The sequence below is a fragment of the Frigoriflavimonas asaccharolytica genome (assembly GCF_013294015.1).
Classification (GTDB): domain Bacteria; phylum Bacteroidota; class Bacteroidia; order Flavobacteriales; family Weeksellaceae; genus Frigoriflavimonas; species Frigoriflavimonas asaccharolytica.
In genome coordinates this window covers 57,672-173,014 of the sequence record NZ_JABSNO010000002.1, presented here as the reverse complement: position 1 = coordinate 173,014, position 115,343 = coordinate 57,672, and the positions used below count along the sequence as shown (strand labels likewise).

Annotated in this window: 102 protein-coding genes (2 of these 102 cut by a window edge); 56 read left to right on the top strand and 46 right to left on the bottom strand. The window is 31.9% G+C overall.

The genetic code is table 11. The features are described 5' to 3' along the window. On the bottom strand, positions 1-339 hold the 5' end (the start) of the coding sequence (locus HNQ03_RS02145; RefSeq protein ID WP_173778003.1) for a S9 family peptidase. Its footprint begins 1,800 nt before the window's first position; 339 of the gene's 2,139 nt are visible here — the first part of the coding sequence; it begins with the start codon at positions 337-339; its stop codon lies beyond the left edge, outside the window. Between the two features lie 192 nt (positions 340-531). Between HNQ03_RS02145 and HNQ03_RS02140 the strand changes: the two genes are divergently transcribed. Beyond that, positions 532-858 (top strand): potassium channel family protein, encoded by a 327-nt coding sequence (locus tag HNQ03_RS02140; RefSeq protein ID WP_173778002.1) that lies wholly within the window; start codon positions 532-534, stop codon positions 856-858. A 107-nt stretch (positions 859-965) separates the two neighbouring features. On the opposite strand, the gene hutH is transcribed toward HNQ03_RS02140, so the two are convergent. Continuing rightward, the gene (hutH, locus tag HNQ03_RS02135; RefSeq protein WP_173778001.1) at positions 966-2,456 is read right to left on the bottom strand and encodes a histidine ammonia-lyase; all 1,491 of its coding nucleotides are present in this window, start codon (positions 2,454-2,456) and stop codon (positions 966-968) included. Positions 2,457-2,807: 351 nt separating this feature from the next. Here hutH and HNQ03_RS02130 point away from each other — a divergent pair, with 351 nt between their 5' ends. The 4 genes from HNQ03_RS02130 (at position 2,808) to uvrC (ending at position 5,845) form a co-directional block, all read left to right on the top strand. Beyond that, positions 2,808-3,125 (top strand): hypothetical protein, encoded by a 318-nt coding sequence (locus tag HNQ03_RS02130; RefSeq protein ID WP_173778000.1) that lies wholly within the window; start codon positions 2,808-2,810, stop codon positions 3,123-3,125. Between the two features lie 136 nt (positions 3,126-3,261). Next, complete coding sequence (locus HNQ03_RS02125; RefSeq protein ID WP_173777999.1) at positions 3,262-3,558, top strand: type II toxin-antitoxin system HigB family toxin; 297 nt, start codon at positions 3,262-3,264, stop codon at positions 3,556-3,558. A 10-nt stretch (positions 3,559-3,568) separates the two neighbouring features. Beyond that, entirely contained in the window at positions 3,569-3,940 is a 372-nt protein-coding gene (locus HNQ03_RS02120) for a helix-turn-helix domain-containing protein (protein WP_173777998.1), read from the top strand. Positions 3,941-4,048: 108 nt separating this feature from the next. After that, a complete protein-coding gene (gene uvrC / locus HNQ03_RS02115) occupies positions 4,049-5,845 on the top strand; it encodes an excinuclease ABC subunit UvrC (protein WP_173777997.1) in 1,797 nt (598 codons plus the stop codon). Between the two features lie 509 nt (positions 5,846-6,354). Here uvrC and HNQ03_RS02110 read toward each other — a convergent pair. Continuing rightward, a complete protein-coding gene (locus HNQ03_RS02110) occupies positions 6,355-6,969 on the bottom strand; it encodes a hypothetical protein (protein WP_173777996.1) in 615 nt (204 codons plus the stop codon). A gap of 169 nt (positions 6,970-7,138) precedes the next feature. On the opposite strand from HNQ03_RS02110, the gene HNQ03_RS02105 reads away from it, so the two are divergent. Further along, complete coding sequence (locus HNQ03_RS02105) at positions 7,139-7,273, top strand: helix-turn-helix domain-containing protein (RefSeq protein ID WP_173777995.1); 135 nt, start codon at positions 7,139-7,141, stop codon at positions 7,271-7,273. Positions 7,274-7,303: 30 nt separating this feature from the next. Next, positions 7,304-7,489 carry a hypothetical protein gene (locus HNQ03_RS02100; RefSeq protein ID WP_173777994.1) on the top strand — a complete coding sequence of 62 codons (186 nt, stop codon included), beginning with the start codon at positions 7,304-7,306 and terminating at the stop codon, positions 7,487-7,489. Between the two features lie 6 nt (positions 7,490-7,495). Here HNQ03_RS02100 and HNQ03_RS02095 read toward each other — a convergent pair whose 3' ends face one another. Both HNQ03_RS02095 and HNQ03_RS02090 read right to left on the bottom strand, forming a co-directional pair. Then, the gene (locus HNQ03_RS02095) at positions 7,496-8,575 is read right to left on the bottom strand and encodes a putative type IX sorting system protein PorV2 (protein ID WP_173777993.1); all 1,080 of its coding nucleotides are present in this window, start codon (positions 8,573-8,575) and stop codon (positions 7,496-7,498) included. Next, positions 8,572-9,465 carry a DMT family transporter gene (locus HNQ03_RS02090; protein WP_173777992.1) on the bottom strand — a complete coding sequence of 298 codons (894 nt, stop codon included), beginning with the start codon at positions 9,463-9,465 and terminating at the stop codon, positions 8,572-8,574. The genes HNQ03_RS02095 and HNQ03_RS02090 overlap by 4 nt, the downstream gene beginning before the upstream one ends. Before the next feature lie 517 nt (positions 9,466-9,982). Here HNQ03_RS02090 and HNQ03_RS02085 point away from each other — a divergent pair. From HNQ03_RS02085 to HNQ03_RS02055, 7 genes are read left to right on the top strand one after another with little or no spacing between them, the layout of a single operon-like run. After that, entirely contained in the window at positions 9,983-11,611 is a 1,629-nt protein-coding gene (locus tag HNQ03_RS02085) for an acyl-CoA carboxylase subunit beta (RefSeq protein WP_173777991.1), read from the top strand. 21 nt (positions 11,612-11,632) lie between these two features. Then, positions 11,633-12,265: a hypothetical protein gene (locus HNQ03_RS02080; RefSeq protein WP_173777990.1), complete on the top strand. Its 633-nt coding sequence runs from the start codon at positions 11,633-11,635 to the stop codon at positions 12,263-12,265. A 27-nt stretch (positions 12,266-12,292) separates the two neighbouring features. After that, positions 12,293-12,784, top strand: a complete 492-nt coding sequence (locus HNQ03_RS02075) for a metallophosphoesterase family protein (RefSeq protein WP_173777989.1) — start codon at positions 12,293-12,295, stop codon at positions 12,782-12,784. 9 nt (positions 12,785-12,793) lie between these two features. Further along, on the top strand, positions 12,794-13,288 hold the full coding sequence (locus HNQ03_RS02070; RefSeq protein ID WP_173777988.1) for a Smr/MutS family protein: 495 nt from the start codon (positions 12,794-12,796) through the stop codon (positions 13,286-13,288). A 49-nt stretch (positions 13,289-13,337) separates the two neighbouring features. Further along, the gene (locus tag HNQ03_RS02065) at positions 13,338-14,054 is read left to right on the top strand and encodes a DUF3822 family protein (RefSeq protein ID WP_173777987.1); all 717 of its coding nucleotides are present in this window, start codon (positions 13,338-13,340) and stop codon (positions 14,052-14,054) included. Between the two features lie 44 nt (positions 14,055-14,098). Beyond that, on the top strand, positions 14,099-14,680 hold the full coding sequence (rsmD, locus tag HNQ03_RS02060) for a 16S rRNA (guanine(966)-N(2))-methyltransferase RsmD (protein WP_173777986.1): 582 nt from the start codon (positions 14,099-14,101) through the stop codon (positions 14,678-14,680). A gap of 18 nt (positions 14,681-14,698) precedes the next feature. After that, on the top strand, positions 14,699-16,075 hold the full coding sequence (locus HNQ03_RS02055; protein ID WP_173777985.1) for a serine hydrolase domain-containing protein: 1,377 nt from the start codon (positions 14,699-14,701) through the stop codon (positions 16,073-16,075). Positions 16,076-16,083: 8 nt separating this feature from the next. Here the strand turns inward: HNQ03_RS02055 and murI are convergent, their stop codons facing one another. The 5 genes from murI to HNQ03_RS02030 form a co-directional block, all read right to left on the bottom strand. Continuing rightward, a complete protein-coding gene (gene murI / locus HNQ03_RS02050) occupies positions 16,084-16,914 on the bottom strand; it encodes a glutamate racemase (protein ID WP_173777984.1) in 831 nt (276 codons plus the stop codon). A 100-nt stretch (positions 16,915-17,014) separates the two neighbouring features. After that, on the bottom strand, positions 17,015-18,139 hold the full coding sequence (gene hemW / locus HNQ03_RS02045; RefSeq protein ID WP_173777983.1) for a radical SAM family heme chaperone HemW: 1,125 nt from the start codon (positions 18,137-18,139) through the stop codon (positions 17,015-17,017). A 48-nt stretch (positions 18,140-18,187) separates the two neighbouring features. Then, positions 18,188-19,138, bottom strand: coding sequence for a PorP/SprF family type IX secretion system membrane protein (locus HNQ03_RS02040; RefSeq protein ID WP_173777982.1), 951 nt, complete (start codon positions 19,136-19,138; stop codon positions 18,188-18,190). 51 nt (positions 19,139-19,189) lie between these two features. Beyond that, the gene (locus HNQ03_RS02035) at positions 19,190-20,251 is read right to left on the bottom strand and encodes an RluA family pseudouridine synthase (RefSeq protein ID WP_173777981.1); all 1,062 of its coding nucleotides are present in this window, start codon (positions 20,249-20,251) and stop codon (positions 19,190-19,192) included. A gap of 61 nt (positions 20,252-20,312) precedes the next feature. Continuing rightward, entirely contained in the window at positions 20,313-21,362 is a 1,050-nt protein-coding gene (locus HNQ03_RS02030) for a PASTA domain-containing protein (RefSeq protein WP_173777980.1), read from the bottom strand. 163 nt (positions 21,363-21,525) lie between these two features. On the opposite strand from HNQ03_RS02030, the gene HNQ03_RS02025 reads away from it, so the two are divergent. The 3 genes from HNQ03_RS02025 (at position 21,526) to HNQ03_RS02015 (ending at position 23,679) form a co-directional block, all read left to right on the top strand. Beyond that, the gene (locus HNQ03_RS02025; protein ID WP_173777979.1) at positions 21,526-22,512 is read left to right on the top strand and encodes a D-alanine--D-alanine ligase; all 987 of its coding nucleotides are present in this window, start codon (positions 21,526-21,528) and stop codon (positions 22,510-22,512) included. 10 nt (positions 22,513-22,522) lie between these two features. Beyond that, positions 22,523-22,984: a pantetheine-phosphate adenylyltransferase gene (gene coaD / locus HNQ03_RS02020; RefSeq protein WP_173777978.1), complete on the top strand. Its 462-nt coding sequence runs from the start codon at positions 22,523-22,525 to the stop codon at positions 22,982-22,984. 62 nt (positions 22,985-23,046) lie between these two features. Then, a complete protein-coding gene (locus HNQ03_RS02015) occupies positions 23,047-23,679 on the top strand; it encodes a trimeric intracellular cation channel family protein (protein ID WP_173778056.1) in 633 nt (210 codons plus the stop codon). Here the strand turns inward: HNQ03_RS02015 and trmD are convergent. Together trmD and HNQ03_RS02005 are read right to left on the bottom strand one after the other, a co-directional pair. Next, positions 23,676-24,353, bottom strand: a complete 678-nt coding sequence (gene trmD, locus HNQ03_RS02010) for a tRNA (guanosine(37)-N1)-methyltransferase TrmD (RefSeq protein ID WP_173777977.1) — start codon at positions 24,351-24,353, stop codon at positions 23,676-23,678. The two genes, HNQ03_RS02015 and trmD, sit on opposite strands and share 4 nt — an antisense overlap. After that, entirely contained in the window at positions 24,350-25,609 is a 1,260-nt protein-coding gene (locus HNQ03_RS02005; protein WP_173777976.1) for an NAD(P)/FAD-dependent oxidoreductase, read from the bottom strand. The genes trmD and HNQ03_RS02005 overlap by 4 nt, the downstream gene beginning before the upstream one ends. 183 nt (positions 25,610-25,792) lie before the next feature. Between HNQ03_RS02005 and HNQ03_RS02000 the strand changes: the two genes are divergently transcribed. The 23 genes from HNQ03_RS02000 to HNQ03_RS01895 all read left to right on the top strand — a co-directional run bounded on the left by HNQ03_RS02000 (position 25,793) and on the right by HNQ03_RS01895 (position 48,597). Beyond that, on the top strand, positions 25,793-27,430 hold the full coding sequence (locus HNQ03_RS02000) for a DUF1800 family protein (protein WP_173777975.1): 1,638 nt from the start codon (positions 25,793-25,795) through the stop codon (positions 27,428-27,430). A 3-nt stretch (positions 27,431-27,433) separates the two neighbouring features. Then, positions 27,434-29,053: a DUF1501 domain-containing protein gene (locus HNQ03_RS01995; protein WP_173777974.1), complete on the top strand. Its 1,620-nt coding sequence runs from the start codon at positions 27,434-27,436 to the stop codon at positions 29,051-29,053. Positions 29,054-29,224: 171 nt separating this feature from the next. Continuing rightward, the gene (locus HNQ03_RS01990; protein WP_173777973.1) at positions 29,225-30,088 is read left to right on the top strand and encodes a glycoside hydrolase family 25 protein; all 864 of its coding nucleotides are present in this window, start codon (positions 29,225-29,227) and stop codon (positions 30,086-30,088) included. A 47-nt stretch (positions 30,089-30,135) separates the two neighbouring features. Further along, positions 30,136-30,732, top strand: coding sequence for a TetR/AcrR family transcriptional regulator (locus HNQ03_RS01985; protein WP_173777972.1), 597 nt, complete (start codon positions 30,136-30,138; stop codon positions 30,730-30,732). Further along, positions 30,725-31,090, top strand: coding sequence for a cupin domain-containing protein (locus HNQ03_RS01980; RefSeq protein ID WP_226927413.1), 366 nt, complete (start codon positions 30,725-30,727; stop codon positions 31,088-31,090). The genes HNQ03_RS01985 and HNQ03_RS01980 overlap by 8 nt, the downstream gene beginning before the upstream one ends. Positions 31,091-31,099: 9 nt before the next feature. Further along, the gene (locus HNQ03_RS01975; protein ID WP_173777971.1) at positions 31,100-32,425 is read left to right on the top strand and encodes a TolC family protein; all 1,326 of its coding nucleotides are present in this window, start codon (positions 31,100-31,102) and stop codon (positions 32,423-32,425) included. 2 nt (positions 32,426-32,427) lie between these two features. After that, entirely contained in the window at positions 32,428-33,513 is a 1,086-nt protein-coding gene (locus HNQ03_RS01970) for an efflux RND transporter periplasmic adaptor subunit (RefSeq protein ID WP_173777970.1), read from the top strand. A gap of 3 nt (positions 33,514-33,516) precedes the next feature. Beyond that, positions 33,517-34,740: an ABC transporter permease gene (locus HNQ03_RS01965; protein ID WP_173777969.1), complete on the top strand. Its 1,224-nt coding sequence runs from the start codon at positions 33,517-33,519 to the stop codon at positions 34,738-34,740. Between the two features lie 214 nt (positions 34,741-34,954). Next, positions 34,955-35,629, top strand: coding sequence for an ABC transporter ATP-binding protein (locus HNQ03_RS01960; RefSeq protein ID WP_173777968.1), 675 nt, complete (start codon positions 34,955-34,957; stop codon positions 35,627-35,629). A 149-nt stretch (positions 35,630-35,778) separates the two neighbouring features. Further along, positions 35,779-36,582, top strand: a complete 804-nt coding sequence (locus HNQ03_RS01955; protein WP_173777967.1) for a sulfite exporter TauE/SafE family protein — start codon at positions 35,779-35,781, stop codon at positions 36,580-36,582. A 125-nt stretch (positions 36,583-36,707) separates the two neighbouring features. Beyond that, entirely contained in the window at positions 36,708-38,039 is a 1,332-nt protein-coding gene (locus HNQ03_RS01950) for an MBL fold metallo-hydrolase (protein ID WP_173777966.1), read from the top strand. Further along, positions 38,036-38,485 (top strand): methyltransferase family protein, encoded by a 450-nt coding sequence (locus HNQ03_RS01945; RefSeq protein WP_173777965.1) that lies wholly within the window; start codon positions 38,036-38,038, stop codon positions 38,483-38,485. The genes HNQ03_RS01950 and HNQ03_RS01945 overlap by 4 nt, the downstream gene beginning before the upstream one ends. 92 nt (positions 38,486-38,577) lie before the next feature. After that, positions 38,578-39,183 (top strand): class I SAM-dependent methyltransferase, encoded by a 606-nt coding sequence (locus HNQ03_RS01940; protein ID WP_173777964.1) that lies wholly within the window; start codon positions 38,578-38,580, stop codon positions 39,181-39,183. A gap of 122 nt (positions 39,184-39,305) precedes the next feature. Next, a complete protein-coding gene (locus HNQ03_RS01935) occupies positions 39,306-39,779 on the top strand; it encodes a Dps family protein (RefSeq protein WP_173777963.1) in 474 nt (157 codons plus the stop codon). Positions 39,780-39,943: 164 nt separating this feature from the next. Continuing rightward, positions 39,944-40,666: a peroxiredoxin gene (locus HNQ03_RS01930; RefSeq protein ID WP_173777962.1), complete on the top strand. Its 723-nt coding sequence runs from the start codon at positions 39,944-39,946 to the stop codon at positions 40,664-40,666. Positions 40,667-40,724: 58 nt separating this feature from the next. Beyond that, positions 40,725-42,056, top strand: a complete 1,332-nt coding sequence (locus HNQ03_RS01925) for a cytochrome ubiquinol oxidase subunit I (RefSeq protein ID WP_173777961.1) — start codon at positions 40,725-40,727, stop codon at positions 42,054-42,056. Positions 42,057-42,058: 2 nt separating this feature from the next. Then, positions 42,059-43,135, top strand: a complete 1,077-nt coding sequence (cydB, locus tag HNQ03_RS01920; RefSeq protein WP_173777960.1) for a cytochrome d ubiquinol oxidase subunit II — start codon at positions 42,059-42,061, stop codon at positions 43,133-43,135. Positions 43,136-43,149: 14 nt separating this feature from the next. Then, complete coding sequence (locus tag HNQ03_RS01915; protein ID WP_173777959.1) at positions 43,150-43,446, top strand: hypothetical protein; 297 nt, start codon at positions 43,150-43,152, stop codon at positions 43,444-43,446. Between the two features lie 109 nt (positions 43,447-43,555). Continuing rightward, positions 43,556-45,016 carry an NAD(P)/FAD-dependent oxidoreductase gene (locus HNQ03_RS01910; protein WP_173777958.1) on the top strand — a complete coding sequence of 487 codons (1,461 nt, stop codon included), beginning with the start codon at positions 43,556-43,558 and terminating at the stop codon, positions 45,014-45,016. A gap of 65 nt (positions 45,017-45,081) precedes the next feature. Then, positions 45,082-45,213 carry a hypothetical protein gene (locus HNQ03_RS16155; RefSeq protein ID WP_262888532.1) on the top strand — a complete coding sequence of 44 codons (132 nt, stop codon included), beginning with the start codon at positions 45,082-45,084 and terminating at the stop codon, positions 45,211-45,213. A gap of 483 nt (positions 45,214-45,696) precedes the next feature. After that, positions 45,697-46,260: a YeeE/YedE family protein gene (locus HNQ03_RS01905; protein WP_173777957.1), complete on the top strand. Its 564-nt coding sequence runs from the start codon at positions 45,697-45,699 to the stop codon at positions 46,258-46,260. After that, positions 46,257-46,670: a DUF6691 family protein gene (locus HNQ03_RS01900; RefSeq protein WP_173777956.1), complete on the top strand. Its 414-nt coding sequence runs from the start codon at positions 46,257-46,259 to the stop codon at positions 46,668-46,670. Before HNQ03_RS01905 ends, HNQ03_RS01900 begins: the two co-directional genes overlap by 4 nt. A 91-nt stretch (positions 46,671-46,761) precedes the next feature. Further along, positions 46,762-48,597, top strand: a complete 1,836-nt coding sequence (locus HNQ03_RS01895) for a PLP-dependent aminotransferase family protein (protein ID WP_173777955.1) — start codon at positions 46,762-46,764, stop codon at positions 48,595-48,597. A gap of 39 nt (positions 48,598-48,636) precedes the next feature. On the opposite strand, the gene HNQ03_RS01890 is transcribed toward HNQ03_RS01895, so the two are convergent. Then, positions 48,637-48,939, bottom strand: coding sequence for a hypothetical protein (locus HNQ03_RS01890; RefSeq protein ID WP_173777954.1), 303 nt, complete (start codon positions 48,937-48,939; stop codon positions 48,637-48,639). An 87-nt stretch (positions 48,940-49,026) separates the two neighbouring features. Then, positions 49,027-50,157 carry a peptidogalycan biosysnthesis protein gene (locus HNQ03_RS01885; protein WP_173777953.1) on the bottom strand — a complete coding sequence of 377 codons (1,131 nt, stop codon included), beginning with the start codon at positions 50,155-50,157 and terminating at the stop codon, positions 49,027-49,029. 189 nt (positions 50,158-50,346) lie between these two features. On the opposite strand from HNQ03_RS01885, the gene HNQ03_RS01880 reads away from it, so the two are divergent. From HNQ03_RS01880 to HNQ03_RS01850, 7 genes are all read left to right on the top strand, one after another. Continuing rightward, positions 50,347-52,227: an ABC-F family ATP-binding cassette domain-containing protein gene (locus HNQ03_RS01880; protein WP_173777952.1), complete on the top strand. Its 1,881-nt coding sequence runs from the start codon at positions 50,347-50,349 to the stop codon at positions 52,225-52,227. 339 nt (positions 52,228-52,566) lie between these two features. After that, positions 52,567-53,208, top strand: a complete 642-nt coding sequence (locus HNQ03_RS01875) for a hypothetical protein (RefSeq protein ID WP_173777951.1) — start codon at positions 52,567-52,569, stop codon at positions 53,206-53,208. 180 nt (positions 53,209-53,388) lie between these two features. Then, positions 53,389-53,631 carry a hypothetical protein gene (locus tag HNQ03_RS01870; RefSeq protein WP_173777950.1) on the top strand — a complete coding sequence of 81 codons (243 nt, stop codon included), beginning with the start codon at positions 53,389-53,391 and terminating at the stop codon, positions 53,629-53,631. A 227-nt stretch (positions 53,632-53,858) separates the two neighbouring features. Continuing rightward, entirely contained in the window at positions 53,859-54,500 is a 642-nt protein-coding gene (locus HNQ03_RS01865; protein ID WP_173777949.1) for a hypothetical protein, read from the top strand. A 555-nt stretch (positions 54,501-55,055) separates the two neighbouring features. Further along, positions 55,056-57,293, top strand: coding sequence for a TonB-dependent siderophore receptor (locus HNQ03_RS01860; protein ID WP_173777948.1), 2,238 nt, complete (start codon positions 55,056-55,058; stop codon positions 57,291-57,293). Positions 57,294-57,478: 185 nt separating this feature from the next. Beyond that, the gene (locus HNQ03_RS01855; RefSeq protein WP_173777947.1) at positions 57,479-58,006 is read left to right on the top strand and encodes a hypothetical protein; all 528 of its coding nucleotides are present in this window, start codon (positions 57,479-57,481) and stop codon (positions 58,004-58,006) included. Between the two features lie 66 nt (positions 58,007-58,072). Beyond that, a complete protein-coding gene (locus HNQ03_RS01850; protein WP_173777946.1) occupies positions 58,073-58,915 on the top strand; it encodes a mechanosensitive ion channel family protein in 843 nt (280 codons plus the stop codon). Between the two features lie 3 nt (positions 58,916-58,918). Here the strand turns inward: HNQ03_RS01850 and HNQ03_RS01845 are convergent, their stop codons facing one another. The 6 genes from HNQ03_RS01845 to HNQ03_RS01820 all read right to left on the bottom strand — a co-directional run bounded on the left by HNQ03_RS01845 (position 58,919) and on the right by HNQ03_RS01820 (position 67,227). Continuing rightward, positions 58,919-59,590 (bottom strand): hypothetical protein, encoded by a 672-nt coding sequence (locus tag HNQ03_RS01845; RefSeq protein ID WP_173777945.1) that lies wholly within the window; start codon positions 59,588-59,590, stop codon positions 58,919-58,921. A gap of 452 nt (positions 59,591-60,042) precedes the next feature. Further along, the gene (sucC, locus tag HNQ03_RS01840) at positions 60,043-61,236 is read right to left on the bottom strand and encodes an ADP-forming succinate--CoA ligase subunit beta (protein WP_173777944.1); all 1,194 of its coding nucleotides are present in this window, start codon (positions 61,234-61,236) and stop codon (positions 60,043-60,045) included. A gap of 273 nt (positions 61,237-61,509) precedes the next feature. Then, entirely contained in the window at positions 61,510-62,043 is a 534-nt protein-coding gene (locus HNQ03_RS01835; protein ID WP_173777943.1) for a hypothetical protein, read from the bottom strand. A gap of 302 nt (positions 62,044-62,345) precedes the next feature. Then, positions 62,346-62,939, bottom strand: coding sequence for a transposase (locus HNQ03_RS01830; RefSeq protein WP_173777942.1), 594 nt, complete (start codon positions 62,937-62,939; stop codon positions 62,346-62,348). Positions 62,940-63,164: 225 nt separating this feature from the next. Continuing rightward, a complete protein-coding gene (locus HNQ03_RS01825; protein ID WP_173777941.1) occupies positions 63,165-66,803 on the bottom strand; it encodes a DUF7149 domain-containing protein in 3,639 nt (1,212 codons plus the stop codon). A 37-nt stretch (positions 66,804-66,840) separates the two neighbouring features. Continuing rightward, on the bottom strand, positions 66,841-67,227 hold the full coding sequence (locus tag HNQ03_RS01820) for a DUF423 domain-containing protein (RefSeq protein WP_173777940.1): 387 nt from the start codon (positions 67,225-67,227) through the stop codon (positions 66,841-66,843). Positions 67,228-67,501: 274 nt separating this feature from the next. Between HNQ03_RS01820 and HNQ03_RS01815 the strand changes: the two genes are divergently transcribed. Then, the gene (locus HNQ03_RS01815) at positions 67,502-69,715 is read left to right on the top strand and encodes a TonB-dependent receptor (RefSeq protein WP_173777939.1); all 2,214 of its coding nucleotides are present in this window, start codon (positions 67,502-67,504) and stop codon (positions 69,713-69,715) included. A 99-nt stretch (positions 69,716-69,814) separates the two neighbouring features. Here HNQ03_RS01815 and HNQ03_RS01810 read toward each other — a convergent pair whose 3' ends face one another. The 4 genes from HNQ03_RS01810 to HNQ03_RS01795 form a co-directional block, all read right to left on the bottom strand. Further along, positions 69,815-72,160 (bottom strand): multicopper oxidase domain-containing protein, encoded by a 2,346-nt coding sequence (locus tag HNQ03_RS01810; protein WP_226927412.1) that lies wholly within the window; start codon positions 72,158-72,160, stop codon positions 69,815-69,817. A gap of 1 nt (position 72,161) precedes the next feature. Then, a complete protein-coding gene (locus HNQ03_RS01805; protein WP_173777937.1) occupies positions 72,162-72,638 on the bottom strand; it encodes a DUF305 domain-containing protein in 477 nt (158 codons plus the stop codon). A gap of 124 nt (positions 72,639-72,762) precedes the next feature. Beyond that, positions 72,763-73,233 (bottom strand): DUF3347 domain-containing protein, encoded by a 471-nt coding sequence (locus HNQ03_RS01800; RefSeq protein WP_173777936.1) that lies wholly within the window; start codon positions 73,231-73,233, stop codon positions 72,763-72,765. Positions 73,234-73,326: 93 nt separating this feature from the next. Further along, the gene (locus HNQ03_RS01795) at positions 73,327-73,701 is read right to left on the bottom strand and encodes an HYC_CC_PP family protein (protein ID WP_226927411.1); all 375 of its coding nucleotides are present in this window, start codon (positions 73,699-73,701) and stop codon (positions 73,327-73,329) included. A 169-nt stretch (positions 73,702-73,870) separates the two neighbouring features. Between HNQ03_RS01795 and HNQ03_RS01790 the strand changes: the two genes are divergently transcribed. Together HNQ03_RS01790 and HNQ03_RS01785 are read left to right on the top strand one after the other, a co-directional pair. Beyond that, a complete protein-coding gene (locus HNQ03_RS01790; RefSeq protein WP_173777934.1) occupies positions 73,871-76,258 on the top strand; it encodes a DUF2339 domain-containing protein in 2,388 nt (795 codons plus the stop codon). Continuing rightward, positions 76,248-77,474: a DUF3999 family protein gene (locus tag HNQ03_RS01785; RefSeq protein WP_173777933.1), complete on the top strand. Its 1,227-nt coding sequence runs from the start codon at positions 76,248-76,250 to the stop codon at positions 77,472-77,474. Before HNQ03_RS01790 ends, HNQ03_RS01785 begins: the two co-directional genes overlap by 11 nt. Here HNQ03_RS01785 and HNQ03_RS01780 read toward each other — a convergent pair. The 17 genes from HNQ03_RS01780 to HNQ03_RS01700 all read right to left on the bottom strand — a co-directional run bounded on the left by HNQ03_RS01780 (position 77,471) and on the right by HNQ03_RS01700 (position 97,200). Next, a complete protein-coding gene (locus tag HNQ03_RS01780) occupies positions 77,471-78,112 on the bottom strand; it encodes a DUF2306 domain-containing protein (RefSeq protein WP_173777932.1) in 642 nt (213 codons plus the stop codon). The genes HNQ03_RS01785 and HNQ03_RS01780 overlap by 4 nt on opposite strands. Positions 78,113-78,118: 6 nt before the next feature. Continuing rightward, positions 78,119-79,051, bottom strand: coding sequence for a YARHG domain-containing protein (locus HNQ03_RS01775; protein WP_173777931.1), 933 nt, complete (start codon positions 79,049-79,051; stop codon positions 78,119-78,121). A gap of 276 nt (positions 79,052-79,327) precedes the next feature. Further along, positions 79,328-80,788, bottom strand: a complete 1,461-nt coding sequence (locus HNQ03_RS01770) for a sigma 54-interacting transcriptional regulator (RefSeq protein WP_173777930.1) — start codon at positions 80,786-80,788, stop codon at positions 79,328-79,330. A gap of 98 nt (positions 80,789-80,886) precedes the next feature. After that, on the bottom strand, positions 80,887-82,032 hold the full coding sequence (locus HNQ03_RS01765; protein ID WP_173777929.1) for a vWA domain-containing protein: 1,146 nt from the start codon (positions 82,030-82,032) through the stop codon (positions 80,887-80,889). Between the two features lie 276 nt (positions 82,033-82,308). Continuing rightward, positions 82,309-83,022, bottom strand: coding sequence for a YqjF family protein (locus HNQ03_RS01760; protein ID WP_173777928.1), 714 nt, complete (start codon positions 83,020-83,022; stop codon positions 82,309-82,311). A 578-nt stretch (positions 83,023-83,600) separates the two neighbouring features. Further along, positions 83,601-84,323 carry a heavy-metal-associated domain-containing protein gene (locus HNQ03_RS01755; RefSeq protein ID WP_173777927.1) on the bottom strand — a complete coding sequence of 241 codons (723 nt, stop codon included), beginning with the start codon at positions 84,321-84,323 and terminating at the stop codon, positions 83,601-83,603. Between the two features lie 42 nt (positions 84,324-84,365). Then, a complete protein-coding gene (locus tag HNQ03_RS01750) occupies positions 84,366-84,911 on the bottom strand; it encodes a DinB family protein (protein ID WP_226927410.1) in 546 nt (181 codons plus the stop codon). Positions 84,912-85,013: 102 nt separating this feature from the next. Further along, on the bottom strand, positions 85,014-85,829 hold the full coding sequence (locus HNQ03_RS01745; RefSeq protein ID WP_173777925.1) for an SDR family oxidoreductase: 816 nt from the start codon (positions 85,827-85,829) through the stop codon (positions 85,014-85,016). 129 nt (positions 85,830-85,958) lie between these two features. Next, on the bottom strand, positions 85,959-86,711 hold the full coding sequence (locus tag HNQ03_RS01740) for a LytR/AlgR family response regulator transcription factor (RefSeq protein WP_173777924.1): 753 nt from the start codon (positions 86,709-86,711) through the stop codon (positions 85,959-85,961). A gap of 147 nt (positions 86,712-86,858) precedes the next feature. Then, positions 86,859-88,370 carry a T9SS type A sorting domain-containing protein gene (locus HNQ03_RS01735; protein WP_173777923.1) on the bottom strand — a complete coding sequence of 504 codons (1,512 nt, stop codon included), beginning with the start codon at positions 88,368-88,370 and terminating at the stop codon, positions 86,859-86,861. A 255-nt stretch (positions 88,371-88,625) separates the two neighbouring features. After that, entirely contained in the window at positions 88,626-89,456 is an 831-nt protein-coding gene (locus HNQ03_RS01730) for a hypothetical protein (protein ID WP_173777922.1), read from the bottom strand. 194 nt (positions 89,457-89,650) lie between these two features. After that, positions 89,651-92,539: a sensor histidine kinase gene (locus tag HNQ03_RS01725; RefSeq protein WP_173777921.1), complete on the bottom strand. Its 2,889-nt coding sequence runs from the start codon at positions 92,537-92,539 to the stop codon at positions 89,651-89,653. 483 nt (positions 92,540-93,022) lie between these two features. Further along, the gene (locus HNQ03_RS01720; protein ID WP_173777920.1) at positions 93,023-93,346 is read right to left on the bottom strand and encodes a hypothetical protein; all 324 of its coding nucleotides are present in this window, start codon (positions 93,344-93,346) and stop codon (positions 93,023-93,025) included. Between the two features lie 82 nt (positions 93,347-93,428). Beyond that, positions 93,429-95,072, bottom strand: coding sequence for a LamG-like jellyroll fold domain-containing protein (locus tag HNQ03_RS01715; protein WP_173777919.1), 1,644 nt, complete (start codon positions 95,070-95,072; stop codon positions 93,429-93,431). A gap of 324 nt (positions 95,073-95,396) precedes the next feature. Next, positions 95,397-96,092: a M949_RS01915 family surface polysaccharide biosynthesis protein gene (locus tag HNQ03_RS01710; RefSeq protein ID WP_173777918.1), complete on the bottom strand. Its 696-nt coding sequence runs from the start codon at positions 96,090-96,092 to the stop codon at positions 95,397-95,399. 31 nt (positions 96,093-96,123) lie between these two features. Then, a complete protein-coding gene (locus HNQ03_RS01705; RefSeq protein ID WP_173777917.1) occupies positions 96,124-96,774 on the bottom strand; it encodes a hypothetical protein in 651 nt (216 codons plus the stop codon). A gap of 21 nt (positions 96,775-96,795) precedes the next feature. Continuing rightward, a complete protein-coding gene (locus tag HNQ03_RS01700; protein WP_173777916.1) occupies positions 96,796-97,200 on the bottom strand; it encodes a hypothetical protein in 405 nt (134 codons plus the stop codon). A gap of 251 nt (positions 97,201-97,451) precedes the next feature. Here HNQ03_RS01700 and HNQ03_RS01695 point away from each other — a divergent pair, with 251 nt between their 5' ends. From HNQ03_RS01695 to HNQ03_RS01680, 4 genes are all read left to right on the top strand, one after another. Then, positions 97,452-100,289, top strand: coding sequence for a sensor histidine kinase (locus HNQ03_RS01695; RefSeq protein WP_173777915.1), 2,838 nt, complete (start codon positions 97,452-97,454; stop codon positions 100,287-100,289). A 2-nt stretch (positions 100,290-100,291) separates the two neighbouring features. After that, complete coding sequence (locus HNQ03_RS01690) at positions 100,292-101,038, top strand: LytR/AlgR family response regulator transcription factor (RefSeq protein ID WP_173777914.1); 747 nt, start codon at positions 100,292-100,294, stop codon at positions 101,036-101,038. A gap of 62 nt (positions 101,039-101,100) precedes the next feature. After that, on the top strand, positions 101,101-103,029 hold the full coding sequence (locus tag HNQ03_RS01685; RefSeq protein WP_173777913.1) for an adenylate/guanylate cyclase domain-containing protein: 1,929 nt from the start codon (positions 101,101-101,103) through the stop codon (positions 103,027-103,029). Between the two features lie 56 nt (positions 103,030-103,085). After that, positions 103,086-105,521, top strand: a complete 2,436-nt coding sequence (locus tag HNQ03_RS01680) for a PIG-L family deacetylase (RefSeq protein ID WP_173777912.1) — start codon at positions 103,086-103,088, stop codon at positions 105,519-105,521. A gap of 91 nt (positions 105,522-105,612) precedes the next feature. Here HNQ03_RS01680 and ychF read toward each other — a convergent pair whose 3' ends face one another. The 4 genes from ychF to typA all read right to left on the bottom strand — a co-directional run bounded on the left by ychF (position 105,613) and on the right by typA (position 110,718). Next, positions 105,613-106,704: a redox-regulated ATPase YchF gene (ychF, locus tag HNQ03_RS01675; RefSeq protein WP_173777911.1), complete on the bottom strand. Its 1,092-nt coding sequence runs from the start codon at positions 106,702-106,704 to the stop codon at positions 105,613-105,615. Positions 106,705-106,854: 150 nt separating this feature from the next. Beyond that, a complete protein-coding gene (locus HNQ03_RS01670; protein ID WP_173777910.1) occupies positions 106,855-107,154 on the bottom strand; it encodes an RNA recognition motif domain-containing protein in 300 nt (99 codons plus the stop codon). Between the two features lie 105 nt (positions 107,155-107,259). After that, positions 107,260-108,822 carry a glycoside hydrolase family 10 protein gene (locus tag HNQ03_RS01665; RefSeq protein WP_173777909.1) on the bottom strand — a complete coding sequence of 521 codons (1,563 nt, stop codon included), beginning with the start codon at positions 108,820-108,822 and terminating at the stop codon, positions 107,260-107,262. A gap of 90 nt (positions 108,823-108,912) precedes the next feature. Then, the gene (typA, locus tag HNQ03_RS01660; protein WP_173777908.1) at positions 108,913-110,718 is read right to left on the bottom strand and encodes a translational GTPase TypA; all 1,806 of its coding nucleotides are present in this window, start codon (positions 110,716-110,718) and stop codon (positions 108,913-108,915) included. A gap of 236 nt (positions 110,719-110,954) precedes the next feature. Between typA and HNQ03_RS01655 the strand changes: the two genes are divergently transcribed. Then, positions 110,955-113,366 (top strand): hypothetical protein, encoded by a 2,412-nt coding sequence (locus HNQ03_RS01655; RefSeq protein ID WP_173777907.1) that lies wholly within the window; start codon positions 110,955-110,957, stop codon positions 113,364-113,366. Between the two features lie 257 nt (positions 113,367-113,623). Further along, entirely contained in the window at positions 113,624-114,259 is a 636-nt protein-coding gene (locus HNQ03_RS01650) for a fasciclin domain-containing protein (protein WP_382404982.1), read from the top strand. A gap of 76 nt (positions 114,260-114,335) precedes the next feature. On the opposite strand, the gene HNQ03_RS01645 is transcribed toward HNQ03_RS01650, so the two are convergent. After that, on the bottom strand, positions 114,336-115,343 hold the 3' end of the coding sequence (locus HNQ03_RS01645; protein ID WP_173777906.1) for an alpha-2-macroglobulin family protein. 5,091 nt of this gene lie beyond the right edge of the window; 1,008 of the gene's 6,099 nt are visible here — the last part of the coding sequence; its start codon lies off the right edge, out of view; it ends in the stop codon at positions 114,336-114,338.

Below are 115,343 nucleotides of genomic sequence, written 5' to 3'. Positions count from 1 at the left end.
ATAATTTCCATTGGATTCAAAATACCCTTTATTATTTTTAATAAATTGGACAGGAGGTAGATATTTCAATTTCAAATCCCCAGAAAGAGATTGATTCAATTTGGATACAGACATCAAAGTATCTACTTTTCCAGACTTTAAATCTGTAGAAATGTAGGCATTTTTTACAGATTGATAAAAGGATTTCCCATCATCTGACCACGCAAAACCAGAAATATTCTTCACTGCAAGGTTGCTTCTCATACCATTCACAGCTTCTGCCATCGTAAATTTTTGATTCTGAGCGTAGGAAATTTGGGAAATAAAAAATAATAGAACAAATATCTTTTGAATTTTCATGTTTGAATTTTATTGAAGTAAAAATAAACAAAATAAATCAGAATAATTTTTTATGATGAATATTTAGAATTAAAACAAAAAGCAGCTATTCTAAAATACACCTAAAATTTATATCATCAATGATTATTTTGTCTGGTTTTACCTGTCAAGCTGAAAAACGGTACATTAGCAAATCTTATTTAAATTCATCACATGATAGCAAGCGTTCTACTCTCATTCATTAAAGACAAAAATTACAGGTATTTAATCTACACCACTTTTATAGTGCTCATTTTGGGAAGTGTCTGTTTTAAATATTTTGAAGATTGGGAATGGATAGATGCTATAAGCTACTCCGTTTCTGTGATGGTAACCACAGGAAATGCAGATGTTTCTCCACAAACAATGCATGGCAAAATATTCAATATTTTCTACATGATAATTTCTGTAATATTGATTTTATTTTTTGTAAACGTGCTATTTCAGCACTTTCATGAAAATAGAATGAATGCGAAAGAGGAAGATAAAAAGAATAATTAATATTACATACAATAAATTAACGATAAACACCTTAAAATCAATAATTTAATATTAAATTTTGAGAGTTTATTCAATAGAAATGCTTTAGAAATTTTTCTTGTATTTAATTAATTTACATCAAATTTTCTAGCTCTTATCAAATCCCCAATCGCATTGATATCATCTCCCATTAATCGATCTTGCTCTAGTTTATCTACTTTCGTACGAATAATATCATAAGCAGCTTCAACGGATTTTCCACATTTTGCAGGTCTTCTAAATTCTAAACCTTGCGCTGCAAAAAGCAGTTCTACCGCCAAAATATTCTCTAAATTCCCCAAAACTTGGTTGAATTTTCTACCAGAAATACTTCCCATAGAAACGTGATCTTCTTGCCCCAAACTTGTAGGAATAGAATCTGCCGAAGCCGGAAAACAAAGACTTTTATTCTCTGAAACCAAAGCTGCAGAAGTATATTGCGGGATCATAAAACCAGAGTTTAAGCCAGAACTTTCTATTAATAATCTTGGCAAACCAAATTTTCCTTCTAATAATAAATAACTTCTTCTATCCGAAATATTTCCTAATTCTGCGGCTGCCAAAGTTGCATAATCTAATGGCATTGCTAACAATTGTCCGTGGAAATTTCCACCAGAAATAGAAACTTCATCACTCAAAACAATTGGATTATCCGTTACAGAATTGAGTTCTGTTTCTGCTAAATTTTTCAAATGTTCAAAAGCATTTCTACTTGCGCCATGCACTTGTGGAACGCATCTCATGGAATACGGATCTTGCACACGATCGCAAAACTCGTGAGAATTTAGATTTTCAGAATTTTTTAAGAATTTCACCATTCTTGCTGCAACTTTTTTGCTGCCTTCAAATGGTCTTAAATCATGCAATTCTTTTTTGAAAGGACTTGCAGAACCGCGATAAGCTTCCAAACTCATGGCTGCAGAAAGATCTGCCAAATCTAGCAAATACTGCATTTTATTTAAACCAACAATTGTGTGCGCTAATATAAATTGCGTTCCGTTTATCAAGCCTAAACCTGCTTTTGGTCCGAGATTTACGGGTTCCAAATTGAATTTATTTAAAACTATTTCGCTGGTAACTTCTACTCCATTTTCCCAAACTTTTCCCAATCCTAAAAGTGGCAAAACCATGTGTGCCAAAGGTGCCAAATCTCCACTTGCTCCTACAGAACCTTGCTCTGGAATGCAGGGAACAATGTCATTTTCTATCATGAAAATCAATCTTTCGATAATTTCCATAGAAACTCCCGAAAATCCTTTGGATAATGCGTGCACTTTTGCAATCATCATTATTTTTGAAAGATCTTTATGAATGGATTTTCCTACGCCAACAGCATGAGAAATGATGAGATTATATTGCAATTGCGCAGTTTCAGATTCAGAAATTTTCACATCGCATAAAGGACCAAAACCAGTGTTGATACCATAAACTGTTCGATCTGACGCTACAATTTTTTGTACATTGTTGTAAGAATTTTCTATTTGCGCTCTTGCAACATCATTTAAAACTGCTTTTTCTTCGCCGTTGATAATTGCGATAATTTGAGGATATGTAAATTGGTCAATTCCGTAGTGTAGCATAGTAAAAATTTAGAGCCTAAAAGTACAGAATTTGAAATTGATAAAAAATTTTAATTTAGCAATGTGAATATCTTTAGTAAAGTTTTCACAGCTCGTTTGTCAAAGTTTGATTTAAAAAAGAAAAATAACTTTGTCAAAGTAATATCTCTACGCTTTAAAACTTTGACAAAGTAGTGCAGAGTTGTAGTATATTCCAAAATAGAAATGTGAAAAATATTAATGAAGTTTGTTCTCCGCCACTTTGTCAAAGTTAAAATCTTTGACAGAGTTATTTATAACAATTTACAAGAAAGAGTTTTGTGAAGTTTTTTCAGATGTCATTGCCTATTCAAACAAAAAATAAAATAAATTATGAATAAGTGGAAATTTGCATTTTGGGTTTGCCTTTCGGTTTTGCTTTTGGTAACTGGATATAGTACTTATTCAATATTAGATCAAGCAGTTACAATTTCTTTTCAAAAAGTAGGCTATATAGATACGGAAAAAGACCTTGATAACTTAATGAATATCGTCAATAATACCGATTTGACAAAAACACAAATGGAAGAAGAATTTAAAAACAACAAATTGTACGAATTCATGGACTTTAAAAAGGATACAATTTCGCTTGATAGAATTTCACTTATATTTGAAAATAACAAATTAAAAAGTGTAACGAAAAACTATTGAGAACAGTAAATTGATCAATTAAAAATACTTCCACTGTTCAAACTCTCCCGATATTTTTTAAAACTTACAAAAAATAAAAAAACTAAATTTGTTCACTATTCGAGAACTTTTAGTACTTTTGTTCTTTAATAAATAAATGAAGCGAATAATTGCAAAGAGTACACTCCGTGAATATTGGGAAAAGCATAGAGACTCTGAACAGTATCTAAAAACTTGGTATGATACTGCCAAAAATGCAAAATGGTTTTCACCAAATGAGGTGAAGCAAACTTACATCAACGCAAGTATTCTAAAAAACAATCGAGTAGTTTTTAATATTAAAGGAAATTCTTATCGACTAATTGTTAAGTTCAATTACAAAAAACAATGGGCTTTTATCCGTTTTATTGGCACTCATGCTGAATATGATAAAATAGACGCCAACACAATCTAAAAATATTATTATGAACCTAAAACCTATAAAATCCGAAAAAGACTATCGAAATGCGCTTGAGCGTTTGGAAATAATATTTGATGCACCAGTTGATACTAAAGAAGGAGATGAAGCAGAAATACTTTCACTGCTTATAGAAAATTACGAGAACGAATATTACCCAATTGAAGCACCAGATCCTATTGAAGCGATAAAAATCCGCATGGAGGAACTCAATATGCGTCAAAAAGATTTGGTAGGTATTATTGGTGGAAAAAGTAGAGTATCGGAAATTCTAAATAGAAAGAAAAAATTGACGGTAGAAATGATCAGAGAATTGGAGCAAAAACTTCAAATTTCCGCTTCAATTTTAGTTAATAATTATCAACTTTCTGTGGAATAAAAAAATTATAAAATTCCACATCTAAATTTTAAATAAATTATATCTAAAATAATTCATTTAAAATTTTCTCTTAATTATAATTCAAATATACTTTCCTATTTTTGTAAAGTGAACGACCAACTAGACCTTCAACTGAAAACGCTTTCTACAGAACCTGGAGTTTATCGGTATTACGATAAAAATGACGAACTGTTGTATGTAGGTAAAGCAAAAAATCTTAAAAATAGGGTGCTTTCCTATTTTAATAAAAATCTTCCCGGATATCGCACCAAAATAATGGTTCGGAAGATTCATCGTTTGGAAACTACCATTGTTCCTAGTGAATACGATGCTTTGTTGCTAGAAAATAATTTAATTAAAGAACATCAGCCTTTCTACAACATGATGTTGAAAGATGATAAAACTTTCCCTTGGATTTGCATTAAAAATGAACCTTTTCCTAGAATTTTTCTCACCAGAACAAAAATAAAAGACGGATCTGAATATTTTGGTCCTTACGCAAAAGTGAAACCTGCTCGTTTTCTATTGGAAACTTTAAAAAACATTTACAAACTTCGAACCTGTAATTTAAATCTTGCACCTTCAAAAATTGCGGAAGACAAATACAAAGTTTGTCTGGAATTTCACATCAAAAATTGCAACGGACCTTGCGAAAGTCTGGAAACGAAGGAAAATTACGATAAAAAAGTAAACGCAATTCGAGAAGTGATAAAAGGTGATTTCCGATTAGCAAAAGAATATTTGATAGAGGAAATGAGCAATTTTGCATCAAATTTAGAATTTGAAAATGCACAGATTGTAAAAGATAAAATGTTGTTGCTGAACAAATACCAATCTAAACATACGGTTGTAAGCGAAACCATTAATGATGTAGACGTTTTTGGAATGACGAGCGATGAAACTGCGGCTTATGTCAATTATTTTAAAATAAGGAAAGGAAACATTATCCAAAGTTACACCACAGAAATTCGGAAAATTTTGGAAGAAACGGACGAAGAAATACTGGAAACTGCGGTGATAGAAATTCGTCAGAAATTTCTTTCTGATTCTCATGAAATTTTGTTGCCTTTTGAATTGGGTTTTGAAATCCCAAATGTGATTTTATCGGTTCCAAAAATTGGCGATAAGAAAATAATTGTAGAACTATCTGAAAGAAATGCGAAAGAATACCGCATAGAAAAGCTGAAAGCGGTACAAATAATAGATCCAGAAAGACATACAACTAGAATAATGCAGGAAATGAAAAAATTCTTGCACATGCCAGTAGAACCAAGACATATAGAAGGTTTTGATAACTCAAATCTTCAAGGAACCAATCCTGTTGGTGCTTGTGTAGTTTTTAAAGATGGCAAACCGAGCAAAGCAGATTACAGAATTTTCCACATTAAAACGGTGGAAGGTCCGAATGATTTTGCGAGTATGGAAGAAGTGGTGTATCGCCGCTACAAAAGAATGTTGGATGAGGAAAGTCCACTTCCGCAATTGATTGTAATTGATGGTGGAAAAGGTCAACTTTCTTCTGCGGTAAAAAGTTTGAAATTATTGGATTTGTATGGAAAAATTACCATTATTGGAATTGCAAAACGTTTAGAAGAAATCTATTTCCCCGAAGATTCTATTCCTTTATATATAGATAAAAAATCTGAAACTTTAAAAATAATTCAACGAGTTCGGGATGAATCTCACCGTTTTGGCGTGAAACATCATAGAACCAGACGGAAAAACAGCACCATACAATCTGAATTGGAAACCATTCCCGGTGTTGGTCCGAAATCTATTGAGTTGCTTTTATCTCAATTAAAATCTGTGAAACGTGTGAAGGAATCTTCAAAAGAAATATTGGAAGAAATTTTGGGTGTGAGTAAAGGGCAGATTGTTTGGGCGTTTTTTAATGATATTAAATAAAAAAAGCCGTTTCATATATAAATGAAACGGCTTATTTATTAATCATATTTTTTCTATTGTGTATAATAACATTTACACCAAAAATTGTTTTGCAATATTTAGATTTTTTTATGGCTGTACAATAGGTTTATGATAGAATAGATATTTCCTTGTATAAAAAAAGAAAATAGATAAAATAAAAACTATTGGCATTGTATATAAAAATATGCCTGATATATATGATAAAATTAAACTGGTTAATAATAGTAAAACTAAAAAAAAAGGAAATAATTTTTCTTTAGAAATAACTTTTAAAGAAATAAAAATAAAAAATATCAGCATGCAATAAAAACCAAATTGACCAAATTGATTATTCATAAAATTATAACTAGGATTATCATTATAATTATTACTAAACAAAACATATCCAGTATATAATAAACTTAACACTGAAAATATTAAAAAAAAGTATTTTAAACGATTTTTAGTTACGTATTTTTCTAAATTTAAAGTTTTCATAATTTAAAGTTTTAACATCCATTATCTTCTAAACAATCTACAAGTGACCAACCAGTCGAACCAAAGTTCCAAACAATACCAACCCAACCTTGTCCAGTTAAAGTTGCAAACCACATACCAGTTTGCATTCTTGGTTTCCATTTTCTAACACACGCTCTGCAACCAGGAAGATTTGGTTTTGACGCTTCAATAATTGTATTTGCACCTTCAAATACTTCCAATACAAATTCTTGATTTTCGCCATTCAATTCTAATTCCGGATAATTATTTTTTAAAGTTAATGATAAATTTTGAATTGTAAAAACTGATGAACTAACTTCTTCATTTGTATAACCTGATAAATTTAAGAAATATTCTGCTCCCTGACTTTGAAATTGTTGATCATTGTAGTTATCAATAAAATTTTGTTTAGTTGGCATTTCTACAAAAAAAGCTTCCATTGCATCTCCTAATTCAATAAAATTTTCATCTTTAGAAAGTCTTAATATCAAATCTTCTTTTGAAAGATTTGATATCCTCGCTGAATTACTAAATGAGGTATTTTCACTAAAATCATTGATAGCTAAATCATTACTAGCTTCTCTTGAACAGGAAATTACCATAGTTAATACTACTAGTGCTGTCATTCCTAATTTTCTGATAAAATTGTTTTTCATAATAAAAATGTTATTTGGTTAATGATTCAAAATTACATGATGAAAATCATAAATGCCATTTTTATTATCCAAATATAATCCAAATTTTAGTGTAAATATTTATGAATAAAACAATATATTTATGAATAAAACTAAAATTTTGAAAACTAAACTACACGACACTAGAACAAAAAGAAACTATACTCAAAAAGAGCTTGCAACATTAGCTGCAATGTCTCAACCTAAATATAGTAGAAAAGAAAGTGGTTATGACCCAATATTAAAATCCGAATGAGATTTATTAGCTAAAGTTTTAGAAGTTCCTGTGGAAGAAATCTATGAAGAAGATGTTCCCAAAACTTATATCTACAAAAATATAAAAGGAAATAGTTTTAATTCTGGAACGATAAACATCAACGTTCCAGATTTTGTAATGAACTATATTCAACTTTTAGAAAGAAAAGTAATGAATCTTGAAGAAGAAATACAAAAATTAAAAGAAGTAATCTAACCTCTATCAATTCCTAAAATCCCCCATATCCAGTTTCAAAGAAAAGAAATTGGAGAAGAAATTGCTGCCGCCAATTCCAGAATTGGTGATGGCATAATCTAACGTTAGACCACGATATTGGATTCCAACACCTGCACTTGGCTGAAAGGAAACATTACGAGAAAGATCTTCAATATCTGTAACCGTTTGAAATCTATTGATTCCTAACCTTACGAAAAGTAACTTGTTATATTTCAATTCTGCACCTGCATATGGTGTGATGCTCGCAAAATCGGTAGAAACTAAAGCTGCAGTTTTGGCAAAATCTACATTAATACCAACTTCTGGCAAAAGCTCTAAAGATTGATTGATCTCGAAATTTTTGCTGACACCAGCGTTTAGTTTCGGTAAAGTAATTTCTAATTTATCCGTTGGAGCAGGGTTAAATTCTTCACCATTTACAATTGCAGAAAGTTCTTTCTGATTTATCGTCCAGAAGTTTACGGTTGTTGTGGCATCTCGCAACATAAAGCCGTAATTATAGCCATTGTCTGCGTGGTAAATAGCACCAATATCAAATCCAAAACCATAACCGGTCGCAAATTTCCCTACATTTCTGTAGACTAATTTTGCATTTACACCAACATCTAATTTTTGACTTCCATTTGGATGAAAAGCGTAGGAAACTAAGGCTGCATAATCTGCTTGCGAAAATTGTGTAATTCTATCATAGTCTATATTCCCCTCACCATCAATCAATTGCGTGGTATTCAAAATATTATCTACTCCCAATCTCACGATGGAAACCGCAAACACACCACCATTATTATCCAATGGTTTTGCAAACGCGATATAATCATATTTTGCGATACTTTCAAAATATTCTGCATGCATTGCTGCGGCTTGCCAATCTCGCTCTACACCCAGTAATCCTGCAGGATTCCACATCGGAGAATAGACATCGTTCTGGTTAGAAATAACCGCTCCTCCCATTGCAAGACCTCTCGCTCCTGCACCAATATTTAAAAATTCATTGGAATATTTTCTTATGATTTGCGCTTGCGTTCCCACACTTAGGAATATAAATAAAAGTATAAATTTTTTCATTCTTCAATTAATTTTTTAGCCTTTTTTGCTTTCCTATTTTTCAAAATTCCATTGATTACGATGGCAACAATCATCACCATGGAAGCAATATAAAAAATAGGCGTCATCTTTTCTGATTCTCCAAAGATAAAAAAAGCTAGAATAATACCGTACACAGGTTCCAGATTTACCGTTAATATTAAGGTAAACGGCGAAATGTACTTCATCAAACTTACAGATTCCAGCATTGGATATGCTGTAAAAACTCCTGCTAATATAGTAATTAACGCTAAATCTCTATAGTTTATTTCAGTTACCTCAAATATTTGTCCGGATAAGGTAAAAAAGATTGCAGCTAAAGCCCATCCACCAAAAATTTCGTAAAAAATAATGTTTCCTGATGTTGTTTTTCCATACAATTTTCCATTAAAAACGGAAAAAAATGTACCAAATAGCGCAGCTAAAATCCCATAAAAAATTCCAACCTTATATTGAAATTCTATTTTGAAAATTAAAGATATACATGCAAGTATGATAACACCAATCACCACTTCAGAAACATCTAATTTTCTTTTGAAAACGATTGGTTCCATAATTGAAGCAAATAAAGTAGAGGTCGCCAAACAGCACAAAGCAATAGCAACATTAGAAACTTTGATGGCGTGAAAAAAACAAAACCAATGTATTGCCATCATTCCGCCAATTCCTATTAACTGAAAAAATAGCACTTTGGGTACTTGCAAACTTCTTTTTTGTATAAATCTTATAAATATATAAAGAAAAATTGCAGCAAAGGACATTCTATAGAAGACGATGTTTGGTGCATCTGCAGATATTAATTTCCCTAAAATAGCCGTAAATCCCCAAAGGAAAACAATCAAATGGAGCCGAAAAATTGCTGGTGTTTTCATGGTTTTTAAAACTTTTGCAAAAATATCATTAATAATTGAATTAAAATCCTTTGCAGCTCATTTGTATGTACTTAAAATTAGAAATATAACTTAAACAGCATTTCTATATTGTCTATTGTCCTTTCATTATTTTTTTTGATAGATTTATAACTTTGTCAAATATTCCATAGGTATATTTTTGAACAGCCAAAATTTCATTCGTAAAGTTCAATAAAAGTCTTCGCTTTATTCTTTTTTATTAGTTCCGTTGGCAAACTTAACGAACTGCTTCAACAAAATAATTCTTCTTATCTGTTTTGAAAATAAAATGAATTTCACTCAAATCGGGCTGCAAATTTTTTATCATTAATAAATATTCGAAACAATTACAGTCTATTCAATTTAAATTAAAGTCTAAAAAATCTACCACAAATTTGGATGCATTTATATATAACAAATAATTTTCAGTATTTAATATAAAAATTATTTGTCATAATTTCTTAAATTATCTTATCTTACAAGCTTAATTAGAATATTCATGGATTTAGAATTTAACAAACGCGAAGACCAAAATAAACTCAAACTTTCTGAGATTAATAAATTACTAAACACCATCAAAAAAGGTGGTGGTGAGAAAAGGATTGCAAAACTACATGCACAAGGAAAACTTTCTGCGAGAGAGAGAATAGATTATTTATTAGATAAAAGATCTAAGTCTGTAGAGATTGGTGCTTTTGCTGGTTTCGAAATGTATGAAGAAGAAGGTGGCTGTCCAAGTGCAGGAGTAGTGGTAGTTATTGGTTATGTTTCTGGCAGACAATGCATTGTAGTCGCAAATGATGCAACCGTAAAAGCTGGAGCATGGTTTCCTATTACAGGAAAGAAAAATTTGAGAGCACAAGAAATTGCGATGGAAAATAGATTGCCCATCATTTATTTGGTAGATTCTGCAGGAGTTTATCTTCCAATGCAAGATGAAATCTTCCCAGACAAAGAAAATTTCGGTAGAATTTTTAGAAATAATGCCAAAATGAGTTCCATGGGAATAGTGCAAATATCCGCAGTAATGGGAAGTTGCGTTGCTGGTGGAGCTTATCTTCCAATAATGAGCGATGAAGCGATGATTGTAGATGGTACAGGTTCTATTTTCCTTGCTGGTAGTTATCTGGTAAAAGCAGCAATTGGCGAAAGTATTGATAATGAAACTCTTGGAGGTGCAAAAACACATTGCGAAATATCTGGAGTTACAGATTACAAAGCAAAAGATGACAAAGATGCCTTAGACAGAATAAAAAACATCATGAAATCTCTCGGTAAAACCGAAAAAGCTGGCTTTGATCGCATAGAATCTGCCGAACCAAAAGAAAATATTGATAATATTTTTGGAATCATGCCTGCACAAAGAACGGAGCAATATGACACCAAAGAAATCATAAAATGTATTGTAGATAACTCTGAGTTTGAAGAATATAAAGAGGATTATGGGAAAACCATCATATGTGCAACAGCAAGAGTAGATGGCTGGTCCGTAGGAATTGTAGCGAACCAAAGAACATTGGTGAAAAATGGCAAAGGTGAAATGCAATTTGGAGGCGTTATTTATTCTGAATCTGCAGACAAAGCAACAAGATTTATCGCCAATTGTAACCAAAGAAAAATACCATTGGTATTTTTACAAGATGTAACAGGTTTCATGGTAGGTTCCAAATCCGAACATGGTGGTATAATAAAAGATGGCGCAAAAATGGTAAATGCAGTTTCTAATTCTGTAGTGCCAAAATTTACCATCATCACAGGAAATTCATACGGCGCAGGAAATTACGCCATGTGTGGTAAAGCCTATGATCCAAGATTAATTGTAGCTTGGCCATGGTCAGATTTAGCCGTGATGGGAGGTGCACAAGCTGCGAAGGTATTGGCACAAATACAAGAATCTACTCTTAAAAAACAAGGGAAAGAAATCTCTGAAGAAGAAAGACAAGAAATATTGGATAGCATTACCAAAAAATATAAAAAACAGACGGAAGCAACTTATGCTGCTGCAAGATTATGGACAGATGCAATTATAGATCCTACCGAAACCAGAACGTGGATTTCTATGGGAATAGAAGCAGCAGATAATTCTCCAATTACAGAAAAATTTAATCTTGGCATTATTCAAGTTTAAAAAATTATTTAAAAAAAAATCATGAAAAAATTATCATTTTTATTTCTATTTTTTCTGTTTACAATTGCCCATGCACAATGTAATATTACAGGAAAATCTAGTATAGAAAATCAAGCTGAAGAAACCTACTCTATTGCCAACGAAATTGCACAATGCAAAGATTGTCATCTTTGGGTAGGAGTTGGCTCCAACGCAACAATTGTGGGAGACAACCGACAAAATTCTGTGAAAATAAAAGCAAATTCCGCGGGTAGACAGATAATTTCTTTGGCCGTTCTGACCTCGCAAGGTTTGATGCAGTGTAGTAAAAATATAGATATTACCGATGGAAAAACTAGCATCAAAAATTCAAAAATCACCACCAAAGAACCAGAACCAACAGTAGATTGCAACGTAAAAATAAGTGATTTTAAAGAGGTAAAATATTCTGAAAACATCGTTTCATTTTTTCCCATAGGAGAAGATCTGCAATTTAAATATATTTGGACAGCCACCTATTTCGATGGAAGAGAAGTAGTTTCTAAAGAAAAAATTCCGCAATTTCCTTTTACAAAAACTGACGGAATAAGAACTGTAAAGCTGCAGATGATCTCTGATAATTGTTTGAAATCATTATCTAGAAGCTATGAAAATAATTATTGGCAATACTTTTAAAATATAGAAATACTCCTCTTCAATCAAATGACAAAGATTCTCTTACTTTCTGATACACATTCTTACCTAGACGATCGTATTTTAGAATATGCAAAAAATGCTGATGAAGTATGGCATTGCGGAGATTTTGGAATAAACGTTGCCGAAAAACTGGAGAAAATAGCAAAAGTGCGTGGAGTTTACGGTAATATAGATGATGATTTTATAAGAAAACACTATCCAGAAACATTGTCTTTTAAATGCGAAGAAGTATCTGTTTTGATGATTCATATAGGTGGATATCCTAATAGGTATACATCTTTAGCAAAAGAGAAAATTGCCGAACACCAACCAAAAATTTTCATTACTGGGCATTCTCATATTCTTAAAGTAATGAATGATGCAAAAAATAATCTATTGCACATGAATCCTGGAGCTGCAGGAAAAATAGGATGGCATCAAACCAGAACAATGCTAAAATTTACCATAGACGGTGAAAAAATAGAAAATTTGGAAGTAGTAGATTTTGGCGCAAAATAATTTTTTAAAATGAAAATTGGAGATTCCATATCTTATTTAAATGAAAACAAAACCGGAAAAATCATAGGTCTTGCAATTAATTCTGTTGATGTTCTAGATGAGTTTGGATTTAAAGAAACCTTGAGTTTGAATGAAATAGTGCTGCGAGATCAAGACTTTTATTCTAAAATTCACATAGAAAAAAAACCGGAAACATCTAAAATTAAGTCTAAGAAAAACAATAGTATTATTAAAATTTTAGATCTTCATTTTCATCTATTGGTGAAAAATCCAACCGCTTATTCACCACAAGCAAGGTTGCAAATACAGAAAGAAGCTCTTTTGGAAATGCTGGATTATTGTAAAAAAAATCCTATAAAAAAATTAAATATCATCCACGGCATTGGCGATGGTACTTTGCAAGCAATGGTTTTTGATTTGTTGAAAGGTTACACCAATTTGGAATACGAAGATGAAAATATTTTCCATCAAAGTTCTGGCAGTGTGATGGTTACTTTTAGATAAAATTCAATTAAAATATAGTCGTTTTATTTCTTTAAATTTGCACATCATTATGCAGAAACTCAATTTACTATTCACGAAAGATGGTTTGCAATACCAAATTTGCAAAGGAAAAACAGTGCAAAAGGAAATTTTCTATTTCCCTGATGAAAATTCTCACGCAGATTTTATTTCTACAAAATTAGATGAAATTTTATCGAAAGAAGATTTTCAACAGATACAAGTAATTTCCGCACTCAACCACTTTTCTTTGCAAAAAGACTCCTTCACCAATCATGAAAATGGTTTGGATTTAATCGCTTTTAATGCAGATGTAGATAAGGAAAATGAGGGATTAATGCTATCTATCAATAAAAAATTTGAAGTACAGTTCTATTATTCCTTTCCGAATGAATATTACAACAAAATAAAATCATTAAATTTACCTACAAATTTTAACTTCTCTGGAGAGAATTTTTTACAAAAAATAAATGTAAAAAATCATAAGGAAATTCACATCAATTTATACCATCATCAATGTGAATTTTTAGCTTTAGATGCGAATAAATTAGTCTTGTATAATAATCTAGACATCAACTCTGAAGTAGATTTTCTTTATTTTGTAATGTTTACGCTTAGCAAAATAAATTTTGGCCTAAAGGAAACAAAATTTTTCGTGTATGGCGAAACTACCGAAAACGAAACCTTCATTTCTGAATTGAAAAAATTTGTAAATAATCTAGATATTGTTTTTGATAATATTCATCAACAAAATTTTATTTTATCTTAAACCTTCATATAATTCTAAATTAACAACCATAATAATTTCAAAATATGTACAGAATAATCTCCGGAAAATGGAAAGGTAAAAAAATAGCTGCACCCAAAAATTTTGACGTGAGACCAACTACAGATTTTGCTAAAGAAGCACTTTTTAGCATCATAGAAAATAGATATGATCTGGAATTTATTTCTGTTTTAGATCTTTTTGCTGGTATTGCATCAATTAGTTTTGAGTTTGCTTCTCGCGGTTGCAAAGATATTACCGTTGTAGAAATGGAAGCAAAGCATACCACATTCATCCACAAAACTGCGGCAGAGATGGAAATGTCTTTGGATATCAACATACAAAGAGCAGATGCTTATGATTGGTTGAAAAAAAATAGAAGTAAAAAGCAATATGACGTTATTTTTGCAGATCCACCATTTCTGGAAACGGATGAGAAAAAATACACAGAAATATTAAATACAATCCAGAAAAATAATTATTTAAAACCTGGTGGTGTGTTAATTCTGGAACATCAAACACGTTTAAAATTAGAAAACGAATTTTTAATTGAAGATCGTAAGTATGGGAATATAACTTTTAGTTTTTTCCAGTTTCCTGACGTTGATGCTACACTAAAAGAAGAATAAAAATTTAAAATTGATTTTATGGGAAAATTATTCACCGTTTCGTTATTATTTTTTATTGTGAATTTTTCCTTAGCTCAAAATTCCAAAACCCAACGGTTAGATAGCCTTTTTGCCGCTTTGCAAAGTGAAAATGCTTTTAATGGAAATGTTTTAATTGCTGAAAAGGGTGTTATTATTTTCGAGAAAAGTTATGGTTTTGCTAATGAAGAAAATAAAATAAAATTAAATCTTCAAACAAAGTTTGAACTTGCTTCAGTTTCTAAACAATTCACTGCCATGGGAATTGTATTATTAGAGAAAAAAGGGGATTTGGAATATACCGACAATATTTCAAAATATATTCCAGAATTAGCTTCGTATGGGGAAATTACCATAAAAAATTTGTTAAATCACACTGGAGGTTTACCAGATTACATTGAGATATTTGACCAAAAATGGGACAAAACAAAATTTGCAACAAATGAAGATATTGCAACGCAATTCGCAAAATATAAACCTACACCAGATTTTAAACCAAATGAAAAATATGAATACAGCAATACTGGATATGCTATTTTAGGACTAATTATTGAGAGAGTTTCTAAAAAATCTTTCGGTGAATTTTTAAAAAACTATATATTTAAGCCATTAAAAATGGAAAATACTTTTGTGTACAGAAGTAGATTTCAACCAGAAAAAATTAAAAATCATGCAACTGGTTATGTAATTGATAGTTTAGGAAATAAAGTTACAACCGATAGTTTTGGAAAAGATTATTATACTTATTATTTGGATGGTATTGTTGGAGATGGAATGGTAAATTCTACTTTAGAAGATTTACTAAAATGGGACAGAGCATTACAAAATAATATTTTAGTAAATGACGATGATAAAAATCTAATTTTTTGCAATTCACAAACTTTAGATGGAAAAGACAATAATTACGGTTTTGGTTGGATTTTGGCAGACTCCAAAAAATATGGAAAAATTGCCTATCATTCTGGTGGTTGGGCAGGATATTCTACATTTATAGAAAGAGAAATATCTAACGATAAAACAATTATACTTTTACAAAATAATTCTATACCATCTACAGTAATACCAGCAGCAGAAGTGAGGAAAATTTTGTACAATGAAGCAATTATATCTAAAAAGAAAATTGAATTAAAGTCTGAAGATTTGGATAAATTTTTGGGTATTTATTCTACACCCGATTTTCCATTAAAAATAACCCTAACAAAAAAAGATTTTATTTTGTTTGCAAAAGCAACTGGACAAGAGGAATTTCCGTTGGACGCTTATGAAAATAATACTTTCAAATTTATTCCCGCAAACATAACGATCGAATTTATTCCGACCACTAAATCTTTTATATTTACACAGGAAAACAGTAAAATAAAATTTACTAAAGAATAACTGAGAATCTATAGCACTTTCAATTCCAACTGAATACTTCTACCAAAGAATTTTTTCGAAATTTTTTCGAAATTTTTGGTGATGTCGGATAGGTAAAAATCGTATGTTGGCGCTGTATTTTTTTCGTTTAATAAATGATTATTCTCCAAAACCATTTTCAATTCTGCGGCTACAATATTGGGAGAATCTATCACTCGCACTCTATTGCCATAGAAATGCTTAATCTCATCTATCAACAAAGGATAATGTGTGCAGCCTAAAATTAAAGTTTCTATATTCTTCAATTTTTTATTGCTCAAATAATGATAAATAATAGAATTTGTAATCGCATGATTTTTCAAACCTTCCTCTATTGCAGGAACTAAAAGTGGAGTTGCGAGTTCGTCAACTTGAATAAATTTATTGTGCTTGCGTATAGATTTTCTGTATAATGCAGAATTTACCGTTGCTTTTGTGGCAATTACGCCAATATTATTGTGCAATTCAAAAGCTACTTTTTCAGCAACAGGATTGATGACATCAATAACTGGAATTTTTGCATCTACCAATTCTAAAACTTCTTTCAAGGCATTTGCAGTGGCAGAATTGCAAGCAATAACGATTGCTTTGCAGTTCTTATCCAACAAAAATTGAGTGATTTTGATACAATAACCGATGATGGCCTCTTTAGATTTTTCGCCGTAAGGCAAATGTTTTGTATCTCCGAAATAAATTAGGTTTTCATTTGGCAAAACTCGTTTTATCTCTTTTGCCACCGTTAGTCCGCCCACTCCAGAATCAAAAATTCCAATGGGTTGGTTGCTTGATAAATGACTGTAGTCGATTTTTTTACTTTTCAAGAAATAAAATTTAAAACAAAAATAAGGTATTTTTTACTAATTAATATTGAATTTAATACAAAGTGCAAAAATAGATGGCAAAAAATTTAAAAGCAAAATTCTAGATTAAAAATAAATCTGAGACAATTCCATCTGCTAAAAACCAATGTTTTTCCGGGATTTTCAAGTAATCATTTTCTATCAATAATATTCCTTCCTCTATTTTGAATTCAATTTCTGATGTTATTTTTTCTATCAAATCCAACGAGAAGCGATTTTTTAATTCTGCTAAAGAAACTCCCCAACTTGTGCGCAAGCCTATCATCAACATTTCATTTAATTGCTCTTTTTCTGATAGAATTTCTACTTCAGAGGGAATTGTGTTTGCAGAAATTTTATCCAAATAAATTGAATTATTAGCAATATTCCAGCTTCTTTTTAAATTTCCATCATAAGAATGTGCAGATGGACCAATGCCTAAATATTCTCTACTTTGCCAATAAGCAGTATTGTGACGAGATTGAAAACTTTCTTTTCCAAAATTAGAAATTTCGTAGTGCTGGAAATTATTTTCTTTCAAAAATTCTGTCATGTAGAAATATGCTTCATTTTGAAAATCGTCTTTTGGAGCTTCCATTTTTCCAGTTTTTACCCAATTTTCCATCGCAGTTTTTGGTTCAACCGTCAATGCATAACTGGAAACGTGGGGAACTTGCAAATCTATTATGGTCTTTAAATTTTGCTGCCAATTTAAAAAGCTAGAACTCGGCGAACCATAAATTAAATCTACACTCAAATTTTCGAATCCGAAATCTTGACTCCGTTTTATGGAATCTAGCGCTTCATTGGATGTGTGAGCTCTATTCATCAACTTCAAATCTTCTTCAAAAAAACTTTGTGTACCAATTGATAGTCTATTGAATTCTGTAGAAGAAAGTTCTTGCAAAAATTTTTTATTCAAATCATCGGGATTGGCTTCCAGTGTAATTTCTATATCATTTTGAAATTCAAAATATTTTGAAACCTCATCAATAATAGATTTTAAATGATCTACTTTTAAAATACTTGGAGTTCCGCCTCCGAAATATAAAGAGGCCAGACTTTTGTTCTGCAATTCATCTTTACGCAGATAAATTTCTTTTTTTATAGCATTTACCATTTCATCTACTTTGGAAGTAGATGTAGAAAAATGAAAATTGCAATAACTGCATTTTTGTTTGCAAAAGGGAATGTGAATGTATATCATAAAAAAAGCTCCGAAGAACGGAGCTTATATATTTTAATAATGAAAATTTTAATATCTAAAACCTCTAGCATTGATAAAGTTATCAAAATTATATCCTAAACCTAGCATGAAACTGTTTCCACCATAAGTTTGAATATCTGATAAACCAAGATTATAAGTAGCCCCAATCATCAAATTGTTCAATTTTACTTTTACAACTGGAGAAATACTCAATTGCTGATTATCAAATCTATTTTGTACAGATCTGAAACTCGCTCCTGCAGAAAACGAATTGAAATCGCTTTTTACAGTTGCCATCAAATTATAATCTGTCATTCTTGTAGAGTTGGTATTCAAATTAATTAAAGCTGAAGGTGTTACATAAAATCCTTCCGTAATGTAATAATCATAACCTAAATTCAAGAATATTTTTATTGGTGATGGTTCTACGTTATTTACAATAGATTGGTCATTATTAAGAGCGATATCGTTAATAGAAGCTCCACCAAAAATCCCTTTATATTTTGCAGCTAAACCAAAGTTTGCATATAATAAAAATATGCTGCTATCAGAACCTTGCAATAAAGGATCATTAGAATTATCTGTGTTTAATTTAGTGTAATCAAAATTAGCGTTGTATGCAGTAACACTAGTACCGAAAGAGAATTGATCTTGTCTTTCTCCTTCATCACTTAATGGAATAAAGTAGGATGCACCTGCAGTAATACCACCAGCATTGATAGGACCATTTTGATCTCTGAATACAGAAATACTTGCTCCTACTCTATCAAAAATATTTGCGTGAACTCCAACAGACTGTACGTTTGGGGATTCGCTAAATTTTGAAAATTGTTTTTGATAGTTGGCGTTCACGTGCACTTGATCTGTACTACCATATTGAGCTGGATTGAAGAGAAAATCCCCATCTAGCAAATATTGTTGATAATATGGTAATGTTTCTTGTGCATTATATGATCCTGCCAGTATAACCAGACAAATGATAGCATAAAGTTTTCTCATAGCAAATATTAATTTCCGTTCAACAAATATAAAAAAATTCTTTTTATAAACTTACCTTTCTAAATAAATTCTCCATTTTTTTATTGCATTTTCCATATCCAATGGCATTGGACTTTCAAAATACATCTCCTTTTTGGTTGTTGGATGCACAAAACCTAGCGTGTGAGCATGCAATGCGTGACGAGGCAAAACTTGAAAAGCATTATGGATAAATTGTTTGTATTTAGGAAGATTTTGGCCTTTTAACGGGATATTTCCTTCATAACGCTCATCATTGAAAAGAGTATGCCCAATATGTTTGAAGTGCGCTCGTATTTGATGCGTTCTTCCAGTTTCTAATTTGCATTCTACCCAAGTGATGTAGCGCAATCTTTCTATTACTTTGTAGTGCGTAACAGCGTGTTTTCCAAAATCACCGTCTGGAAAAACCGCCATTTGCATTCTGTTTTTTACGTGTCTTCCTATATTTCCAGTTATCGTTCCCTCGTCTTCTTCTACATTTCCCCAGACAAATGCCCAATATAATCTTTTGGTTTTTCTATCGAAAAATTGTTTTCCAAGATGGCTTAGAGCGTATTCATTTTTTGCAACTACTAATAGTCCAGATGTATCTTTATCTATTCTATGCACCAAACCTACTCTATCTAAATCAGATTTTTGATTATTTTTTTCAAGATGAAAAGCCAAAGCGTTGATCATAGTTCCATCCCAATTTCCATGTCCTGGATGTACAACCATATTGGGTTCTTTATCTATTACGATCACATCATCGTCTTCATAAACAATTTTTAAAGGAATATCTTGCGGAGTGATGAGATTTTCCCTCGGCGGATGTGCCAAAAATATAGAAATTTGGTCTTCTGGTTTTACTCTATAATTTTGTTTCACAGGTTCACCGTTTACGAGAACGTTTCCTGCTCTACAAGCTTGCGAAATTTTATTCCTAGTAGCATTTTTGCGAAAAAGCATCAAGTATTTATCAATTCTCAATGGATCTTGGTTGCCATCTACAATGTAATTAAGATGTTCGTACAAGCCATTATTTTCCTCATCATCAGATTCGCTTTCTGATTGTGCTATATCTAAAAAATCGTCTTCTTTTTCTTCTATCATTTCTTTTAAAATAAAAAGCTTCAACAATTTTGCTGAAGCTTTAATTATATCTAATACTAAATTATTCCATCGTCATACCACCTTTTGGCTTCGGTTTATCTGCCGGTTTAGACGTGGTCGGTTTTGTTTCGGTTGGTTTTTTTACAGTTGTTGGTTTATTATCAACAGGTTTTTTTGTAGCATCTGGTTTTACAGGAGCTGGTTTTTCAATTTGTTTATCTGGAGTTGGTGGCACATCACTGTCCGGTGTAAATACTGGATCGTTATAAGAAGGTATTTCTTCATATCTAATTGGTGCCAAAGTAGTATCTATTTTCATTCTGTAAATAGAATTTAAATAAGAAATTTTACCACCTAATTCCGCAGGAGTTTTCTTACTTGCCCACAAATCTATCTGCATTCCTTGATCTCGTATGCTTCCACCAGCAGGATCTTGATAATAAATGATATCATTTGCATCTTCTTTTCCGTCTTCATGCTCTATTAAACCTGTTTCGAAAAGGTTGTTTGCAATCATAGCTTTTGCTTGGGCAACCGTCATTCCTACTAAATTTGGAACGCCAATATTACGCAATGGTCCAGAACCTATCACTAAATCTATGGTTGAAAATCTTTTTAATAATGTTCCAGGTTTCAAAGTATTGCCATTAAACATCATTCTTATTACGGCATCTTTTTGTATACTTGGTTCAAATATTGTATCGCCTACTTTTAACCCTACAGATTCTAATTGCCTAAAAGCCAACCCTTTGTAAGTATCCAAAATATCCGGAACCTGCACTGGAGCATAACTTCTAGGATTTACTTTTAAATAAATAGATCTCCCGTTTTTTACTCGTGCACCAGGCTTAGGAAAAATATCTAAAACTTGAAATGGTCTATAGGCAGGGTTATAATTTCCACTATCTATATCATAAGCAAGTCCCGCATCATCTAGTTGTTTTATAGCTTTTTGCATCGTTAAATTCACCACATTTGGCACAGGTGTTTCTTCCCCATGCTTTGTATGGTACTCTAGCCAACGAAATGTAAGCCATACCAAGCCACAAAATATTACTGCTGCCACAATTATATTCACAAGAACTTTCCAATGGAAAAGCGATTTCAGCATAATTTTCTACTTTATTTATGGACAAAGATAATTAATAATTTTAAATTTTAAATTGAGCCTTATTAAATTTTGAAAATAAAAAAAAATAAGACTAGAAAGTATTCCTCATAAAATTCTCGAAATTCACAAAAATCATTAAATTTGCATTTATAGATAATATATTATGCCGAATAGAAAAAATATAGCCGTAGTGATGGGCGGATATTCTGATGAATATGTAGTTTCCTTAAAAAGCGGACAACTAATCTTTGAATCTTTGGATAGAGAAATTTACAATGTATATAAGGTTGTTATTTTGCAAAACGATTGGTATTTTATAGACGATAGAGGCGAGAAAACACCCATAAACAAAGCAGACTTTACCGTAAAATTAAGCAGTGGCTTTGAAGTGAAGTTTGATGTTTGTTTTAATATCATCCATGGATCTCCTGGAGAAAACGGCTTGCTACAAGCATATTGGGATTGTATCGGACAAGTTTATACTGGTTGTAATTTTTACCAAAGCGCACTTACTTTTAATAAAAAAGATACGCTTGCAGTTTTATCTAAATATAATATACCATCTGCAAAAAGTATTTATTTAAGAAAAGGAGATACTATTTCTGGTGAGCAAATTATAGAAAAATTAGGTCTTCCCGTTTTTGTAAAGCCCAACCAATCTGGTTCTTCACTTGGTATTACAAAGCTAAAAGACATTAATAATCTTCAAAAAGCTCTAGACTATGCTTTTGCAGAAGACGATGAAATTTTGATAGAATCTTATCTAGAAGGTATGGAAGTTTCTGTAGGAGTGATAGATTTTCGTGGTGAAACTGTGGTTTTAGGCATCACAGAAATAGTATCTGAAAACGAATTTTTTGATTATGAAGCTAAATACGAAGGTGCTTCGCAAGAAATTACACCTGCAAGAATAGATGATGAAACCAGAATAAAAGTTGAAAACATTGCTAAAAAAGCCTATGTATCTTTGGGAATGAGCGGTTTTTCGCGTTCCGAATTTATCATCATGAATGGCCAACCTTACATGCTAGAAATTAATACAAACCCAGGTTTTTCTCCGGCAAGTATTCTACCTCAGCAAGCAAAGCATTACGGAATTTCTATTAAGGATCTTTGTGGTTTTGAAGTAGAAAAAGCTTTGAAAAAATAATCTAAAATTTATGAAAACAGCTATATTCCCTGGATCTTTTGATCCTATTACTATCGGACATTTTGATATTGTAGAAAGAGCATCGCCACTTTTCGATAAAATCATTATCGCCATTGGGCAAAATTCTCAAAAAAAATACATGTTTACTCTAGATCAAAGAATGGAATTCATCAAGAAAACATTCAAAGATTTCCCAAATGTAGAAGTAGATTCTTTTGAAGGTTTGACCATAGATTATTGTAGAAGTAAAGATGTAAATTTCATCCTTCGAGGTTTAAGAAATCCCGCCGATTTTGAATTTGAGAAAGCCATTGCACAAACCAACCGAGAATTAACACAAGATAATAAGATAGAAACTATTTTTCTTTTAACTTCTGCTAGCAAATCCTTTATTAGTAGTAGTATTGTGCGAGAAATTATATCTTTTAAAGGCAACTATGAGATTTTAGTTCCAGATTCTGTACGCGTTTAAATGCCAACAATCCATTATATTTGATGATTAATTTTCAATATTTTAAAAAAAACTAAAATTTGATTCAAGAAAATTTAAATTTTATCATAGAAATTTTAGGCACAATTTCTTTTGCAATGTCGGGTGCTTTTGCGGCAATGCAGAAACGTTTTGATGTTTTTGGGGTTTTAATTATCGCTTTTGTAACCTCTGTTGGTGGTGGTACTATTCGCGATTTACTTTTGGATCAACCCGTTTTTTGGACAAGAGATATTTTCACTTGTGGTGTTATATTTCTAAGCACCTTGGTTGCAATTTTCGTAAAATCCATCGAGAAAAATTTTAAAGTAACCCTATTTCTATTTGATAGTATTGGATTGGGTTTATTCACCATCATCGGAATCCAAAAGGGACTTACCGCAGATCTTCACCCCATAATTTGCATCACTTTGGGTACAATTACGGGTTGTTTTGGTGGTATTATTAGAGATATTTTATTGAATAGAATTCCATTAATTTTCCGAAAAGAAATTTATGCGACTGCTTGTATTGTTGGTGGTGCTGTTTTTATTATTCTAGAAAAATATTCTAATTTCACGCTAGGTTTTGCGCAAATTTCTACCATCGCGGTAATTTTCACCATTCGTACTTTAGCATTAAAATACGATTGGCAAATGCCGAAAATATATAGTTATCAAAAAAATGATGAGGGTTAATTGCCCAATAAATCTGGCCTCCTCTCTTCTGTAATTCTCAAGGCTTCTTCATATTTCCAATCTTCAATTTTTGCTGTATCTCCGCTCAAAAGAATTTCTGGTACTTCTAAATTTTTATAAATTTTTGGTCTTGTAAAAATGGGTGGTGAAAGCAAATCATCTTGAAAACTGTCCGTCAAAGCGCTTTGTTCATCATTCAAAACTCCTGGAAGCAATCTTATTATTGAATCTGCCAGAACGCATGCCGCTAATTCTCCACCAGTTAGCACAAAATCTCCGATAGAAATTTCCAAGGTTACATGCAAATCTCGCACACGCTGATCGATGCCTTTATAATGTCCGCAAATGAAAAGCAAATTTTCTTGTATAGATAATGTGTTCGCCGTTTTTTGATTCAAGGTTTTACCATCTGGTGTGAGATATATTATTTCATCATAGTTTCTGGCAGATTTTAATTCAGAAATACATTTATCTAAAGGTTCTACCATCATCACCATTCCAGCTCCTCCTCCATAAGGTTCGTCGTCTATTTGTTTGTGTTTTCCGATGCTCCAATCTCTTAATTGATGAAAATTAACTTCTACCAAACCTTTTTCCACAGCTCTTTTCAAAATAGAAGTTTGAAACGGACTTACCATTAATTCTGGTAAAACACTGATGATATCTATTCTCATTGCTCAGTAGGGTTTTTTTTGTTTGATAAAATAATAAGTCTTAAGGAAGAATCTTTGTTGATGTAGCTCCACATCCAATTGAAAAATGTGGCAATTTTGTTTCTTACAGATAAAATTAACATTAAATGCAGAAACATCCAAAAATACCAAGCAAGTAGGCCTTGAAATTTGAATCTTGGCAGATCTACCACAGCTCGGTGTTTACCAATGGTTGCCATAGAACCTTGATCGTTATATTCATATTCTTGCCAATCTTTTTTCATTTTTTTCATGAAATTTTTTGCAAGATTTTTCCCCTGGTTGATGGCCACATTTGCTACCTGCGGATGTCCTTTTGGATAAAGTGGCGTTTCCATGTAAGCAATATCTCCGATGGCGAAAATATTTTTTGTCCCGATGATTTTGTTGTAACGATCTACTTTATATCGATCTCTTTGCAAAGTATTTTCTGTAAATCCATCAATAACATTTCCTGTAACTCCAGCCGCCCAAATCACATTATTTGAAGCTATATTTTTCCCGCTTGCCAGGAAAACTTTATCTCCGTCATAATCCGTAACTCTTTCTCCGCTCAAGAAATCTACGCCCAATTCTTTCAAATATTCTTCGGATTTTGTTTGAGCTTCTTCACTCATATTTGCTAAGGGATTTTCTGTAGAACTTACGAGAATTATTTTTAATTCATTAAAATTCATGTGTGGATAATCTCTTGGCAAGATATATTTTTTCATCTCAGAAAATGCACCTGCCAATTCCACACCAGTTGGTCCGCTTCCTACGATTACGATATTCCAATTTCCATCATCACTTCTATTTTTTTCGATAATTAACTTCTCGAAAGTGAGCAAAATATGATTTCTAATTGAGATGGCTTCTTGCGTGTTTTTCATTCCAAAGGCCAGATGTTCCATTTTATCATTTCCAAAGAAATTAGTTTTACAACCAGTCGCAATTACGAGTTTATCATAATTAAAAACACCCTCTTCACAGATGATTTTATTTTCCTCGGGTATAACTTTTTTTACCGCGGTCATTCTGTACTGCACATTTCTAGAACGCTGAAAAATTTTGCGAAAGGGGAAAGAAATATTAGATGGTTCTATCCTACCACAAGCTACTTGATAGAAAAGTGGCTGAAACATGTGGTGATTTACCTGGTCTATAACCATCACTTTGTGCCCCATTTTTCCGTTGAGTTTGCGGGCAAATTGTAAGCCAGCAAAACCGCCTCCAACAACGATAATTTTTTCTCGCATCTGTTTTAATTAAGCTCAAATTTACGGAAATATTAGCGATTGTAATTGATTAAAAAATTAATTTGATTACAATTTAACCATAGAATTCAATTAATTATAAAACAAGTGATAAATAATTAATTTTTTTTATTTTGTGTTAATATATTAATTAATTTTGTTAATAATTTTAACAGATAAAATAATATGCCAAGTTTAACGCAGAAAGCAGATATCCTCGGATACAATAACGCTTATCATTTGCTTCGTAGAACGACTTACAATATAACAAAAGCAAAAATACTAGATTTTGCCACCAAAACTCCAGCGCAAGCATTAAATATTTTATTCACTTTTGCTAGTCCTATTCCACCTGCTCCGCTGAATATAAATGGTGAAACGATCATTCCCACCATTGCAAATCCAACGATTACAGATACTTTGAATACGCAAAGTTTTGAAGAATTTGATAAACATTGGTATTTGTATCAAGCGTATAAAGATCCATCTGCTCAATATAAAATAACATCATTTTTGCATTTGTTGTTTGTAGCAGATGATGATTATTCTATTCATAGCAATTTTGATTATAAAGAATTACTAAGATTTCATGCCAACAAAAGTTTGAAAGATTTGGCAATTCGCATCACTACAAACCCAAGAATGTTGGTGTTTTTGAATAATAATCAAAATAAAAAAACAAGTCCTAATCAAAATTATTCTAGAGAATTTTTAGAATTATTCACTATTTTGAAAGGACCGCAAATTGCAACAGGAGATTATACCAATTATACAGAACTAGATGTGCAACAAGCTGCAAAAGTTTTGACAGGTTTTACCACAAGCACGGCAGTATTAGACAAAACAAATAGATTGCAAAATGTAGATCCTATCACAAATTTGCCAAAAGGAATCATCAGTATCACAAACCACGATACTACCTCTGTAAAAACTTTCAGTAGTGCTTTTGGTGGGGCAAGCATTAATCCTGGTACTACAGAAGCAACGATACAAGCAGAATTGGAAAACTTCATCACGATGGTTTTCAATAAAGATGAAACTGCAAAAGCATATTGCAGAAGGATGTACAGATATTTTGTGGGTAGAAATATAACTTCGGCGATAGAATCAGACATTATCACGCCACTTGCAACGATTTTGAAAACAAATAATTACAATATTCTTCCCGCACTTACAGCTTTATTAAGCAGCAAACATTTTTACGATGAAGAAGATGCAACAACAGGCGACCAAATAATTGGTGCATTGGCAAGAAGTCCATTGGAATTATATTTTCATATGATGTCTTTATTAGAGCTGCAAATCCCTTTGTACGAAGCAAATGTATCAGCCATACATAGTTTGATGAAAACTAGAGTCTACAATAATTCTTTTAATTGCGGATTTCCAATTTTCACGCCACAAACTGTAAATGGATACGCAGGATATTCTAGCAGTCCAGAGTACGACAAAAATTTTATTACTACAGCTTCTCTGCGCATAAGATATTTGAATACGATAGATGCTTTTATTTCGGGCTTCACCTACAATACTTTTCTATACAAATTGAATACGCCAGTTTTTGTAAAATCAAGTGGCTACTTCTCCAATCCAGGATCTGCAGTCACATTGGTTACAGATTTTTTCACATTATTGCACATAGAGGTTCCAGATCCAACAAGATTTGATTATTTTAAAGATATATTTTTAGGAGGTTTGTCTGTTACAAATTGGCAAAACGATTGGAATTCCTACCTATCTACAAATAATTCTACAAGTGTAAAAATTGCTATAGACAGATTGGTAAAAGCCTTAATAAAATCACCAGAATTTCAAACCTATTAAATAATGGATAGAAAAGAATTTTTAAAAAAAGCATCACTAGCTGGTGTCGGAGCTCCATTTGTTTTAAATGGTATGCCTTCAAGATTTATGAATAATTTTATGGATGTGCAAGCCAATTGCTCAGAAGTAAACGATAGAGCAATGGTAATTTTGCGACTAGCAGGTGCAAATGATGGTTTGAACACGGTAATTCCTATCAGCCAATATGACAATTATGCCAATCTTCGACCAAATATAAAAATTGCAAACTCTGGAGCTGGAGCATATATTCCTTTGGATACTACTGTTTCTTCAGAAAAATTGGTGGGTTTACATCCATCTATGACGGGTTTTAAATCACTTTACGATGCTGGAAAATTAACATTACTAAACGGTGTAGGATATCCAAACCCAAATTATTCTCATTTCCGCTCAGAAAACTTAATGTTTGGAGGAAAAGATGGGACTAATAATACAGACCTTACAGATGGAATTTTTGGTAGATATTTGTCTTCCTTATTTCCAGGATTGGCAGGAAATCCAACCGTACAAAGTCCAGATCCATTGGCAATTCAACTTGGAAATTTAAACCCTTCCCTCTTTTATGAACATGCGATAGAAAGAAATATAGAATATAATTTAACAGGCTTTCAAACTACTTTATTTAATTCTCTTCAAAATGTGATTGTACCTTCAGAATATAATGATTTGCTGAATTATATAAAGAATGTAGAAATAAGCATGGATACTTATTACAATCGGGTACTTTCTGTTTTTAATGCAGGAAACAATTCTACAACTACGTATCCAAATACAACATTAGGAAAACAACTGAAAACAGTTGCAAGAATGATAAAAGGTGGCAGTAGAACCAAAATTTTTCAGGTAAATGTTGGAAGCTTTGATACCCACGTCAATCAAATTCAAAGTGGTAGCAATAATCTTGGAACGCATGCCAATCTTTTGGCAGATATCTCCAATTCTATTGCCGCATTTCAGGCAGATATACAAATTTTAGGCATTGAAAATAAAATTTTAACGGTTTCTTTTAGTGAATTTGGAAGACAAGTGCGAGAAAATGGAAGCTTAGGAACAGACCACGGAGATTTAGCACCATTTTTTGTGATTGGAAATAGTATTTCTGGTGGAATTTTAGGAAATCATCCTGTATTCACGAATACCACAAGTTATTACTACAATCAAAACCAAAGAAAATATGATTACCGGCAGATTTTTGCCTCGTTATTACAAGATTGGTTGGGTGCAGAATCAGGAATAATTGCTAATACAGAACTTCAAGATTTTGTAACAGCAGGAACGAAAGTTGATTTGGTATCTGGAAGTAAAAAAGCAGATGTAGTATGCACAACATTGGGTAGCAGCGAGGTGAAAAATACAACAGAAATAAATATTCATCCAAATCCTGTGAAGAATATTTTAAATATTGATGTTTCTAGCATCAAATTTTCTACAGTCAAATTTATGCTATTTGATTTATCTGGGAAATTAATATTGAGTCGACAAGAAAATTTGTACCAACCAAAATATGAGTTAAATATGAGCGAATATCCAACTGGAAATTATATCCTGAATATAGTAACAGATCATAAAACATATTCGAAGAGAGTAATTGTCGCACATTGATGAGATTTAATAAATAAATTTATCTGCGGGATATTTAATTAAAAAATCTGAAGCTGTAAAAAACGATTCAATTTTTTTGGTAAAAAATTCAAAAATAAAATATAAATTTCACCATACTTTAAAAATAGCATGGTGAAATTTTCTTTTTAAAATCTTACTTTTGCAATCTTCATGGCAAAAAGAAAGATTCCAAAAAAAACGAAACGAAACATTCACAAAAAACGCGGAAAAAATTTCCTTTTGCGTAGATATATCGTATTGGCAATTTTAGCAATTGCACTTTTCTCTACAGGTTTTTACCTAAAAAACAAAGTGGCTTTCTATTACGCCATGTATTTCCAAAAATTTGAACACAAAAAACTAAAAAACAGCGAAACTGAAACTGCAAGGATTAATAGAATTTTAAGTGATAATACCAACAAAACTTTTGGAATAGATATATCCCATTATCAACGCGAGAAGGATATCAAATGGGACAGTCTTTCTATCGGAAATCGCATCCTACCGATAGAATTTATCGTTATGCGATCTACAATGGGAAACCGAACTAAAGATAAAAATTTTCAAAAATTTTGGATAAAAGCGAAGGAAAATAATTTAATTCGTGGTGCATATCATTTTTATAGAGCAGATGAAGACCCTGTTTTTCAAGCAAATAATTTTCTTGCACAAGTAAAATTAGAAAGTGGAGATTTGCCACCAATTTTGGATATAGAAAAAATTCCGAAAAGAAAATCTAAAGAAGCTTTGATAGCAGATCTCAAAATTTGGTGCAAAATTGTAGAAGAAGCGTATGGAAAAAAGCCGATAATATACACTTATTACTATTATTATAAAGATTATATCAAAGGTGAGTTTGATGATTACCCTCTTTGGCTTGCAAACTATAATGATGTTCCCACACCTGCACCAACAGACGATTGGGATTTTTGGCAATTCACAGAAAATGGAATTGTATACGGCATCAATACAAAAGTAGATGTGGATATCTACAACGGAAATCTTTGGAGTTTAAAACAAATGACGATAGATTAAAAAAAAAATTATATATTTGCAGAGTGAACATTCACTAACAAAAGAATATGAATTTAGATTTATCTGATAGACAATTAGAAATATTACAAGCTTCTGGGAAAATTTTGATGGAAAGAGGGATTTTAGGACTGACTACAAAAAACCTTGCTCTCGAAATGAAATTCTCGGAAAGTGCTTTATATCGGCATTTTAAGGATAAAGAATCAATTATCTCTAATTTAATAAAATATTTATCTTCAAACATTAACGAAAGATTTGAAAATATTGTTAATAAAAATTTAAGTGCAGAAGCAACACTTTTGGAATTATTTAAAAGTCAATTTTATTTCTTTAAAACCAATCCGCATTTTATAGTGATTGTACTTTCTGATGGATTGATAGATAATTCTGAAAACATAAAATCAGAAGTTTTGAAATTAATGCAAACCAATTCTAAAGTGTATAAAACGGTTGTTGAAAATGGTCAGAATACAGGAATTTTTGTAACAGAAATAAGCGCTTCAGATTTAGTTCACGCGATTATCGGAAGTTTCAGATTGCAAATGCTAAAATGGAAATTGTCCAATTTTAGCTTTGATATTGAAATAGAAGGGATGAAAACCATGAAAAATATATTAACATTAATTAAAAATAAAAATGGTTAAAATAATAGCAACTTTTGCCTTGATGCTCGCTTCTCAAATAACATTCTCGCAAACAAAAAATCTTACAGAAGGCAATTTAAAGAATCTGCACAAAACCGAAATTGGCGTACAAACAAACATGATGTTTAAAGCAGAAGAAGGCAAAGTGATTTCTTTGCAAATATCTAAAAATGAGCAATTAAAGGAACATGTAACAACAGTTCCTGCGCTTTTAGTTTGCGTTTCGGGAAAGGGAAATTATGAAGATGAAAAAGGAAGAAAAATCCTAATGAAATCTGGTGATTTTGTGAAAATTGAAGCCAACGTAAAACATTGGGTTAGTGCTTTTAAAAATTCTAATTTTCTATTAATTAAATAATTTTTTTTGATGCAAAAGTTAGTAAACGTTCACTCATTAAAATTGGTTTTATTGCTTTTAATTTTTAGCAGTATATCAATTTTTGCGCAAGAATCTAAATCTTTTTCTAATCTGGATGAAGTTTTAAATTTCGCAAAAGAGAAGAATTATCAATTCAAAAACGCCAATTACCAATCGGAAATTGCAAGTTTAGCAAAGAAAACGGCTTTTGGAAACGTCTTTTCACCCAGAATAAATGTTAATGCGCAATCGATAAATAATCTCAATCTGCAAACCAGTTATTTACCTGCGCAAGTTTTTGGCGGAAATCCGGGTGAGTTTAAAGAAGTTTTTATGGGTTTGCAATATGTTTCCACTTTTTCTGTGCAACCGCAATTTGATATTTTAAATTTATCCAATATCGCATTAATTAAATCCTCGAAAATAAATGCGGAACTAACGGAAATTCAGAATAAAATAGAAGAGCAAAGTATATATGAACAAATCAATGCAGTTTATTTTAATATTTTATCCTTCAACGGACAAAAAAAAGTTTTGCAAGAAAATAAGGTAATTGCAGAAGAACTTTTAAGAATTACCACCAATAAATTTAAAGAAGGAATTGCCCGCAAACAAGAGGTAAATGAAGCGGAAGTGAATCTAATTGCCATTCAGGATAAAATTGAACAAGTAGAATTTAATACTAAAATTCAATACCAAATTTTCAATTCTTACTTTGAAAATACCGCCAACTCGGAACTCACAGAAAATATTTGGGACTACAAAAACGCAACAGAAATTACGGCTGCAGAAAATAATCTGCAAACGGAAAAAATAAATTTCCAGACCGATTTGGCAAAGCAAGACTACAAATCTCTACAATATCAAAATCTGCCGGTTTTGTCTTTTATTTCTTCATTCAACTGGCAAAATTTAAGCAATGAAGGTTTTTTCGATAATAATTCAATTTCTCAAAATTTCAATTTTGTGGGTTTGAAATTAGCTTGGGATTTGCCTGTCGTGCAAAGACTTTCCTCTTTGAAAAATAAGAAATTACAGTTAACTATTTTAGAAAATAATAAGGAACATTTACAAGTTGCGCAACTAACTACAACCAAACAATTGTCTTTAGATTTAGAAAAATCTGTAAAGCAAAAAGATAATTTTGAAACCATATTCAACTTGAAACAAGACACATACGATAAAAACTTCAATCAATATAAAGAAGGAATTTTACCATTAGACAAATTGTTGATTTCTCAAAATGAAATGCTCATCAGTAAATTAAACTTACTTTCTTCCTACGCCAATATTGGTTTTAATACTTACAAAATCATCATTAATAATAAATTTTAAAAATGAAAAAACTCATCTATTTATTAGCATTTTCAGCTGTTTTTTCTTGCAATAAAGAGAAAGAAATTACACCAATTACTCAAGATATTCAGGAGTTGGTTTTTGCGTCTGGACAATTGGAATGGGATGATTCTTACAACCTAACCGCGCAAACGGATGGCGTTTTGCAAAATGCAGATTTTGAAGTGGGCGATGTTGTTTTAAAGGGAAATAGCATTGCGAACATCAACAATCAAAGTAGCGGCATAAACACAAAAACAGCAGAAGAACAGTTGCAAATTACCAACGAAAATTTAAGTAAAAATTCCCCAGCATTGCAACAATTACAACAAAATATTTCTTTTGCAGAAAGCAAATACCAACAAGATAAAGTGCAAGAAGCTCGCTACAAACGCTTGTACGAAAGCCAAAGTGTTGCGAAAGTAGAATATGAAAATATGCAATTGAGCAGCAAAAATTCATTAGCTAATTTGAATTCATTAAAAAAGCAATCCGCGCAAATTTTACAATCTGCAAAACAGCAACAAATTTCAGCAAAAGGACAATTGAGCAATAATAAAGTGATGCAAGATTACAATTCCATCATCATCACAGAAACTGGAACGGTAATAAAAAAACTAAAAACAACAGGTGATTACATTCGAAAAGGCGAAATAATTGCCACTGTTGCGAACGCCAATAATGTAGAAGGAATTTTAAATATTGATGAAAATAGCATCGGAAAAGTGAAATTGGGACAACAGGTTTTTGTGCAACTCAACACCGATAAAAACACCGTTTACAATGCAAAAATATCAGAAATTCTCTCGGCTTTTGATGAAAAAACGCAGTCTTTTAATTGTAAAATTACGTTTGATAAAACCATCAATAATTCACTTTTCGGTACTCAATTGGAAGCCAATATTTTGGTTGGGCAAAAGAAAAATGCACTGTTAATTCCACGGAATTATGTAGGTTTCGGAAATAAAGTAAATGTGAAAGGCAAAGATGAATACGTGATTATAAAACCCGGAATTATTTCCACAGAATATGTAGAAGTTTTGAGTGGAATTACAAAGAACGATGTTTTAATCCCTTTAAAACTTTAAAGCATGAATATTAATTACACCATCGCAAAAACTTATATTTTTTCTAACAAAAAACTCACTGCTGTTGCTGTAATGGGGGTACTTTTGGGCATGTCGGTTTATATTTTTATGAACAGTCTTTTGGTGGGTTTTGATAAAAGTTCCAACACCTCCATTTTTAGAAATACTTCCCACATTAGGGTTTATAAAGATGACGAAATGAGCAAACCTTTGATTAATTCCATCGGGCAAAAATCCATTATTATCAATCCGAAAGTAGTACCAAATAACAATGTTATCATTAATCCCAACAAAATAACTGAGACCATTTTAAAACAAAAAGAAGTAACGGTGGTAACCTCGCAAGTCAATTCCAATGTGTTTTACAACAACGGAAAATCGCAAATTTCTGGTCTCGCGGTTGGCGTAAAACCAATTGAGGCCAATGAAATGTACAACATAGAATCTTTCATGGTAGATGGAAATTTTGAAACCTTAAAATCCAATCCAAACGGAATCGTTATTGGTGTTGGCATAGCAGAAAAAATGAACCTAGCCATAGGTGACAATCTTAATCTAAATTCATCCAAAGCGGTAAATAAAACTTTCAAAGTTCTTGGTATTTTTAAAACTAATAATTCTGCGATAGACAAAACCAAATCTTACCTCAATATAACTGCTGCTCAACAACTTCTAAAAGAACCAAACACCTACATTACAGATATCAATGTGAACGTAACCGACCCAGAATTAGCCGAAGATGTAGCGAAACATCTCACCCAAATTACTGGCTACAAAGCGGAAGGCTGGAAACAAGCTAATGAAACGGCAATGGCAAGTAATAAAATGCGAAAAATGATCATCACTTTTATTTCGCTTACAATTTTGCTGGTTGCAGGTTTTGGAATTTACAATATTTTGAATATGACAGTTTCCCAAAAAATAAATGACATTGCCATTTTAAAAGCAATGGGTTTCAAAGGAAAAGACGTCATCAAAATATTTGTTACGCAAGCAATTTCTATAGGAATTATGGGAGTAATTAGTGGTGTAATAGTAGCAATAATATTAATTTCGGTTTTAAAAACCGTCTATCTTGGAGGCGATATCGGCTATTTTCCTATAGATTATGAACCTATAAAATTTGCGCAAGGTGTTGTGATTGGTCTTATAATTACCTTTTTCGCTGGATATATTCCTGCGAAGAAAGCGGCAAATTTGGACCCAGTTGATATCTTAAGAAAATAGGAATTTAGCAACAAGCAGAATTATTTGGGCAGCAATGTGACTTCGTTGAATGCTCATTTTAAAATTTATTTGGGCAGCATTTCCGCCTTCCGTTCCCAATCTTTTTCTTTTTTTTGAGAAAAAACAAAAAGGATTTCCACTCAAGTCGGGCTGCAATTTGTAGCAGCAAAACAAAAGTTTAGTACGTAGAATTAGTATTTCCAAAATCAGAAAAATGAAAACCATTTTAAAAACAGAAAACATAGATAAATTTTTCCATCAACCCACAGAATTTCACGTGTTGAAAGATATCAATATTGAAGTTAAAAAAGGCGAATTTCTCTCAATGATTGGCAAATCTGGTAGCGGAAAATCTACCTTGCTCTACATTCTATCAACGATGGATACAGAATATAGTGGCAATTTGTATATTGACAATAAGTTGACTACTGGCTTATCAAAAGATAAATTGGCAGAACTTCGTAATGAGAAAATTGGTTTTGTGTTTCAATTTCATTATTTATTACCAGAATTTTCTTGCCTGCGAAATGTGATGATTCCAGCATTGAAATTAGGAAAACTTCCCGAAAAAGAAATAGAAGAAAGAGCCTATCAAAAATTAGAAATTTTAGGATTGCAAGACCAAGCGCTAAAACCAGCTAGCAAACTTTCAGGCGGTCAACAGCAACGTGTAGCCATTGCAAGAGCCTTAATTAATGATCCTTTAATAATAATGGGTGATGAACCGACTGGTAATTTGGATAGTAAAAACACAGATATTGTCTTTGATATTTTCCAAGAATTAACTCAAATATATGGACAAACCATCATTGCCGTAACTCACGATGATGATTTTGCCCAAAAAAGCGACCGAATAATAGAAATGATGGACGGTAAGATTTTCAAATAAAAATTTAGATAATTGCTATAAATTTTGTTTTAGTCAAAACAATTTGGAACAATAATCAAATTGAGTTTAAATTCATTTCATGTTTCTTATGTAACATTTGTTACGAAATCTTCAAAATAGTACCTTTAAATTTGTAAAAATTCTTACAAATGGACCTTATATTAATTTTAGGATATCTTGGAGCATTAATTATTGGAGTTATTCTAGGACTAATAGGTGGTGGTGGTTCTATTTTAACAGTTCCCATATTCGTATACTTACTTGAAATAGAACCCGTTACAGCAACTGCTTATTCTTTATTTGTAGTTGGTGGAGTTGCGCTTGTTGGTTCTGGTAAAAACGTACAAAAAGGTTTAATTGATTTTAAAACAGCGCTTACCTTTGCGATTCCCGCAGTTATTTCAGTTTTTAGCGTTCGTAAATTCTTAGTTCCAGCCATTCCTGAAACACTTTTCTCAATAGGAGATTTTACATTAACAAAAGATATTGCCATAATGGTCTTTTTTGCAATATTGATGTTAACTGCATCTATAGCAATGATAAAAAACACTTCTGGAAGTTTAAAAAGTGAAAATGACGAGCAGCCAAGCAATAAATTCATTTTAGCAATGTTAGGACTTTTAACTGGATTAATTACAGGAATAGTTGGTGCAGGTGGTGGTTTTATCATTATTCCAATATTAGTATTATTGGCTGACTTACCTATAAAAAAAGCCGTTGCCACTTCCCTTTTCATTATTGCCATCAGTTCTTTGATTGGTTTTTTAGGTGATGTGAATGAAATCCAAATCGACTGGAAATTTTTATTGCCATTTACTGGTGTTGCAATTGCAGGAATATTTCTCGGTATTTATTTAAATAAATTTATTGACGGTAAAAAATTAAAAACTAGTTTTGGATGGTTTGTTTTAATAATGGGGATTTATATTTTATCTAAAGAAATATTTTTTTAAAATTAAACTAGTTTTTAACTAAGACTAAATACAACGGTATTTACAATCAAATAATTCCAGTTGTAACTAATGTCACAAAACCAACTCTAAAATATACGTAAATTTGTACTTTAAATAATAGCAATATGATCACAAAACAATTTGAATACAAACCACTTTCTCATTATTCTTACGCTATAATCAGCGAGGGAAAAATGGCAGTGATAGATGCGGAAAGAGACCCACAACAATATTATGATTTTGCAAAAGAAAATAATGCAGAGATTGTCGCTATTTTCCAAACGCATCCGCACGCAGATTTTGTGAGTTCTCACTTGCAAATACACCAAGAAACGGGCGCAACTATCTATAATAGTGAAATGTTGGGTGCAGATTATCCGCACAAAGGTTTTGATGAAGGAGATACTTTTCAATTAGGAAACGCGACATTGAAAGCAATAAATACACCGGGACATTCACCAGATAGCATCACAATTGTAGCCACAGAAGGAGATAAAACGGAGCTTTTTACGGGTGATACTTTATTTATTGGTGATGTGGGAAGACCAGATCTTCGTGAAAAAGCCGGAAATATGAAGGCAAAAAGAGAAGAATTAGCAGAAATGATGTATGAAACGGTGCAAAATAAATTCACAGATTTACCAAACGATGCGGTGGTTTACCCCGCTCATGGCGCAGGTTCGCTTTGTGGAAAAAATTTAAGTGATGCTGCAAGCAGTACTTTGGGTGACGAAAGAAATCATAATTGGGCGTTTAAAAAACAATCCAAAGAAGAATTTATGGAAACTATTTTAGATGGTCAGCCAATTATTCCGTTTTATTTTGGTTTTAATGTGGGCATTAATAAAGAAGGTGCAAAAAACTTGGATGCTTCACTTGCAAATATTCCATTCAGAGAAAATGCAACTGCAGAAGGTCTAATTGTAGACGCAAGAGCGGAAGAAAAATTTAAAAAAGGACATTTAAAGGGTAGCATCAATATACAAGCTAGTACAGACACTCAAAAATTTGAGACTTGGTTGGGTGCAATTATTAAACCTGAAGAAAAATTCACCTTGGTAGTAGATTCCAAAGAAGATAAAGACCAAATGCTGAATAGAATTGCTAAAATCGGCTATGAAACGATGGTGAAAGAAGTGATTACTTTGGCAAAAGACCATTTAGAAACCGATGATAAATTAGATCTAGAAGATTTTAAAAAACATCCAGAAAATTATACAATTGTAGATATTCGCAATAAAACTGAAACAGACGCAGGTCTATTTTTTAATAATGCTTTCACGCATCCACTAAGTGACTTGCGAGATACGGCCTCTCAAATTCCAACGGATAAGCAAATCGTGGTGCATTGTGCTGGTGGATATAGAAGTGCAGCTGGAAGCAGCATTATAGAAAGCAAATTGCCTAATGCAAAAGTTTATGATTTAAGTGATGATGTGACACAATTTCAAGATTGAAAAATACTAAACCTTTAAAAGACTACTTATTTGTAACTATTCAACTGCTGATTTTCGCAGCGTATAGTTTGCCAATAACAATCTCAACTATAAATTTACCCGAATGGCTTCGCTATTTGGGTTTATTTATGTTGATTTTGGCACTTTTACTGGCTCTATTAACTGTAGCACAACTCAATAAAAATATTTCGCCATTTCCAACGCCAGTTCAGGCGGGAAAATTAATGACTACCGGTGCATTTTCAATATCAAGGCATCCAATCTATACAGGTTTACTTTTTTCTGGAATTGGTTACGGCATACACCAAGAATCACTTTATAAGTTATTGATTACATTTATTTTAGCAGTATTATTTTATTTCAAATCTAAATACGAAGAAACGCTACTTTCAAAAAAATTTCCTGAATATGAAAGTTATAAAAGCAAAACCCGAAGATTTATTTAGGATAATATTAAATCACTTTTCATAAATTTAAACATAGAGATGAAGAAGTTTTATTGGCGCAAAGTAAAATTAAAAAATAATAAAATTTATATATGAAAGAATATCCCGCAGATTTTTGGAACCAATTTTACGAAACACCAGAATACGTTTATGGTACTTCGCCAAATGCATTTTTTAAAGAGCAGATTAACAATCTACCTAAAGGCAAAATTCTTTTTGCAGCCGAAGGTGAAGGTAGAAATGCAGTTTATGCGGCTACAAAACTTTGGGATGTGCATGCTTTTGATAGTAGTGATACTGGTAAAAATAAAGCATTAAAACTTGCAGCAGACAATAATGTTGAGATTAATTATGTGGTAAATGATGTACTCAATTTTGAAACTAAAGAACAATTTGATGTTATCGGATTATTTTTCGCCCATTTCCCAACTGATATTCGAAAAAAAGCCCATAAACATTTATTACAATTCTTAAAAAAAGATGGTCTTATTATTTTTGAGGCTTTTGCAAAAGAACAATATTCAAAATCTTCTGGTGGATCAAAAAATCTCGAGATGCTATTTTCATTAAAGGAAATTGAAGAAGAATTTTTAGAATTAAATTTTGAAATTTTAGAACAAAACACGGTTATTCTTGCAGAAGGTGAAAGACATAAAGGTGAAGCCGAAGTCATACAATTTGTAGGCAGGAAGATTTAATTATTTTCATTAATTACGAAGTTATTATTTTTAATAATTATTAGTTTAAGTGATAATTGTTACAGAATGATTAAAATTTAATCGCTATATTTGAGTATAATTTAAATATAAAAATTACAAAAATGGTAAACACAAACAATATTGGTTTAGATAACATTAAGGCGACAAAAATTGCAGAAAAATTAAATGATTTGCTATCAAATTATCAATTGTTTTATATGAATTTGAGAGGCTTTCATTGGAATATAAAAGGAAGAAAATTTTTTGAATTGCATTTAAAATTTGAAGAATTGTATAATGACGCAGTAATAAAAGTAGATGAAATTGCAGAAAGAATTTTAACATTAAATGAAACACCTTTCCATTCTTTTGCAAAATATGTAGAAATCTCAGAAATAAAGACTGCGGAGAACATTACAGATGGCGAAATTGCAATTGATGAAATTTTGAAAGATTTTAAGATTTTACTTTCTAAAGAACGTATTATTTTATCTCTAGCAGCAGATGCAAATGACGAAGGAACTGTTTCGCAAATGAGCGATTATATCGTTCAACAGGAAAAATTGATCTGGATGTTATCTGCTTATCAAGATTAAAATATTTATTTAAAACTGAAGTCTGAGCATTTACTTGTTCAGACTTTTTTTTTAAACTAAGTTATATCAGTTTTACCAAAAAAAGGCAGTTACTGTGATATTTGTTACATATTCCGGGATTCTGAAGTGGTAACTTTACTTAAAATTAAAGCAAATACACTATTATGGATACTACAGAAAATCAAAATCAAGAAACCTTCACCATGCCAAGAATTGGTGATAAAGCACCAGAATTTACGGCAACTACTACACAAGGCGAAATTAATTTCCCATCAGATTATAAAGGAGAATGGGCAATTTTGTTCAGCCATCCTGCAGATTTTACGCCAGTTTGTACGTCAGAATTTATGACGTTTGCACATTTAGAAGATAAATTTAAAAAGGCAAATTGCAATTTGGTAGGTTTATCAATTGATGGTTTATACAGTCATATTGCTTGGTTAAGAACCATAAAAGAAAAAATTAAATTTAACGGAATGGAAAACATTGAAGTTAAATTTCCTTTGATAGAAGACATTTCTATGAATGTTGCTAAAAAATATGGCATGATTCAACCTGGAGAAAGCAAAACACAAGCAGTGAGAGCCGTTTTTTTTGTAGATCCAGCAGGAATTGTAAGAGCATTAATTTATTATCCTTTAAGTTTGGGACGTAATTTTGATGAGCTTTACAGAGCATTAATCGCCATGCAAACTTCCGATAAATTTAATGTGGCAACACCAGCAGATTGGAATCCCGGAGATGATGTGATCGTTTCGCCCGCTGGTTCTTGTGGAGTTGCAGAACAAAGAATGAATAGCACAGACGAATTGGAATGCGAAGATTGGTTTTTCTGTACCAAAAAATTAGATAAAGATTTAATTTTAAGCGAAATTCTGAAGAAATAATATAAAACCTTAAAGAGCATTTTTATAAATGCTCTTTTTACATTCTAAAAATCCTTTTATGGAAGACATGATTTTTTACGATCGCTTGCAATTTGCCTTCACGATCACCTTTCACTACATATTTCCGCAATTAACGATGGGATTGTCTTTATTGATCGTCTTTTTCAAATGGAAATTCCTAAGAACCAATATTGATAAATACAACAATGCTGCGAAATTCTTCATGAAGATTTTCGCCATTAATTTCACCATGGGCGTCGTCACAGGAATACCGATGGAATTTCAATTTGGTACCAATTGGGCAAAATTTTCAGAATTAACTGGTGGAATTATCGGTCAAACTTTAGCAATGGAAGGTATGTTTTCCTTCTTTTTAGAATCCTCATTTTTAGCACTTTTTATTTTCGGTGAAAAATTAATGGGGCAAAAACTGCATTTTCTTACTGGCTTTCTGGTCTTTTTAGGTTCTTGGGCAAGTGGTTGGTTTATCTTAGCAACCAACGCGTGGATGCAACATCCCGTGGGTTTTGAAATTTTAGACAATGGAAAATTTGTATTAAATAATTTTTCTGCACTATTTAGCAATCCTTGGCTTTTACCGGCTTTTTTACATAATCAGTTGGCATCTGTTGTTACTTCTTCATTTGTAGTTGCGAGTATTGGTTCTTTTTATATTTTAAGAAAAAAACAAATAGAATATGGTAAATTATTTTTAAAAACGGGCGTTATTTTCGGTTTGATTTCTAGTGTTTTGTTGGCATTTCCTACTGGAGATTGGAATGCGAAAAATGTAGCAAAACATCAACCAGGTAGTTTTGCGGCAATGGAAGGAATCTTTAAAACAGAAGAAAAAGGAGCAGAAATTGTGCTCATTGGTCAACCCAATATGGTTGCAAAAAAATTGGATAATAAAATTGCAGTTCCCAATGTTTTAAGTTTTCTTACGTATCAAGAATGGGATAAACAAGTACCGGGAATGGATCAATTTAAAAAAGAAGAATTGCCAGATAATATTCCTGCATTGTACTATTCTTACCACATTATGGTTGGATTGGGTACCGTTTTTATCGGAGTAATGTTGGTTGCATTCATCTTTTTATGGCGCCATAAATTATACAAAACAAAAATCTTACTTTGGACGATTATGTTCTTGGTTCCGTTTCCATACATCGCAAATCTTACGGGTTGGTATACCGCAGAATTGGGCAGACAGCCGTATTTGGTTTATGGTTTGTTAAAAACTGCAGACGGAATTTCACCCACCGTTTCATCAGGAAATACATTATTCACATTACTCGGTTTTGTAGCACTTTATATGTTACTAGGTTTGCTTTTTCTACTATTGGTAGGTAAAGCTATTAATCAAGGTCCAAAACCACAAACACATTAATTATGGAAATATTTTGGTTTATAGCAATTGCAATAGTATTAGCGATGTTTTTTATATTAGATGGTTATGATTTTGGCGCAGGAATTATTCATTTATTTTTCGCAAAAAATGAAGAAGATAAAGAAGTAATTACAAAATCTGCCGGATTATTTTGGGATTCTAATGAAGTGTGGCTTGTAGCAGGTGGTGGAATGCTTTTCATGGCTTTTCCTACTTTTTACGCTTCCGTTTTTAGTGGGTTTTATTTACCATTAATTATCGTTTTGTGGCTCATTGTTTTTCGAGCAATTGGTTTGGAATTTAGAGCACAATTTAATTATCAAATGTGGAAAGATATTTGGGACGCTTCGTTTGGAGTTTCTAGTTTATTGTTGGCATTATTTTTCGGAATTGCTTTGGGAAATATTGTAAGAGGAGTAAATTTGGGCGGTGTAGAAAACGGAATTTCAACGCATGAAGGTCAATATTTTTTCTTGCCTTTGTGGGATAGTAGTTTCAGCCCGCTAAGTGCAACGCCAGGAATTATAGATTGGTTTACAATAATTATTGGAGTAATTTCTGTAGTAACTTTAGCGATGCACGGTGCCAATTGGATTATTCTTAAAACCAACTCATCAATAAATGAAAAACTTAAAAGTGTCATTTTTAAATTAAATATTGCTTTGGCAATTCTTACCGTTTTATCGCTTTCTGTTTGGCAAATTGTGCGTCCAGAATCATTAAATAATTTCTTTGAAAAGCCTTACCTAATCGTCTTTCCAATCATCTATTTTACAGGATTAATCGGATTATTTTACATTAAAAAATTAAAAAAAGACATTTACGGTTTTATATTTTCAACTTTAATCATTTTAGGTGGAATTACCTCGTCGCTCGCATCATTGTTTCCAGTAATATTGCCATCTATCAATAATGTTAATGAATCTTTAACCATTTATAATACTTCCGCAGAAGAATATGGTTTGTCCGTCGCTTTAGTGTGGGGAATTATAGGTTTTTCTCTGATTTTTATTTACTTCATTGTTCAAAAAAGATTGTTGGCTGGAAAAATAGATAAAATGGATTACGGAAAACATTAATTAAATACTAACTGATGACACAGACATTAATATCTTTAATCAGCATTTTTGTAGGAATTATAGGAGGAAATTTTGCGGGTATAATTTTCAAAAAGTACTCTTTTGGACTTATCGGAAATACCATTGCTGGTGTTTTTGGCAGCATATTTTTCATTAAATCATTTGGAAGATTAGGTTTTGATCCTTTTTCGATTATGAAAACAGGATCTTACAACGTTACTTTGCTTACAATCAATATTTTAGTATCATTCTTTGGCGGCGCAATTGGTTTGATAGCCATTAAATATTTGAAAAATAAATTGAATAAATAAAGTACGACAATTTTTAAATAAAACATTCTACAAATACCTTTCTATGTAATAAAGGTTACAGTATAGCAAAGCGTAAGTAACTAACTTTGATGATATTAAAATAAAAAATATGTCAAAAATAGTTATTTTAGGTGCTGGAATTTCTGGCCATACAGCCGCCTCTCATTTGCGTAAAAAATTAGGCAAGGAACATGAAGTTTTAGTGGTTTCGCCCACTCATAATTTCCAATGGTTCCCCTCAAATATTTGGGTAGGAACTGGTAAAATGAAAGCAAAAGATGTGATTTTTCCTCTTGAACCTTTATATAAAAGAAAAGGAATTGGCTACAAACAAGCAAAAGCAGTGTCTTTTCATCCAGAAGGGAATGCCCAAGAAACGAAAGGATTTGTAAAAGTAGAATATGTTTACGGGGAAAAACGGGGCACGCAAGAAATTGTAAACTACGATTATTTAATTAATGCTACCGGACCAAAATTAGCCTTTGATTTAACCGAAGGCTTATCACCCGCAACCAACAAAGTTTACTCGGTTTGTACTTATGACCATGCTGCCCATGCTTCCGAAGCGTTGCATAAATTAATAAATGAAATAAAAAAATCTGATAAAAAAGTAAAAATTCTTATCGGAACGGGCCATGCAAAAGCCACTTGTCAAGGTGCTGCTTTTGAATATATTTTGAATGTAGAAAAAGAATTAGTGAGTTTTGGCGTAAGAGATAAGGTAGAAGTTACTTGGATTTCCAACGAATATGAACTCGGAGATTTCGGTATGGATGGAATGTTGCTGGATTATGGTGGCATCAATATGCGCTCAAAAGACCTGATAGAAATGGTGTTTGAAGATAGAGGCATCAATTGGATTTTAGGTGCAGCCGTTACTAAAGTTGAAGATGGAATCCTTCATTACGAAAATTTAGATGGTGAATATAAAACTGAAAATTTCGATTTCGGAATGTTAATCCCAGCTTTTTCTGGCCACGGTTTTCAAGCATTTGATAAAAATGATAATGAAATCACCGAAAAATTATTTAAAGGTTTTATGATTGTAGATGCAGATTATACCCAAAGACCTTATGAAGAATGGACTGTACAAGATTGGCCAGAAACCTATCAAAATCCATCTTATAAAAATATTTTTGCCCCAGGTATTGCTTTTGCACCACCACATTCTATTTCAAAACCAAGAAAAAGTAAAAATGGAACGGATATTACACCAGCACCACCAAGAACAGGAATGCCTTCTGGAATCACTGCCAAACTTGTTGCCGATAATATTATAGATTCTATTAAATCTGGCAAAGAATCGCTTCATCACAAAGGATCTATGGGAAATATGGGCGCTGCTTGTATTGCTTCTGCAGGGTTTGGATTAACGAAAGGAAGCGGAGTGAGCATCACAACTTACCCAATCGTTCCAGATTATGTAAAATATCCAAACACAGGTGGAAGAGATATCAAAAAAACATTTGGAGACATCGGTTTAGCAGGACATTGGGTGAAACTTTCCTTGCATTATGCTTTTATTTGGAAAGCTAAAATGCGTCCGTTTTGGTGGTTGATTCCAGAATAATTGCAGGTTGAATAATTAATCTTCATTTTTCAAAAAACAGTATTCAATAATTAAAATTAAAAAAAATGACACAAAGAATATCAGACTCACAGAAAGCAAAAATGCAAAATCCTTTTCTTCAATTTTTCAAATTCCTTTATCTAAATGTAAGGATCTTAAAAATTGTAGCAAGTGGACATGGCGGAACGAGAAAATAGTCTAGAATTGAACCTGTTGTGCATTCAGAGTTTAAAATATAAAACTTATATTATCAGTTAATTAAAAAAATTAAACGCAAAGTTTATTTTTTTTACACCATATTTAAGTTAGCAAAGTGGAATCTGCAAGCAGATTTGATGAAGCGTTCGCTTCAAATGCGAATATTCGCATTCTTTGCTTACTTAAAATAAATGTAAGTGATTGAAATTCTTTAGGTTAAAAATCTTTTCCCAAATGCACAACAGGTTAGAATTGAATATAAATTAGCGAAAATCCGTCTGTTTGCATAAACTTGACGGATTTTTTTATTAGATATTAACAATATTCATTCAGTTTTAGAAAACAATATTGTATGTTTTTTTCAACCATTTTATGTTTTACAAAAATGAAATAATGAATTTATCTATAGAAGCAATAAGTAAATTCTTTTCCTTTATATCGACAACTCTGTAGTACAAAGCCTATTTTTGCCCAAAAAAAATATGACTTGGATTTACGAACCTTGGCCGTGGTACGTGGCAGGTCCGCTCATCGCTTTGGGAATGTTTTTATTGCTTTTTAGCGGTAAACAATTTGGTATGTCGTCCAATCTGCGTACAATATGCGCAATTGGAGGCGCCGGAAAAATTTCAGATTTTTTTAAGTTTGATTGGCGCGCTCAACGTTGGAATTTAGTTGTGGTTTTAGGATCAATCATTGGTGGATTTCTCGCCTCAAATTTTATGTCTAATAATGCTGTAGCAATCAATCCTGAAGTTGCGGCGCAATTGTCTCAAGATTACGGCATAAAAAGCGCAGGAAAAGCTTATTTACCAACAGAAATTTTTGGTATCGAGAATCTTTCTAGCCCTTTTAATTTGGCCATATTAATCATTGGTGGATTTTTAGTTGGCTTTGGTGCTCGTTACGCTGGTGGTTGTACTTCTGGTCACGCCATTTCTGGATTAAGCAATTTGCAAATGCCTTCCCTACTTGCAGTTATTGGCTTTTTCGTTGGCGGATTGGTGATGATTCATTTAATTTTTCCATTAATTTTTGGTATATGAAATATTTAAAATTTTTAGCAATCGGTGTTTTTATAGGTATTGTTTTATACAAATCTGAGGCAGCTTCTTGGTTTCGTATTTATGAAATGTTCCAGTTTGGCTCTTTTCATATGTTTGGAATCATTGGTTCTGCTGTAGTTTTAGGAATAATAGGCGTACAAATTATCAAAAGAAAAAACTTAAAAGCTATAGGAAAACAAGACATGGCTTTAAATCCAAAAGAAAAAGGTGTGGCAAGATATTTAATTGGCGGTACACTATTCGGTTTGGGTTGGGCTTTAGCTGGCGCTTGTCCAGGACCAATGTATATTTTAGTTGGTGCAGGCTATGTTTCAATTTTAGTTGTGATTGCGGCTGCACTTTTAGGAACATTCGTATATGGTTTGTTGAAGGATAAGCTTCCACATTAAATAGTATCAGAAACTTTAACAAGAATTATAATTCCTATTCTATCAAAAATTTCTAAATATTGTACCTTTGACTATTCAAAAAATTATTAAAATGAGCGAAAATAACGTTAAAAATTATATAGAAAATGTAATTAAAAACATGCCTAAAGATTGGCTATATTTAACTACACACAGATTGGATATTTATGATGAAAAAAATGCGAAAACAGATTTTTTAAATAAATTTGAAAATCTATTTGAAGATAATAATTTCGAAACTTCAGCTTTAAATTCTTTGCCAACTGCTTATGATTACATTCGATTAGGGCATCCGCTTTCTTGTATTTTAGAATGGGCAATTGCAAAGCAACAAAATGTGCACGCAGATCATGTAATTACATTTGATTCTCAAACAATGCCAATTTTGGCCATTTTGAGAACAAATAAATTACAAAATAAAAAAACTCAAATTTTTTACACAAAAAATTTACCAGAATCTTTTAATGAAAAAATCATCAAAGAAATTTATGATTATGAATTTGATTTGAAAAAAATAGAAAGTGAAAATGATATTTCTAATTTTGACGGTTCTACTATTTTCTTTACTGAAGATGAAGAATTATTACAATTTAGTTCCAATCCTATTGTAGATTTTTTCATTAACAATAGTTCTAAACTCGGAAGTATTCTTTTAATTAAAAATGAAGGTTACGTTGCTGATATTCAACATGTGAGAAGACGAGAAACTGTGGCAATGACGCCATCAAACTCTTTGATCGCTTTGCAAATGATTGCCAATTCTTTCGAAATAAAATCTGAGAACAGCAATAGAGAAAGCGACAAGAAAAGCGTTATCAATTCTATTAATCAAATTACGGGAACAAAAAGCAAAGTTTTGGTAGCAACCAGCGGATTATCAATGCAATATGCAATAATGATGGGTCTTGTTCATGAAGCGCAAGAAAATCATCCTGGAAAATCTATCAAATTAATTGTTCCACCAAACTGCTATGGCGGAACAAACGACCAAGCTAGACGAATAGCAGAAGCTATTGACAACGTGGAAGTTGTAGATCTTTTAGTAGATGGTGACAATGAAATGGTACAAAGTCTAGATATTATTTTAGAAAATTTAGCTAAAGAAAATGCTGTTCCTTATATTATTGCAGAAATTCCTACAAATCCGAGAGTGGAAGTTCCCAATTTGGAAGATTTAAAAGCTGTTTTAAGTAAGAAAAGAACGACTTCAAATGGTGAAATTGCCATAGATTCTGTATTTATTTTGGACCAAACATTTTGCCCAAATTATCAATTTTTAGGTGAAGGCGAAATACTTTCTACGGTTCGCAGTATTTCTTATGCAAGCGGATCTAAATTTCCAAGCGGCGGAAAATGCACTGCTGGTTACGTAGTTGGAAATGCTAAAACCGATGAAATTTTAAATAAAATAGAACTTCATTTGAATATTTGCGACAATGAAGCCACAGATTTGCAGTATGAAATTTTGGCAAAACAACTACCATCAATGCTGCAAAGAATTGATGATGCATACAAAAACACCCGCGAATTTGTAAATTATATTCACGAAGTTTTGCCCTCTGCAAAAATAAATTTCGTTTCCGAAGAATTAGCAGAACAAGGTTTTACACCGTCCGTTTTTTCTTTGGACTTGCCTACAAAAGGTGAAACCAAAGAGGAAAAAGATGAATTTAAAAAAGAATTAAATTTAAAATTAATCAATTTAATGATTACAAAAATTCCAAATGAAAGTAAATTCTGTGTAAGTTATGGCCAATTAAAAGGTTTATATTGGACGGTTCCTGCAACATCTACGCAAGGAACCACAAAAGAAGGCGACAAAGATTACATCGTTCGCGCTTCTCTTTCACCAGATTTAGATTTAGAATTGCACAAAAAAGTATTTTTGGAGTTTGTGGAGTCTTTGTAAGTTGGTTTTTGAATAATTTTGTTCTTAAAAAATAATGTTTCAACTTCCAGTACCGAAAATCAATGCTATTGAAACAATTAAAAAAACAGTTGCAAACATAAAAATCAGGAAGAAAAATACAATATAGGCACTATAACTTTCTATTAAAATCAATTCTTTGTTGATAATGAAATGATGCAAACCCAATAAAAGTGTTGCATAAATCGAAATAGTTGCAAATGAAAATAGAAAATTCATCGGCAAATCTTTAATAGAAGAATAATTTCCATTTGAAAAAGCAAAACTTAACAATATACTTCCCACAATTACAACTAATAAAAGATACCAAACATTTTCACTCATTGATTTTCTAAAAAATAGAAAATAATACAAATTTGCAAGCGCGAGAAAGAAAAGTGGAAAGATAACGAATATCATAAATTATCAACTTTATTTAAATGGTTTCCGTTGCAACCACTCTACTTTTGGTTCTATGTTTGGGAAAATTTTTGGCATTAGTTTATTGATTAAAAAAGTGCTGTGCTTTATCTTCCCATAAATATCTACAGGTTCTGCGCCAATGGTAGATTTTATTTCTAAAGCCGTTCTACCAAAGACAATTTTCTCAAAATTATTTTCAATTCCAAAAGCAACCATATCCAACAACATATTCAAATACAGTTGTTTAGGTTTTTGCAAATCTTTATCATAACCCAAAAAATAAGTGTCCATTGTTTCTTTATTAATAATGAAAGTGTAAAATCCTATCAATTTATCATGATCAAAATATCCAAATATTTTAAAATTCTCTTTCAATTTTTTCTTTAAACTAAAAAAATGATTTTCTGCGAGAAAAAAAGTGTTGAACGGCGCATTTTCAGCCACATTGTGATACAATGCATTCAATTCACTATTAAAAATTTCTATTTCTTGCAAATCTAGTTCTCGCTTTTCTAAACCGTTGAATTTTCTTCGTGCAGATTTTGCCCGATCTCTATATTTTTTAGAAAAAGCTGCTAAATAATCTTCAAAAACCACCCAATTTTTATTGATTTCTAAAATCATATTTGGCTGCACCGAAAACTGAAAATAATTCTTTAAATTTTCTTTATTAAATTTTTCAATTACAGATTTTTGGTAATCTTTGTAAATAATTAAAGAGGTTTTTTTAAAATTTTGCTGAAATTCTTGCACTGCTTTTTCCAACAAAATAGTGAAATCTGAAGCAGAAATTTTATCAAAATTAAAATGAAATCCGTTTTGTCCAGTGAGCATATTATTACCAATCACCAGAACATTTCTCGTGAATTTTTTACCCAAAAAGTTTTTTACATCGCACCAGCTATTCTTTTTTTGAAAAGTATTGTGCAACTGAAAATCTAAATACTGAAAAAGCGCACCACCAATTAAATTTTCATCCTCAAAAAAAGCTACTGCATAACATTCCATATTATTGGGTTTGCTATTTTGCAAAACTTCAAAATAATTTTTAGAAAGCAATACATTTTTTGACGCTACAATTTCGTCCCAATTATTAGGAAGATCATTTAATACAGAAAAAATTTGAAAATGATAGGGCATAAAATTTTAACGAAAATTTACCTTGCAAAAGTATGATTTTTAAAAGCTTAAAAATTATTGAAATCATAGAAAAATTAATTTTATCTAAAATCAGTTCGTTCTTACGCTATGGTAGAATATTCAATTGTATTTCCGTATTTTTGCACCTTATTAAAATCGATAAGCAATTATCACACATCAATTTCCCTTATGAATTACGTTTCCGCAGAAAATCTATCCAAATCTTTCGGTATCAAAACCCTTTTCGAAAATATTACCTTCCATGTAAATGAGGGCGACAAAATTGCCATCGTTGCCAAAAATGGAACTGGAAAATCTACCCTTTTGAAAATTTTAAGCGGTAGAGAAACTGCGAGCGAAGGTACCGTAGTCATCAATAAAGAAATTCAAGTCGTGCTTTTTGATCAGGAAATAGATTTCAACTCTTCTCAAACGGTAGAAGAATTTATGATGAGTTTGGATTCTGCACCTATTGTTGCGTTGCGAAATTATCATAAAGCACTTCTTTCTGAAGATCCAAATGCAATGGAAAATTCACTCGCCGAAATGGAAATTCACAAAGCTTGGGATTTGGAAAATGAGATGGAGCAAATATTATCTCAACTGAAAATCACCAATTTAGAAGCAAAAATGGAAATGCTTTCTGGTGGACAAATAAAACGTGTTGCGCTTGCGAAATTGCTGACAGAAACTCGCGCTCAACACAAACATACTTTGTTGATTATGGATGAGCCAACCAACCACCTCGATGTAGAAATGGTTGAATGGCTAGAAAATTATCTTTCAAAATCTATGTTGACTTTACTTTTGGTAACTCACGACAGGTATTTTCTAGATGCAGTTTGCGATAAAATTTGGGAAATGGAAGATAAAAATTTGTATGTTCACAATGGTGCTTATGCAACTTATCTAGAAAATAAAATGATCCGAGAGGAAAATTTGGACGCAACCATAGATAAAGCCAACAACTTGTACCGCAAAGAGTTAGAATGGATGCGTCGCCAACCAAAAGCAAGAACTACAAAATCTAAAAGCAGACAATCTGATTTCTACGAAACTGAAAAAACAGCTAAACTAGATACCAGAAAAGCAAGTTTGGAGTTGGATTTTGAGATGAAAAGAATGGGAAATAAAATTCTCGAACTAAAAAATATAGATAAAGCATACGGAGATCTTACATTATTAAAAGATTTCAGTTATCAATTTCAACGTGGCGAAAAAGTGGGAATTGTAGGTAAAAATGGTGCCGGAAAATCTACATTATTAAACATCATCCAAGGATTCGAACCAAAAGATGCTGGAGAAATAGAAACAGGTGAAACCATACAATTTGGCTACTTTTCGCAGAAAGGTTTGATTTTTAAAGAAGACCAACGCGTGATAGATTTAATAAAAGATGTGGCCGAATATTATCCTTTGGCCAATGGAAAATCGCTTTCGGCATCGCAATTTTTGAGGTTATTTTTGTTTGATGATCAAACTCAATATTCCCCAATTTCCAAACTATCTGGAGGAGAGAAAAGACGTTTGCACTTGATGCATGTTCTTTTCAAAAATCCAAATTTCTTAATATTTGATGAGCCAACCAACGATTTGGATTTGCCAACATTGACGGTTTTAGAAAATTTCTTATTAAATTTTGGCGGTTGTTTAATTATTGTTTCTCACGATCGATATTTTATAGATAGAATTGTAGATCACGTTTTGGCGTTTGAAGGCGACGGAAAAATACGAGATTTTGTAGGAAATTTCTCTGAATATAGAGAAATGAAAGAAGTAGAATTAAAAAATCCGGTTGCTGCAAAAAAGGCAGAAGTAAAAATAGAACCAGCAAAACCAGTTGAAAAACCAGCTGCAGTAGAAAAGAAAAAACTCACTTTCAACGAGCAAAGAGAATTGAAAAACATAGAAAGTGAAATGCCAAAACTCGAAAAAAAGCGCGCTGCAATTTTGGAACAATTGAACAATGAAAAAGATTATGATAAAATTTCTGTGTTGTCCAAAGACTTGGACGATCTTTCTACGGAATTGGAAAATTTTGAGATGAGATGGTTGGAATTGCAGGAGTGAGGATTTTATTTAAACGATGATATGTATACTCGTTCTTATTCACAACAGCGCTTATTATATAGAACAGAAAGAATTGAAATGAAGTATCTGATGATAGTTAAAGAAATTTTCCTTTTGCCGGTTCATGGAATTCCGAGAATATTATATTATTTTACAAAGTGTATGTCTATTTTTCTATTTAAATATAAATGTGTTAAATTTATGCAATCTCGAAAAATAAATTGTTTGGAATCAAATGTTTTTTCTTGAGTATATTTGTTTTTACTTTTAAATAAATGATTATCATATTATTAATTTAGATGAATTTATATTTTATTAAAAATTATTAATTCCAAATGCATGAAGAAAAACTTAATCTTGGCTATCTTACTTTTATTATTAGGCGGCTGTTCTGATAAATATGAACGACAAATCAATAACCATTTTAATGAATTTTTATTAATTAACGATTTTAAAGATTATAAAATTGAAAAAATTGAAAAAAAAAATTTGTTAAAAAGTCAAGTTGATATTAATAAAATTGATTTGGAAATAAAAGAAAATAGAAAAGTCATAGAATTTTATTCTAATAAAATTGAGACGACAAAAAATCAACTTCAGGAAGTAACAAACGGGAAGCAATGGAATTACGAAGGAATAAATTATTATGGATATGAAAACCCAATTAAAAAAACTGGTAATAATACTTTTGATTCAGCAATAAGTGAATTACTTGATTTTGAAAATTTAGGTCGAAAAAAATTTGGAGAAAAAAAGGATAAAGCAATTAAATACATGCAATCAGACATTTTGCTTCTTGAAAAAAAAATAAAAATATTTGAGATGGAAAAGGATAGTATTAGCAAACATATGGACAAAACTATTTTATTTGTGAATTCTATTGTAACAATAAAGGGAATGAAGGCAACCGGGTTGCAGAGATTACGATTTCAAATAATTCAATATCCAAATGGTGAGATTAAGAATGTAAAAAAATTGTAAGCAATGCGACATTTTTAAAGGCATTAAATTTTCATCCACGTTGGACTGTTGGAAAATTTAAGTCCAAGCAATAAACTTGATCTTATTTCTAGATTGACAAAATTTGTAAAATCTGATTTGTAAAACCTAACCTTTCAAATTTAATAATTAATGCTTAAATTTGAACTAAATAATTGAATTATGAATCTAGAAGCCCGAAAAATATCACTTGTACAAGAATTTTTGAATATTAATAATGAAAAAATTATCGCGGTTTTAGAAAATTTTATTATCAGAAGTAAATCTATAAATTTTGACGAAAATTTTGAGCCGATGACTATGGAAAAATTTAATACTGAAATAGATCTGGCTTTAGAGGACGAAAAAAATAATAGGATAATAGCAGCAATAGATTTAAAAGCTCAGATTCAAGAATGGAATTAAAGAATTTGAACATGAAATAAAATATTTAAAAAAAATCTCTAATTAAATTTGAATTTCACACCGCAGAGATGCTTTCAGCATGAAAAAATGAATGCATAAATATAAATTAAAGGATTTTTAAGTTCGAAATATATTACCAAAAATTTAAAATTACTGATAAATTTATTCTAAAATTAACTACAACTAATATCATTTATCTTTGCAAAACTATATCTTTGCACTCATTAATGAAAAAATTCAAAACCCAATACCTACCTTATTTTCCCATGTTTGGATTGGTGCTTTATGTAGTTTTATTTACATACGCTTCCAACTATTATCCAGGTGGTTCTACCAATCATCCAGAAGCAAAAGGCTATAGCTTTTTCAACAATTTATTGTGTGATGCAATGGATCCTATTACCAAAGGTGGTATGCAAAATAATGCGCGATCTTTAGCAACTGTTGCTCATTATATTTTGAGCTTAACCATGATCTGCTTTTTCTACTATTTGCCGCAAGTATTTTCGGTTAAAAATTTAAATACAAAACTGACTGCCTATTTCGGAATGGCAACCATGACGGTTTTCGTTTTAATGAGCACAAAATTTCACGATGTTACGGTTTTACTTACCGGAATTTTCGGTACAATAGCAATGATTCCGTTTTTTATAGAACTATATCGTTTCAAAAATAAAGCCTACAAAGGAATTGTATACTTTGCATTTGCATTAAGTATTGTGTGCTTTTTAATTTTTGAAACCAAAATCGGAATTTATTACCTTCCAATTCTGCAGAAATTTACCTTTGGTGTAGATGCAATTTGGGTTGCATGGACTTGTATTCTTGTTCTCAAAAAAAATAAAAACACGTTGGATCTCGCTCATTAGAAGCTTAACAGTGAAGATATAAATACACATTTTGCAGCACCGTTTTAGTATTTAAATCTATTCATTCTAAAAATTAATACAATTAGCTGCATCTGGATTTTTAATCTATTAACCAATTTTACATTTAAAGTAAAAAACCTAAAACATAGATTATCAATTAACTAAAATAAATAATCGCCAAGTTTTTTTATTTTGTCATAATTAATTTAGCAAAGAGGAATTTGTAACCAGATTTGATTAAGCGTTTGCCTTAAATGCGAATAATCACATTCTATGTTTTTTTAATACAAATGTAATTGATTGAAATTCTATACTTTTAGAAATATATTTCCGACTACATAATAGATTTTATTATTTAATTACATGAAATTCCTTTCGATTATTCAAAATAATTCATTCAAAAATTTTCAGCTATCGAAATTTTAAAATCCCCCTAGAAACCAATATTTATCAGTTTTTTAATATTATTTAGAATAATTAAAAATAATACTTGTCAGTTTTAAACACAGGTTTTATATTTGCATCGTTATTTTAATTCATTCTAAATAAAAACTAATGAAAAAGCAAATCCTTACAATTGCAATTCTCGCAATATCCCTTCCTGCCTTCGCGCAAATGAAATTTAAACCAGAATCTGATACCATCAGAATTCAAGAAATAGAAGATGTATTACTGCATAAAACTGGAAATCCAAACAAAGCAAAAGTCTTAAGCGGAAAAAGCAATTTAACGATGATGGAAAACCCGCAACCAATTTCCATCGTAACCCACGAAATTATAGAGCAACAACAAGCTAAACAATTGAGCGAGGTACTACAAAATGTAAATGGTTTATACATCACCTCTTCACGCGGAAATTCTCAAGATAGTTTTGGAGGTAGAGGTTTTAATTTTGGAAATGATAATATTTTTAAAAATGGAGCTAGAGTAAATTCTGGTGTATTTCCAGAGGTTTCCGGTTTAGAAAGAGTGGAAGTTTTAAAAGGTGGAAACGCAATGCTCTACGGAAATGTTGCAGCTGGTGGAGTTGTAAATTTAATAACAAAAAAACCAAGATTTGAATTTGGTGGCAGTGTAGGAGTAAATGCAGGAAGCTGGGACAATTACAAAACAACGGTAGATTTCTATGGTCCACTTTCTAAAACGGTAGCTTTTCGTGTAAATGGAGCTTATGAAAATGCTGAAAGTTTTCGCGATGTAGTAACTTCTGAAAAATATTATTTCAACCCGTCTGTTGCAATTAATCTTGGAGAAAATTCTCAGATCATTATAGAAGGAGATTATCTGAAAAATAATTTCACGCCAGATTTCGGTATTGGATCTTTCACCAACAAGGATGGTTCTTATGCTCTAAACAATATACTTTCAAGAAGTGCTTATGTAGGTACAGATTGGCAATATCAAAATGTAGAACAAGCGACAAGCAACATTACATTTAATCATCAATTTAATAAATTTTGGACCTTAAATGCAGTAGCATCTTTTCAAAATTACACGAAAGATTATTTTTCCACGGAAAGAGTCCAGTGGAGTTATGATGCTGCAAACAGATTAAGCTGGAAAAGACCATTAAATAGAACCTACAACGAGCAAAATTATTCTTCTCTACAAGTAAATTTAAATGGAGAAATAAAAACTGGAACTATCAACCATAAAATCTTGGTAGGAACTGATGGAGATTATGCAACAAGCGATTCTTACACTTATTTAGATCCTACAAATGGGAAAACTTTTGGTACTTCTTATCTATATGGCACCAATGGAAATGCAAACGGAACCATATACTTAGACGATCCTGCAACTTGGGTTTCTGGTGCAATGCCTGATGCTACAAGAAAAGATAGAAATAGAATACCAACACAGAGATTTGGAATTTACGCGCAAGATTTTATAGAGCTTAGTTCTAAATTTAAAGTTTTGGCAGGTTTGAGATTTTCATACATAGAAAACAAAGAATCTGAGCGCAAAACATTCGCGGATAATACTACCGTTAATTCAGCAGGAACTGTAGATAGAGCTTTCTCTCCAAAAGCAGGGTTAATTTATACACCCAATTCAGATCTATCGGTTTTTGCAACCTATACCAATTCATTTTCTGCAAACACAGGGCAAGATGTAAATGGAAATTCGCTAACTCCTTCAATTATAGATCAGTTTGAAGTAGGTTTGAAACATAATTTCTGGAATAATGCAGTTGCTGTGAATGTATCTGTGTATCAAATTGAAAATAGAAACTTCTTTCAAACAGCAGAATTAAAAGCAGACGGAAGTCAAAATTCAGATTCCAACATCAAAGAATTTGCTGGAAGAATGAGAAGTCAAGGTGTAGAATTAGACATCCAAGGTAATCCTTATCCAAATTTATCCATCATAGCAGGAGTTTCTTACAACAATTCTGTATATTTAGATACACCTGCACAGTTTGGATATGTAGAAAATCAAAGATTAGTGAGAACACCGGCAACAACAGCGAATGCCTCTGTATTTTATACTTTAAATAATTATGTAAAAGGGTTAAAAGTTGGAGCAAGTTTATATTTTGTAGGAGGTAGAATTGCCGGTTGGAACGATACGAAAGAAACTTTGGACGCTAGAAATGGAGTTTCAAGATTTCTGGAAGTGGGAAACTACGCAACAACAGCAGTATCCCTTGGTTATGAGTGGGAAAAACTATCATTAATGGGTAAAATTGGAAATTTATTTGATACCGTAGATTACAACTATCACGAAAATTATTCTGTAAATCCAATTACGCCAAGAAATTACTACTTAACTTTGACGTATAAATTATAATTGAATGTTGATGGCGGATTATGGATTGGTGGAACTTATTTGGGCGCCTTAATCCGCCTTCCGTTCCCAATCTTTTTTTTGCTGGCTTCGACAAGCTCAGCCACCAAAAAAAAGGATTTCCACTCAAGTCGGGGCGCAAAGTTTCGCAGTAAAGAATTACATTTAACGATTGAAAAATATCAACTATGAACCAAAAAAAGAAAACAAATTCTATTAGAACTACAATGCGCGTCTTGCACAGATACATCGGTTTTTTCATGGCAGGCATTATGGCCATCTACTCCATCAGCGGTATTTTATTGGTGTATAGAGATACAGATTTTCTAAAAAAGGAATTGGTAATCGAAAAAAAACTAGAACCTCAACTTTTGGAAAAAGCATTAGGAAAAGAATTGAAAATCAAAAATTTTGAAGTTGAAAAACAAGAAGGAGATTTTCTTATCTTCAAACAAGGGAAATACAACAGCAAAACAGGAGAAGCAAAATATACAAAAAAAGAATTGCCTACACTTTTGAAAAAAATGACGAATCTGCACAAAACGGAATCTAAAGACAAATGGGCTCCGCTCAGCGTTTTATTTGGAGCATCTTTGTTTTTCTTCGTAATTTCTAGCTTTTGGATGTTCAATACCAAAACAAAAGCCTTCAAAAGAGGAATAATTTACACTGCAGCAGGTTTAGTTTTAAGTGTAATTTTGGTTTGGATCAGTTAAAAAATAAAATTGAATATCTTTGGAGAGCATTTTGCAGCACAAAATTTTTTAATTTAGAATAATAAAATGGATTATATAGACATTGTTTACGACGTAGTAGGAAATTGGTATCACAGTTTAGCAGAAGCAACACCAAGAATAGCTGTGGGAATTATAGTTTTTATGATTTTCATTTTTTTAAGTTCCTTTTTAAGTAAATTTTCTGTGAAGATTTTTCATAAATTTTTCCCGAAGAGTAAGGATAATTCTGTAGTTGTTTTAATTAAAATTTTTAAATTTCTAATCGTTGTTATCGGTCTTTTTATCGCATTGGAAATAATGGGATTGGGCGGATTTTTGTTTAAGTTTATAGGAAGTCTCGGTGTTGCAGGTGTAGTTGCGGGTGTAGCTTTGAAGGATTTGGTCTCTTCTATGTTTTCTGGCGCTTTGGTAGGTGTAGACAAAGCTTTTGAAGCTGGAGACTACGTTACGATACAAAATATATCTGGAACCGTAGAAAAAATAGGATTTCTGACCACAAAAATAATTACGGATGAAGGTAAGAAAGTATTCGTACCCAATCAATTGATTTTCAGTGCGCCTTTTGTTAATTTAACAACTTCCGGGCAGAGAAAAGTTTTCCTAGATTTAGAATTATCGGGAACTCAAAATTTAGAGAAAGCTACAGAAGTAATCATGGCAGAAATAAAGAAATTCGATTTTGCTGACCAAACAGATGCTGCACAAGTAATTGTTTTAAAACAAAGCTTTGGTATCTTTTATATAGAAGTTCGATTTTTCATGAAAAATGGGGAAAGTTTTATTTTAGTTCGTAGTGAAGCCATCAAGCGATTAAAAAATAAACTAGAAGAATCTGGTATAGAACTAGCCACACAAACACAATTGAATCTTGCAGAAACTGGCAATTAAATTTTAATCAGAATTTTTTGTAGAATCCACAGCAATTGGCATACCTACTGTGTGAGGATATCCTGGCAATTTCAACTTAGCTGGTTTTGGCGGTTTTGGTGGTTTTTTAATTTTTGAAGAATCTTGTATAAATACAGGTTCGCCTGTAACAAAGTGTTCTGGATAATCGGGATGTTTAGAAGATTCAATTATCTTTGGAGACAAAGGGATTCTCTTAGCAATTTGTATTTGAGCAGTATCTTCACGTATCATCATTGGTTCTCCCAATTCTATTTGAGAATTTAAAGAATCTGTAGTGCAATTTGCAGAATCTCCGTTCATTTTAGCAGGAGCCAATTCCCCAATTGTTTCTATTTTCTTTTGGCATCCAGAAATACTCATCAATAAAGAAACTGCGGAAACTAAAATTCCAAATTTTGAGAAATGATTCTTCGTGAAATTTTCAAACCTCATCACTACATTTTGAAACTTTGAAAATTGAATTAATTGCGTATTTTCAAATCTTCCACAAATATTTCCGTTTTCTTTTTCGAAAATTTGCTGAATTTTTTCATCCGATGTTTGTGTGAAATCGTACACCGTTTTTTGGCAAAATCCGCAAAATTTTCCTTTCTCTTCGGGCAGCATATTTTCCCAATTTTCATGACAGGGTTTTGGAACGGTAAATTTGCTCATGCTTTCAATTTTCGTTTGGAATAGAAAAATCGTTCCAAATAAGTTTTGAGAAAAAAGCTTATTAAATTAAAATCAATATTCAAAGATTTTCTAATGTAAAAAAATTCAACCATTAAGTTTCTGTTAAGATATTATGAGGATTAAGAATCTCCGAGCAAATTTTTTGAAATTCTGACGGAATCTTTAGATTTTTCTTAATGAAACTTAATTGCTTCACCAATCTTAAAGGTAAAAATTCAATTTTAGTAAACCCTCATTTAAAAGCGAAAATCTTCTAGCCCTGATAGAAGCGGCATCCTTTTGTGAGGAGGTACGACGAGCAAAAGATATAGCGGATAGCAGGTTCTTGGCTCCAAAAAAAAAAGCCGCCTCATCAATAAAGATAAGACGGATTTAAAAAAAAAGAACGCGCCATTAAGGCTCGTTCTTATAAAAATATATGTTGAAAAATATTAGTTTCCTAAAACTTCTTTTACTTTATTCGCTGCTTCTTCTAATGTAATTGCAGAATGTACTGGAAGTCCAGATTCGTCTATCAATTTTTTTGCTTCTACAGCATTTGTTCCTTGCAATCTCACGATCAACGGAACTGGCAAACTGCCCATTGCTTTGTAAGCGTCCACAATACCTTGCGCTACACGATCGCAACGTACAATTCCACCAAAGATATTGATTAAAATTGCTTTTACATTAGGATCTTGCAAGATGATACCGAAAGCTTTTTGTACTCTTTCTGCATCTGCTGTACCACCAACATCCAAGAAGTTCGCAGGATTTCCACCAGAAAGTTTGATGATATCCATAGTTGCCATCGCAAGACCAGCACCATTTACCATACAAGCAACATCGCCATCTAATTTCACGAAATTAAGACCAGCTTCTCCTGCTTCTACATCTGTTGCATCTTCTTCACGCGTATCTCTCAATGCTGCCAAATCTTTGTGACGGAAAAGAGAATTATCGTCCAAAGATACTTTTGCATCTACGGCAATTATTTTGTTATCAGAAGTTTTTAATACTGGGTTTATTTCAAACAAACTAGCATCAATACCTACATAAGCATTGTAAAGACTTGCAATAAATTTTGTAAATTCTTTGAAAGCATTTCCTTCTAATCCAAGATTAAAAGCAATTTTTCTAGCTTGAAAAGCTTGCAAACCAACACATGGATCTACAATTTCGTTGTGAATAAGGTGTGGAGTTTCTTCTGCTACTTGCTCAATATCCATTCCACCTTCTGTAGAATAAACAATGGTATTTTTTCCTTGTGCTCTATCTAAAAGTATAGAAACATAAAATTCTTTAGTTTCTGTTTCGCCAGGATAATATACATCTTCTGCTACCAAAATAGAATGTACTTTTTTACCTTCTGCAGAAGTTTGAGGTGTGATCAATTGCATACCCAAAATATTGGTTGCATTTTCTTTTAGTTTTTCCATGTTTGGAGAAAACTTTACACCGCCACCTTTTCCACGACCACCTGCATGTATTTGTGCTTTTACTACCCATGCTTTCGCATCGCGTTCTGCAGCCAATTTGTTTGCGGCTTCTACTGCTTCTTCTACAGTATTTGCTACATAACCGTTTTGTATGGCAACACCATATTTTGCTAAAATCTCTTTGGATTGATACTCGTGAAGATTCATATATTATCTGTTTTTGTTTAAATTTTAATAAGAGTTACAAATTTAAGAAAATTTTTGCGGATTGTGGGATTTGTGATAGATTTTATTTGGGCGCCATGAACTACGTTCGTAAACTTCAAATAAAGCATTCGCTTTAATTTCGTTGATGCCTTCCATTCTCGCTTTTTTTCTTGCTGGCTTCAATAAGCTCAACCACCAAAAAAAAAGAGCTTCAATCAAGTCGGTGCGCAGATTTTACATCACTACCAAATTTCGTTTTCGGATTTGAAAAAATTAGTTCTTATTAAGTATTTTTAGCATTTCTGCATCATCGTTTATCACAAATTCTTGTATATAATCTTCCGTCACGAATTCTAATGTTAATCGATAGAGTGGAATTAAATACAATCTTTCTGGCGCTTCTGGTTTGCCACCAATTCCTAAAGCAACGTAGACTTTTTCTTTTTTAGTATTTTGATAGTTGAGATAGTTTTGAATTTGCCGATTTTTTGCCCAATCTGTTTTTCCGTTTTTGAACGCGTTTCTCCACTTGCATTCTACGGCAAAAGGTTTATTTTTATATTTGAATTTAAGATCTGGTTCATAATTTTCTAAAGCCGTAATTCCATTTTGATAATAGTCAGAAACTTTGCCCACCAACTGAATTTCATCTTGTTTTGCTAAACGCTGGATCATATAATTTTCAAAATTGTCTCCTTTTTGCTTTTGTGCAGAAATTTCTAAAGGTGCAATTTCAGGTTTTTTGGTAAAAAAATAAGCGGAAATTCCCAAACTTAGGATTCCGATGATTAAAAAAAGTATTGCCATTCTTTTCATTTTTTTGTTTTGATGTTGCTGTTCTCCAACTTAGGATTTTGTAACTACTATTTTTTTTAAATTAATTTCCCTCTACAATGGCGATTTCTTATTCCGTTTAGAAGGTGTGGAATTAACCTTGTCAAGGTTTGGAACCTTGACAAGGTTGCTTTAAGAATTTGCTTCTACTCTGCTTAACCTTATCAAGGTTTGGAACCTTGACAAGATTGCTTTAAGAATTTGCTTCTACTCTGTTTAACCTTGGCAAGGTTGCTCAAAATTAACCAAAGTTATTTACAAAGTTTAGTTTAAATCTAAAATTCGTATTTACTTTCTATATTGTGACAAAATTCAAAATTTTCTTTGCTATCAAACAATTCTAAAACCTCATTTCTTTTTAATAAAGTATCTAAATTACTAATGAAACTTTTATAAGATGAAAATTGATATTGAGTAAAATTATCTGCTATAGGATTTTGATGAATATAGATGATACATTGTCGTAAATATGCTTCGGAATCAATATTTTTCCTTTTAAAAGGTGATTCTATGAGTGCACCATGTCTATTATTTTCCTTATTGAATGCTTGAGAATATGAATTGAAAATTTTGGCAAATTGTTTTGAAAAAATATTTTGAGGTGATTCTAAACCTTTTACCTTGTCAAGATTTGATATCTTGATAAGGTTTTTCAATTCGTTTTCTGATTTTATTCTTACTAATAAATGAAAATGATTAGGCATTAAACAATAAGCATAAACGTCGCAAACATCTAAAAGATTCTCTTTTATTTTCTGAAGAAAAAACAAATAATTTCGATCGCTTTTAAAAATTAATTCGCTGTTGATCCCTCTGTTGTAAATATGGTAGAATTTGTCTGGTTCAATTGCAGTGATTCTGATGTCCATTTTTTTATTTTTTGTGAAATAATATTATCTTTTGGTAAATTAACTCCGCTTAACCTTGTCAAGGTTTGGAACCTTGACAAGGTTGCTTTGACCGTCTAAACCTTGACAAGTTGCTTTAAAATTTTCCTTCTACTCTGCTTAACCTTCGCAGAGTTTTAATCTCCGCTTTACTCTGCTTAACCTTGTCAAGGTTGCTTTAATCGTCTAAACCTTGGTAAGGTTGCTTTAAGAATTTCCTTCTACAATGGCGATTTCTTCTTCGCTTAAATCGTAGAGTTTGTAAACCAATTGATCGATTTCGGCTTCGAGTTCGGAAGTATCAGAATCAGGATTTTCTTTTTTTAAATTTAAAATTTGATCGACTTTTTCAATGTAAGGTTGTTGCATTTCTTTATTAATATCAATTAATGGCAAACTTTCCAATTCCTTACCTGTTACGTTGGTATTTGTGCTGGTAGTTTTAAAATAATAATTTATTAATTTAGAATTCAAAATAGAAAGTAAATAATATAAAACCTCAACATCATCATTTACTATATAGTTTGTTGAATTTGCACAAAATGAATTTTCGTCTAACAATGTCATAACCAATCTTATTTTTGAATCAACACCAGTTATTCGTTGCATGACAATTCTTTTTTTAAGTCTGTGCAACATTCTACCAGATTTTGCATGTAAACTAAAATATTCGTCAGTATTTAAAAATTCAACTTTTCCTTGCGAAGGATTATTCGAAATAAAATATTTTTGAACTTGAGCACCTTTTATTACAATTGGATATCTACTGTCTGATGTAAAAAATAATTTTGCCGCTGTCATGTCCAATTCACCAGAGTTTGAAGTAAATTCGATTTTATTTTTCACTGATAACATTTTTAAAAAAAGCGATTTTTCACTGTTTGAAATTAATGGAATCTTCAAAGTATCATTAAATAATTTTATTATTTCAGTTTTAGCATAATTTATTTTTTTATATTCCCTCATTGTATTATCCTTCCAAATATACAAAGGAAAGGTAAAATCAGTAGCTTTTTCTTTTTTAATAATCATTATACAAACACTCATTTTAGCATCCTCAAAAACACGTTTACTCTCAATATCTCTTTCTGGAAATGAATTTATTGATAAAATTGTAGAATTTTCAAATATAAAATTTCTTGCAATTTTAGTAGTTTCTTCACTTAAAAAAGAATTTTGATAAATCAGTGCATTTAAGCCATTTGCTTTATTTAAATGATATGATAATCCTATAAAATATTGAAAAAGATTTTGACGACTTCCTTTTGCAATATCTGAATAAAAAGATTGAGATTTCAATCCCTCTTGAACAAATTGCGGAAGTTCTCTAATTTGTAAATACGGCGGATTTCCAATCACCACATCAAATCCTACAAAATCGCCTTCGTCATTCAAAACTTCGGGGAATTCAAAACGCCATTCAAAAGCGTTTTCAAAAATTTTGTTGGCTTTTATATCATCTATTTCGGTTTCCAATTTTTTTACGTCGCCAGAAAGTTGAGTTAGTTTTTTGTTCCAAACTGCTTTTTCCTTTTTGCCCATTTCAAAAAGCTGGGTTTGGTTGGTCATCAAATACAATTCTCCAGAAGCTTTGCGCAATTTTTTCAATTTCGGGTCGTTCAAAGAAATTTCACTCCGGAAATCAGATTTTATGGTGGCAATTAGCTTTTCCATTTCCCGTTTCTGCTCCTTGCTTTTGGCATTTCTATATTCGTCAACATACGCTCTGTACATTTCAATATTGTAGATGCTTTTTTTCAACGCTTGTTTCAAGTCGGCATCTATTGCAAAACGGCTCACCAAAGAGTTTCCACATTTGATGTTGATATCTATATTGGGAAGCGTTTCTAGTTCTGTAGCATTTTTGTAATAGGCATTTTTCAAAAGCTCGATCCACAAACGCAATCGGCAAATCTTCACAGAATTTGGGTTGATATCTACACCAAAAAGGCAATTTTCTATGATGGTTTGCTTCTCATGAAAAAGCGTTTCTTGTATGCGCTGGCTTTCTTTGTTGGTTGGGTTGTATTCAAAAAGTTCATCGTCTTCATCAGTAACTATCAATTCATCATTCACCACTTCTACATCGTATTCTTTCAACCTTTTTCCGCTGCGATCTTGCAAAATTTTGAGATCATTTTTCACGGCAATCATCTCATTTAAAGAAGAAACCAAGAAATGTCCGGAACCAACTGCAGGATCGCAGATTTTGATGCTGTTTACAATGGTGTTTGCTTCTGCTCTATCTTCAATTTTATCATAAACTTCGTCCAGATTTTTGCAATTCCAATTTTTGGTTTCATTAAATTTCTGAACCACAGATTTTCGGATGGTTTCCCTGCACATATACATCGTGATGAAACCCGGCGTGAAGAAAGAACCATCTTTATAACCATTTATTTTCTCGAAAATTAAACCGAGAACAGATGCATTGATCAGAGATTTATTGTCTTCTTGTATATCTTCGGAACCTTCGCTGGCAAAATCGTAGGCATTCAAAAAATCAAACAAATACACTAAAGTTGAGATGTTTCCTGTTCGCTTTTTCCCTTGTTCATTTTTCAGAACGGTGGAAGCTATAACAGGCATCATTTTTTCTTCTTGCAAATTGCTGATCAATAATGTAACCTGCTCCATTTCTGTCGGTTCAAATAAAGAACTGTTTAAATAAGGTACTTTTTCAAATGCTTTCTTTACATCATCATTTCTCTCCTCCATTTTACAGGCAAGAACCTGAAAGAATAATCTATTCAGATCATTATAATTTTTAATATTTTCAAAATTCAGAAAAGAATAATCCTTGTCGCCTTTATGATAAGTGATGAGTTGCGCTTCTAGCAATTTGAGGAAAAGAATTCTATTGATCCAAGTAATGCTCAATTCTAAACCAACATTGAAAAGGCGTTCTTCTTTCGTTTTCCCAAATTGGCTGGGTTTATCTAAACGATTTATTTTGTCTAAACTTTCCAATTGAATGATGGCATCTTCTAGCAAACTACCAGAATTTCGCTCGCCTTCTTTATTTCTTTGAATTAATTTTTTGCTGCCTTCTTTGGTTTCCGTTAAGCCGATAATGTGAAGCAACTCGCTGTAGAATCTTTTATCTAAACTGTTGCTATCATTGGTGAAAGGCATTTTCAGCAAATGTTCTGCAGATAGAATTTTGTATAAAGCGATGAGTTGATTGTCGTCTTTTTGGTCAGCATTTCGCAGCGGTTTTTGGTAATATTGCAGATTGAAATAGGTGTATTCTATTTCCGTTTCCAAAGCTGCGATGAAAGGTTCTGCAATTTGTTTGTAGAAAAAATCTGTTTTTATTTCGGCAAGTCTTCCTCCTTCAAAATCTTGAAAAGTGCTTACCAATTTTTTATTTTGTGCAAAAAGCCGATCAAACAATTGCGCATCAAAAATAAACCATTCGTTGATGTTGGTGGCAATTAAATATTTAATTTCGAGATTGTTGTGCGAAATTCTTTCTCTTAAATAATACAAAACCAATTCTTGAAAAGCCTTTGTATTCAAGTTTTTTGCAGAAAGCATTTCGGCTTTGTTGGTTGGTTTCTTGGCTTCTACAATTACATTTACAGCGGAATCTGCAGAATTTCCGGCATGGATTACGAGATCGTTTCTGCCTTTTGTATTGATAAAATGATTGGGATTGTAGTACGTATCTTTCAGAAAATCTCTAACCAGATTTTTATGAAACTCTTCAGATTCTATATCGTTGGTGCTATCCAAAAGCCGAATGAGGTTGGTTTTGAAAACTTCAATTTCCGAGCGAATAGGTTTTACCTTCAGAAATGTTTTGTTTAATGCTTTTCTGGGTTTGATTTCTTTGTATATCATGGTAAATCGTGCTCTTTATTGATATTGATGTTGCTATTTAAACCTTATTTTTCACGAAATAAAAGATCAACATTGCCCAAGAAATAATCATCAACAAACCGCCTAATGGTGTGATTGGACCTACAATTTTGGAAGGAATATTGGCAACATCAGCAAAAGCCAAGAGATAAATACTTACGGAAAATAGAAATGTACCCGCAATCATCAAAATAGAAATCCATTTTTCGCTAGGTGTTTCGAATTTTAAAATATAGCCCACTATTAAGAGAAAAAACGCCGCATACATTTGATATCTAACTCCAGTTTCAAAACTTTGAAGCTTCTCTATAGCTATTACTTTTTTTAAAGCGTGCGCTCCAAAAGCTCCTAAAATAATGGATATCAAACCATAAACTGCACCAAATATTAACGTTGTATTTTTCATCAAATTTCTTCTAAATATCTAAGGCAAATATAATCAAATTTGATTTTGCAATGAGGAAAAACCTTGGGCAAATTGCTAAAATTTTAAAATAAATAGAACTTCCTAAATAATCTAATATTTGAGACCAACAGTGGTGATTTTTATTTAAAACGTAAGTTTGAGAACCATATTTAGAAAACATTCGTAAGTGAAAAGCAACAACTATAATACAGAATTTTCCCTATTTTTAGGCAATTTTACACCTTTTATAAGCACAAATTTTTTAAAATTTATTATGAGTAAAATTTATTCACTCTCTATTTTTATCGCTTCCTTATTTTCTATAAATATTTTTGCGCAAAATTCGCCAGGTAAAGTTCTAGACGATAGAAATAAACCTATCGACAATGTGAAAATTGAAAATTTACGAACACAAGTACACGATCATACCAATGGTTTGGGCGATTTTGTATTAAACGACTTGCAAGAGAATGATAGTATACGGTTAACGAAAGATAAATATGTAACGCAAATATATGTATACTCAAAAAATATTAAAAATTACATTTTAACTCCCTATTCTTTTTCCATAGAAGAGGTGACGATTTCTGGAAAGCAAAATCAGTTTGAGGCCATTTCTAAAATAGATCTTAGCACACAACCAGTGAATACGTCTCAGGAATTATTGAGAAAAGTACCAGGTTTATTCATCGGGCAACATGCAGGTGGAGGAAAAGCTGAACAAATTTTTATAAGAGGTTTCGATGTAGATCACGGTACAGATGTTGCCATTTCTGTAGATGGAATGCCTGTAAATATGGTTTCTCATGCGCACGGACAAGGCTATGCAGATCTGCATTTCATCATCCCAGAAACGGTAGATAAAATTGATTTTGACAAAGGTGCATACAGTGCAGATCATGGAAATTTCAATACGGCAGGTTATGTAGATTTTAAAACTAAAAAAAATATAGACCAAAATTCCATTATTGTAGAAGCAGGACAATTTAATACCTTATCACTTTTAGGAATGTTTAAAGTGTTGGATTTGCCAAACCAAGATGCTTATTTTGTGGCAGATTACAATCTTACAGACGGCTATTTTGATGCTTCACAAGATTTTCATCGTTTAAATCTTTTTGGAAAATATACCGGTACAATTTCAGAAAAGGAGCAAATCTCTATTTCACTTTCTCGTTTTACCAGCAAATGGAATGCAAGCGGACAAATACCAGATCGTGCTGTAGCAGATGGAAGCATTAATTATTTTGGGGCAATAGATGATACAGAAGGCGGAAATACAGATAGAAGCAACATCAACGTAGAATATTCTAAAAAAATTGATGAGAAAACCAGATTTACAACTTCTGCATTTTATAGCAATTATAATTTTCAACTCTTTTCTAATTTCACTTTTTTTCTGGAAGATCCTATAAACGGAGATCAAATCCGACAGAAAGAATCTCGAGATTTGTATGGTTTAAATTTTAAAGTAGATCATAAATTCAACAATCCAAATATTTCTATGAATTCTGGTATAGGTTTTCGCATGGATAACGTTCGAAATATAGAACTTTCTCGCACCAAAAACAGAGTAGAAACTTTAGAAAATTTAAAACTAGGAAATATAGATGAGCACAATCTTTTTGCCTTCTCTTCATTTAATTTTAAATTGGGGAAACTATTGATAAATCCTGCAGTAAGATTAGATTATTTTAAGTTTTCTTATGAAGATTTCTTAGCACCGAGTTTTCAAAATCAAGAAGAAGATAAGGTGATTGCGAGTCCGAAATTAAATTTTTTCTATGAATTTCAGCCAAATTTTCAAACTTTTTTAAAATTAGGAAAAGGCTTTCACAGCAATGACACAAGAGTTGTAGTGGCGCAAGAAGCGAAAGAAATTTTGCCAGCATCTTACAATGCAGATTTAGGCTTCACATGGAAACCAATTCCTAAAATGGTGATTAATGCTGCCATTTGGTATTTATTTTTAGAACAAGAATTTGTGTACGTTGGAGATGCAGGAATTGTGGAACCAAGCGGGAAAACGGAAAGAAAAGGAATTGACGTTGGCGCGAGATATGAATTTGCAAAAAGTTGGTTCTTTAGTGCAGATTACACCTACACAGATGCGAAATCTGTAGACGATCCAGAAGGTGAAAATTATATTCCATTGGCACCAAAAAATACTTTTGTTGCAGGTATTAGCGCAAAAAATATAGCTGGTTTTTCTGGAGGTTTGTATGCGAGATTTTTGGGAGATAGACCTGCGAATGAAGACAATAGCATTGTAGCGGAAGGATATTTTGTTACAGATTTCAATTTGAATTATAAAATTGGAAACTTCACTATCGGGGCAATTGTAGAAAATGTACTCAATACTAGATGGAAGGAAACGCAATTTGCAACAGAAAGTAGATTATTTAATGAGCCAAATTCTGTGGAAGAAATACACTTCACACCAGGAACTCCATTTGCGTTGAGAGGTTCAATTAGTTATCAATTTTAAAATATTTTAAATTTTAAATTCTTGTTTAAATAAAAAAATAAAGCCGTTTCATTTAATATGAGACGGCTTTATTTCAGGATTAAAAATTTGAAGCGACAATTAATACATAAAAGTAAGACCTGCACCAAAACCATATTCGCTATCATAATTACTGGAAATAGAAACCCATTTCTGCAAAATATATTTCAAGCCAAAATCAAATTCTTTATCGGAATTTACGGAAAAATTTCCACGTACTCTTGGCGAAATTGGAATATTTTCTCGACTTAAATCTAAAACAATTTTACCATTTTGGTCTACACTTGCATCCGCCATTACGAGCATTGGTAGAATATATCGAATACCTGCAATTGCAACATTTTTATTTTTTGGTTTTACTTCTTGTTTAAACCAGGTTTTTTGCATCTCATGTGTTTTGTAAGTTCTAAAACCTACATAAGGCATTGCCCATTGGTATTTCCCTAAAAATCTACCGACTTTCACGCTTCCTTCATAATGCGTGAAATCATAATTACTATGCAATTCATTCATATTCATCCATCTAGAACCGAGCATCGTCATGTTTTCTGCATGAAATTTATTCAAAGAAAGATCCAACATTGCTGTTGTATTGATCATTCTATTGGTATTAATAAATTTTCTATAAGATTCTACTTTATTAGGAAGATCTGGATTTGGCGCAGAATTTTCGTATGAAAAAACTCTCCCCATTCCAGTCATCATATGATACAAAATATGGCAATGGAAAAACCAATCTCCATCTTGATTGGCAGCAAACTCTATCGTTACGGTTTCCATTGGAGAAACATCAATTACATTTTTCAAAGGTGCATAGTCTCCTTTGGAATTTATCAATCGAAAATCATGACCGTGAAGGTGCATTGGGTGGCGCATCATAGAATTATTGTACATCGTAATTCTCACAACTTCGCCTTTCTTTATCAAAATTTTATCACTTTCTGCTACGGTTTCATTATCTAAAGTCCAAAGATAATTGCGCATATTTCCCTCCAAAGTAAAATTAAGTTGCTTCACATTTTCGATTGGTAAAGCGGTTTTAAAAGTTGCTTTCAACATATTATAATTCAATCTTTTGATGGTTTTTTGTTCGGAATCTCCAATGTTCATTGCGTCAGATTTCATGGTCATTTTGCTATGATCCATTTCCATTTTGCCATCCTTCATTTTCATATCAGTTTTTTCACCCATCATTTCATTCATGTGTTTCATGGTTTTCATCTTTTGACTTTCTGGTAATTCAGGATACATTACTTCATTCATGTCCATTACTTGGTTTCCCATTTTCATGGTCATCGGCTTCATGTTTCCGCTCATTTTCATCATTCCGTTCATCATTTTCATACCCTCAAATAAATTTAATCTGGGTAAATCTGGTGCATTTATTTTTTCTCCTGTTCCTAAATATAGCGAAGCAAAACCTTGCCGATCTTCAGAAGTCGCACGAAATTCAAAACTTTTATTTTCCGGAATAGTCACTTCAATATCATAAGATTCAGAAACTCCTACAATTAAACGATCAACTTCTACAGGTTCTGTTTCATTTCCATCGCTTCCAATTACTGTAATTTTTCCGCCACCAAAATTTAACCAAAAATAAGAAGATGAAGCACCATTTGCTACACGCAAACGAACTCTGTCGCCAGCTTTTAAGTTTTTATAATCTGATGAAACTGCGCCATTTATGAGAAAATTATTATAATAAACATCACTTACATCCATTGCTTCCATGCGTTTCCATTCATTCAATAGTTTGGTTTTAAAATAACCTTTACCAATAGCTTCGGAATAACTTTGCACCGTTCTTTTCTTTATTGCCCACCAATCGCCTTGATCCATGTGCAATCTTCGCATTATTTGTTTGGGATTTTCATCTGTCCACTCACCCAGAAGTACAGGTATATCTGCATTGTATTTTTTGCTATATTGAGTTTGTCTTTTATTAAAAACAAGAATTCCATTCATACCGATTTGCTCTTGAGTTCCTTCGTGAGAATGATACCAATACGTTCCATTTTGGGAAATTCTAAATTTATAAAGATGCGTTTCACCCAGTTTTATAGGTTTTGTGGTGAGATATGGAACACCATCCATTTCATTTGGTAAAATTACACCATGCCAATGCAGTCCGGTGTTTTCTTTCAATTCATTGTGTAAATATATTTCTGCTGTATCTCCTTCTGTGAAATATAATGTTGGTGCTTGCAATCTTCCATTGATAGCGATTGCTCGAGATGGTTTGCCAGTAAAATTGACTAAAGTATCTTTTACATACAAATCATAACGAACTGTTTTTCCGCTGAAAGAAATATCGCCAAATTCGTTGGTTTTTTCGGTTTTATTTGCATTCATTTTCATTTCCGTCATTTGAGCAAAACCATTGTAGAAAATTAGAAAAACGAGAAGAAAGGTGTATTTAATTTTCATTTTATTTTTCATTTTCTAGTCGTTTTATCATGGCCTTCATTTCAATGATTTCTTTTTTCTGAGCAGCAACAATACTCTCTGCTAATCTTTTCACTTCTGCATCTTTAATATCTGCCCGTTCACTTGTTAAAATAGCAATTGAATGGTGTGGAATCATGGCTTTCATCCAAAGAATATCTCCTACTATCGGACTTTGTGCCCTAACTAAGAACAGCGAACAAAAGAAAAGCACCAGACTACCAACTACTATTGAAATATTTTTTCTTTTATTAGTATACATCTTTAGCATAAAACCTAGCATTAACAAAGCCATGCAAGCAATCATTAAACACGTCATATAAAATCTTGTCATGCTGAAATAAACATGATCGAATTCATAGGTATTGAAATACATGACGATGTACATGATGATGAATGACGCAGCGAGCATCAAGAAAAATTTTGGATATGGATTTTGGGAATTATTATTTGTATTCATTTTGATATATCATTTTTAGAATTAAACTCACACGAAAATTGAAGACAATGCAGACCATCAATTTTAATATCTGCATTATCTACCAAGTCCGCGAAAAAATTTAGAAAATTGGAATTAAAAAAATTTATTTCAATTCAGATTTCACACTGCCGCAAGAAAGCATAGATGAACCATAGAAAGGATTTTTAATTTCCTTTTCAGCGCTTAGCCAACTTGCATCTGCCATTGGACAATATTGAATGAATACAGATTGATCTGCCAATTTGAATTTTTTGGTCAGCCAAATCATATTTTTGGATAAATTGGTGAAAACCTCTCTTTGAGTTGCTATACTTCTACTTTCTGCGATTTTTGTAGCGTCTATTCTTAAAATATCCAAATTACCTTCGGATAAAATTTTGTAATCCACCATGGAAGCAGATTTTAGAAAAAGGTCTGCAGATTTTGAGGCTTCATCAGTATCATCTGATACCAATGCAGTTTTAATATTCAAATAGTTCTGATACAATTTTGAAATTGAAGCATCATATGTTTGAGCAGATAAATTTAGGATTGAAAATATAGAAAATAAGGCTGTGAAAATTAATTTTTTCATTGTAATAATTTTAGATTGTTATAAAATAGAATTTGTCCAGAAATTTGGACACAGGAAATAATCATTTTTCAGTAGAAAAATGATTGGTCTATTTTAAATTCTAAAATTACAGTAAGTGATAAATAATGGAACTTTCAGCCTATCTGGTGGCGCATTGCTATCAATGATAAATTCATTGCGCTGCATGGCTGAAAATGGGAAGTCCGCAGAATAAATTTGAGAAATTTCGGCAAAGAAAATTGTATCCGAAATAAAAGATACGTCTGCTTTTTGTGCTGGATCTGCCTTAAAAAACTTTGCTTCGCTTTTGCAACAATCTTTCTTTTCTTTTGTGCCGCAAAGTTTACATGAATTTGAACTTGCAGTAGAAACGAAAATTTTATCTAAACAATAATGTACATTAAAAACCATTCCAGATGAAAATCCGAAATAGAAAATGGTGAATAATATGGCTAATTGCTTTTTCAATTCTTTATAAGTAGCGAATATATGAAATATTGTAGATTCCAACCTTCAAAAATTATTCCATGATTACATTTAAACTTCATCATTTTCAGCATAATAAAATTTAATTTTTAATAGAATAGCAATTCTTCGTACATTCGCTTTTACAAAAATAGAATTTTCAAATAAAAACATGGGAAACAATTTGGATAAAATAAACCAACTGCAATCGCAATTGGATGTACTTTTGGAAAGGCATGAACAATATTTTCAGGAAATTCAACAATTGCAAAATGAAATTTATTTTATTAGGAATGATGAAGATTTGGAATCAGCCGAATTTGTTGAAAATGTGCCAATCCTTGCAGAAATTCCAGATATTTCTGAACCAAAAATAGTTTTCGGTAATGAAAAAGTAGAACAATTTACACCAAGTTTACCTGTTTCTCCAATTGTAGAAAATCAAAAAAAACCTAGAACAACGTCTAGCTTAGAAAAATTTGTAGGGGAAAACCTCATCAACAAAATTGGAATTTTAATCACCGTGATTGGAGTTGCAATCGGCGCAAAATATTCCATAGAAAATGATTTAATCAGTCCTTTAACAAGAATTATTTTAGGATATGTTGCAGGTATTGCGCTTCTCGGAGTTGGCATGAAATTAAAAGCCAAATACTTGAATTATAGTGCAGTTTTGGTAAGTGGTGCCATTGCGATTATGTATTTTATCACCTATTTTGCTTACGCATTTTATGATTTGATGCCACCAACTGTCGCCTTTATTTTAATGTTTGTATTCACGGCATTCACAGTTCTCTCTGCGCTTAAATATGATAAACCCATTATTGCGCACATCGGTTTGGTAGGTGCTTATGCCATTCCATTTTTGCTAAGTGATGGCTCTGGAAATGTGAAAATTTTGTTTTCTTATATTGCGATCATTAATTTAGGAATTCTGGTTTTATCCTTCAAAAAAGATTGGAAATCTCTTTTCTATGTTGCGTTTGCTTTAACTTGGATTATCGTACTTGCTTGGTTTATTGATTCTTTCAAAGTTGATTTGCATTACGAACTCACATGGATTTTCATTAGCATTTATTTTGTGCAATTTTACATTTGCTTTTTGGCATACAAATTAATAAAAAAGGAAAAATTTGAAATTGTAAACATTATTTTTCTTTTGTTTAATTCTTTTATCTTCTATGGTTTAGGATTCGCCTTAATGACGGATTTGAAAAATGGCGAAGAACTTTTAGGTCTTTTCACGTTGCTCAACGCCATTATCCATTTTGTGGTAAGTGCATTTATCTATAAAAGAAAATTAGCCGATAAAAATTTATTTTATTTAATTTCTGGCTTGGTGTTAGTTTTCATTACCATTGCAGTTCCTGTTCAGTTGGATGGTAATTGGGTAAGTCTATTGTGGATAGGACAAGCAACTTTGCTCTTCTGGATCGGACGAACGAAAAATGTTCCCGTTTACGAAAAGCTTAGTTATATTTTGATGATTTTGGCATGCATCAGTTTGTGGCAAGACAACAATTTCTTCTACGAAAATGTATCTTATCAAGAAGAATCTGCATTCAGTACACCCATCTTCAATATAATGTTTCTTACAAATGCATTATTCATAGGCGCTTTTTCTTTAATTTATTACTTATTTACAAATAAAAAATATCCTTCACCATTTGCAGAAGATGGAGCATTGAGAAGATTATTTCTGGTAGGATTGCCTGCGATAATTATCATACTGTCATATTTCATTTTCCAATCGGAAATTGCGATGTATATGGATCAACTATTCAACAAAAGTTTAATTGTAGTGAAAGGATCATCATACGAAGATTATTCTTACTTTGAATTTAAAAATATTTGGCTGACCAATTATTCATTATTTTTCTTTTCTATTTTAGGTTTGCTGAATATATACAGATTAAAAAATCCATTATTAGCAACTGTAAACAGAGGATTTTTGCTATTGTTTAGTGTATTATTTTTAACAGCTAGTTTGTATGCAATGAGCGAATTGCGTTTTGATTATTTAAATCCTAAAAACTCTCCATATTTTTCTGCGAGCAGCTTTTTTATTTTGATAAGATACATCTCTTTGGCGTTTTTCGTTTTTGCAGCAATGGTACAATTCAAATATAATAGAACAGATTTTGCACCTTATAAATTTCCGAAAATATTTGATTGTTTACTACATATTTCCATCCTTTGGTTTGCAAGTAGCGAGCTCATCAATTGGCTAGATCTTGCAGGAAATGCAGATGTTTACAAACAAGGATTGAGTATTTTGTGGGGCGTTTACGCATTATTTCTCATCAGTTTGGGCATTTGGAAAAAGAAACAATATTTCCGATTGGGTGGTATTATTTTGTTCGGAATTACTTTAATAAAATTATTTTTATACGATATTTCCGAAATGGGAACGATCTCTAAAACGATACTTTTCGTTGCGCTCGGTGTTTTATTATTGATCATTTCTTTCCTTTATAATAAATACAAACACCTTATTTTTGAGGAAGAAAAAGATGAAAATACGATGGAAAACCCTAAAAATATTGAAGATGAACACTAAATTTTTTGCAATATTAATTTTGATAAGTTCTCTGTGTTTTGGGCAAATGCAGGATTTCAAATACAAACGAGAATTGAAAGGAATAGCCAACCAATGGCATACAATCACGATTCCGAATGAAATGTATGGGAAAATTTCCCAGGATTTATCTGATATCAGGATTTTTGGATTAAAAGCCAATAAAGATACGATTGAAGCCGCATATATATTGCGGAAAAATGATAGAACAATCATTAAAAATGAGATTCCCTTCAAAATTATCAATCAATCTTTTAATAATGAAGGTGCTTTTTACACATTCGAAATTCCATCTATCCAAACTATAAACGACATCAATCTGCAATTTTCTAATGATAATTTTGATTGGAAACTAAACCTAGAAGGTAGTAATGACCAGACAGATTGGTTCAAAATCTTGGCAAACAGTCGGATTTTATCTATTAAAAATGGAAGTACAAATTTTCAATTTACGAAGTTGCTTTTTCCAGAATCCAAATATAAATATTATAGAATTTTTATAAAAACAAAAGAAAAAGTAGGCTTAAAAAGCGCGAAATTGGTTTTAAATGAAAGCAATCTTGGCTTGTACAGAGATTTTAAAATACAAAAACAAAGCATTTTTGAAAATAAAAAAGCCAAGCAAACAGAAATAAATCTTGAATTAGATGTACCTGTTCCTGTAAGTTTAATTAAAATTTCTGCAAATAATAATTTTGATTTTTACCGTCCAATTAGCATACAATATCTTTCTGATAGCGTAAAAACGGAAAAAGCTTGGATTTACAATTATGAAACTATAGGAAATGGAACGCTCAATTCATTAGATAAAAATGAATTTACATTAAACACAACTACTGCAAAAAAACTTAAAATCATCATTGAAAATAATAACAATCCTATTTTAAATATTTCTGATATAAAAGTACAAGGTTTTACCAATCAATTGGATGTAAGATTTGTAGAAGACGCAGATTATTTTCTGGTTTATGGAAACAAAAATGCCGAAATACCCAACTTCGACATTGTCAATTTTGCAGATAAAATCCCGGAAAACATTTCGACTTTAACTTTAGGAAACGAAATTTTAATTGATAAATCTGCTACCGAAATCACGGAACCATTATTTAAAAACAAACTGTGGCTTTGGATTATCATGGGTGTAATTATTGCCATGCTCGGTTTCTTTTCTTTAAAAATGATGAAGAAAGAAGATTAAATTTTTGCCGATTTTGTAATGCGCATACTATAAACAATCAATTCTGCAATCGCAAGATTGATTGTCCATCCTAAAATGGAAACTATTTTATAAGTATCCATTGGTGGCAGCTCAAAAAAGTAAACGATTAAGAATTTAAAGAGTCTCAAACTGACCGCAGAAAGCGTGAGTGCATAACTTCTGATCATAAAATTTTTATGTTGCAGAAATAGTCTTATTTTTATTTTTAAAAGCGCCATTAAGGTGAATACAAACCATAGAATTGATAATAGGATGAATGAAATTTGTGAAATTAATCCGCCATTTGCATGGTAAGCCATAATCAAACCTGTGGGTGAAGCAATAAATAGTATAAGAAAGATATAAAATTTTCCGAACCATCTATGGATAAAGGAAAACCGCTTTCTAATAGTAGTAGAAAATTGAAAAAAACCTAAACAAATTACAAAAATACTGGTATAAACATGGCCGTAAAAAGATATTTTGTAATATGGAATTTTTATTTCTTCCTGTTTTATAAGCAAAAATCCCGCTTCATCATTAATGGGAATATATTGTATCGTGATCAAAAAAAGCAAATAGATAAAATAGGCAAGTGCGCCATAAATCAACAGTTTGATTATTAATAATTTATTCATTTTCATTTATCCTCTTCCAAAATAATCGTAAAATTCTTTCGCATTTTTTTCGTAACGCAAAAGTAATTTAATGTTTTCCTTTTCAGTTTCTGTAAAATCAGATTTTATATCATTATTAATTGGAATATACCAAGGTTGTGCATCCAAAAAAACGCGCAATGGTCTGTCTTTGAAAGAATATCCGTGTCTCGCATAGATGGTATTTCTAATGATGATCAAATCTCCTTTTTTTAAATTTTCTACTTCTTTTTTCGTTAATAATATATTAGAAGCATTTATTTGATATATTTTATCTGTTGCCGAAGAAAAAGTTGCCGTTATCCATTCTTCAAAAACACCTTCATCTATTTCTTCCATAGATTTATCTTTGATGAATTTATTCCAATTGACATAGGCTTTGGCTTTCTCTAGCATTTGATCTGGATCGTAAGCAAAAGTTTTCTTTTCTAAAGTATATTTTCTCTTCGGAATATCAATTTTTTTGAACGCCTTCCAAGTTCCGACCAGCTTATTTTCTTCTATTTCAAAATTAAATTCGCCATCATATTTATTATCACCTGGTTCTTTCACAGAAAATTGACCATCTGAAATTAAACCTTTGAATGGTCTGTTGTTACCTGCAACTACGCTATGACCAATAACTTGACCATCATTTATTTGATCGATAGATAAATTTATTTTGTTTTCTCTGTTCCAAGCATAATTTTCATCAACATTCAAATGTTTTTGCTTTTCAGAATCATCTTCGTCCTGTTCAAAATATCCAATCCATGAACCAATCACCTCATCATTTTCTGTTGCTCCATTTACAGCGGGAATTGGGTCACCTGATATTTCAGTGCCACTTTCCTCCTTTACTTGTGTTTCAGAATTTTTAATTTTGGTGTCGCAACTTAGAAAAAGTGTTGCCAAAGCAAAGCTGAATATAATATTCTTCATGGTCTTAATTTGATTTAATATAGTAATTAATGCTTTTCAAATTTAAATAAAAAAAAACTTCCACAAAACCGATTAGATTTTATGGAAGTTTAAAATATTTAGGGATTTTTATTTATAATAAATAAAATTCTGCTTGCTAAATTTTCAGCTGATTGATTTTGTGAAAGATTAAAAACAAAAAGATTTTACAAGGATTTTTTTACACTCATTGAAAAAATCGATAGATTTTCGTAATGCTTTTAATCCATTCGCCAAACTTTATGGTGAAATATTATTTTAATTCCTCCCACCCAAATATGGCGCAATTCCAGCGATTGCAAATTTTGCGGAATTGGTCGTTTCGGCTTTATCTAGCTTATCTTCGATTGTTAATGCCCACAAAATTAATTCCTTACAGAAATCCTTATCTTCTTTGGAATAATCTGCTGCATATTCATCTACCAAAACTTGCAAAGGTTGTACGGTATCTAAACTAGCATAAAATTCTTTGTCAGAATCTGTGAAATTCAGTTCCAAAGAATTTTCATTAAACCAATCAATAATCGCTGTGTAATCATTATCTCTTCCAGCTTTTTCTAATTTAGGAATTCGCGGAAAATTTCTTTCGAACAAAGTAACCGCAGCTTGATCTATCAAAATCTTCGCAACTTCATCTGCTCCTTCTTGTTCGCCTTCATAAACGAGTTCAATTTTTCCAGTGATAGAAGGGATTATTGACATAAAATCTACCAAACGGATGCTTGTTTTTTCTTCTCCAGATTCTATCAAACGTAATTTTGCGGCTGCCATTAGATTTTCCATCGCAGAAATCGTCAATCTTGCGCTTACTCCGCTTTTTGCATCTACAAATTCGCTATCTCTTGCGGCAAACGCAACTTCTTCTAGCAAATCTTTGGCTAAATCTGGCACATTAACTGCCTTTGCATCTGCTTCAGAAATTTTTGCTTCTTGCTCGGTAATTTGTTTCGCAAGTGCAATAGTTTTTGGATAATGGGTGAAAATCTGAGACCCAATTCTATCTTTTAAAGGCGTTACGATGCTTCCTCTATTCGTATAATCTTCCGGATTTGCCGTAAACACAAACTGAATATCCAAAGGCATTCTCAACTGAAAACCACGAATTTGAATATCTCCTTCTTGCAAAATATTGAACAAAGAAACCTGAATTCTCGCTTGCAAATCTGGCAATTCATTCAACACGAAAATACAACGGTTTGCTCTTGGAATCATGCCATAATGCAAAACTCTTTCGTCGGAATAAGGTAATTTTAAAGTCGCTGCTTTTATAGGATCTATATCTCCTATTAAATCTGCCACGTTTACATCTGGTGTTGCCAATTTCTCGAAGAAACGATCATTTCTATGTACCCAAGAAATCATGGTTTCGTCGCCATTTTCTGCCAACAAATCTCTGGAATATTTAGAAATTGGTTGAAATGGACTGTCATTAATTTCCGAACCTTTCACAATTGGCATATATTCGTCTAGAAGATTCACCATACTTCTAGCAATTCTGGTTTTTGCTTGTCCACGCAAACCTAAAAGATTGATGTGATGACCTGCCAAAATGGCTTTTTTCAGTTGTGGAATTACGGTATCTTCATATCCCCAAAGTCCTTCGAAAACGGGTTGTTTGCTTTTTATTTTTTCAATTAAATTTGCCTGAATTTCTTGGCTAATGGATTTGTCTGTGTATCCAGAATCTTTTAATTCTTTGAATGTTATGTCTTGTTTCATATTTTATTTGTAAAATGTATTATGTACAATGTAAATGACTAAAGTAGAATGTAATTTTAGTACATTTTACTTTATACAATTTACTTTATACAATTTGTTTAAATTCTCTTAATTCTATTTTTCTCATAATCCTCAAATATCATTTCTCCGAGACCAGAAAGTCCTGTCAAAAAGGCTTTTCCTTTGTTTTGAGCCGTAAATAATTCTACAAACCTTCTTAAATAAGGATCTTGCGCAATCATAAAAGTAGTAATCGGAATTTTCAATTTTCTGGCCTGTGCTGCTTTATTTAAACATTGGGTAACAATCATATCGTCTAAACCATTGCTATTCATATAAAATTCTCCACTCGGAAGTTGTATGCAACTTGGCTTTCCATCGGTAATCATGAAGATTTGCTTGTTCGTATTTCGCTTTCTTCGCAGAATATCCATCGCCAATTCCAAACCAGCAACTGTATTTGTGTGATACGGACCAACCTTTAAATAAGGCAAATCTTTAATTTTTATTGGCCACGCTTCATTTCCGAAAACAATAATATCGATAGAATCTTTCGGATATTTTCTTTTGATCAACTCTACCAAAGCCATCGCTACTTTTTTCGCGGGCGTAATTCTATCTTCGCCGTATAAAATCATAGAATGCGAAATATCGATCATCAAAACAGTGCTCATTTGCGCTTTATGCTTGCTTTCTTCTACAATTAAATCATCTTCTGTGAGTCGTAAATCACTGATTCCATTGTTGATTTGGGCATTTTTCAAACTTTCCGTCATGTTGATAGTAGACAAATCGTCTCCATATTGAAAATTTCTATTTTCTCCGTCTCGCTCATCTCCTACTCCAATCTTTTTGGTTTGATGATTTCCGGCGCCGCTTTTTTTCAGTTTCCCAAAAATTTGATCCAAAGCGTATTCTCTCAAAGCAGATTCTAGCTTTGCCGTGAGAACGTTTTTCCCTTTTCCAGTTCCGGTATTTCCTTCTTTTTCGGGATCTATTTCTTCTTTGATGTAACCCCGTTTTTTCAAATCGTTTTCAAAATCTTCCAGAGAATATTCATCATTGAAGATGTTGTATTCCTCGTCCAATTCATTCAACCATTCAAATGCTTCCTCGATATCTCCAGAAGTATGCGTGAGCAGTTCTTTGAAAATATCGAAAACGCGATCAAAATGCGAAATCTCTTTGGGAATATGTTTGCTAAAGGTAAATCCTTTGGAATAATCTATATTGGCTTGTCTCATGTATTTTTTTGTAGGAATGAAATTTAATTAAATGAAATTTCGGATGAAAAATTTAATGCAAATTTTGTGCTAATAAATTAAAAATAGACAGAATTTCGACTATTTTTTTACCACATTAGTCACATAAGATTTAGTTACCACTTTGAAAACATTTAGAACACAGGGTTGAAAATCTTTGATTTTCTGAACTAATGCAAACTTTTCAAAGTAAATTTTTCAACTTAAACTAATGTGACTTATGTGGTAAAATATTTTGGTGTTATATTCAACCGTTTCCTAATTTCGCAATGTCCGCTTATTTTCAATACTCACTTTGGATCCAATGGCAAAGATGACCGAACTTGGCTTTTCGTCTTTTAAAAAATTAAATTCAGCTCCGTAATTTGCGGTGAAATCTATATCTAATTTGATTTCCAAAACTTTTAATTGTTGCCAACTTGGATGTTTTACTTCGTATTCGTAGGTTTTATTTTCGTTTACTTTTGTATAACCGAAATAATGCTCTGTTATAAATTCTTCTTCGGAATCTAGTTCTATTTTTGTGGGCTCATTTTCGGTTTTAATGAAGATAGAATTCCATTTGTTTTGTATTTTCCATTCAACTTGAAAATCGCCGGAATTTTCATTCAATTGAATGGAATGTTTCATGGGCAAGGTTTTGTAATGTTCGTTGTAGAGAATATTGGCAACCAAAGTGAGGGCAAATTTGGGTACAATTTCTTGGATGAAAACTACGCCACGTTTCCACGCATTATTTTCCCAGCGTTTTACATAAAAGCGAAGATTCACTTCTTCAAAATTGATATGAAACGGAATTTTCAGTCCGAGCATTTTTACATCTTCAAATAAAAAACCGACTACACTTACATAGCAATTTCCGTTGTAGAAATCCAATTCCGTTCCTTTTGGAACGTGTGGTTGCAGAATTTTCGGATCAATAATATAATTGATAAAAGTTAAATTTTTCCATTGGGCTTTTAAGAAACTCATGCGTGGTGTTTTTTAATGTGAATGATGTAGGAAAGGTAGAGACAGAGGATAATTGGTATCCAAAATGAATAATCTGAAAAATTTATAAGTACAAGAAAAACAAATAGAAATAATCCAAAAAAATAAATTAAAATACTTTTACTTTTAGAATTAAAAGCAAAATATAAAACTGCTACAATAATTTGAATTATACCTGTACAAATTGTGGAAATTAATGCTCCTGCTAAATAATCGATATTGATAAAACTACAGAGCCCAATAATTATTGGTATGCAGATAGCGATAAGATTTAATATTCGTAACAATTTTAATTGTACAACACTCATAATTTTTTTTATAATACAACAAATATAATTAAACTTTCCGAACTTTCAAAAATTAATGAAAGTATATTTCTATTATTAAATTCATTTGAAAAATGCGAAAGTTTCAGATAGGGATTGGAAGGAAAAACACGCAAAGGTGTTGCAGCTAGAAATAGTGGTAGATTTTTGGCTTCAAAAAAAGACAAAAAGATGCCGCTATTTCTCTGCAAACAACTGCGGATTTTGGAAGGAAAGCCCGTAATCTGCCAAAAACTACATCAACAACATTGCGATTGCCATGCAAATCATCAAAGCGTTTTCTATAAACGTCGCTTCTGTCATTGGTAAATTCAGCGCCGTTCCTAAACATGCACAGCGAATAGATTTTTTGTCCAACAAGGTTTTGGTAACGCCGAATGTGGTAATTCCTAAAATAATAATGGTTGCAATTAAGGCAATATTAATTTCAAACCTCAACAAAAACATTAACCCTAACGCTACTTCCAAGAAAGGATAAATTTTACCGTACAGAGGAATTTGCTGGGCCAAAGGATCATACATTTGGAAAGATTCTGGAAAACCTTTTAAGTCCAACATTTTGAAAAAACTAAATACTATGAAAAATAATCCCATAAAAGTGAGCATAAATTCTCCAAAATTCCAAGGCTTATAGTGCATCAAAACGCTTCCGATTGTGATATACAATAATATTAAAAACAAAGGTTTCAATTGTTCAAATTTAGATTTTTCGTTCGAATTATTGTTTATTTCTACGGAATGAGATTTGAATTCGTCATTTGTAGAAATGGTATATTTTTCTGGCAATGACTTTTGAAATTCTGCAATAGAAATATGTTTGCTCATGGTAATTTCTGCGGTTCCATTCTCTTTAGAAACTTCCGCTTCTTGAACTTCCGGAATTTTGAGCAAAGCGGTTTTCACTTTGGCTACGCAACTTCCGCACGTCATTCCTGTAATTGTATATTGATGTTTCATTGAAATTTTTAAATTGATTATTTTATTAAAGCTGAGCTAATATTAATGAAAATTCTTTATTAAATTTGAAATCTGGTGTAAATGTCTGATGTTATGATTTACATAAAATTGCATTGCATCTCCTAAATTAATTCTAATAAAAGAGGCAATAGTTGTTTTGATTTTTATCTTGTTCAAATCTACTTTTTCCGCGTTTTCCAACACAAGCGCAAATCTATCTTGATAATTTAAAAAATCATCGATTACAGAAATGGATAATTTGTGATTGAGAGGATTTTTGTTTTGAAAAGTTTTTATTTTTTTCAAATTTTCTTTTGGTAAAATGCTTTTGCAGAAATAACTTCCCAAAATTCCACTTTTGAAATCAGCATTGGGTTTTGTAGTATTATTATATAATTGTTCTTCAAATTGAGGAATGTAAAATTGGGCATATAAATTTAAATGCTCTACACATTCTAAAATATTCCATTGATTTGCATCATTTTTAAAAATTAATCTCTCCAGATTTTCAGATTGTAATTTCCGAACTGCATCTGAAATTTCGCGAGATTGTTGCTGCATTTTTTTTAAAAACTCTTGTGCATTCATACCGTTAAGATTGAAACAAAGTTCCCAAAAAAAATCCGCAAAAACTAATGACATATTTCACTAGATTTTGCGGATGTAATTGAATTAATTGAGATTAAAATTCTACTTTTTGCTTTCAGATATTTCGTTGCAGTTTAATGTATATTGCTCTTGTTGGTATTTCTGGCAATTTTCTGCCATTTTTGCAGGAACAACATTTCTAAAAGGATGTACATCTTGCGGAATAATCTCTACCATTTCGTCTATCATTATTTGAGGATCTATTTGATTTCCAAGTAATTTCTCTGCGGCATCTTCTATAGTTTTTCTATCTGTGAAATACAATTCATCATCATGCCATTGGTTGAAAGTATCGTACATTCTATCATTAAAACCTGTTTCAAATGGACCTGGATTGATGGTTGCAACATCTACTCCAAAAGGATGAAGCTCATCTCTCATGCTTTGTGCAATACTTTCTAATGCATGTTTGGATGCATTGTATGCGCCGAGGAAAGGCGACGTCGTCAATCCAGCGATGGAAGAAACGAAAATTACTTTTCCTTTGCCTTTTTCCACAAATTCTTTGATAATTGGTTGGGAAAATTCTAGCGCAGAAAATACATTAGTTTCCATCACCTCACGGATTAAATGAACTGGCATTTCTGCAACAGGTCCAGAATGTCCCATTCCAGCGTTGTTTACTAAAATATCTATATCATAAGAATAGGCATGTAGACAATCCATATCATCCAGAATATTCAACTTGATTATTTTGACATTTTCTTCAACACCTGCATCTTTAATTTCTTGCAAAAGTTGAGATTTTTGCTCCCATACATGAACTCCTGCAATTACGTTATGACCCTTTTTTGCTAAACCGATTGCTGTACCTTTTCCCAAACCAGATCCAGCTCCAGTTATCAATATTGTTTTCATAATAAATTTATTTATTTCAAAATTAGGATTCGTTTCATGCAAAGCCAAATTTTGTTTTTAATTATGAAATCTTCATTTTAAATTGTGTAATTTCGACGATATTCTTGCTTACTGATTAAAATATTTAATTCAAAATGCCTGCTGAATTAACATGAAAAATTCTTCTTTTTTATCTCTGGAAATTGCAATTTCTTTGTCGTTTTCCATTACGATGTAGCCACCGTCTTTTTTGTGGAATTCTTTGATGCAATTGATATTAATAATGTAAGATCGGTGCGGTTTGTAGAAATTTGGGTTGCCTTCAATCTGTTCTGCAAAATGTTTTAATGGTTTGCATATCAGTTTATCTCGTTGAGATTTAAGACTAACTGTGGTGTACATTCCATCTGCTTCGAAATATACAATATCATCATAATCCACGAAGATCATTCCTCTTGGTACTTCTAATGCTAATTTTTGCTTGGATATTTTTTGAAATGAGGCGCGTAAATCTTCTAAATTTTTTGTAATATTTTGTTGCTCTTTTTGTTGTAAAGCTTTTTGAAATGCAGCCTTTAATTCTGAAATATCTATAGGTTTCAATAGATAATCTACAGCGCTTAATTTGAATGCTTCTATGGCAAATTCATTGTAAGCTGTAACGAAAATGATTTGGAAATCTATAGGCTCGTTTTCGAATGCTTCTAAGATTTGAAGACCAGATTTTTCTGGCATTTCTATATCTAAAAACACGAGATTTGGTCTTTCAGATTTTATTAAGGCTACTCCAGAATCTAAATCTTCTGCCTGTAATATCTGATTTATTTCTGGGCAATTCTCCTGTAATAAAGTCTTTAGAACCGCTCTGGCTTTTTCTTCATCGTCTACAATTAGGACTTTCATAATTTCGTATTTTAGTAAAGTTATGTTTTTATTTTTAAAAATTCCCTTATAAAAATTGATCTAAAAATTTAATAAGGGAATTTTTCGTGGATGCTTCGACAAGCTCAGCGACCGCATTTTTATAAAAATGAGCAGATATATAGAAGCTTATCTTTTAATAAACTTCTTCATCGCTACTTCCCCATTATTTTTGGTAATTTTAAGTACATAAACGCCTACTTTTAATTTTGAAACATTCAAACCAGAAGATTTACCAATCAGAATTTTTTGTCCTACAAGGTTGTAAATTTCTACAGTATCAATTTGAAAATCTGCTTTTATATTCAAAAAATCTGATACAGGATTTGGATAAATGGTAAATTTTAATTTTGAGATATCTTCAGCAGTTGCCAAAGTACTTGAGCCAAATTCAAATGCTCCCGCATCTACAACTGTACCAAAAATTCTCGGATTTCCGTCTAAATCTTGGTTGTTTCCGTTTGCATAACTGTTGTTTCCAATATCTACATAGTCGGAAGTTGCAGTAAGTCTATAATCATTATTCGAGGAATTGACAAATTGCGGTGCAGAATTAATACAATTTATTTTATCAGTAATATTGGCAAAGCCAGATTCATCACCACTATTTCTTGCTTGGTACGTTCCTGCGGCAATATTGCCAAAAGTTCCAATGGCTGTTGCAGGTGCTCCATTTAAATAGTTGTAATAGAAAAGGGAATTATAAACTTTTAAAGTCATTGCTCCACTTCCTTCTTTAGATGCTGCAACTACAGGTTGTACAGAACTTGGCGTTGTACCAGACATAAAATTTTCGACAAAAGTAGAATTTACAATTTTAGCTTCTAAACTTGCCGTTCCTACAGGATTTCTAAACCAAATTATTGCGTTTGAACCGGTATTTCCCGCTCTTGGCTTTACTTCGTTGTAGTAAAATAAATTGTCTTCTAATTCTATGTTAAATTGAGTTCCATTTTTTGCTACGTAATAAATTGCTGGTGCATAACTTGCCAAATTTTTTCTGAAAATATTTCCTTTGATATAGGTTGTCATATTTGGCGAACCTATTTGGTCTTCACTGAAAATTGCACCACCACCATAGCAAGCATTCATTTCTATAATGCAATTTTCTATTTTAGCATTTGCAGCATTAACAATATAAATAGCTGCACCTTTCTGAACTGATGCTATAGAACCTTCCGCATTTCCACGAGCGATAGTTAGACCATCTAAAACGGGGGTATCACCTAGCATTCTTACAACTGTATAGGCGTTGTCATGTCGCAAAGGATCATTAAAAATGAGTGAATATTGATTGTCATTTCCCAATAAATCTCCAGATAAGATGGTAGAATTTGTACGGAAATTTCTTTGGTTTAACATTGTTTCTGTACCATTAAATCCACCATATACAGTTTGATTTGGATAAATGGTAAACATATCTGATTGGCTAGTTCCAGGTGTATAAGTTCCTGCTTTTACCCAAAATTCCTTTGCTCCATTAAAAGAATTTACGAGCAATGCATTTTGTAAACTAGTATATGCATTTGCCCAACTAGTTCCATTATTTGCTCCGCCAACTACATCTGAGGCTACATATACTTGTGCAGTTGAAATTTGAACTATTAAAATTGTAAAAAAAATTAATAAAAATTTTTTCATAATGATTGATTTAAGTTGTTTTTCATTGATTATTGATCAAAATTGGGTGTATTTATCGAGTTTTCCTAAAGGCACTTTCTGAATAACCTGATATTTTGCTGAACTACGGAAAAGTTTAAAAATCTGATATTCGAGATAGAAATTATTGCGGATTTATAGTTTTTTTAAATACAAAAAAGGAAGCTTTTAAAACTTCCTTTTAATAATTAGTTGTAAAATTTTACCGCAACTACTATTTTTAATGATGGTGTTAGATTAATGATAAGAACTATCACAAGATTCTGCTGTTTTTGGGCAACTTGCTTTGTGGGCAGCTCTTAACCTCCAAACGCCAAGTGTTTTTTTCCCTTCTGGACTATTCCAATAGGCAGCATTTTTCGAGTCTATTTTTTTGTATTTTTCAACTATAAAATCTACGATATCTGCATATTCCTTTTCGTCTTTAGCAGTTCTTTTGTAATTCTTTTGTTTATTTTTTAAAGCTTTCCAATGGTTTGTAATTTTTTCATCTAAATTTATGGCCGTAAAAGCCTTTTGGTTATCATCTGTTTTACCTGCTTTTGTGTAGTTCTTAACAGCTGCTGCTTTTATTTTATTAAAAAAACCTCCTTTCTTTTTTGTTTTATTTGCTTCTGTTTTATTGGGCTCATCTAAAACATATATTCTATTAATTTCTTGAAAAGTACCATCTTCATTATTAAAATATCTTAGAAAAAAAGCCATATTATCAATAGCCAAAAAAGATTCTCTTGGCTTCGTAATTGTTGCTACTAAAGGATAATGATCCATTTTGGTATCGTCGTATTCTGTAGTTGCATGCTCAATTCTAGAATTATCGCTTACTTTCATTACATGAATTCCCATTGGAACTCCACTCGCAGTTCTGAAAATTTTAAGATGTACTTTTTCACCTTTACTTCCTTCTGTATAGTAGCCTTTTTCTTTGTCTCCATCTCTGTAAAAGGAATAATAAGTGGTATAAACAGCATCTTCGCCATGTGCTTCTAAAGTTTCAAAAAGTGTTTTTTGGGCAAATCCAAAACTTGTAATAAGCATTATTGTTAAGAAGAGTAATTTAGTTTTCATAATGATAAATTGTATTGATTATTTATCAAAATAACTACTTATAATCAGGTTTTCATATCACGGTTTTCTGAATAACCGAATTTTTTGCTGAATTGCCGAAAAAGCGTTAAAATTAGATGTCGGAAATCCAAAATTTTTGCGATTTTTAAGATTTTTAGAGTTTTAAATGAATTTTCAGTTTATAGTTGAATTTTCTACTGCGGCACTTGCACGCAAACTCTTGTTCCGCTTGCCATTCCATTTTCCGTTACATCTATAATTTCTACAGATATTTTTTGGGCTCTATTTTCATTGATTAAAGCTACTCGTTTTTCATTGGCAGATGTGGCAAAAGAAGTATGGTAATTTGGTCGGGCAAATTTCAATTTTTGCGCAGCAATTCTGCCAATTCCATTATCTTCTATGCAAATGGAAAGTATTTTTGTGGATTCATCATAATGAAATTCTACCAGCAATTTTCTATCCGTTTTCCGATGTAACAAGCCGTGTTTAAAGGCATTTTCTACATAAGGTTGTATAAATAATGGTGGCAAATATATTTCCGACGCCTTAATTTCACAATTAATTTTCAAGGTATATTCCAGCTTATCTTCAAACCGAACTTTTTCTAATTCCAGATACAGCTTCATCGCCATTAGTTCTTGCTCGAGCGATACAGAATTCTCTCTAGATTGATCTAAATAAAGCCGAATTAAACGAGAAAATTTAACCAAATAACTACTCGCTAATTCCTTTTTGTTGTGCACAATATATTCTTGAATACTATTTAAAGCATTAAAAATAAAATGCGGATTCATTTGAGATTGTAGATTTTCTAGTTTTAAATTGATCAATTGATTATCCAAAAATAATTTCGCTTTCTCTTCTTCCGAAACTTGCTTTTCTAGTTTGATTTTTCTTTTAAAATATAGATAAACCAGCAGCAATAATAGTATGGATACTGCAATCCAAAACCACACAGATTCGTAGAATTCTTTGGTTACTTCAAATTTTATTTCTTTTAAATGTTCTGCGTCGTTTCTATTGGAAACAGATCGCAGTTGAAAGGTGAAATTTCCACTTGGCAGATTCGCAAATTGTACTTCTCTTTTTCCGATGTCTAATAAAGTCCATTTTTCATTTAAGCCTTTTAGTCTGTATTCAAATTGGTTTCCAGAAATGCCACCCAAACCATTTACATTAAATTGAATTACAACATTGCTATTCCTATTTTCCAACAGATAATTAGAAGAAATTTTTTGATTTTCTTGGTTTATTTTTATTGAAGTAAAATAGATTTTCGCTCGCTTAAGTGCAGATTTTTCAAAATTTTTCTCAATAGCAAAAATTCGCTCTGGCGAACTAAAATAGACGGAATTTCCCACAACAGCCATATCTGAAATATTGTATGAGGGAACGCCATCTTGCGTAAACAAGTTGGTAAATTCAAGCTTCCTGTTATTGAGTTTACCAATCTGAATTCCTTTTTCCGTGGCAATCCAAATGGTATTATTATCTGTAGCCAGAGCATTTACTCTATCAGAAAGTAGTCCGTTTTTTGTGGTAAAATGCGCTACAATTCTTTTATTTTTTATCCGAAATATACCTTTGCTAAATGTAGCAATCCATGTGAAGCCATCATTGGTATGCAATATAGAATGTGCAAATAGATCTTTACCAGCGACTGTTTTTACCGTATAATTTTGATTTTTATCGTGGTCGAAAATCACCAATTCGTCTACAAAACCAAAGAAACTCAGTTTTGAAATAGGATTGTAATGGCAAGCATAACCTCTTTTTATTTTTTGAAAAGAAGAGGCAGTAATTTTCGGAAAATTTTCCACTTTTGAAATTCCAGACCTGGTAAATTGTGAAAACAAATACTCTTTTTCAGAGAAAAATTCTACTTGCTTCATGGCAACAGATTCGTTCGGAATTTCAGTAAAATTGAAAGGCTTTTTGGTACTTACTTGAAAAAGCTTTATATCTTGAAATACCAAATATCTATCTCCAAATCTATCATAACTTACCGCGGAAACTCTATTCTCCTTTGGTAGATTTACGATGGTTTTTTCTAAACTTAAAGTATTGTAAATTAACAGTTTACCAGAACTAAAACCAACGAGCAAATCGTTCTCTTTCCCCTTCAATATTTTCAGAGGTTCTCCTAGTTTTTCATCATAAGCAACGTCTGTGATTTTTGTATTTGGCAATACATAAACTCCTTTATCTAAACTAGAAAACCAAGAATTACCATCACTATCAATTATAAAATCGGTAATTATTTCATTTTTAAAATAATGATTTGCAATACTGAGTTTTCCGCTTGAAAAAGAGGTTTGAAACGCACCATTTTTGCAGAGAAACCAAACAGAATTACCTTCCGTTTTTATGAGATTGATAGAAGTTGCCAAGATTTCTTTTGGCACATCTATCTTCAGAAATTTTTTGTTATCAAATAAATAAGCATTTGTTATTTTTCCATTTATTAAATAAACAAATAAGTTTTTATTCCCTTCTAATGGGATTTCTCTAATAAGATCGTTGGATTTTGATTTCGGAAATTGGTGTTTATTAGCTCCTACTATAATTCCATTTTTTATTATAAATCTTTGCCTATGTGTCCAAAAAACGATTTGCTTGTTGATGATGCTTGGTCTGCTAAAATATAAAGTTTCATTCGGGAATTTTCTTATTATATTGTCCTTTATATCTATGGTGATGATAATAAAATAGGTGCTTACCACCAGAAAACCATCATGATAGATCAGCTCTGCCAAATTCCCCTTCAAATCTTTTTTGAAATCTTTGTATAAAATTAAATGATCATTTACGGCATAGAATAACTGCCCAGAAATATTGATGCACCATTTCCTATCGTCGTCATCCACAGTTAGTTCAAAAACTGAAAAACCTCGCTTTTCAGAATTTTCTAAAGTGCTGAATTCGTTGCCATCATATTTGGTGAGTCCTTTGTTTCCTGCCAGCCAAATAAGGCCGGTTTTATCTTCAGCTATTCTGTAAAATTCTTTATCTGGCAGTCCATCTTTTTGTGTGAATTGAATACTGACAGGCTCTTGTGCAATCCCATTTTGAAATAGCATGATAAAAATGCATAAAAAAAAATTCCGAAATTTTGTCTGGAATACTGAGATTGTAAAAAGTTTTAAATTTTTCAATGCAGTAAATTACAAAAAAATATAGCAAGCAAAAATGAATTTTTTCTGAAAGAACCTTTATTTTTGCTAGAAAGCAATATTTTAATGTAAATATAGAAAGGATTGAAAATATTATTCAATTTCTATTCTGATTTTTTTTCTGATATCTTTCCAATAAGATTTATTGAGAACAGAAAACGATAATTAAATTACAAGAAAATATTAAAGACGCATCTCTGCACATTGCAAAACGCTGCAAATGCAATAAATTTTCCAAAAGATGTGTTCCAGATATTAAATTCCAAAAAGATGCTGGTTCCATTTTCTTCGTTAAATTGATAAGAATACATAATTGTGTTTAAAACAAAATAACCCACCGAATATTCGGCAGGCTATTTCTATCTTCATCTGTGTTTTGATAATTGTGTTTTATAATTTGCTCAGCAATTGCACTTTTCCGTCCATTTCTTTGGATGCTGTTAAGATCAAATCGCCTTTTTTACCGTTTGCATAATAATGCAATTTGTCGCCTTCTTCCATTTTGATGCTTGTAGTTGTGCCTTTTGATAAAGAATAACTTCCGCCACTTCCGGCGTTGATTACCTTCACGACATCGCTGGTATCATTTTTAATTTTGATATCCAACTTGTCAGATTTATTTACACTGACGATTTCTGTGGAATTTTCAATTTTAGAAAAGCTCATAGAAGCCAATACTATAGATGCAAATACTGCTAGAATTAGTTTTTTCATAAGATTTGGATTAAAAGTTTAAATTTGCACCTAAAAAACCTTGTCAAGGTTTAAAACCTTGACAAGGTTGTGAAATCGGAATTTATTTAATTATTAATTTTTGAGAAGAGATTTGGTTATCAACATCTTTAATTTTCACCATATAAACGCCAGGTTTTAGATTAGAAGTATTGATTTTCATTTCTCTAGTTTCCAATACTTTTTGACCTGCCATATTGTAGATTTCTACAGTTTGTACTTTATTTTCAGATTGGATATTTACAAAATCTTTTGCAGGATTTGGGTAGATGGAAATATCTTTGGTTTTTATGGTGTTTTCTGTGGTTGCTAAAGTTGCATTTGTAAATAATGCTGTTACCTGTGCTTGCGTTAAGGCATAATTATAAATTTTCAAATCGTCAACAGCTCCATTGAAAGGTGAAGAATTACCAAACTGTCCAGCCAGCCAAAATACATTTCCACTTGTGCTTGTATTCCAACCATTTTGAACTACGGTGTTTTTTAAAACTCCATCTACGTACATTTTCGTAGTTTTACTTGAATCAAATGTGGTTACAAGATGATGCCATTGACCATCATTTGATGCATTCGAAAATGAAGTACTGGTATTCCAAGCAAAATTATACCATGTATTGGTAGTATTAAATGAAACTCCATAAGCACTCTCTCCACTACCAGCTCCATATACAAACAAGGTGTTGTTTGCGCTAGTCCCAGTAACTTTATACCAAATAGAAACAGTTCTTGAAACAGTACCAACAGGTAAATTAGGAATAATTGCACTTCTTCCAAAATTATTAGTTTGCAATGCCATTTGAGAATTACTATCTCTTCCCGCGACATAAGTAGAACTATTCACTGCGAAAGGAGAATTTCCATTGATATTATTCATAGTATTATTAAAGTTATACTCTGCAATTGGTTCAGAAGTTCCTGTAATAAAACTATTTATAGTAGAGCTTGTGCTACCAAAAGAATTGGTGGCTACAACTTGATAATAATAAGTGGTTGCTGGAAGTAAACCTGTAATATCTGCAGCAAAAGCAGTATCTGTAGATCCAGAAGCATTAGAACCTAGAATTTGATTGGATAATGCTGTGCTAGACAATCCATAATTAATTACAGAAGTTGTAGCCAATGTATTCGCATTTAAAACATAATTGATGGTACCTCCATTGAAAATAGGATTTGCTGTAGCAGATACTACAGTCGGCGCAGCTTGTTGTACTGCAGCAAAATTATCCAAACCTAATCTAAAAGTATAATCTGCTTGCTGGTACTGCACAAATATTTTCACATTAGAACCAGCAGGAACTGCACTCCCAGGAATTGTCATCGGAAAACCTGCACTACAACTAGGAACATAACCTCCCATTGCATTTAAAACTGTAACATCTGAACCATTATTTACGGAATATCCGATTTTAAAGTTTGCTTGGGCATTATTTGGTCCTAATATTAACATTCTCAAGGTATGCGTAAAGGTAATGTCTCCTCCAGTTGAAACATAATTCTTGGTAGTTACTCTACCAGTGGAATTTACCGCATTGAAATCTTTAGTTAAAGATTTTGTACCAGAACATGCTATACTTCCTCCTATTGTAAAATCTGTATAAACCCAACCTGTAAGATCTGGTGTTGCCGCATCAAAATTTTCTGAAAAAGTAACTTGTGCTTTTGCGAAAGTGGTAATTACTAAAAAAAGTAAAAGTAATTTTGTTTTCATGATATTTATTTTTTAAAATTAATATTCAAATGTACTCCAGTGATGAGCAGTTTTTTTATCCCAGTTTACGAAAGTGGGTTTTCAGTTTACGAAATGGCTATTTTCTACTTTGGTATTTCCATTCTATATTAAAATACCTTTGCAATAAGATTTGTAGTAATTTTTTCATTGTTTAGATTTTATTATTTGTCAGAATTTAATACTTCACTATTTCTCAAATCACCTTAATTATTAACCAAAAAATGCACGAATTTTAAATAAAATTATTCGTGCATAGACCTCTTCATCTTTTAGATTTCATGGTGAAATTTCTCGATAATTAGATTATCTTTCTCTAATTTCCGTTTTTTTCGCTGCCATTTTTTGTTCCCAATTATTCGGGAAAATGGCTTGTTTTGCAGTGACCATTTGTTTCATTTTGTACTTTGCTTTTTCTTGCACTACTCCTGGTAATTTGTAAAAATCTGGACTTATTAATAAAATCCTATCCATATCTTTCACCGCGTTTTGATGTTCTATGGAAATTAATTTTCCCTCATAATAAATCTCTATAAATACCCGACCATCATCAAAACCATTGTCTCCTGCAGTTCCAAAAACTAAGAAAGTTTCAGATTCTGTATCATTATCCACATCCATACAATCAAAATATTTGCTCCAATACCAGATTGAGCTTTCGCTTTGCGCATCTTTGCTAATATCGTGAGAGTTTTCCCACTCTTTGGTGAAATTTCCGTTACTTCCTCTTAATAGAAAAGCAGAAATTGCAGTATTGACAGGTTCTCCTTTTGAATTTTTAGATACATTATTTTCGGTAAGAACTATCATTGCTTCTCCTTTCAAATCTTCATATTGAAAAACTTTGAAAATTGGATATTCAATGCCCATTTCCGCCATTACTTCTGGCGAAATTTCTTCTTCCCAAGCTGCTTTATTAATGGAATGTGCAATACTTTTATCTTGCGCAAAACAACTGGCTACGGCAAAAAAAACTGCAAAACTGATGATCATTTTTTTCATCTTGATATTGTTTTATTTTGTGAAATATTATCTACAATTTAAAATCTAAAAAGTTAATCTTCCCAAATTGTTTTGGTGTTTCCTTTTCCATATTTTCGGCTGTAGGATCCATTGTGCTAAAGCTTCCCGTGTTTTTTTCTGTCAAAAACCATGCATTTGCAGCTTTATCATAAGTGAAAACATGCTCATAACTCCATCTTTCTGCAGCTCCTCCCATATGTGTGATGTTGAATTTTCCTGGCGTAATTTCTATTCCTTCAAACGGATCATCAGAAGCGGCACCACCTTCATTTTTTGCCAAAATTGCATTCGTGTTTTCTCCGGCTCTAGAGTACATTCCTTTGCTATCTTTTGTAAGCAAAATTAAAATTCTACCAGATACATCTTCTCCTGGCATTTCGTCGGCTTTTTCTTGCTGACTTTTCACAACCATCACCAAATCTGATATTCCATCGTTATTGATGTCGCCTTCTGCTTTTGCAAGCAAATCATATCCATCTGGGATAAACATTTCATAATTTTCTGAAGTGGTAACCTCTGCATTCATTTCGTAACCTGCATTTTCATCATCTACAGAAATTGTGTCTGCTTTTGTTTCTACTTTTGCAGAAGTTTCTGCATTTTTTTTGCAAGAGCTCATTACCAAAGCCAAACTTGCTACAAATAAAAAAGTTTTCATCATTGTATTATTTTTTAAATTATATTATTTTTTCACAAACTGAAATACCAACTGCGTCATCCCTCTTCCCATAGATAGTTTTATCTTTTTATCTTCCAGCACTATATTGGTTGTATTAAATTCTTCTATATCTTCTTTTTGAAAAATAATGATAAAACGATTTTCATTAGCACTGTAATTTGCTAATTCTGTAGTTCCGTTTTTTAATTTAACTTCCAGTTCTCCTTCTTTTTTAAAATTCCAAACACTATCATTTAAATAAGAATATTTTGCAGTATTGCTTTTCACTTGGTTCATCGCGGTTTCTGTATCTTTAAATTCTGTAGAAACGCTCAGTTTTAAATTCCATTTTCCCAATACATCACTGCTCAATTGGGCAGAAACAAAACTGAGCATAAAAAGAAATACTGCAAATAAATATTTTTTCATCATTGGTGTTTTAATACGTCAAATGTAGAGGCAAATTTTTTAAAAATAATAGATCAACTCACGAATCGTCACTTCCAGTTTACGAAACGTCGGTTTTCGTTTATCAAAACAGTTTTTTGTAGCCTTTTTGGAAGAATTAAAAGCCTTGAAATTGAATTTTCAAAAAAGCTGAGGGAAATAAATACGAACTTCTTTCTATATTTGTTTAAAATAATAATCACAACTTGAAAAACTGGGTTTTAATATTTCTAATGATTACAGGTTTTGTTGTAGCACAAAATCCCTATCATATTACCATAGATCAATCTTCTGGTTTGCCTGCAAATGCGGTGTATGATATTTTTCAAGATAAAAATGGTTTTATGTGGTTTGGCACTGGCAAAGGTTTATCTCGCTATGATGGCAATTTTACAAAAACTTATACTTCAGATATTCAAACAGCAAAATCTGGCAGCAATATTCAGCAAGATAAATACGGTAGAATTTGGTATGAGAATTTTGATGGCTATTTATATTATGTTCAAAATCAAAAGCTAAAAACTTTCAAACAAAATAAACCACTGGGATATTTTCGGTATGGTGTTACAGATCAAACGCTACAAATAATAGAAAAAAATGGCGTACAACTATACAATTTAAAAACGTTAAACCCTGAAAAGAAAATAAAACTAGATCTTAATCATATCAGTTTTATTTTTTCTGGTAACGATAAATTTTACATTTTTGATAAAATGTTGTACGAAATAGATCGTCACGGTAATGTAAAATCTTACGCTTATCCCGAAAAATTTTTAGAAGAATTTTCTGCACCAATCGTTCAAAAAAAAGGCGATGATTTGGTAATTATCTCTAAATTTTCTAAAAAATACTGCTATTTCAAAAATGGAAAATTCATTCTTAAAAAATTTGACATTCCAGATTTAGATTTTGTGCAAAATATAGCCGTCATCAAAGATAATATTTGGCTTTGCACTACCAAAGGAATAGTGAAATTTAACTCAATTACAGGGCAATATAAAACTTATTTTTCTACAAAAAACATTTCCTTTATATACCTAGATCAACAAGAAAATTATTGGATCTCTACCTTAAACGAAGGGGTATTTTTTGTAGGTAATTTTGATTCACAAATCATCACCCTACCCTACAAGCCTACTGTATTAGCCAATTCTAAAAGCCATTTATACATTGCTACAGAAAATGATGCAATCTATAGCTTAATGAAAAATGAGCCACCAAAAAAAATATACACCGGAAAACTCAATCATGATGTGTACCAAATATTTGCGGATGAAAAAACAAATGATGTTTATTTTACCTCTTCTATTTTTCAAGTAAATACTGCTGAGAAAACTACTCCCATCAATATAGGCGCTGTAAAAGCAATTACAAAAATTGACGATAAATATTTTGCTTATGCCGCAAGTAATATTTCTGGCGTTTTTGGTAAAAATAAAAACATAGAAAGTGTTTGGGACGACATGTTTGCAAGATTTCCAAAATATGAAAAAGACAATTATTTTTCTCACGGAATAATCCCAAACGCCAACGGAAAATCTGTTGCCTACAATGCTGAAAATAATATAATCTACTATGGTACAAACAATGGCTTGATCACCTTGTCTACAACTAATAAAAGAGAAATCTTCTATAAAAATGAAAGTTTATACCTCAATAAATTGCATTATTTCCAGGGAAAAGTATATGCATTTTCTAGCAATGAAAAACTATACATCATAAATAAATCTAATAATATCACGCTTTTCTCTCTCAAAAAATTAAAGATTGAAAAACCTATCGAAAAGGTGGTATTTCAAGATAATCTGCTATTTGCATTCACAAAAGATGAAATTTATGAAATTAATTTAGCAAAAAATAAGGTTAAAAAAATAATTACGCTGGCAAAAAATATCAATATTTCAGATGTACGCAAATGCAAAGGGCATTATTATTTGGCTTCTGCCGACGGAATTATTACCCTAGAAGAAAATTCTCCTAATACTGCTGCAAAAGTAAATTTATTTTTAGAAAATATATCTGCCAATGACAAAAATTATGACCTTTCGAAAAAACTAGCTTTTGACTACCAACAGAACAATATAAAAATAGATTTCACGATACTTACTTCCATTCCCAATGAAAAATTTAATATAGAATATAAGATCAATGATGCTCCGTGGAATGTGTTGAAGACGGATTCTCAATCTCTATTGCTTTCGGCACTTTCTCCGGATGATTACGAGATTCATTTTAGAATTGCAGACCAAAAAAATCCTGTTGTAAAAACGATACAATTTGAAATAAAAAAACCATTTTGGCTAAATCCTCTTACCTTATTGGCAGTTGGTATTATTTTGCTCTCTTGTGTAATCTTTATATATAGACGAAGATTAAAAACTATAGAAGTAAATAATGCCAAGCTTCTTCACCAATTAAATTTAGAAAAAAATGTGAATCAATCTAAATTAAAGGCCATCAAATCGCAGATGAATCCTCATTTTTTCTACAATGCACTTAATACTTTACAATCTTACATTTTGGCTAATGAAAAAAAACAAGCAATAGAATATCTTTCAAAATTCTCCAATCTTACAAGAACGATTTTGGAAATGACTGAAAAAGATGAAATATCGGTATTTGAAGAAATAAAAGCGCTAACCTTGTATTTAGATATCGAAAAGGCAAGATTTGAAGATGAGTTGAGCTATACAATTATTACAAATTCGTCAAGTGAAAACGATTTTTTAAAAATACCAAGCATGCTTTTGCAACCCTTTGTAGAAAATGCTTTGAAGCATGGTTTGCTGCATAAAAAAGGCAAAAAGATTTTAAAAATTTCTTTTGAAAAATCTAATGAATTATTAAAAATCACCATAGATGATAATGGAATTGGAAGGCAAAAAAGCGGTGAACTGAATGCTATTAAAAATAAAAATCACGTTTCTTTTGCTACAAAAGCCACCCAAAATCGGATAGATTTATTGAATCAATTCAACCAAAAAAATATAGAAATAGAAACAATTGATAAAGTAGAAAACGGCCAATTTTTGGGTACCACCATTATTCTAACTATCCCTATAAAAAATTGAAAATGAGAGCAATAATCATAGACGATGAAAAAAGAGCAAGAGTTACTTTGCAGTTGTTACTAAAGGAATACTGCCCAGAAGTAGAAATCGTAGCACAGTGTGAAAATTTGCCAGAAGGTGTAAAATCTATCCGGAAATTGAAGCCAGATTTGGTGTTTCTAGATATAGAAATGCCGGGACATAGCGGTTTAGAATTATTAGATTTTTTTGATGAAAACGAGATTAATTTTTCCATCATTTTTGCGACTGCCTACAATGAATACGCAATCAAAGCATTTAAATTTTCCGCGATTGATTATTTATTAAAACCCATTAATCCAGAAGAATTGGTGTCTGCAATAGAAAGAATGAAAAAACAAAATGCCAAATTGGAAAATTTAAAAATGTTGAAAGAAAATATGGCTTCGACAAAGGCAAAAAAAATTGCAGTTCCTTGTGGGAATAAAATTATTTTTCTGGATACTACTAAAATTCTATACATAAAAGGCGAAGGTTCTTATTCTGAAGTTTGCTGTTTAGATGGTACAAAACATCTGATCAGTAGAAATTTGAAGAATTTTGAAGATATAATTTGTCTGGATGAAAATTTTCTACGAGTTCACAGATCCTATATTGTAAATATGGAGCAAGTAGTTTCTTATCAAAAAACCGATGGTGGAACTCTAAATTTAGAAGGCGGTAAAGATGTACCGGTTTCTTCTTCAAAAATTGATTTAATTTTGGAAAAGATTAATTTAATACAAAGATAGAGACACATTAATCAATCTCAATAGCATCAGAATTACTTTTATTTTTCATATTTTTGTCCTATATGAAATGCAAATTCATCGCTACAATCTTAGTCCTTTTTTGTTATCAAATACAGGCACAAAACTTACAAAATAGTACTATTTATACAAAGAAAACTGCTGATAGTTTAACTAAAGTTGCTACTAAATTGCAGGATATAGGAAAGTCTTCAGAAACTTTTCCTTATTTTGAAAAAATCTTAAAATTCTATCAACAGAATAATAGCAACAAAGAAATTGGAGATACATTTACATTAATTTCTTATTCATATTACAATTTAGGCGAGTATAAAAAAGCCATAGAATATAATGAAAAAGCGCTTATTGAATTCAGAAAAATAAAATTTAATAAAGGTATAGCAATGGGAATGAATAATAATGGTGGCATCTATTATTATATAGGAAATTATCCAAAAGCTTTAGATTTATATAAAAAATCACTTTCTATATCTAAAAATATTGGTGATGAAAAAATGGCAGCATCAACAATGCAAAACATAGGTGGTATTTATGCTAGAAACAAAGATTATCAATCTTCTTTAAAATATTACGATCAAGCAAAAAAGACCTTTATAAAACTTAATGATCATCTTTCTCTCGCTAAATTATACCTTAGCACGGGTTATTCTTACATGCAACTAGATGATGATAGAAGTGCTGAATCGTACTTTAATAATGGGATAAATTTAGCAAAGAAAACCGGTGAAAAAGATGTTGAGATGGATGTTTTATTAAACCAATCTGAATTGTATTTTAAAAATAAAGATTACCAAAACGCACTTTTAAAAAACAAACTATCTCTTACTTTAGCAAACGAATTAAATAATTTGCAATACAAAACAGAAAATACAGTTGCTATTGGAAATATTTACAATAAATTGGGCTTTCACAAAGTGGCAATTGAAAAATGTAAAGAAGGTTTGAATTTAGCTGAAAAATTAGAATCTAATTTAAGTAAGAAAAAAGCTTGCAATTGCCTTTATGAAGCCTACAAAAAAACAGGGAACGATAAACTTGCGCTACAATTTTATGAGAAAACCAGCGTTTTTCAAGACAGTCTAAAAGTAGAGGAAACTACCAATAGTTTGATGCAAATGGAATTTGACAACCAAAATTTGAAGGACAGTCTTAATTTTGCTAAAAAACAAAATATCAGCCGTTTAAAGAATAATGAAGTTGTATCACAAAAAGAAAAACAAAGAAATATTGGATTAATTTCTTTAGGCTTAGTATTTCTAATTGCAACCGCACTTTGGAGCAGGCTAAACTTCGTAAGAAAATCTAAAAATTCACTTCAAATAGAAAAAGACCGTTCAGATAAATTGCTTTTAAATATTTTGCCAGAAGAAATAGCTGAAGAATTAAAAGAAAAAGGCAGTGTTGTTGCCAGAGATTTTGAACTCGCCACCATATTGTTTACAGATTTTAAATCTTTTACAAAGACAGCAGAAACGATGACACCGCAAGATCTAGTGGAAGAAATTAACACATGCTTTAAAGCTTTTGACATCATTACTGAAAAGCATAGTATTGAAAAAATAAAAACAATTGGCGACGCTTATATGGCGGTTGGTGGTGTTCCGATTCCGGATGAAGCTTCTTTGCTAAATATCGTTTTGGCAGGACTGGAAATGCAAGAATTTGTAAAAAATAGGAAACAAGAAAATGAACTTTTAAACAAGCCTGCATTTGAAATGAGAGTAGGAATTCACGCAGGACCTATCATTGCAGGAATTGTTGGAATAAAGAAATTTCAATATGATATTTGGGGCAATACCGTAAATATTGCGAGCAGATTAGAAAGCAATGGTGTCGTTGGGAAAGTGAATATCAGTGAAGCTATTTACAATTACTTGAAAGATAATCCAGATTTAGTTTTCGAATATCGGGGCAAAATAGAGGTAAAAGGCAAGGGTGAAATTAATATGTATTTTGTAGAAAAAAAGATTTAATTGTACTTTCGTATCGTAACTTTTGTGGTTGTTATAAGAATAATTATCTTTAACACATGATAAAAAATTTTCTCGGAATTTTCCTTTTAATTTCCCTTTTCTCTTCCGCACAATCAGTTTCAAACAGTTCTTCAGAAATTTATGATGATTTGCTTCGCTTGCAAAATAATACCACCGTTATGTATTTGGCGGCACATCCGGATGATGAAAATACGAGGGTAATCTCTTGGCTCACACACGAAAAACATGTAGATGCTGTCTATTTATCTTTAACAAGAGGAGATGGTGGGCAAAATCTTATCGGCACAGAAAAAGGAGAATTGCTCGGATTGCTTCGTACTCAAGAACTTTTGGAAGCCAGAAAAATGGACAAAGGCAGACAGTGGTTTACACGAGCTTTGGATTTTGGATATTCTAAAACAGCCACAGAAACGTTGAAATTTTGGGACAAACAGAAAATTTTGGCAGACGTAGTTTGGGCTATTAGAAAAAATAAACCAGAAATAATCATCACGAGATTTGATCCCAATTCTAATGGAGAAACACACGGACATCACACTGCATCAGCAATTTTGGCTATGGAAGCCTTTGATTTGGCAGGAGATCCAAAAGCTTTTCCCGAGCAACTGAAATATGTGAATGTTTGGCAACCCCAAAGATTATTTCACAATACAAGTTGGTGGTTTTATGGCAGCAAAGAAAAATTTGAAGAAGCCGAAAAAGGTAAATTATATACCATCAATGTTGGAAACTATTATCCAATACTAGGAATTTCTAACAATGAAATTTCATCAAAAGCCAGAAGCAAACACGCTTGCCAAGGTTTTGGAATGGCTTTGGAACGTGGAAATGATACAGAATATTTAAAATTATTAAAAGGTGACGCACCAAAATCTAATGATATTTTTGATGGAATTAATTTAAAATCTGACAACAAAACGGTTCAAAATCTTTTAGATAAAACAGTTTCGGAATTTAAATTTGACAATCCACAATCTTCTTTAAATAATCTTCTAGCAATTTATAATACCATAAAAAAAGAAAATCCTACCGATTTTAAAATTGAAAAAGTAAAAGATTTAATACTAAAAACTCAAGGAATTTATTTTGAATGGACTGCAGAAGCCGCTTTCGGAACAATAGATGAAGAAATTAATACCAAATTAGAAATTACCAATAGAAGCAATACCACCGTAAAATATTACCTTGCTGGAAATACGGAACAAGAAATTTTGCCAGGAGAATCTTCGAAAAGTGCACAAAAATTTACAATCAAAGATTCGAAATTTTCAAATCCATATTGGTTGCAAAATTTACCTAAAAACAATTTATATGTAGTGAATAGTCCTGATGAAATCGGACAAGCGGAAATTTTAAATCCCGTAAAGAAAACGATTACCCTAAATTTAAATTCAACAAAAATTGATTTTGATGTTCCTTTGCAGCAAAAAACCGTAAATCCTTCTATTGGCGAATTGTACGAACCATTTTACAACATTCCTGCATTTACTGCCAATTTTGAACAAGAGAATTTTATTTTTTCAAATCAGCCAAAACAAATAACCGTAGAAGTTGAAAGTTTTGTAGCTAATTCTACGGCGAATATTTCTTTAAAAGGAAGCAAAGATTGGAAAATTTCTGCACCACAGGATATTCAATTTAAAGAAATTGGAGAAAAAAAGAAATTGATTTTTACTGTTGAACCACTTTCCAAAAATGCCAGTTCTACTTTAGAAACCATTATAGAATCTAACGGGAAAACATACAATCAATCTTTAAATATTGTAGAATATCCGCATATCGACAGACAAATTTGGTTGAAAAATTCTCAAGCTAAAATTCAAAATTTAGATTTGAAAATTCCCGCTGTAAAAATTGCCTACATCAAGGGTTCTGGAGATGATGTTCCCGCCTCTTTGCGCGCGATTGGTATGAAAGTAGAAGAATTGGACATTAAAAATTGGAATGCTAATATTCTAAAAAATTACGATGTTTTGATACTAGGAATTCGTACTTTCAACGTCAATCCTGAAATGAATTTAATCAATAGAGACCTTTGGAAATTTGTAGAAGATGGTGGTCTAATCATCAATCAATATAATACCAACAATAGTTTGTTGACGAAAGATATTGCGCCGTTTGGACTATCTTTGGGACGAAGCAGAATTTCTGAGGAAGATGCAAAACTGAAGATTTTAGTTCCAGATTCCCCTATTTTTAATTCGCCAAATAAAATAACCGACAAGGATTTTGAAGCTTGGGTGCAAGAAAGAGGTTTGTATTTTGCAAATTCTTGGGACAAAAATTTAATCCCATATTTAGAAGGAAATGATTTGGGCGAAACACCAAACCAAGGGATTTTACTATCCGGAAAATATGGAAAAGGCACTTATGTATATACAGGTTTATCCTTTTTTAGAGAACTTCCAGCAGGAATTCCGGGTGCTTACAAATTGTTTATGAATATTTTGGCATTGGAAAACAAAAATTAATCTCAAAATAATTCTTATAATAGACAAAAATAAAAATCCCACAATTTAGAAAATTGCGGGATTTTTTTATCTTTAAAATTTTAGTGTTTAATTATACATTAAATCTAAAATTCATCATATCACCATCTTGAACGATGTATTCTTTTCCTTCTACAGATAGTTTTCCAGCTTCTTTCACTTTTGCTTCAGAACCTAAAGCTACAAAATCTGCATATTTAATCACTTCTGCACGGATAAAACCTTTCTCAAAATCTGTGTGTATTACACCTGCAGCTTGTGGTGCCGTCCAACCTTTCCCAATCGTCCAAGCGCGAACTTCTTTTACACCTGCGGTAAAGTAGGTTTGCAATTTTAAAAGATCATAAGCTTTTGTGATCAATCTATTTACGCCAGGTTCCGTCAAACCTAATTCTTCCAAAAACATTTGGCGTTCTTCGAAAGTATCTAATTCATTGATGTCTGCTTCTATTTGCGCGGCCAAAACTACTACTTCTGCATTTTCTTTAGCAGCCATTTCTTCAATTTTGGCAATCCATTCGTTGCCATTTTTGATGGAATTTTCATCCACATTACAAACGTAAAGTATTGGTTTTACGGTAAGAAGCTGAACATTTTCTATTAAAGGTATTTGATTATCGTCTGCATCAAACTCTCTCGCATTTCTACCTTCTTCTACAAAAGTTTTTAGATTAAGTAAAGTTTCATAGAGCAAAACATCATCTTTTTTACCAGATTTTATAAATTTTTTCGCTTTATCTACTGCCTTTTCTAATGTTTCAATATCTTTTAATTGCAATTCTATATCGATGATTTCTTTATCTCTCAAAGGATCTACAGAACCTTCTACATGGATGATGTTGCCATCTTCAAAACATCTTAGCACATGAATAATGGCTTCACATTCTCTAATATTTGCAAGGAACTGATTTCCCAAACCTTCTCCTTTACTTGCACCTCGCACCAAACCTGCGATATCTACAATTTCTACAACAGCAGGAAGTACACGTTCTGGATTCACCAACTTCTCCAGCTCGAATAATCTTTGATCTGGCACAGAAACAGTACCTATATTTGGTTCTATCGTACAAAAAGGATAATTGGCAGATTGCGCTTTGGCATTGCTCAAACAATTAAAAAGGGTGGATTTTCCTACATTTGGAAGTCCTACAATTCCACATTTCATAAAGGGTAATTTTAAAAATTAAAACAAAAAAAAAACCTTTCGGTTTTCAAGATTTAGTATTTTATCAATAAACTAAATTTGTTTGGCAAAGATAGTTTAATTAAAAATAAGACAAAAAAAATCCCCTTTAAAAAAAAGGGGAATAATATTTTACCAGTTGTTTCTTCTTTCGTTTGGTCTGCTGTTGCTGTCTCTTCTTGGTCTTTCTTCTCTTGGTCTTGCTTCAGATACATTCAAAACTTTTTGTTTGAATTCTCTTTGGTTTAACTCTTCGATTGCTTTACCAGCGTCCTCTTCGTTTGACATCTCTACGAAGCCAAAACCTCTGGATCTTCCAGTGTCTCTATCAGTAATGATTTTTGCGGAATCTACATCCCCGTAATTTTGAAAAAGAGCTTCTAGCTCGGACTCAACTGTATTGTAGTTAAGGTTTGAAATAAAAATGTTCATAAAAAAAAATTAATTGTTAAACTACCTAATGAAAAAAGTGTATTTGCACTTTCGAACAACTCATTAGCTAATCGGGTGCAATATACGAATATTTTTGAAACAAAACTATTTTATTGTTTTTAAATCGTAAATACTTTCGTTTCCTAATCTATCTGTTGCTTGTAAGGCTATTCTAGTTAATTTTTTTCCATTGTTGCTGCTCGCTAAATTCATTTGAATTTCATCTTTTGTATATATTTTATACGTCCAAACATTCCCATATTCTGTATAGAGAATCCAATTTCGCACTAAATTTAAATTTTTGTGGTTAAATTTTAAAATTAAATCCTTATCAGAATAGGAAATTTCTAAACTTGGCTTGTCCAATGCTTTTGTTTTAATCCACGGTGACAATGGAACCAAAGCTTTTTCTTTATATGCTTGATTTTGAAACATATCCTGCATCGCATTATCTTTAGAAATACCTGCAATACTGTAATGTATTTCGCCTTTGGTTGAAAATTTACTTTGTCGGATTGCATTTATTTGGTCATAAATTTCTGAGGAACGATTGCTCACATTTTTCACACCAACAGTATTCAAACCTGGATAAAGATGTCTTTTCAGCGTATTTTCAGATTGCCACCAATCATACAAAGATTGAAATCTTTGCTCCGGCGCATCCATTTTCCAGTATAATTGCGGCGAAAAATAATCTACCCAACCTTGGTTGAGCCAAAGTTTTGCATCAGCAAATAATTCATCATATTGGGAAGTACCTTTTACATCTGCAGGAAAACCAGATTTCCAAATACCAAATGGACTGATTCCGAATTGCACGTCGGTTTTTTCTTGTTTTATTTCATCGTGAATTCTCTTTACAAATTTATTCACATTTGCACGTCTCCAATCGGCTTTTTCTAGTGTGCCTCCAGATTTTAAATATTGAATCCAACTTTTAGAATCTGGAAAATCTGCGCCATAATTATATTCTGCATAAGGATAAAAATAATCGTCGAAATGAATAGCATCCAAATCGTATCTTTTTACTAAATCTTTTACAACTGCAGACACATGATCTTGCGTTTTTTCGTTGGAAGGATCCATCCAATAGGTTCCATTTTTCAGTTTTACAATTTCATCTGGCATTTTATTTACCAAAGATTCTTTAGAAATTTTTCCACCAGTGGTATGATGAGCTCTGTATGGATTGAGCCAAACGTGCAACTCCAATCCTCTTTTGTGCGCTTCGGAAATCCAAAATTCTAATGGATCATAATATGGATTGGGTGCTTTTCCAGTTTCACCATTTAAGAAAAAAGACCAAGGTTCTAGATTACTTTTATACAATGCATCTGCAGAAGGTCTTGCTTGAAATACGACTGCATTAAAATTATTTTTTTCAATAAGATCCAAAAGATTGATAGCTTCTGCTTTTTGCTGTTCCGTAGAAAGGTTATTTTTTGAAGGCCAATTGATATTTGCCACAGTTGCAATCCAAACGCCACGGAATTCTCTATTAATTTCTGGTAAATTGAGTGGTTTTTCAATTTCTTTAATGATTTTTGTTGGAAGATTTTCCTTTTTCACGATAGGTTTATCAACAACTATTGCTGGTTGGCTAGAGCAGTTTTGATTTATTATTAAAAGAAAAAATAGTAGAAAAGTGCAATTTGAAAATTTGAACATATTTAAATTTAAAACAGGATTTAAAAAAAGTAAATTTAATAAAAAAACCTCACCAAAATTGGCAAGGTTTAAAAAATATTTTTTGTGAAATTACGCTTTCGCTCCTCTCTCAATTCTTCTTCTTTCGTTTTCAGAAAGTACTTTTTTACGCATACGGATAAAGTTTGGCGTTATTTCTATCGCTTCATCTTCTTGTATATATTCCATACATTCCTCTAATGAGAATAATGTTTTTGGTGCAATGCTACCATCTTTATCTTTTCCTGCAGCACGGATGTTGTTCAACTGTTTTGCTTCTACGATATTGATAACCAAATCTCCTGGTTTGTTTTGCTCACCAATGATCATCCCTTCGTAAATTTCTTCACCTGGATCTACGTAGAACGTACCTCTATCTTGTAATTTAGCGATAGAATATTCTGTAGCTGGACCTTGAGATTTACTTACCAAAACACCATTACTTCTACCTGGAATTGCACCTTTGAAAGGTTTGTATTCTAGAAAACGGTGTGCCATAATAGCTTCACCTGTAGTTGCTGTCAACATTTGAGAACGCAAACCTATCAAACCTCTAGATGGAATTTCAAATTCCATGTGTTGCATTTCTCCTTTGGTTTCCATGATGTGAAGATCTCCTTTTCTTTGAGTTGCTAAATCTATAACTCTAGATGCAAATTCTTCTGGCACGTCTACAACCATACTTTCGTAAGGTTCGCATTTTACGCCATCTATTTCTTTTACAATTACTTGCGGCTGTCCGATGGTCATTTCATAACCTTCTCTACGCATTGTCTCTATAAGTACAGACAAGTGTAAAATTCCACGACCGAATACCAAAAATGTATTGGCATCTTGCGTAGGTTCTACTCTTAATGCTAAATTTTTCTCTAATTCTCTCATCAATCTCTCTTTCAAGTGATTGGATGTAACAAATTTACCATCTTTTCCAAAGAATGGAGAATTGTTTATAGAAAAAGTCATGTTCAAGGTAGGCTCATCAATAGCTGTTCTTGGCAATGGCTCTGGATTTTCTAAATCTACGAATGAATCTCCAATTTGGAATTTATCAAAACCAACGATTGCACAAATATCTCCAGCTTTTACTTCTTCAACTTTCTTTTTACCAAGACCTTCGAAAATGTATAGTTCTTTTACTTTACCTCTAACAATTTTTCCATCTTCTTGTGCAAGACCAATCCATTGAGATTCTTTCACAGATCCTTGGATTATTTTTCCAATAGCAATTCTACCTAAAAATGAAGAGAAATCTAGAGAAACAATTTGCATTCTCAATGGTCCTTCTTTCGCTTCTGGTGCAGGAACGTGCTCTAAAATACCATCTAAAAGAGGGAAAATATTTTCTGTTTCTTCTAATGAAGTATTGAACCAACCATTTTTGGATGAACCGTAAAAAGTTGGGAAATCCAATTGCTCTTCAGTTGCATCTAGTGCATAGAATAAATCAAATACTTTATCGTGTACTTCTTCTGGTCTACAGTTTGGTTTATCAACTTTATTGATGACAACTACTGGTCTTAATCCTAATTCTAAAGCTTTTTGTAACACAAATCTTGTTTGTGGCATTGGTCCTTCAAAAGCATCTACCAAAAGCAAAACTCCATCTGCCATTTTCAATACACGCTCTACTTCTCCACCAAAATCTGCGTGACCTGGAGTATCGATTACATTAATCTTTACACCTTCGTATTGCACAGAAATGTTCTTAGATAAAATGGTAATTCCACGTTCTCTTTCAAGATCGTTGTTGTCCATTATTAAATCACCACTTTCTTGGTTTTCTCTAAAAATGTTTGTAGCATGGATAATTTTATCTACCAAAGTAGTTTTACCATGATCAACGTGCGCGATAATCGCTATATTTCTAATATTTTGCATACTTGTTTTTTACGGGTGCAAAAGTAGTGAAATTTTCTTTATTTTCCCATACAATCAAATACTTATAAAAAAAAACAATTAATTATATTCTTTTTCCCACCAATTTCACCCATTTCTATGGTAATTCATTAATTTTCAACACTAAAAAATTGCAAGATGTCTACAATTGAATTGTGAAAATTTCATTTAATTTCTGTTTATTTGTTTGAAATACTATTAAATATAAACTTTCAACCATGCTGAAAAATTTATCATTGCTCCTATTTTTATTTTCTACTATTTTTTGCAATTCATTTGCACAAAACAGCCCAGAAGAAGCTATTTCAAAATTTTCGGAAGAATATCCACAGGAAAAAATTCATTTACTTTTGAATAAAAAATCTTTCATTGCGGGCGAAAGCATATTTTTTAAAGGTATGATTGTCGATGGTTTTAAGCCAAGTTTAATTTCTACGAGTCTTTTTGTGGAATTATACGATAAAAATAAAAAGTTGATATCTAGAAAAACTGTTCCCATTTTGCTTGGAGAAGCTTTGGGCAATATACAGATTGCAGCAGATATGAAAGAAGATGTTTACTTTCTACGAGCTTATACAACTTGGTCTACCAATTTTAATGAAAATTTTCAATGGATAAAGGCCATTCCTATTTATAATGAAAAATCTGCCGAAAAATTAGAAATCAACAAAAATTCTGAATGGAATGTATCTATACAGCCTGAAAGTGGTCGGTTTTTAAATGGAATCAATACGAAAGTGAGTGTCCGTATGAAATCAAAGGGAATTTTACCCTCAACTTGGAGTGGTTTTGTAGTAGAGGAAAATAATCTTAATTTAAAATTAGCTGAATTTAAATCGCTGGATGAAAACGTTGCAACATTTAATATCACCCCAGAAATTGGCAAAAAATACAAACTAATAGTACAAGATATAAATGGAAACAAAAAAGATTTTGACTTCCCAATAACTTTCGGCAGCGGAATTCAGCTTAAAGTAAAAAGTGAAACTGGAACCATCACTCTTACACCACAATTCCATAAATTAGAAAAACCTTCTGCGTATTATAAAATTGTGGGACAAATAAATAATCGCTTAGTGTACATTGCAAAACTTTCCACTTTAAGCTCTGGTTCCACGTATAAAATTCCTACAGAATCTTTGGTAAATGGTATTTTGCAGTTGGTAATACTAAATGATAAAAATGAAGTTCTAGCAGAACGACTTTGCTTTGTAGATGGCGAAAAATTAAATATCGGGAAAATAGACATTGCAAGTAGTGGATTAAAAACTGGAGCTAAAAGTTTAAACTCTATAAATATTCCAACGAAAAGTGATTTTGCAAATTTCACCGCTTTGGTTGCAGACAATTTTGCAGAAAGCACAGAAGATGAAAATAGTTTATTAAGTACCATTTTTTTAACGGGAGATATTGGTTCTGAAATATCAAACCCTGCGCAATATTTCACAAGCAGCAGAAATTTAGATGCGTTGGATGCGCTACTTATCTCTGAAAAATGGGAAAGATTTAATTGGAGAGATATTTTGATTGGCAATTTTCCAAAAATCATGAATAAACCAAATTCTTATATTACTTACACTGGAAAAGCAAGTATGGATGGTACACCTGTGAAAAATACGACAATGAATTTGGTGTTTTCTACAAAAGGATCTGGTACAGAGTTTTTTCAATCAAAAACAGATGAAAATGGCATTTTCGTTTTGGATAATTTAATTTTTGAAGAACCTTTTGAAATTACATACAGTATAGATGGCGTAGTGAAAAGTAAAGACCAAAATGTAACTGTTTATTTTCAATCAAAAGTAAATCCTGCGGTTATGAGATCCGCATTGCCGAAAAACTCCTATTTACTAAGTGAAAAAAGTATTGACGAAGCACCATCTCCAGAAGTAAAAAGAGCCATGCAAGAAATAACTTTTAATAAAAATTTTAAAGAAAAAATAGCACTTATTGAAGAAGTGAAAATCAAATTTTCCCAAAGGGACAAGACAGATAATCTGAATAAAAAATTGAGCAGTCCAAATTTTAAAGGTATTAATGAGACCGTTTTTGATTTTGTAAACGACTACAAATCATCACAAAGAGATATTTTGAGTTGGCTGGAAGGAAGAGTTTCTGGTCTGAAGATAACACAAGGTAGCACCGTAAGTAAAACGGGAACAATTCGGGGAGAAAATTTCGAGATTTTTGTAAATGAAAATCCGCAAGATATTAGTTTTGTAAGCACGCTAAATTTAAGTGATGTTGCCATGATAAAAGTTATAAAACCTCCTTTCCGTGGTAGATCCAACAGCGTAATTAGCATTTATTTAAAAGAAGGCATCAACAATGTGGGACAAAAAGGTGGTTTCCCAGTAGGAATGCCAGGTTTAGGTTCTAAAACTATTACTGGCTATGATAAAAATGACCCCTACCCTTTTATAGACTACGAAAAAACGCCAGAGCAAAAATCTATTTCAGATAATAGAATCACTTTATACTGGAATCCTTATGTGCAAAGCAGTACCTATGAATCTGGTAGCATAAAATTTTATAATAATGATGTTGCAAAATCTTACAATATCACAATTTTTGGTTATGATTACGATTTAGAAAAATACGTCTACTTTCATGAAGTTGTGACGCCCTAAAAATTGATAAAAAGTGACAGATTTTGTCGCTTTTTTTTTGATCAAATAAATTATTCATTGATTAAATTTCAAATAGAAAATTAAAGTAAAGTAGGATAATTATTAATTTTAGATTAGATATAACATCAATACGATAACATCCTCACTAGTCTACACTAGATGGTTTAAATTTAATTTACAAAAGATTCATGTGAAAACAAATCTAAATGTGAAACTTAATCGTATCTACTTGCTATTAACCTCATTAAAATATCAATATGAAAATTCAAAAATTATTAGGAGCTGGTTTGTTAGCAGCTTTATTTTTCACAACTAGCTGTAAAAAAACCGAAGCTGTAGAAACAGGAATGTCAGACTCAACAGAGATGGGAATGAACGATAGTATGACCGTAGATCCTGAAATGGTAGAAGCTCCAAAAATGGTAGGTGGTGCAGAAATGCTTCCTACGAAAAACATTGTTGAAAACGCTGTAAACTCTGCAGATCATACAACTTTGGTTGCCGCTGTAAAAGCAGCAGATTTAGTTGAAACTTTATCTAGCGCAGGTCCATTCACCGTTTTTGCACCTACAAACGCAGCGTTTGATATGCTACCAAAAGAAGCAGTTGCTAGTTTGATGATGCCAGAAAACAAAAAAGCATTGGCTGGAGTATTAACCTATCACGTTGTATCTGGTAAAGTTTCTGCAGCAGATCTAATGAAACAAATAACAGATGGTGGCGGTAAAGCTACATTAACTACTGTTGCGGGTGGAAAACTTGTTGCTTCTGTGAAAGATGGAAACGTAATTTTGACAGATGAAAATGGTGGAGAATCTATGGTTACCATTGCAGACGTAAATCAATCTAATGGTGTGATTCATGTAGTTGATCATGTATTGATGCCAAAATAATTTACAGATTTTTTGTAAAAAGAAAACCGTTTCACATTTGAAACGGTTTTTTTCATGTCTACTATTTTCAGAAAATCTATTCAGATATTTTTATGTTTATCCCTTCAGAATGCGCATTCATTTGTGATGCATAATAATTTTGCAAAGTCGTAATTCCATTGCTGAAAGTTCCGGCAGCGTTGCAAATATAATCATACTCGAAAACGTATTTTCCTTTCGGCATATTCTGTATGTAAAAATTGGTAGAAGCATCTTTCGTAGATTGATAATAACCCAAATTGTTCTTCCATTCATAACCAGAAATTACATTCAGTGGTTCAAAACCTGCGGCGCGCATATCTTTTAAATGAATGTATTCCATATTTCTATCCGTATTCAAAATCATCCGAACTGTAACTTTATCTCCGATTTTTAAGGGCGAATTTTCTGTAATTTTTTGCAATTCTTCACCATTCACGGTTTTCACTTTTTTGTACAATTCTTTGGTGATGGAAATATAAGATTCCGAAGATTTTATCTTGTCTAAATCTTCAAAATATTGCCAATACAAACCACCTTGCACAATTCCGGCACCAGATTTTGTAATGGTTACGCTTCCTAAGTTTTTATCTAAATTTTCAGAGTTAATGGTGCTTTTCACGTATCCTGTCGCTTTTGTATCAGAATTTACCAGTTCTTTTCCTCCCCAAATAATTTTTGCTTGATTGTTTGAAGATTCTGTCCAAGATTTTCCAGAGTTTAAAATCGTGAAAATAACTTCCGCAGTATTTCGAGAATTCCCCCAAGAATTAACTTCTTTCTGCGTGATCAACCAAATCTTCATTTCTTCTATAAAGTTGATATCATTTGGCGCCAATTGTTGAAATGCTTCTATCGCTCCGGCATGATTCGAAATTTTGGAATTATACCAACCCCAATCGTTCAAGTTTTGCTTCCAATAAACCCCTTGATTTTGTGTTTCGGTAGATGTTTCTTTTAGATAAGTCAAGAATTTTTCAGAAATTTCTTTTTCGCCGTATTCATTAAACAAAAGTGCCAAACGATGCAATCCAAAGAACGTAAAATCTGTAATTTTTTCTGTTTT

Bases quoted from the DNA above. Each gene is read 5' to 3' on its own strand.
- HNQ03_RS02140 (WP_173778002.1), top strand. From the start codon at position 532: ATGATAGCAAGCGTTCTACTCTCATTCATTAAAGACAAAAATTACAGG.
- hutH (WP_173778001.1), bottom strand. From the start codon at position 2,456: ATGCTACACTACGGAATTGACCAATTTACATATCCTCAAATTATCGCA.
- HNQ03_RS02130 (WP_173778000.1), top strand. From the start codon at position 2,808: ATGAATAAGTGGAAATTTGCATTTTGGGTTTGCCTTTCGGTTTTGCTT.
- HNQ03_RS02125 (WP_173777999.1), top strand. From the start codon at position 3,262: ATGAAGCGAATAATTGCAAAGAGTACACTCCGTGAATATTGGGAAAAG.
- HNQ03_RS02120 (WP_173777998.1), top strand. From the start codon at position 3,569: ATGAACCTAAAACCTATAAAATCCGAAAAAGACTATCGAAATGCGCTT.
- HNQ03_RS02110 (WP_173777996.1), bottom strand. From the start codon at position 6,969: ATGACAGCACTAGTAGTATTAACTATGGTAATTTCCTGTTCAAGAGAA.
- HNQ03_RS02095 (WP_173777993.1), bottom strand. From the start codon at position 8,575: ATGAAAAAATTTATACTTTTATTTATATTCCTAAGTGTGGGAACGCAA.
- HNQ03_RS02090 (WP_173777992.1), bottom strand. From the start codon at position 9,465: ATGAAAACACCAGCAATTTTTCGGCTCCATTTGATTGTTTTCCTTTGG.
- HNQ03_RS02085 (WP_173777991.1), top strand. From the start codon at position 9,983: ATGGATTTAGAATTTAACAAACGCGAAGACCAAAATAAACTCAAACTT.
- HNQ03_RS02080 (WP_173777990.1), top strand. From the start codon at position 11,633: ATGAAAAAATTATCATTTTTATTTCTATTTTTTCTGTTTACAATTGCC.
- HNQ03_RS02075 (WP_173777989.1), top strand. From the start codon at position 12,293: ATGACAAAGATTCTCTTACTTTCTGATACACATTCTTACCTAGACGAT.
- HNQ03_RS02070 (WP_173777988.1), top strand. From the start codon at position 12,794: ATGAAAATTGGAGATTCCATATCTTATTTAAATGAAAACAAAACCGGA.
- HNQ03_RS02065 (WP_173777987.1), top strand. From the start codon at position 13,338: ATGCAGAAACTCAATTTACTATTCACGAAAGATGGTTTGCAATACCAA.
- rsmD (WP_173777986.1), top strand. From the start codon at position 14,099: ATGTACAGAATAATCTCCGGAAAATGGAAAGGTAAAAAAATAGCTGCA.
- HNQ03_RS02055 (WP_173777985.1), top strand. From the start codon at position 14,699: ATGGGAAAATTATTCACCGTTTCGTTATTATTTTTTATTGTGAATTTT.
- hemW (WP_173777983.1), bottom strand. From the start codon at position 18,139: ATGATATACATTCACATTCCCTTTTGCAAACAAAAATGCAGTTATTGC.
- HNQ03_RS02040 (WP_173777982.1), bottom strand. From the start codon at position 19,138: ATGAGAAAACTTTATGCTATCATTTGTCTGGTTATACTGGCAGGATCA.
- HNQ03_RS02035 (WP_173777981.1), bottom strand. From the start codon at position 20,251: ATGATAGAAGAAAAAGAAGACGATTTTTTAGATATAGCACAATCAGAA.
- HNQ03_RS02030 (WP_173777980.1), bottom strand. From the start codon at position 21,362: ATGCTGAAATCGCTTTTCCATTGGAAAGTTCTTGTGAATATAATTGTG.
- HNQ03_RS02025 (WP_173777979.1), top strand. From the start codon at position 21,526: ATGCCGAATAGAAAAAATATAGCCGTAGTGATGGGCGGATATTCTGAT.
- coaD (WP_173777978.1), top strand. From the start codon at position 22,523: ATGAAAACAGCTATATTCCCTGGATCTTTTGATCCTATTACTATCGGA.
- trmD (WP_173777977.1), bottom strand. From the start codon at position 24,353: ATGAGAATAGATATCATCAGTGTTTTACCAGAATTAATGGTAAGTCCG.
- HNQ03_RS02005 (WP_173777976.1), bottom strand. From the start codon at position 25,609: ATGCGAGAAAAAATTATCGTTGTTGGAGGCGGTTTTGCTGGCTTACAA.
- HNQ03_RS02000 (WP_173777975.1), top strand. From the start codon at position 25,793: ATGCCAAGTTTAACGCAGAAAGCAGATATCCTCGGATACAATAACGCT.
- HNQ03_RS01995 (WP_173777974.1), top strand. From the start codon at position 27,434: ATGGATAGAAAAGAATTTTTAAAAAAAGCATCACTAGCTGGTGTCGGA.
- HNQ03_RS01990 (WP_173777973.1), top strand. From the start codon at position 29,225: ATGGCAAAAAGAAAGATTCCAAAAAAAACGAAACGAAACATTCACAAA.
- HNQ03_RS01985 (WP_173777972.1), top strand. From the start codon at position 30,136: ATGAATTTAGATTTATCTGATAGACAATTAGAAATATTACAAGCTTCT.
- HNQ03_RS01980 (WP_226927413.1), top strand. From the start codon at position 30,725: ATGGTTAAAATAATAGCAACTTTTGCCTTGATGCTCGCTTCTCAAATA.
- HNQ03_RS01975 (WP_173777971.1), top strand. From the start codon at position 31,100: ATGCAAAAGTTAGTAAACGTTCACTCATTAAAATTGGTTTTATTGCTT.
- HNQ03_RS01970 (WP_173777970.1), top strand. From the start codon at position 32,428: ATGAAAAAACTCATCTATTTATTAGCATTTTCAGCTGTTTTTTCTTGC.
- HNQ03_RS01965 (WP_173777969.1), top strand. From the start codon at position 33,517: ATGAATATTAATTACACCATCGCAAAAACTTATATTTTTTCTAACAAA.
- HNQ03_RS01960 (WP_173777968.1), top strand. From the start codon at position 34,955: ATGAAAACCATTTTAAAAACAGAAAACATAGATAAATTTTTCCATCAA.
- HNQ03_RS01955 (WP_173777967.1), top strand. From the start codon at position 35,779: ATGGACCTTATATTAATTTTAGGATATCTTGGAGCATTAATTATTGGA.
- HNQ03_RS01950 (WP_173777966.1), top strand. From the start codon at position 36,708: ATGATCACAAAACAATTTGAATACAAACCACTTTCTCATTATTCTTAC.
- HNQ03_RS01940 (WP_173777964.1), top strand. From the start codon at position 38,578: ATGAAAGAATATCCCGCAGATTTTTGGAACCAATTTTACGAAACACCA.
- HNQ03_RS01935 (WP_173777963.1), top strand. From the start codon at position 39,306: ATGGTAAACACAAACAATATTGGTTTAGATAACATTAAGGCGACAAAA.
- HNQ03_RS01930 (WP_173777962.1), top strand. From the start codon at position 39,944: ATGGATACTACAGAAAATCAAAATCAAGAAACCTTCACCATGCCAAGA.
- HNQ03_RS01925 (WP_173777961.1), top strand. From the start codon at position 40,725: ATGGAAGACATGATTTTTTACGATCGCTTGCAATTTGCCTTCACGATC.
- cydB (WP_173777960.1), top strand. From the start codon at position 42,059: ATGGAAATATTTTGGTTTATAGCAATTGCAATAGTATTAGCGATGTTT.
- HNQ03_RS01915 (WP_173777959.1), top strand. From the start codon at position 43,150: ATGACACAGACATTAATATCTTTAATCAGCATTTTTGTAGGAATTATA.
- HNQ03_RS01910 (WP_173777958.1), top strand. From the start codon at position 43,556: ATGTCAAAAATAGTTATTTTAGGTGCTGGAATTTCTGGCCATACAGCC.
- HNQ03_RS16155 (WP_262888532.1), top strand. From the start codon at position 45,082: ATGACACAAAGAATATCAGACTCACAGAAAGCAAAAATGCAAAATCCT.
- HNQ03_RS01905 (WP_173777957.1), top strand. From the start codon at position 45,697: ATGACTTGGATTTACGAACCTTGGCCGTGGTACGTGGCAGGTCCGCTC.
- HNQ03_RS01900 (WP_173777956.1), top strand. From the start codon at position 46,257: ATGAAATATTTAAAATTTTTAGCAATCGGTGTTTTTATAGGTATTGTT.
- HNQ03_RS01895 (WP_173777955.1), top strand. From the start codon at position 46,762: ATGAGCGAAAATAACGTTAAAAATTATATAGAAAATGTAATTAAAAAC.
- HNQ03_RS01890 (WP_173777954.1), bottom strand. From the start codon at position 48,939: ATGAGTGAAAATGTTTGGTATCTTTTATTAGTTGTAATTGTGGGAAGT.
- HNQ03_RS01885 (WP_173777953.1), bottom strand. From the start codon at position 50,157: ATGCCCTATCATTTTCAAATTTTTTCTGTATTAAATGATCTTCCTAAT.
- HNQ03_RS01880 (WP_173777952.1), top strand. From the start codon at position 50,347: ATGAATTACGTTTCCGCAGAAAATCTATCCAAATCTTTCGGTATCAAA.
- HNQ03_RS01875 (WP_173777951.1), top strand. From the start codon at position 52,567: ATGAAGAAAAACTTAATCTTGGCTATCTTACTTTTATTATTAGGCGGC.
- HNQ03_RS01870 (WP_173777950.1), top strand. From the start codon at position 53,389: ATGAATCTAGAAGCCCGAAAAATATCACTTGTACAAGAATTTTTGAAT.
- HNQ03_RS01865 (WP_173777949.1), top strand. From the start codon at position 53,859: ATGAAAAAATTCAAAACCCAATACCTACCTTATTTTCCCATGTTTGGA.
- HNQ03_RS01860 (WP_173777948.1), top strand. From the start codon at position 55,056: ATGAAAAAGCAAATCCTTACAATTGCAATTCTCGCAATATCCCTTCCT.
- HNQ03_RS01855 (WP_173777947.1), top strand. From the start codon at position 57,479: ATGAACCAAAAAAAGAAAACAAATTCTATTAGAACTACAATGCGCGTC.
- HNQ03_RS01850 (WP_173777946.1), top strand. From the start codon at position 58,073: ATGGATTATATAGACATTGTTTACGACGTAGTAGGAAATTGGTATCAC.
- HNQ03_RS01845 (WP_173777945.1), bottom strand. From the start codon at position 59,590: ATGAGCAAATTTACCGTTCCAAAACCCTGTCATGAAAATTGGGAAAAT.
- sucC (WP_173777944.1), bottom strand. From the start codon at position 61,236: ATGAATCTTCACGAGTATCAATCCAAAGAGATTTTAGCAAAATATGGT.
- HNQ03_RS01835 (WP_173777943.1), bottom strand. From the start codon at position 62,043: ATGGCAATACTTTTTTTAATCATCGGAATCCTAAGTTTGGGAATTTCC.
- HNQ03_RS01830 (WP_173777942.1), bottom strand. From the start codon at position 62,939: ATGGACATCAGAATCACTGCAATTGAACCAGACAAATTCTACCATATT.
- HNQ03_RS01825 (WP_173777941.1), bottom strand. From the start codon at position 66,803: ATGATATACAAAGAAATCAAACCCAGAAAAGCATTAAACAAAACATTT.
- HNQ03_RS01820 (WP_173777940.1), bottom strand. From the start codon at position 67,227: ATGAAAAATACAACGTTAATATTTGGTGCAGTTTATGGTTTGATATCC.
- HNQ03_RS01815 (WP_173777939.1), top strand. From the start codon at position 67,502: ATGAGTAAAATTTATTCACTCTCTATTTTTATCGCTTCCTTATTTTCT.
- HNQ03_RS01810 (WP_226927412.1), bottom strand. From the start codon at position 72,160: ATGAAAATTAAATACACCTTTCTTCTCGTTTTTCTAATTTTCTACAAT.
- HNQ03_RS01805 (WP_173777937.1), bottom strand. From the start codon at position 72,638: ATGAATACAAATAATAATTCCCAAAATCCATATCCAAAATTTTTCTTG.
- HNQ03_RS01800 (WP_173777936.1), bottom strand. From the start codon at position 73,233: ATGAAAAAATTAATTTTCACAGCCTTATTTTCTATATTTTCAATCCTA.
- HNQ03_RS01790 (WP_173777934.1), top strand. From the start codon at position 73,871: ATGGGAAACAATTTGGATAAAATAAACCAACTGCAATCGCAATTGGAT.
- HNQ03_RS01785 (WP_173777933.1), top strand. From the start codon at position 76,248: ATGAACACTAAATTTTTTGCAATATTAATTTTGATAAGTTCTCTGTGT.
- HNQ03_RS01780 (WP_173777932.1), bottom strand. From the start codon at position 78,112: ATGAATAAATTATTAATAATCAAACTGTTGATTTATGGCGCACTTGCC.
- HNQ03_RS01775 (WP_173777931.1), bottom strand. From the start codon at position 79,051: ATGAAGAATATTATATTCAGCTTTGCTTTGGCAACACTTTTTCTAAGT.
- HNQ03_RS01770 (WP_173777930.1), bottom strand. From the start codon at position 80,788: ATGAAACAAGACATAACATTCAAAGAATTAAAAGATTCTGGATACACA.
- HNQ03_RS01765 (WP_173777929.1), bottom strand. From the start codon at position 82,032: ATGAGACAAGCCAATATAGATTATTCCAAAGGATTTACCTTTAGCAAA.
- HNQ03_RS01760 (WP_173777928.1), bottom strand. From the start codon at position 83,022: ATGAGTTTCTTAAAAGCCCAATGGAAAAATTTAACTTTTATCAATTAT.
- HNQ03_RS01755 (WP_173777927.1), bottom strand. From the start codon at position 84,323: ATGAAACATCAATATACAATTACAGGAATGACGTGCGGAAGTTGCGTA.
- HNQ03_RS01750 (WP_226927410.1), bottom strand. From the start codon at position 84,911: ATGAATGCACAAGAGTTTTTAAAAAAAATGCAGCAACAATCTCGCGAA.
- HNQ03_RS01745 (WP_173777925.1), bottom strand. From the start codon at position 85,829: ATGAAAACAATATTGATAACTGGAGCTGGATCTGGTTTGGGAAAAGGT.
- HNQ03_RS01740 (WP_173777924.1), bottom strand. From the start codon at position 86,711: ATGAAAGTCCTAATTGTAGACGATGAAGAAAAAGCCAGAGCGGTTCTA.
- HNQ03_RS01735 (WP_173777923.1), bottom strand. From the start codon at position 88,370: ATGAAAAAATTTTTATTAATTTTTTTTACAATTTTAATAGTTCAAATT.
- HNQ03_RS01730 (WP_173777922.1), bottom strand. From the start codon at position 89,456: ATGAAAACTAAATTACTCTTCTTAACAATAATGCTTATTACAAGTTTT.
- HNQ03_RS01725 (WP_173777921.1), bottom strand. From the start codon at position 92,539: ATGCTATTTCAAAATGGGATTGCACAAGAGCCTGTCAGTATTCAATTC.
- HNQ03_RS01720 (WP_173777920.1), bottom strand. From the start codon at position 93,346: ATGAAAAAACTAATTCTAGCAGTATTTGCATCTATAGTATTGGCTTCT.
- HNQ03_RS01715 (WP_173777919.1), bottom strand. From the start codon at position 95,072: ATGAAAACAAAATTACTTTTACTTTTTTTAGTAATTACCACTTTCGCA.
- HNQ03_RS01710 (WP_173777918.1), bottom strand. From the start codon at position 96,092: ATGAAAAAAATGATCATCAGTTTTGCAGTTTTTTTTGCCGTAGCCAGT.
- HNQ03_RS01705 (WP_173777917.1), bottom strand. From the start codon at position 96,774: ATGATGAAAACTTTTTTATTTGTAGCAAGTTTGGCTTTGGTAATGAGC.
- HNQ03_RS01700 (WP_173777916.1), bottom strand. From the start codon at position 97,200: ATGAAAAAATATTTATTTGCAGTATTTCTTTTTATGCTCAGTTTTGTT.
- HNQ03_RS01695 (WP_173777915.1), top strand. From the start codon at position 97,452: ATGATTACAGGTTTTGTTGTAGCACAAAATCCCTATCATATTACCATA.
- HNQ03_RS01690 (WP_173777914.1), top strand. From the start codon at position 100,292: ATGAGAGCAATAATCATAGACGATGAAAAAAGAGCAAGAGTTACTTTG.
- HNQ03_RS01685 (WP_173777913.1), top strand. From the start codon at position 101,101: ATGAAATGCAAATTCATCGCTACAATCTTAGTCCTTTTTTGTTATCAA.
- HNQ03_RS01680 (WP_173777912.1), top strand. From the start codon at position 103,086: ATGATAAAAAATTTTCTCGGAATTTTCCTTTTAATTTCCCTTTTCTCT.
- ychF (WP_173777911.1), bottom strand. From the start codon at position 106,704: ATGAAATGTGGAATTGTAGGACTTCCAAATGTAGGAAAATCCACCCTT.
- HNQ03_RS01670 (WP_173777910.1), bottom strand. From the start codon at position 107,154: ATGAACATTTTTATTTCAAACCTTAACTACAATACAGTTGAGTCCGAG.
- HNQ03_RS01665 (WP_173777909.1), bottom strand. From the start codon at position 108,822: ATGTTCAAATTTTCAAATTGCACTTTTCTACTATTTTTTCTTTTAATA.
- typA (WP_173777908.1), bottom strand. From the start codon at position 110,718: ATGCAAAATATTAGAAATATAGCGATTATCGCGCACGTTGATCATGGT.
- HNQ03_RS01655 (WP_173777907.1), top strand. From the start codon at position 110,955: ATGCTGAAAAATTTATCATTGCTCCTATTTTTATTTTCTACTATTTTT.
- HNQ03_RS01650 (WP_382404982.1), top strand. From the start codon at position 113,624: ATGAAAATTCAAAAATTATTAGGAGCTGGTTTGTTAGCAGCTTTATTT.